Origin of the sequence: Paenibacillus sp. JZ16 (assembly GCF_015326965.1) — a bacterium.
In the GTDB taxonomy this organism is placed as follows: domain Bacteria; phylum Bacillota; class Bacilli; order Paenibacillales; family Paenibacillaceae; genus Paenibacillus_AQ.
This window is the reverse complement of sequence record NZ_CP017659.1, coordinates 7,313,087-7,421,843: the sequence shown is the minus strand read 5'-3', so window position 1 is coordinate 7,421,843 and position 108,757 is coordinate 7,313,087. Positions and strand designations below refer to the sequence as shown.

Genomic DNA, 108,757 nt, shown 5'->3' with positions numbered 1-108,757 from the left:
CCACATTCCTATTGGCCGGACCTTTCTCTTTATTCCTTTCACTTATTTTCTCAGCTATATGCTCTAGCAAATACCCTGGCTGACAACCTAAAGCGCTGCGTCATTTATCAATGACTTTTAACGAGACAAAGGCCCCAGCGTGAATATTGTTACACGACCTGCTCTTCTTACACTCAATAATGCTCTTTAAACCTCTTAATCCACCAATTTTTCTTCAATAAATACTCAGCTTTAATGGGCATTATTATGAATTGGTTATTCACTTCAATTGGTTCTTTCAATCCTGTATATACTAAATCGACATGTAACTTAAATGGTTTTATCTCTCTTCCGGCTTGATTTTCGAATTCTTTCACAGCCACCAGTTTATAAATGCCGGCCACATGTTTATCAGCATATCCTGTAGGTCTTCTTCTCTAATCATTGTAAAATCAGGGGGATCTAAAACTAAATATCTCTGGTTACTCCTTTTCAGAAGCCCATTTTTATAAATGCTTTGATTCCACAACTTTTTCCATTGCTCTTGAAGTTTTTGATTACTTCGCCCAACACTTGAAAATTGGCTAGAGGGCCAGGAGCTTTCTTCACGAACTCGAGAGACTTATAGCGCCAGCGACTGGGTTCGACGGACCAAAACCCACAGCGTAGATACTATGTTATAAGACATCAGAAGCTTCTACGAGACACATAAATCGTCGGCTATTTCAAGTATTGTCTTACTTTAGTTAAGGTCTGTTATCTAACGGTCTCCTAGATATTTTTCTACAGATTCAAGTAAAAAAAGACCACTCTCTTTAATAAATTGGGTGAGTAAGTGGATATGTCCGGAGCCATAAATCACAAGAATTCTATCTTGATGGGATGAAATTCGTGAAATATTAGAATAGATAATTAAATTTCGACGATACCAGTAATTACAGAGCCAATCAATTCCTATATTGTTTTTACCATCTCCAACTCGCGCAACAGTCATATACGTTTCATGGTCCCCTTGTATTGCACTAGGAGTATTACCTGTCATCAGAAGTTCCCTTACTGTTTTTTCTTTCATTGACTTTTGAAGAGCCTCTGCTTTTTCCTGGTTATTAGAATTTAACCGTTGATAGAGCTCAGGCATGTTTGATTGTGCATATTCATAAACATGTCCTAGTGCAACCCCTCCATACCATTCATTCCAATCGATAGGGTAAATTCTATCATGACCAAGATCAGCCGCAGTACGGAAACCTAATTGATGAATTTCATTTGCCCCGAGAGTAAATTCACCTGACAAATATGAGAGATACTGATTATTATATGCCTCATGTTCATCAGCGAGAGCTTCAATTGCGATTTTCGTTGGATTAAATCGTTTAAGTCTATCGACAACCTCATAAATCTCCTTTTGTCTTTTTAGTGCCAAGACGTCATCAGACTTAACATTGTGCATATCTAGTCCAGGATTGCCCATATGATATGTACCTAGTAACAAAATGGTGCATTTGTTAGCGGAATCCATAAAGAACCTCCATTATTTTAGACTTTATTTATTTTGACCCAAATAATTTCCCTCCATCGTAATAAAGTTCAACATCATATGAAAGATCATCATCTACGATCCCTTGTGCACTGTAGTCGGAGAAAAGTATAATAAGAAATGGTTACTAACACAATGATGATGACTATGATATAATTGGTTCTTTTTGTAATTTTCATTCTGCTGAATATGCTTTTCCGAGATCCCCCATGCAGACCACCAGGCACCAGCCCCGGAGCGATTGCCTTTATTCATATTTATTATTTAATTTGTCTATTAGATTAGTTACTTCCCTTGGTGTTTTAAGTATTATTATATTTTTTTCTTTTTCATATTTTTTTAACTTTTCGAGTATTCCTGGTCTTTTATATTTTCTAAAATTCCATACCCACTTCATGAATTCCCAATCTAATTGCTCAGGACATCCCTCATTCAGATCTGGTCTTGTTCTTCCATGGTATATAATTCTTCGTTTAATGACTCTATACGTAGTTATCCACGGAGGTAAATCAAAGAAAATTATTGTATCTGCTCTAGAAATTCTAATATCTATTGTTCGATTATAATTTCCATCAATAATCCATTCATCATTTTGTATAAGCTCTCTTTGAAATTCATCCCATTCGTGATTAGGGGTTGCAACCCATCCAGGTTTCCAATAATACGCATCTAAATGATACAATGGTAAGCCTAAGACTTCAGAGAGTTTACTTGAGAATGTAGATTTCCCTGATCCTCCAGATCCAATTATCATGATTCTTTTCATTTTGTTCTCCTGGTTATTAAAATAATTTCCACTAACGCTCTTGTAACTGCGAACCTTCACCAACTTAAGTCCGGAGGACTGCTGTTACGGTTAGTCGGCGAATGGTGGTCTTCCGCTTCTATGAAATTCATCGTACCGCAATGGGCGTACGCCCGAAGAGTAGATACGTGGTTACCGGATGGCAGGACACCCTTAATTACTTTCAGGATATCTATATCCATCTGAATATTCTTCCACTAGTTACTTTTATCCTGTTCCTATTTGCCCATTGCTTTAATTCTTCAATATTTATTTCCTCGTTATTCTTAAATCTAAAATGAAAATCCATTGAAACTAATTTTCTTCCGTATAACTTGATACCGATACTCTGTACAAAATAACCTTCTATTATAATCTTTTCGATTTGTTGTACTGATACTTTAGCTTGATTAAGCCTAATTGTATTTTCTGTAATTTCCAGCTCACTATTTTTTCTTAATATCCTCTTCAATAGCATTACTACTCGGACTATGTTACCTAATAATAATATAACCACACAAATAACAGATAATAAATTATCTATTCGAAGCACTTGTATTAGTATTGAAGTAATTAAAATAGAAATAATCACTTGGACATACTCTGATCTAGGATACTTAATTTCATACTTCTTATACATATTCTGGTTTATTTCCTTTCTCACAGGTTTCAGTTGACGTTCTCGTGTTCAGGATGCGTTAATATATTGTTATCTGATGCTAGCGCTTGAGACCAACTGAAGATAAATACGCCGTCCTTTTTCTAAATAAGAAGCGACCCGATAAAAGGTTCCTTCAAGGTCAGTTGTCCAGCCTATGTGGTAAATCGAATAAACAGAGTCAAAATAATCTACGGGTATGTCACATTCTTCTTAAGTAGGAGAACAGATCAATTTTTCCTAAAGACCGCACGCCTTCAAATGTTGCCTTTTCTAATTGTTATTCTGATATATTTATACCCCATAAAAGGAGCGTAGCGGCTGGATCCGACAGACTTAGCCTCTCAAGGTTGTTCGCTTGAGTCCCCCCTTTGCTTAATCCCCCTTGCAAACCAAGGTCAAAGCCAGAGAGTAGATACTAGGTTAGGTGAGGTATCTGCCCTCTACGACTACACTTTCCTAATCATAATCCCTTCTTCAAAATCCTCTATATCATTAATGTTTATCCAAGTCTCTTCTGATTCTCTTAATCTATGAAACCGTAAAATTGTGTCATCATCATGATAAGTTAAGATAAGTATAAATTCATAATCTGGAAAATCAATTTTCAGTTTAAGAGACCATATTTCTAATAGCTTCTTTGCAAACCTCAACCCTTCTAAAGGATGTTTTTTAAAGGTTTTTGATATATCTATCATATGAACATGGTTTTCACTTGCTTCAAATCCAGTTCGATCTCCAAACTGATGAATAATATGTCTAATATTAATTTTTATATTATCTTCAGTGTATTTCTTCATTAAAATGCAACCTTCTACTTCCACCAAGTCTGGCCACGCTACATCAATTAGTTCTGATTTATCATGATATTTAGGACTATGCTCTTTGTTAAGAATTTCATTGATTTTTTTGTTTGATATTTCCATCGTATCCGTCCTTAAAAATTTATTACTGCTGATATTTCATCTAACATTCTTGTGTTCCTGACGTCGGTTCACCTTAGTTAGCTTTTATCTTAGGGGAATCGATGTGTTTACACTGTTATCATTCTTTTTGAATAATGATGTAATAATAATTTCTGCACATTCTTCTGGTGTATTCAAACTCGTGTCCACTGAGCAGCTATAACGAATGTTTTGCGACATTATTTTATTTTGCTCATCTGATTGTTCTTCTCTTCTATCACCACGCTCTATATTTCGCTTACGACAAAGATCTAGAGGACAGTACACCTCGACTATCTCCAAAGGATACCCATTAAAAATCTCTTTGACTTTTTCATAATGTGGCTTTAACTCAGGCCTTTCAACAAGTATCCCATCGATTATTACATGCTTGCCACTATCCGAAAATAACTTTGCTGTATGGTACATTACAATTATTACTTCACTTAAATACTTCCAGTAATCTGTCTGTAGATGTTTATCACCAATCGTATTTTCAAAAAGATCATTGGCAACTACATAAAAAAATGGATTCGAGTAAGATTGCATAGCTTCTACTATTGAAGTTTTACCTGAACTTGTAACGCCATTCAAATATATAATTCTCCCTTTATCCAAATTTCTCAACCTCCTCTGCATGGGTTTAATGTACATATACTCTTTTTTGTTGTATTCGTAAACCTTTACTGTCCCAGAAGCTCACACATTCGTTGCTTTAGTTTCATACTGTCATCAGCCTTTATATATTTTTTCTTCGGTCTGTCGTCTAACGTTCTCGCATGTACGACGTGACCCGGCCATAGATATCTTAGGCCGGGTCGTGTGTTGTCAGAATATTCTTCCTCGTAAGATAGGCTTGTTCATTGTTAGGTTAATCGGTGCTTTTTTCGCGTAGCCCGCAAACATATCGTTAACAACTCTCCGTTATAATAAATATAAAAATCATAGGGGGGATCCTATGTTTAACATATTGGTCACCGAAGATAACAGAGAGTTGAATCACGCCATCTGCTCTTATTTAAATCAAAACGGTTATCAGGCTGTTGGGTGCCTGAACGCAAATGAAGCCTACGACACCATGTATGGCAATCTGTTCGATCTGATCGTCTCCGACATCATGATGCCCGAGGTCGACGGCTTTGAATTTGCCGAAACGATCCGGGGGCTGAATCAAGAGATCCCGATCCTTTTTATAACGGCGCGAGATGATTTCGCCTCCAAACAACGGGGATTTCGCGCGGGAATCGACGACTACATGGTAAAACCGATCGATTTGGATGAATTGCTACTGCGCATTGGCGCTTTGCTGCGCAGAGCGAAGATCGCTTCCAGCAAACGGATCGAAATCGGAAATCTGATCCTCGATGCCGAAGAGCATACGGCCTATTTAAAGGAAGAGGAGATTCCCTTGACCGTTCGGGAGTTCAACCTGTTGTATAAGCTGCTGGCTTATCCGAAGAAAACCTTTACCCGTCTCCAGTTAATGGACGAGTTCTGGGATTCCGAGACCTCCTCCAGCCCCAGAACCGTGGATGTGTATATGACAAAATTGCGGGACAAGTTTTCCGAATGCAGCGAGTTCGAAATCGTCACCGTGCATGGATTGGGATACAAGGCGGTGTTGAAGTGAAAGGGAAGGAAATGAACAAACTAACGACCCGCAGTCTGTTTTCCTGGTGGAATTATCTGATCTTTTTCCTGGTGATTTCCTTTGTGGTCAGTTGCAGTTTCCTGCTGTTTTTTGCCGGAATGGATATTTCGGAGGCGGAAGTCCGGCTAAACGCGCTAAGGACCTTCGGGAATGTGATTTTCCTGAGCTTGCTTTTTGGCTTGCTTGACGGGATTCGCCGAAAATATACCGTAGAGCTTCCCGTCAAACGTATTCTGGAAGCCACGCGCCGCATCACGCAGGGCGATTTCAAAGCGCGAATCCAGACGATTCATGGACCGGGCAGCAGAAATGAATTCGATATGATCATCGAAAATTTAAATCGGATGGCGAAAGAACTCTCCGGGATCGAGACATTGCGTACAGACTTCATCGCGAATATCTCCCACGAACTGAAGACGCCGCTGGCGGTAATCCAAAATTATTCAACTCTGCTTCAAGCCCCCGCATTGTCAGAAGCGAAAAGAATTGAGTACGCCAAGACGCTCACCTCGGCTTCCCGCCGGCTGTCGGATTTGATCACCAACATTTTGAAGTTGAACAAGCTGGAGAATCAAGAGATTTTCCCGGAGGTCCAAAAATTCAATCTCGGCGAGCAGCTTTCCGAATGCCTGTTGGGGTTTGAAAACATCTGGGAAGAGAAAGAGCTGGAAATCGATACCGACCTTGAAGAAGATATCATGATCGAAGCGGATGCCGAGCTTTTGTCGCTGGTATGGAACAACCTTTTTTCCAATGCCCTGAAATTTACCGAACCGCATGGTAAAATTACCGTCCGTTTGACGGCGGATGAGGATGGGGTTGTGGTTAAGGTCTCGGATACAGGCTGCGGGATGAGCCCGGAGGTAGGAAAGCATATCTTTGAGAAATTCTATCAAGGCGATACATCGCATACGACGCAGGGCAACGGCCTTGGGCTTGCGCTGGTCAAGCGGGTGATTGATATTGTCGGCGGTGAGATTAGGGTGGAGAGCGAAGCGGGAAAAGGAAGCACATTTCTTGTGAAGCTAAGGAGAATCGGTGATGAAACGAATTAAAGACAACTTGTCCCGATGGACTCGACCCGGTAAGGTGTGGTCGATGATCCTCGTGATATTGGCGATCGGACTGACCGTTTTCACCCTTTCATGGGAGCAGAATGATCCTGCCTTGACTTACATTTCCTACGGAATTTCCGCTTACGCTCTGACCGTCCTTATCGTGGCTGCCACAGACGGAGGACGAAAGATGAGCTTCATCATCCGCCAAAATCCGCTGATCTCACGCTACTTGAACGACGCCAGACTTCGGGCGAGAATCTCCCTGTATCAAGGGCTGTTCATCAATTCGCTGTTTGCCGTTTTCCATGTTCTGGCGAGCTGGATTTATACCTCTCTCTGGTTTGCCGCCGTGGCGAGCTACCATATTATCTTGAGTGTCATGCGCTTCCTACTGCTGCGCAGCGAACAGATGAGGTCAAGGCTGGAAACGGATGAGGAGAAAATAGCGCACGAGCTGCGACGGTATCGGCTGACAGGCCGGTTGCTGTTTGCCCTGAATATCGCCATGGTCGGTATGATGGTTCAGATGATCGAGAAAAACAAGGGAATTCATTCCCTGGGCCTGGCTATCTACGCCTTTGCCTTGTATACCTTTTACAATTTAACCGTGGCCATCATCAATATGGTAAAATTCCGCAAAATGGATCGCCCTATTTTGTCCGCAGCCAAAATGCTAAGCGTTGCGGGGGCATTGATGTCCATTCTGGCTCTGCAGTCGGCCATGGTGTCCCAGTTCAGCGAGGACCCTTTGTTGCGCCGATACATGAATAGCATAACCGGCACAGGCGTCAGCCTAATGGTAATCGCTATGGCGGTATTTATGGTGATTCGCGCCAATCAGGCGTTAAAGAAGCTTCATTTTAATCATTCTGAAACAAAACGTCATCATTACGATAACGACTGATTTCTATAATAAATTCACACTCCTAAAGGAGGCCTTAGACATGAAAGATAATAACAAAACCTTCACCTACATGTATTCCGCAAAACAACAGGAGGAAGTCAAAAGCATCCTCCAGAAGTATATCCCCAAAGAAGAAGACAAAATGGAACAGTTGCGCAGGCTGGATCAAAGCGCCGAATCGCGCGGAACCTTTATTTCGATTCTGGTCGGTACGGTCGGCGCGCTGCTTCTTGGCCTTGGAATGAGCTGTACGATGGTTTGGGAAGACACGCTGATGCTCCCGGGCATCGTATTTGGGGTTATGGGTATCGTGGGAATAGCGCTGGCCTATCCGTTGTTCATTTCCATCACGAAAAAACAACGCGAGAAGCTGGCACCGGAGATTATGCGGCTTAGCCAAGAGCTGATGGGTGAAAATTGAGGAGACGGCGTTTCCGTGTTTTTCATGGAGACGCCGTCTTTTTATCGGTAAGTATAAAAGCTTCTAACGATGATATCTTGATTGTAGTTGCCGAAGCCTTTGCCATAGAGAGTAAGGCCTCCTCGCCCCCGTCCCGTATCTTCCGCGGCAATTCGAAATGTCCAATTCATCGCGTTTGTCTCAATATCACAGAGACCGATGTCGGAAATTCTCTGCCCATCGATATAGGTGCCTGTCTCCTTGATTCGAAGCACCTTCAATAAACCGTATTGATTCACGTCCGAATGCCACCATTCCGGCGTCAATCGTCCCCGCGTCTTCCCGAAGTCACCCGGGCTCCTCCATACCCCTAAAGGCTTCTCATTGAGAAAAAAGCAAATGTCTGAAGGCCAATTCTCATTCACGCGCGGCGCTTCTGAACCGATCTCCAGCGATATTTCAATCTCATATAGCCGCTGATCCTTATGCAAATAATTCGGAATTTTATATTCCACCCAGCCTTTGGCGGTCCACAAAATGCCCGCGTTCACTCTCTCCGGCTCGATGAAACAGGCCGGATTATCATATTGGCCGATAAGCTTCTCCGTGGTCGCGATGCCGCAGGTCGGCCAGACTTCGTAATCCGTATAATGTCCGATGGGCAGGGATAACTCGTGGAAGCTTAGGGATGCAGGAGCATCTGGAGATAGCTTAATTTGCAGAAACTCCAACTTCACAAAACAAACCTTGTATGTTCCTCCGTCTATTCTCTTCATTTTACTGCCGACAATGCCGGCCTCTTCAAGTTTACGAATATGCCCGCTGACGACCGCGTTACTCAGGAACAACTCCGCTGCCAGCTCTTTCACATGTCTCTCTTTCTCAAACAATTTTTCGATGATTTTTAATCGCACTTCGCTGGCTAACGCTTCATACACGCGAAGCGAATCCAAATCAGTGGAAATCAACACACCATCACCTCATTAAGAATTTTGTTTTATACGAATCCTGTAACTTATAGTTGTCAGGGTAATTCCATTATGTTACGAATATAATAGGATTTCAACGTATTTTTGATTTCGCTTATAACTTAATTCTAAAGGAGACTATTCTATGACAATCCGCTCCAACATGCTTATCGACAAGCATTATGCAGTTTCCGCTGTGGACCCCCGGATATACGGCTCTTTTATCGAACATTTGGGACGAGCCGTTTACGGCGGGATTTACGAACCTGGACATCCGACCGCCGAAGCCGACGGATTTCGGAGAGATGCGCTTGAAGCGATTAAGGCGCTCAAGGTCCCGATTGTCCGATACCCTGGCGGTAATTTCGTATCCGGATACAACTGGGAAGACGGTGTTGGTCCAAAGTCGGAGCGAAAGCGTAAGCTGGAGCTTGCCTGGTGGACAACAGAGACGAATGAGGTAGGAACGAACGATTTTGCGGAATGGGCCAAACTTGCCGGAACGGAAGTAATGATGGCCGTCAATCTCGGGACAAGGGGGGTGGATGATGCAAGAAATTTCGTAGAATACTGCAACCATCCTTCCGGTTCCTACTGGAGCGACCTGCGTATCTCCCATGGCTACCGCAAGCCCCACCGCTTCAAAACGTGGTGTCTCGGAAACGAAATGGACGGACCTTGGCAAATCGGAGCCAAGACGGCGGTAGAGTACGGACGGCTTGCTAACGAAGCGGCCAAAGTCATGCGCTGGGTAGACCCTTCCATCGAACTGGTCGCTTGCGGGAGTTCATCCCGGGGAATATCAACCTTTGCAGAGTGGGAAGCGACGGTCTTGGACCTCGCCTACGAGCAAGTTGATTACCTGTCGCTGCACGCTTATTACAACAATAACGAGGGAGATACGGGCAACTTCCTTGCAAGCTCGCTGGATCTTGACCAATTCATCGCCAGCGTGACTTCGATCTGCGACTATGTTCAAGCTAAAAAACGAAGCAAGAAGAAAATCATGCTCTCACTGGACGAATGGAACGTATGGCACACCATAGGCTCCAGCCGCGCCTCTGAGCGCTGGCAAGTTGCTCCTCCCGAGTTCGAGGACGTGTACACCTTTGAAGACGCGCTGGCCGTCGGCTGTTATCTGATTACGATGCTTAAGCATTCCGACCGTGTGAAGATGGCTTGCCTAGCTCAACTGATCAATACAATTGCTCCGATCATGACGGAGACAGGCGGATCACTCTGGCTACAGACAACTTACTATCCTTTCCTCCATGCTTCCAATTTCGGTAGAGGTACGGTTCTGCAGTCCATCGTTGATTCTCCCAAATACGATACTAAGGATTTTACGGATGTTCCCTATCTTGAATCGGTTAGCGTCTTCGATGAAGAACAGGGCGTTCTGACGATCTTTGCGGTAAATCGGCATCTTGAGGAACCCATGGAACTCAATGTCGACGTCCGCAGCTTTGAGGAGGTTCGTTTAATCGAACATATCGTTCTGGAGAGCGACGACTTGAAGGCGGTCAATACCAAGACCGAGCCGAACCGGGTCGCGCCTCGGTCCGGAGGCCAATCCAAGGTCGATAAAGGACGAGTGCATTCCGTGCTAAGCCGAGCTTCCTGGAACGTCATTCGCTTGGAGACAACAAGAATTTAATGAGACAAGGGTATGAGGCAAGTTACATCTAAGCTATGCCATAAGAACATAAGCCACTCAATTCCGATTCGGTATTGGTGGCTTATGTTTTTACGCAGCAACTCAATTTAGTTTACAATCTGCCATCTTTGGTTGGCGCTGCCGCCTCCACTCCATTGGCCCAGATCATCGCCGTTGGTTGTGCGGCCAATCCCGTCCAAATATAACGCCGTTTCGCGATTTTGCAGCCGTACGGTGTTGCCGTCGATCGAAACCGCCCATTGCTGTCTATTGCTGTTGCTGCCGCTCCATTGTCCGGCAGCGGAGCCGTTCGCCGTACGGCCCATCCCATCCAGGTATAGTCCGGTTGCGACATTCTTAAATCGCACATAGCTCCCGCTAATTTCCTCAATCCACCGCTGATTATTGCTGGTGCTGGAGCTCCATTGCGCGGCAGCGGAGCCGCTCTCCGTGCGGCCCATCCCATCGATATACAAGCCGGTGGCGGCGTTCTTGAATCTGATCGAAGCCGTCCCCGAAGCTCCTCCAGTAGTTGCAGCTACGGCGGAGGATTTCGATCCTCCGGCTACTTCTACCTGATAATAGTAGGTCGTATCAGGGGTTAAGTTGGTATCACGATATAATGTCGCTGCAGTGGGGGCGCTGCTGATTTTAACAAAATTCCCATTCGAATCTGTGGACCGGTAGATATTATACCCCAACGCCTTCGGCACACCTGTCCAGCTTAAGTAGATCGTATTCGCACCCGCCGCCGTTGCCGTCAATCCTGTTATCGATCCTAACGTGATCTTGTTGCCCAGGCCGACCGTCTTGGCCGCATCGGGCGTGTACAGCAACGTGAAAAGCGGGTAATCCTTAAACGCCACCTCCGGCATTCTCGTTTCATAGGCATAAGCCAAATATTTGTACTTCTCCCCGGTCATATCCCGATTTTCAATATATTTGTAATAATTATACAAAACACTGTGGAAAGGATCGATTCTGCCTCTTCCGTCCGGGTTAATCGTATCAAAATATACAATCGAACTGCTTTGGTTTGCCCGAGCGGGAGTCCATAATACATCATAACCCAAGTGATATTTAAGCAGATAAGTGGTTCCTGCAAGCAGCCGGTCGTCCAGGAAGTTGAACACATTGACCGCATTGGAGGCTGTAGACCTCGCTCCGGTGACCGGGTCAACCTTGGTGCCTTGGGCGTAGATGGTCTGCGCCAATGTTGACAATCCGGCGATATTCGCGTAAGAATGTCCTGCATCGCGCCCCATTTCGATGGCCTGCACATGGTAGTCCGCCGGGGCTAACGGCGCTCCCGTTCGCTCATTTGCCGTCATCCACCGCATCTGATGCTTAATGGAACCGTTTCTCCCCCCTTGATCGCCTGCGGCATTTACTGTCGCGGCTTCTACCGCCTCATCGTAAAGCTGAAGATCATTGGTGAAGATCGCTCTACCCATTGTTCCCATCACCGTAAACTGGTGCTGATTCATAAAGAAGGTATGCGCGTTATAAGTAACGGAAACGATGTCCATGAGGTGAGTAAGATTCGCCGTATCCGCATTCGTCCATTTCAGACTTGCCGTAGGCGTATCGGAATAACGCAAGATTTCGGCTGCTGCCGAGAGAAGATAACTCATTGTTGCAAAACGGAAGTTCGTATGGGTAACGCAATCCTCTGCGGAAGAATAACTTCTGATGATTTTCATGGCATTGGCGCGATACGTTTCATCGCCGGTAATATACCACATAATCGCCTGCATAAAAGCGGTCTCAGAGTCGGTATTGGCCCGCATTCCTACATATTCGGCGGGATTATTGTAATAAACTCCCGTCTCAGGGTTTGTAAACCCCCAAGGTCCTTGAAAGTGCTTGAACATATAATTATCTTCATAATAGATTCTTGGCGATTTACTGGATTGCGAGTCGGCGGCAAAAGCTTGAAACGCCGCATTCCAAGGCTCATCCCCCGCTCTTACGTGATCGCGCATGTTGTCTAAGTCCATCTGTCTCACTGCAATGCCCGGATGATGAATGACGCCCGAGACCGTATTCCCCGATGAATGGGTATAGGAAACATTTGTATCCACATTTTGCACCTGTGGCTTGTAAGAAGTAATCAGCGGTGAAACTGCCGCTTCCGCTGTCTCGTTGCTTACAAGCGCGGCAAAGCTAGCCAAGACCAATGCAAAGCACAGCATTTTTGAGAGAACCTTGGGAAAACGACTTCTCAATTTTAAAAATACCATCCTATTCGCCTCCTTTACCGTCTTTGATATTCCGGTGCCTAGCCCCCAATACCACATCCTTATTGCTGCTTGAGGATAATCGTAATCGTCTCGCTGGACGTCTCCCCTGCGGCATTGACCAGTTCGGCTCGATACTCGTATACGCCCGGCTCCCTGCCGAAAATATTCGTTACCGCTTTCTGGGCGTTCGGCGTAGCTTCGCTCAGCGTCTGCGTATCGATCAACTCACCGTTCTCGTACAGGCAGTATTCGGTGCCGTTCGTTCCCCACCACATGTTCATGGCAACATCGTAATTCCCGTCTCCGTCCCAGTTGTTATGGGACAATACCGGTTTGCCTGGAGCCGCGTCGGTGACGTTGACAACAAGAGGGTCGCAAGCCGTTGCGCCAAATACGTTCATCAGTTCGCATGTGTACGTGTACGAACCGTTCGGCTTGCCCTCAACATCCGTCTTCACGGTTTGCTCTTGAGGCGAGTTGTCCGTCAGCATCTGCGTACGAATAAGATTGCCGTTCTCGTACAGCCTGAATTCGGTGCCGTTATTCCCCCACCACAGGTTCATCGTGACGGTATAGCTGCCGTCCTTCAGGCCTGCGTCATGTCCGTTATCGTCGGATAGAACCGGTTTCCCCGGAACTCCGTCGGCAAGCGGCGTTTCGTCTGCATCATAATCCAGATCGCCGTGGAATCTTACTTCGGACATGTTTCCGAACCAGGCGTTCCCATTCATAATGCGGATATACCGATAGGCGGTATCGTCATTAATGATTAAGCTCTGCCAGTCCTTCGTAGATGCCGCTAACGGTGAGATCGTCGTCCAGTTCGAATGGTCATTGGAGCCCTGAATGACTGTGCCTTTGATCCTGGTGTAGTATCCATCTTGCCTTGCCAGCAGTTCCACAACCTTTAATTTCACTTTAGCTTCTCGAAAGTCAAATTGAACCCATGCTCCGGCACCGCTTCCGTTCAGACGGTAATCAGTCGCCGTATTCGGATTTCCATCGAACAAATGATTTGCCATTGCAATCGCATCAGCCGGCGATCTGCCATAGGAATCCGTCACATCCGCAATGGATGTCACGCCGCCTATCAATTCCGATTCATCGGCCAAGGTTAAGGAAGATCCATCTGTAGTTGATGTTTTTGCCGGCGTATCCAATCCTTCGGACGTTTGGTAATGGATGCTGAAATCTACGGGTCCCGGCGTTGCATGGACACCCATGACCGCTTCCGCCGTCCAGTTGATATTGTCATCCGACGAGACCGTCGCAACTTGGCCTTGAATCTTCACGTCGACCATCTGGATCGGTTCCATCGCAGTGAAGGCCAGTTTCACCGTATCCCCGGTTTTAATTCGGTTGACTATGCCTTGATCCGAGCTGATGGTCACCGAACTGAGCTTCTTCAACACTTTGGACGTTCCGTGGAATCTCACTTCGGACATGTTTCCGAACCAGGCGTTCCCATTGATAATGCGAATATACCGGTAAGGCGTATTGTCGCTAACCGACAAGATCTGCCAATCCCGCGTAGGGATCGCTCCCGTGGATAGGGTCGTCCATGTCGCATTGTCGTTGGAGCCCTGAATAACCGTGCCGTTAATTCTGCCATAGTACCCGTCTTGCCTTGCCAGCAGCTCCACATAGGACAATTGCACAGATCCGCCTTCACCGAAGTCAAATTGTACCCATGCTCCGGCACCGCTTCCGTTCAAGCGGTAATCGGTCGCCGTATTCGGATTTCCATCGAACAAATGATTCGCCATTGCCATCGCGTCAGCCGGCGATCTGCCGTAGGAATCGCTCACTTCAGCAATGGACGTCACATCGTTGATCACGTCCGATTCATCCACCAGTATCAAGCGTGAGCCGTCGGTTACAAACAAGGTTTCCGGGGCATCGATGCCTTCCGTCGTTCGATAGTTGAGTTTAAACAACACCGTGCCGGGCTCCGCATCCGGTCCCATGACCGCCTCGGCCGTCCAATTCAGGCCATCCGCCGAATGGACGTTCGCATCTATCCCTTGAAGTGTAACCTTCACATTCTGAATAGCTTCCGTCGATTGGAAAGACAATTTCACCGTGTCTCCCCTGACAATCCGCCCACCAAAAGCCTGATCCGAACCGATGGAGACCGATGAGATCTTGTTGATGACCTCGTGTCGCTTACCGAAAATCCGAAACTCGGACAATTCTGGAAAGGGAGCATCGTACGGTTGTTGAATCATTTGGATTTTCAGAAAACGGAATTGCGCATTCTGGAGCTCTGGCGACACCGTCAATGTTTGCATAGCTGGTGTCACGACGGTCTCCCCCGGCGTCAATCGCGTCCAGTTTTCATTGTCATTGGACCCGTACATCGTCATGCCGCCGCCGCGTTCAGGAAAGCCTGCCCGTGCCTGAATCCCGAAGCTACTGGCCGAAACCCGGAAATCAGGCCCCATGTCCATATGAATGCCCATATTAATCGTTGTATTCCCAAACGTACTCGGGACACCATCCAAAAAAACCGTCGGATTAAAGCCGGAAGACAAGAACATATTCATATAATTGATGCTGCCGTCGGTATGCAACGGCGTTGTTAACTGGAGTCCTTGCACCGCATCACGCAGGGTCGCCACCTTCTCATAGAAGTCGGCGTCCGTTGCCGTGTCTATGACGCTCATCGTATCCTCGTATACTTGTTTATACGTATCGAACGTTGCCCAAATATAATCCGTATCGTCGTCATAAGGTGCAATGATCACATTCACGACAGACTGACGATCCTCAGAGACAGTCACTGTAACATCCTTGACAGATATCGTTGTGCCATCGGAGGCTTCCACGACGAAAGCATAAGTTCCGGCTTGTGCAGGCTTCCAATCAAATGCACCGGTGCCGGTATCAAACACAGCGCCTTCAGGGGCATCCGCAATCCGATAGGTCACAACCTCGGACGGATCCGCATCCGTTGCCGAGAAATCATAGTGAAGCGTCGCCTCTGCCCCTTCATAGCCAAATAAATTCAGAGCGGTATCTCCCGCTTGAAACATCGGCGGCGTCAGCTCATTGGCTGCATTAACGTTGAGATGGTCGATGTCGACCGTCGTTCCGTTGCCTATTATCGTGAAATAATTCATAGTCCGGAGCCCCTGGTCTTTCGGGAGATTATAGTAGATATATCTCCATTGCCCCTCCGTATCCGGCAACGTGATTGCTTCGCCGAAGGCTTCCAGCTTCGCCTCTCCATTGGTTCGAATCTTGTATCCGATCGATCTCGTATCGCTGTCGGATTGAACCAAAGCAATTTTGCTGCCGGATTCCGTGGCCATGATGCGGACGAAGGAAACATCGTCCTCTTGCATGACAGTCGAGTTGCCATCCAAGCTGGTGAACCGATCCTCGATCTCCTTCCAATTCGGGTTCGGGTCAACCTTCGGGAGAGTTGTTGCTCCCTCAACCTCAGCTTCCTTGGGGATATACAGCCAATATTCCCCTCCGGAATCGCGGGATGCCCAATGGTAATTCGTCCTCTTCTTAAACATCTCGGTGAAGTACGGAGCAACTTGCTCCATGTCCAGGCCTTGCTCATATTTGTAGTAATAGTAGAGATCATAGGCATTGCCGCCAATTCTACCATGATATTCGGTACTCAATACTTGGTAAATGACCGGATTGCCATCCTCCCGCATACGCGCCTCTGTCGGGATCCAAGGCGTATCATAGCCGTTCATATACCGGGCAAAATAGTCGGCGCCTGCCAGAATACGTTTGTCCAGAAAATCATATGTGGTAACGGCATCCTCCGCTGTAGAAACCGTGCCGTCTACCGGGTCTACCTTGGTTCCCTGGGCCTGCAACAGACGCGATATAATGGAGACATTGATGACGTCCCCGGTGCTGTGGGCCTGGTCTCTGCCCATCTCCACAATCTGCACCTGCGGAACCTCCACCTTCTCTCCCGTCACTGCATTCGTATCGACCAAACGAAACAATCTTTGGATGGAACCGTTTATGTGCTGATCCTCAGCCGTCTTGTTCACCGTAAACCACTCGACTGCCTCACGATATCGCTCGATATTGCCGGTGAAGATATATCCGGATATGGATCCGATCAGCGGATACAGATGCTGGTTCATAAAACGGCTGTTCGTATGATTAAAGGTATCGGTGACCGGAACGATCACATTATTCGTGAAATTGGCCGTATCTTGGTCTGTCCATTCCAGTTCCGGCGTCTGCGTGCTGGTATACCTCATAATCTCTGCGGCGGAAACCATACGGTAGAGAGGAATACCCGTATGAATATGCGAATCGACGAAGTACGCATAATTCGCTGGGTCCATCTGCTCCCAGTTGCGGATAATGTGCATCGTGTTGGCCCGATAGACCTCATCGCCCGTAATTACATACATAAGAGCCTGTGTATAAGCGGTTAGACCGTCCCATACGAATTTTTCATTAAAGCCCTGGTTGCAAAAACAGCCGTCTGAATATCTGGATGTTATCGTCCGGGTCGCAAGCGGAGTTCCCCATGGATCAGTCGACGCGACCAACTGGTCGAAATAGGTTTTCCAAGGTTCTTTTTGCGCCCGGACCTGCGTTTGCAAATTCACGAGTATTTCCTTGGTCAGTCCGATACCCGGATGTTTGAATCCGCTTTCATCAATGACCTCGTGAATTGTAGGCAAATATTCTGTTATGAGTGAATTCGGGGGTGTTTCCGCCGCCGCAGTTCCTGCTGTCAAGGGCAGGAACATGGCGGTCATGCTGACGAAAATGAGTAACGTTAGACACTTTTTCAACACTTCACCTGATCTTCTGTTGCCCTTCACGCTGCACGCCTCCATTTCGATTATCATACGCTTTGAATTACGTAAACTTGATGTCATGTGCGAACTCGCCAATCCGAATATTTCCGGAAGCCGGACTCAGGATATGCCGATGATTGATTCGCAAATTTCGGAACTTCACCCCCTTTACGTATCTGGACTCATCGAAGCCTGCAATACAGGACGGGTTATCGCAAGTTCCGTTGAAAGTGATCTCGTCGAAATAAATATTTTCTATCCGGAAGCCGGGACATGGATTATATTTGGGATTAAAGAGCACGCGGATGTCGATCAGTTGCCCGAGCTCGAACGGTTCGATCCGGATATTCCGATAGGTCACATTCCGAACGGTATTGTTGTCGCCACAATTAATCGACATACAGCCCCAGTAGTAAGGCTGCGGCTCATGATGCTCCAGCACATCGATATTTTCGAAGAGGATGTTTTCGACGATGTCCCCTTTTTCGTGATTGCCGTGTCCGCCGACATTCATCGGATGGGCTACGTCCGCCCATAAGACGGAATTACGGATGATGATATCCCTTGTGTCCCCTTGATAGTTCCAGCGGCTGCCATAGATTGCGATGCAATCGTCGGACGTCCGCAGAAACACATCGTCAATGTCCACATGAGCACTTGCCATCATATCGATGCCGTCCGACCACCCGCGGGTACTGAACGATTTAATGTTGCGGATCGCGATATGCCTGGAACTCCCGATCAGAACGGTATAATGAGGCGGATCGATGACAATGATTCCTTCAACGGTTACATGCTCGGAGAATGTGATTTCAACAGCACGGTAATATGTCGTCTTCTCGAAGTCGGACATATAGACGATCCCGCGGCCTCTGATCGTCACATCCCTTACATGATCGCAGATGAACGCCCCATAGACGACCGCTCCTCCGGCGACGTAGACCGTCATTCCGGAAGGCAAGCGGAATTGCGGCTGGTCCAGAACATGTATGCCGGCATCGAAGTAGATGACCGATACTTCCGGCGTGATCAGACGTTGAAGGTCTTCGGTCTGATGTTTGCCCGGAGCAATGACCAGGACGCCAGGATCGTCCTGCATCGGCGAACCATCTTCGACCGGATTAGCGAAAATATGCAGATTGTGAAAGCGTTCCCCATTCACTTCAAGCGATAATTTGCGAGGTCCGTCCATCGTAAATGTAACCCGGTTTTCGTTAATAACGCTGTCAATCCCCCATGCAACGGGTCGGATCGCCGCGTCGCGAATTTCTCCTTCATTCTTGATCACTTCGACTTCAACCTCCCCGTCGCAATCGAAATAGACCATAGAGGCGTTCCGCACATCATGCATATCCACCTTAACGTTATAGCTGAACAGCTGCCGCCATTCCCCTTGTCCCTGCCGGACGCGCACCGTAAAATCCGAGTTTCCTACCGCTCCCGCGGGGGCGACGTAGGTGATTAATCGATTCGACTCATATGTCATGAATGTCTCATCCTTTTCTTAATCTAATTTTGAGCGCTGCGCTCCTTGTATACCTGATTGACTTCGTCCGTTAGAGCTTGGCCGCCTGATTTCAGCCATTGCGCCTTGAATGTGTCAAAATCGGAATCCGTATTCTCTTCGCCGATGATCGCTTTGATCAGATAAGTGTCCTGCATGCTCTGAAGATGCGGCCAATATTGCGTTTTGGATTCCAGAACGGCTGCTTGCAAAACGTCTCTCAACGGGATATACCCTCGGTTGATCTTCTCCTCTAATTCCAACGCATCTTGCTTGGTGCTGTATTTGGCGGTAAACTCCTGATTTACCCAGGCGAGCGGATTGTAGAAGCTGCCCGCACCTGTTTTGTTCGTTTCCGCTTCCGTACCCGTCCGTGCGACGGCTTTTCCGTCTACCATATCGTAGTTAACGCCCTCTACCCCCTGTGTGGTCAGCAGCCACCCTTCCGGGTCGGTCGACACCCACTCGAGAATTTGCTGTATCTTCTGCCGTTTTTTGCCGTCCTCCTCCAGATGGACGCCCAGCATAAGTGGGGCTTGACGAGAACCGTAAGAGAATGCGTACGGTTTGCCCGCCGGTCCGATAAGCGGCGTTCCGGCAACGACCTGAATCCCTTTTTCCAGCGCGGGTCTTGTAATATACCCAGATTCCTTGTAGTAGCCGCTCCATCCCATGTTATCCACGTAGCCGATCTTCCGGTTCACGAACTTTTCGTTAATCTGCAGATTATCCGCTGTAATGAATTCTGGATCGATCAATCCCTCCTTGTACCACTGATTTAGCGTCTTGAGAGCGGACCTTGTTTGCTCCGTTATCCCGCCGTACACAATCCCGCTGCCGTCATCATTGTTTATAAATAAATAGGGCGACACGCCGTAAGCCGAGAATATGGAGGTGAACATCTGAACCGGCAGTTTGCCGCGGGCCGTCATGCCGTATGTATCTTTCCTGCCGTTACCGTCAGGATCGTCATTGACGAATTTGGTAAGCACATCATGCAGCTGGTCGAGTGTTCTAGGAGGCTCACTGTAACCGATCGCCTTCAGCCAGTTTTCATTGTATCCGGGAAGAAGCCCGTCATTGCCTAGCGGCCATTCTTTGGGAATCCCCCAGTACTTTCCGTTGTAGAGGCCGACTTCCCATGCTTCAGGGTCTTCGGCATTCAGATGTTTAGCATAATTCGGCATGAGTTTTTCAATTTCTTCCCTGGAGATGGAGGCAATAAGACCTTGATCTGCCCAGGTAGCCATATCCGTCATGTCCCCGTCAACCGGAAAAATGTCAGGAATTTGGCCGGAAGCTAGCAGAACGTTGAACTTTTCTTTCCAAGTGGAACGCTCCAGTCTGATATTTTTGATTTTGACGTTGAACTTTTTTTCGATTTGTTGTTGCACATCGTTGTTGTCATTCTCGGGAGGGTTAATGCCGTTCGCCCAGGTGATCACGATCGGCGCTTCCGTTTTCTCCGAATTGTGGCTGTCTTCCTGCTTGTCAGTGGAAGTCGGCGGTTTCGTTGCCGCTCCGCTTGCATGGCTGCATCCGGCTGCGGTAAACGCAACCATCAGGATAATGCTCAAGAATCCCAACCAACTCTTCTTGCTGTGTTTCATTGTTTGTAGCCACCCCTTTTTTTGTTTTTCTATTTATACCGGCACACTGCCTTTCCGTTAAAGAGGTTGTTCAAAAAGTCGTCTTCCCATGACGAGGTAGTACAGGGAGCGGAATCGACGTCGAATCTTGAATTCAGCCGGGCCTTCCGTTGCTCACGTAGATCTGTCTACGCTCCGCTACTCAGTCCCTAGCTTCATCCAACCTTCTCGGTCCTAGAAACCCGACTTTTTGAACTCGCACTTAAAGCGAGGATTGCATGAATTGATTTTAACGATTGTAAGCGCTTTTTTCTATTTCAAAATCTTTCGATTGTTTTTAATTCTTTCAATTTCAATCAAAAATGAGAAACAAACAGCCCGTAATCAGACTGTTTGTTAGGGATTTGGATTAGCTGCGCGCTATTCAGCTAAGCCGGACTTCAGTTTCGTTTGTCTATACTGAACCGGCGTAACGCCGAAACGCTCTTTGAACTTAACATGAAAGTATTGATGGTTGCGGTAACCAACAAGTGCCGCAATTTCTTTGACGGACAGCTTGTCGTCCGCTCTCAGCAAATCGGCCGCTTTCTCCAGTCTTGTACGGGTCACATATTCGGTGAACGATTCGTTCATGACTTCACCGAATAAAGTGGATACATATGCAGGACCAAGCGATGCCACTTCGGACAGCACATTAAGCGACAAATCGTCTTGCAGATGCTCATTGATATACGTTTTCAGCTTATAAACGACTTCCGTCCGCCCACGATTGCCCGAATCCCGCATGTGAATCGCGATCCGTTCGGCCAGGTTGCGAATCGAGCTGACCGTTTCCTCCAACGTCTCTTTCCTCAGTTCATCGAACAGATTCGAGGGGGAAACGAGCTCCTGCATCTTTAACTCAATCACCGTTTCATACAAAGCGGAAACGAATTGGAGCAGCGCTAATTCAACAGATTCAAGCTGCAGGTTCCGTTCCTTCAGAACCGACATAAACTCGTCGATGAATCGATTCACCTCTCCAACTTCTCCGGCTTTAAGCGCATTTTGAAAAATATCAAGAGAAAGCAAATGGGATTTAGGCTTTAGAGCCGAAATCGTCGATTGGGCGATCATCGCTTCCCGTCCGAATATGAAGCAATAGCGATAAGCCTGCTGAGCCGAGCGATAGGAGATCGGAATCTCTTCGGGGGATTGCACCGGCACGCCCATACCCGCACCATAACGAAACGCGTCGCCCAATACCTGTTTCGCTCTTTCCAGCTCCGCAAGATTGGCCTCTTCGTCCGTCCCTTCACTTGCATGTGTAATGAAGATGACGGCCGCTTCCTGCGCGGTTAAGCAAACCAGTTCGTAGCTCACCTGATGGTCGAGTGCCGCGAATTGTTCCTTGAAAGTCTCACTGTCGCCTTTGATAAAGCGGATATGCATTAATTGATAGCGACACCCTCTTGGCAGGGTATCCAAATGCTCCAGACCGAGACTAGCCCCCAAAACCAGATTAATCATTTCGTTCTTCTGAGCTTGCGTTTCCAGAACCTCGATTTTCCGGCCCATATAATGAAGCGTGTTGCCGATGATGGTGTATTCGTTCGCCTGATTCTGGGACATGGCCGGATGATACAGATTACGAATATGTTGGATCAGCCTTTTCATCGGGATATAGAAACGCTTGGAGATCATGTAGGAGACCACCAGTCCGAACAAAAGCACAAGGCTGCAGCCTACAAATATATTTGTCTTTAATTGTTTGGAAGCGAGTACGAACGAGCTCACAGGACGAATCATCACATAGGTCCAACTGTTCTTCGAATTCGAGCTGTCGAGATAGGACACTACAACGGTACCGTGTTCATCGTCACTGATTTCTTTGACGGATTCCCCGGAAGCAATGGTATGCTGGAGCAGCCGCATTTCCTCCGAACCGGCCTCGGCAGTCTGCAAGAGCAGGTTCCCAGTTGCATCGAAAATATAGAACCGATCATCGGTGGAACCATAAATTTCTGTCGTATTCTGATTCAGATAGTCCAGATCGACATCGACGAAGAGATAGCCTTGCGGTTCTGGCGATGTCTCATACGGGAGCTTGACCACATACGTCATCACCTGCTTGTCATTGGATAACGTCCGGTGCATCCAGCGGTTATAAACGGTATTTTGCAGGCCGTTTATAAAGTCGACATCGCTGGAATGATCCGGTTTCATATAGAAAGAATTGCTGTCTACGATGTAGTCGCCCGTGCGAAAATAAACCGTCAAATTATATACGCCATCAAGGACTTGTTTATACATCACAAGATCTTTTTGAAAAATAATAATACGGCCGAGATTTTCTTCCCAACTGTCCTTCAATAAATAATTCAAGTTCGAATGGTTTCGCGCAAAGATGGTCGACAGTACTTTATTCAAATGATCGGCTTCATATTTCTCGAGCAACGAACCTTCCATATAATCCTTCACACTGATGAGCCGGCTTTGACTGTCACTTGCGATTTCCCTCACCATCATTTGATTGGCCTGGGTATACATGTAACCTCCTGCCAGACCAAGCAGGACGACAGCCAATGCCGTATACGACAAGATGAGACGGTTGAATAAGGTATCTCTATAGAAAGGCAGCACTTTTTTCAACAAAATATTCCCCCCGAGTGCATTCCCTCTACACAACAACATTCGAGCTCGAGCTGTGAAAGAAAAACCGACTTGCATCTTACAAGCCGGCCTTATCCTTATTACTTGCGCTCCTGATAAATTTTATTGGCTTCATCAAGCACCGCTTGTCCGCCGGAACGCAGCCAGTCCGCTTTGAACTTATCAAAGTCATCGTCCGTGTTGGCTTCTCCGTAAATCGCTTTAATGATAAACGTGTCCTGCAGCGTTAACAGATTACTCCAATATTCAGCTTTACTTTCCATATGCGTAGGACCCAATACATCCAGCAATGGTACAACTCCCGGCATAATCTGGTCCCTCAGTTCTATCATTGCAGAATCATAGCTGTACTTCTGCTTGCTGATGTCAATGTGAGTTAGCGGGTTATAGAAGCTGTTATAACCCAATTTTTCCGCCGCAACATTTTCATCCGTACTCATCACAGGATATCCGTTCTCGTCGAAATTGTAGCTCACACCTTCTTGTCCTTTAACGGTTAACAACCAGCCTTCTTCACTTGTCGATACCCAATCTAGAATTTCATAGATTTTCTTACGTTTCTGTTCATCTGTTTCAACTTGTGCGCCCAGCAATACTGGCGCCTGGCGAGCTCCGTATGCGAATGCGAATGCATCGCCGTTCGGACCGACAAGCGACACGCCCGGCGTATTGATTATTCCGACCTCAAGCGCGGCCTTTGTCACGTATCCTGAATCTGGATTGAAGTTGACCCATCCCGCATTGTCTACAACCCCGATTTTCTGATTCACAAACTTCTCTTGAATTTCATTATTATCGTTCGTAATAAACTCCGGATCGATCAATCCATCCTGATACCATTTGTTGAGAAGTTTTAACGCTGTTCGCGTCTCTTCCGTCAGGGCTCCCCAGGTAACCTTGCCTTCGGCATCCAGCTTGAACTGGTATGGGCTCACGGCATGGGCACTGAATACGGAAGTGAACATCTGGATGGGCAGTTTGCCCCTAGCCGACATCCCATAAGTGTCGTTCTTGCCATTTTTGTCCGGATCGTTCTTCGTGAATTTTGTCAGCACATCTTCAAATTCCTCGAGTGTCTTCGGTGGTTCGCTATAGCCGATGTTTTCCAGCCAGGTCTTATTATAACCCGGAATGAAACCGTCATTGCCCGGCGGCCAATATTTAGGAATGCCCCAATTTTCTCCGTCAATCATGCCTACGATCCAAGCATCAGGATCGTACTCATGGAGTGCTGCGGCATAATTCGGCATGTTGGCTTCGATCTCGGCTCGATCAAGACGGGCGAGGATCCCCTGCTTCGCCCACGTCGCCATGTCTGTTTCATTAGCGTCGATCGGGAAGATATCCGGAATTTCATCGGATGCCAGGTAGACGGAAAATTGCTCCTTCCAGCCCCATCTTTCCAGCTTAATATTTTTAATCTTTACATTGAATTTCTTTTCGATTTCAGTCTGCACATAGTTACCATCTGCTTCAGGCGCGCTAAAGTTGTTCGCCCACACAATCTCGATCGGTTCCTCTTGAGGCGCCTCCTTCTCATTTCCCGTATGGTTACTGACGTTGTTGCCGCCCTCTGAACTGTTCGAGTTCCCACTTCCGCTGCAAGCGCTTAGAACAAGCGCCAGAGACAGCAGGAGGGTTGTTAAGATCCTCCAGTTCATTTTACTGTGTTTCATTGATGTGTGCCTCCCTTTATCTTTTAGTTCATCTATTTAAACAGCAAACACGCGATAGGACGGCTGCTGTTTAAACCAAGTGGTACTGAACAACCTCTACTGAAGTCGCTACTATCCTTTGATCGACCCTACCATAACGCCTTTAACAAAATATCGTTGCAAGAACGGGTAAACAACCAATATGGGCAAGGCGGTAAACATGATAATTGCCGCTTTCACCATTTCGGGATCTTCCTCCTCCGTCGGCACAGGCATCATCGGATCAGCCATATTGGCGATCACAAGCCTTCTCAATAGTAACTGCAGTGTAATCTTAGTTTTATCTTGCATATACAACATCGCATCGAACCAATTATTCCAATGCGCTACCGCAGCCCAAAGCGCGAGCGTTGCTAGCACGGGGGCTGACAACGGCACAACAATCTGAACTAGAATGCGAATGTCATTCGCGCCATCCATCTTCGCCGAATCCTCCAGTTCATTCGGAATCGTCATGAAAAAGTTGCGAAGGATAATCAAGGAAAAGGTGCTGACTAGTCCAGGTATAATATAGACCCACACCGAATTGATCAAGCCCAGCGATTTAATCAGCAAATACGTCGGAATCAGACCGCCGCTAAAGAACATGGTGATAATAATAAACGTTGTGTAAAACCCGCGATGGGGCAAATATTTACGGGACAGCGGGTAGGCAGCCATGCACATAAATACCAGAGAAAGCAGGGTGCCCACTACCGTCCTGAAAACGGTAATCCCAAACGCCCCCCATATACTGTCCGTCGTCAATACGCGCTTCCAGGCAAACAGAGAGATTTCCTTGGGATAGAGATGAATGCCCGGACGCAGCGCTTCCGCGGGAGTACTGAGCGAAATGGATAGCACATGCAAGAACGGATAGACCATGACGAGACATAACAGCATGATGCCGACAATGAGAAACCCCTGAAAGATTTTTTCACCTTTGGTTAGAAGCAAGTTGTTCTCACACCTCTCAAATCTGGTTTAACTTAATAGAGGCCTTCCTGCCCCATCTTTTTGATAAAGTAATTTGATGTCATTACCAGCATTAACCCGACAACGTTCTTGAACAAACCAACAGCCGTAGTCAAGCTGAATTGGAATTCCTGCAAGCCTATTCGGTAAACATAAGTGTCGAGTATGTCGGCGACACCGTAAACGGCAGGGGAATACAAGTTGAAAATTTGGTCGAATCCGGCATCGAGCACATTGCCAACCCGTAAAATGAGCAATATGGCAATGACCGGCATGAGAGCAGGAAGTGTAATATAGATCGTTTGCTTCCAACGGCTCGCTCCGTCGATGACGGCCGCTTCATACATTTGCGAATCAATACTGGATAGGGCCGCCAGGTAAATAATGGTCCCCCACCCGACTTCCTTCCATAAGGCTGATACTACGAGCGTAAAGCGGAAATATTTTTCAGATCCGAGGAAATAGATCGGTTCAAAACCGAACACCCCCAAAATGTGGTTGACGACACCGGTGGATGGCGATAAAAGCGTCATCAGAATTCCACCTAGGACGATCCAAGACAAGAAATGCGGCAAATAAGAGAGCGTTTGGGCAACTTTCTTGAAAAACGAAACCCGGATTTCATTGAACAAAAGCGCCAGAATGATCGGGGCCGGAAATCCGAAAATGATTTGATAAAAGCTGATGATGATTGTGTTCTTCATGATCTGCGGAAATTGCGGCGAAGCAGTGAATAAATATTCAAAGTGCTTCAATCCTACCCACGGGCTGCCCCAAATGCCTTCTTTAATGGAAAAGTCTTTGAAAGCTAATTGAACCCCGTACATGGGACCGTAAGCGAATATGCCATACCAGACCAAAACGGGAAAAAGCATCAATAGCAAGTATCTGTTCTTTAGATAATCCCTCCCGATTTGCTTAACATGGCCGCCCCATGTCCCGGACGACTTTTTCAACTTCTTATGGGGGCTTCCTATGCCGCCAGTGTCAGGGGCATTGGTTGTGTTCATGTATTAAACTCCTTTCAGCGAGACTGGTTATGTCTCACATTGTAGAGCTGTGAAAGCGCTTTTTCTATTTTAAAATCATTAAATTTATTATTGATTCTTTCAAAAAACATTGTTTTTTCTCTCTTAGGTGGATTTAAAGCAATTAAAACCAAAAATTTATATCAAATTTCACATAAAAGAAGCATAATAGAACTCCCGATGGCCCCTTGCAATGGCATGCCAAATAAACCCGAGGATGGAACTGCATCATACCCGCGACTAAGCTTTCTTTATAAGTCCACTATAAGATATAAAGGTACAGCTGCTTCTACTATCTCGAAGAACTGTACCTTTTTTCTTAATTAGTAAATATTCAACAGATTCTTACAATCGTTCGATTTCGAGCAACTTCATTCCGTAGGCGCCGGGAACCGCCTCCAATAGGATCCGATGCTGATCAGTATGAAGAATATAGGCCCCTGTCCCGGTTCCGGTTTCGGTACGCAATGCCGATGCGCCGCGCTCCTTCGGATACAGCACGGTCAGAAATCCCTGGCTTGCTTCTGCTACCGCCCGGATATAGCTCATCATGGAAAAGCTGCTGTCTCGGCTGCCGAAGAACGGTGTGGATCGCCCTTGCTCCAATCGGATGGATGTCACCGGAGTGAGAAATACGGTCTCCAGATCCACCCCGTAACCCCCGCGCGAATCCACCCGATTCCCTTCAACGCTCGCCTGCTCGGCGGCAACAGGAAGGCTGAATAGCACCGGACCGTCAAAGTTCTCCAATGTATCCCGAATGAGATATAGATCAGACTCCCGAATATACATGACATGCCGGATATGCCGGCCTGGGCCTTCCGGATTGGCTATCTCGATTGTGATACTCTCCACAGCATTGCCGAGAGACCGTTCCAGCACTTTGCTCGTCGGCGGCACATCCACCCATCCCCGCTCAAGACTGTACGTTCCGGCGGACAAATTGATAGAACCCCCGGCGGCAGTTGGCCTGTCGGTTCTTCGGGTTGCAAACTGCAGGCAGGCGTGCGAATAGGAGCTGATATGCCATGGCGTGCTGCTGTCGAAGTACCCTTCGATTCCCGAATCCATCACCAAGGGAATCGAGTTCTTGTACAGCATGAAGGACCCTTGATCCAGATGCCCATGCCCGATTCGCTTGGGGCTTGACATGATGGCAAAGTAGCTCTCCCTTCCGCTGCCGAAGCCCTTGCGAAAAACGGTAATGCCCGCATCGGGATAATCGCCTGTAGACCCAAGCGACAGGGAAGAGGAGGGCTTATAAGCATCCCCTTCGCCCAGAAGGTTCTCCAAGGCGATGCTTTCTCCCCACAATCTCTTAAAAGGTTTGCCGGCCGCCTTCCACGTATGGTACATCCTGTCGGCCAGCTCTCGGTCCAGCTTAACCGCGGCAGGCAGATACGTGGCCATCATGCCGAACTCCGCACCGCCGCCCAAAGCATGGTCGCCGAAGGGCGGCGTTCCGATTCGCCCGTCAAAGTACGCATACCCAGGCGTTTGCACGTCGACGCTGAAGCCGAACATGCGCAGCAAAGGTGTATCGGCGAACCAGTTCTCGCTCAATACGTTGTCCGCAACTTTGGCATAGCCGGCAAAGCGTTCTAACGCCGCGTGATGGTAGCGGATGGATTCAGGCCATGACGAATCCGGGTTCACATTCAACTCCAATTGGGCTTTCAGCATAAAATGGGCATTGTTCAACCAGGTTTGCCGGTTGGGGAAGTCCGGCAGGGCCATCATCATATACGCGGTGCCCGCGCACATGTCCGTCTGCCAGTTGTTGCAGCCCTCCTGAGCTTCGAACGGGGTCCATTCGGTCCGGTCCCGCAGGTCCAGCATGTACCGCAGCATATATTCCGTCAACGCATAGAAGCGCGCTTTCTCCTCTTCGGCAAAGACATCGGCATTGCGAATCAAGGAATAGCTTACCGCTGCCGCGCACAGCACTCTCCCGCCTTGAACGGCGCCGTAGCTGTCGCTGCCCTCCGGGCGCAGGTTTGTGACCATCCAATGCTCCGCTCCCTGACAAAAATCATGGAAAATGTACAGGAGTTGGTTCTTGACCTTGTGAGCCAACGTTAAATCCCCTGTCAGCGCGTATTGAATGGCGTCGCACTGCATGGGAAGCAAGAAGCCTCCCCCGGGCAACGAAGACTTGCGATTGAAGTAACAGCTGTAGGTGCCGATAACCTGGTCAGTCCGATTCTTGAATGTGATGACCGCCTTCAGCCCCCGCTTAAGCTTCCCGTCCAGCTTGGCCTGGAAAGTCAGTGTGTACATCCCCTCGCCGTCTACCGCAACATCCTGCGTACAGACCCATGCCCCTTCGTCTTGTCCGGTCGGGTTACAGATATAAAGCGAACGATTAGCTCCCACTTTCGGGCTTGAAACGCAGACCTGCGAAGACGGATTGGACACCCCTGGCCGCTTCCGGTCCCCGCCGCCGCAGAAGGGGTACCGGCTCTCCCATTCCATAACAGGATTGCCCCTCATAGACTGGGGGCGCCAAGCGAAGGGCTCCCCCTCTCCTTCGTCGAAACCGCCGTTGGGAATGTTCAGATTCTCGCCGTTCGCCGACAGAATCGCTACATTGTCGATCCAGACATGGCCCAATCCTTCTTGTTCGTTCTCCTCAGCCGGCAGTACGAACGAAACGGTTGCTTTCGCCGCTCCGGCCGGCGTTTTGAAGTTGATGAGTTTATCTGTCGAACTCCACAAATAAAAGTGTTGGTTCATCTCCTGATACCGGTCTTCCCCGCTCATGACGAGAGACATGACACGTTCGATGTCCTCCGGGCTATACAGATCCGAGATCCGGGCAATCTGTTCATATTGTCCCTTAAGCAGAGGATCGGCAGCGATGTTGGTCTTCACCCGCTCCAGGCCCTCTTGGGTCAGATATAGGGAGGCTGTCAAATCGATATCGGTTCGCAGCACCCGGGAATGGCGGAATTCACGGAGACGGTCGAAGCAAGCTGCAGCCGCTTTCGCCAGCGCAGCGAGGTTGCCGCATTCCGGTTGAAGGTTAGCGAGCATCGCTTCCTCAACCTTGCGTACCGCTTCTTCCAAGCGCACAGCCGCTTCCCGGCTGTAACAACCCGGCGCCTTTCCTAGACGGGACTGACTAAGCAGTTCCCTAGCTTTGCTTACGACTAGCGCGATCCTCTCCCGCAATGCATCGAGTCCGCCGTTGCGAAGATCCTGGCCTTCAAACCATTCCAAAGCCGCTTTGAGCCCATAACGGCTGTATACGCTCCCCCTGTCCCTGAACGGAGGCACCATGGTATACCGCTCCAAGGCAAACTGAGCCGCCTCTTCCTCCCGGGGCAGGAAAAATTCCCGATTTCGGATGAATGGGAGTGGGGCGTGGCCAGCCAAAGCCGCTTTGGCAGGGCGGAGCATATCCAAGAGTGCCAGCTTAGCTCCTTCCGTATAATAGCACCCGTTCTCTTCGAGCAATCGCTCGGCCCGGTCGACCAGCACTTGCAACTCCTCTCGAACCATTTGACCTGACCGTTCGAGAGATATGCGAGTTGCATGCTCATTAACGTCGAAATGATCCAGATCAAGATCACTCAGGTAGGATCCATTGATCCGCACATCAATAAACCGAACGCCGGTCACTCCCCGTTCCGCGTCATACCCGTGTATCCGGGACGGATATGTCTTTTTTCCGTCATAAGTGATATTCCTAAAGACAACATTCTCAATCGCCTTGCCCGGCACGGGGTTATACTTCTCGTTCCAGAGCACCCGAATATCGAATAATTGACACGTCTCGATGTCCTCCACTCGAATATTCTCATAAACGATATCCCTTACGACATTGTTGTCGCCCGCATTAATCGACAGGGCTCCTCGATAACCGGGCTGCGGCTCATGATGCTCCAGTACATCGATGTTCTCAAACCGGATATCGTGAATCGTATCTCCATTCTCCAGGTGGTTCCCGTGGCCCCCCATGTTCAAGGCATGGGCGACATCCGCCCACAAGATAGCATTCCGGACCCTGATATGGCTCGAGTTACCCTCGTATTGCCACCGACTTCCGTAGATCGCGATGCAATCATCGGAATTGCGCATGAAGATGTCGTCGATCTCAATGCGGGAACTGGCCATGACGTCAATCCCGTCGGACCAACCGCGGGTGCTGAAGGCTTTGAAGTTCCGGATCGTGATGTTCTCCGACTGCCCGATGTAAATGCTGTAATGCGGGGGGTCCACCGCGATAACCCCTTCGACAAGGACATTGCGCGAGTACTGCAGCCGTATCGCTCGAAAGGCCGAGAAACGGTGAAAAGGTTCCAAATAGATGATGCCTCGACCGCAAATCGTCACATTTTCTGCATGCGTACAGACGAGGGAACCCATCAATACCGCTCCTCCGGCGAGATAGACCGTAGTATCGGACGGGATGTGCAGAAGCGTTTCCTCAATCCAATGCATTCCCGGAGCGAAATAGATGACGTTCGGCGCGCTTAACATTCTGTTTTCACGCTGGGCCAAAGCTTTCAGATGCTCCTTGCGATGAATGCCCGGCTCTATGACATCCACATTCTCTCCGGACGGGTCCGGCGCATCCGTCTCCAACGGATTAGCGAACAAATGCAGATTATGGAATCGATCACCGTTCACTTCAATGGATAACTTACGCGGATTATCCAATCGGAATACCAGGGTATTCCCCAGCAGCTCGTATGTGATTCCGGTGGACCGGGGGCGAATGACGGCTTCGTGAATATCTGCCCGAAGGCTGGTGACCTCAACCTCCACTTCCCCCTCCATATCGAAATAAACCATCGAGGCTTCCCGTATCTCATGCATGTCTACCTTTACACAATAAACGAACAGCTCTTGCCATTCTCCATCGGGCACTCTTACCCGGACGGCAAAATCGTCCTTGCCTGGTGCGCCGGCCGGCGCCGGATATACGACGGTCCTACTCATTTATCTTCCTCCAAACAAATTTGTGTTGCTCGACAACCGTTCCAAGTGCGAGTTCAAAAAGTCGGGTTTTCAGGACCGAACAACCTCTACAAGGGTTTTAAGTACAGCGCAACTCCTCCGGAACCCATCAGCTTCAATTCGAGCATCGATTCCTTAACGGCTTCCGCGGAACGAATGCCAACCTTCGTGCGGGTATCCAGCTCCGGCCGGTCTTCATAGATTCGCACGGCGTACTTCACTCCGGCTTGCAGAAAGGAAAGCGGAATGTGCAGCGTGCGGGGGTTCTCATTGTTAATGCAGCCGATGAACCATTCCTCGTTCTTGCGTCGGGCCATCGCGGCATACTCCCCAATCTCGCCGGCAAGTCCGACGGTCTCGTCCCAGGTGACCGGCAGCTTCTCCCAGAATTCGATCTCCGGCTCCCCGTTCCAATCCGATGGCTTATCATACCAAAACATCATTTGCATCGGGCTATAGACGATAACCCCCATCGCCAACATATGCGCGTGGGTTACCTTCAATCGTTGGTCAAAATAGCAAAGCGTATAATCGCCGGCACCGGCCGGGAACCGCACAAACGGCAAGGTTGCGTTATGCCCGGCGGTAGGAAAATGCTCGTTGCCGCGAATCCCTTCCTGCGTAAGCAGGTTGGGGTAAGTCCGCGAAAGGCCTGTCGGGCGGTAGGCGTCATGAACGTTGACCATCAAGCCGTATTCATGGCATTTCCTGACTGCCTCCACAAGCCAGCGCGTCCATTCCTGGGGCCCAACTTTCACAAAGCCTAATTTGATCCCCGCAATTCCCCACTCCTTCCAGATCGGCAGGGCGACATCCAGATACGGCTCGGCAGCGGTTCTATCCACATACAGGAATACGCCAATCCCTCTCTCTTTGCCGTAAGCTATGACTTTCTTCAGATCGAGATCGCGCTCGGGATCTTCCCTTCTCGGATCGATTGCCTTATTCTCCAGCGAATCAAGCGAGCCATACCAGCCCCCGTCAAATAAAACATATTGAAGACCATGATCCGCACAAAAATCGATGCATTGGAATGCGCTCGAAGTAGACAGCTGTATATCCCGCAATGCCTTCCCTGGCTTGACATAAGGGAACGCTTCGTTATTGACCGGCTCGCTCAGATTTAGAACGAGGTTGCTCCGGCCCAACAATTCCGCCGCATGATCCGCAAGGATAAACATACGCCAAGGTGTCGCAAAGGGCGTGCGTCCTGCGACTTGGGACTCCATGCTGTCCTCTTCGTCCTCATTTAAGGTGAAGCCGTAACCTACATAATCCTCCGCGCTGTAAAGTCCGCACAAATGTCCGGACAGATGCACTTTTAAGGTGTTGTCCGCCTGCTCGTCCCGAACCATGAGCATTCTGGCATAATCGCTTAACCCGGCTTCATGAACGAGGACATAGCCGCCTTCGGGCAACCGCACGGCGAATGGACGTTCACAATATCCGTTCACATCGCCGACCGGCTTGACGAAGTATTTCCCTTCCACCCCATGCTCTTCCCAAGCTAGGCTTCCTTGCGGGAATGTAAAGCGGGTCTCTTCTTCAACCAGTGTAAATTCCTTGATGAGCTCCTGCTCCGGTATCACGTATTGAAAAGCGGTTCCCTCCGAATAGGCCCGCATATGAACTTCCATAAATCTCCCGGAACCATCCTCCAAGCAGACGACAGCCTCTTCATAAGAGTCGTCAATCTCTGCGCGCTCCCCATATAAAGGGGCCCATGAGCCCTCCATATTGGTTTTGGTTACGCTCCTTATTTTAAAACCATCGGTTAATGGAAGGTCCTTGGCCAAGCGAAGCCCCAGTCTTGAAGGCACTACCACCGCAGACCCATGGCGCTTAACGGTGTACCATATCTGTCCCCTCTCGTCCACATCCAGTTCAATGCTATTCACTCCATGCTTTGCTTCTATCATGATGTACCCTCTCTCCATATTGAGTAATAACTCTTTCTATGAAAAAATTTTATAGGCAGAAGAAGTTGTCAAACCGCGCTTGACTTCTCCTCCTGCCTAATAGATTAAATCACAACATCAAATCAGCGGCCTTGCGAGCCTATCATTGCTTCCAATCCTTCAGATAGAGCCGATTTACGGCTTCCGTCATATCATCGCCGCCTTGCTTTTTCCATTGCTCGACAAATGCGTCGTAGTCTTCCAGCGACTTCTTGCCCGCGATGATCTGGGTGTACAATGTCATCCACTGGTCGAACATCGCTTTGTTCATAACGTTCAGATCTTCGCCCGATGGCGAGGTAATCGGCCCCGGAGGAGTGGTTACCGTTACCGCCAGGTTATTCGCCCCGTAAACGCCATTCGGATCTTCAATCAATGTGGCCAACTGATCTTTGACGGCTTTCGGCATGAAATCCTTTGCCAGGTCCCAGTCGTTTCCAAGCTGGGACAAGGCTCCCATCCAACCGAAGCCTTCTTTCTGCTTGGCATCGTCATTGTTCAGTTCCGCCTTGATCACCGGGGCACCATCGACATAATCGAACGTTTTCCCTTCGATTCCATAATTCCGCAGGATGATCATATCTTTGCCCAACGTTTGATTGACGACTTCCATGGCAGCATGCAGTTTGTCCCGATCCTTTTCTAAATGGCTTCCGAACGCCAGGAAATTGGTCCCGTTCAACAAATCGGACGCGACATAAATGGGCTTTTCCCCCTGGCCTAATGTCGGATATGGCCCCCACTCAAGCTGAATTCCCGGGATTTTCGCAGCTGCCAGGTCGGGCGGAGAGCCCGGAATATACGGCGGTTTCACAACATTCCCCGTCGTACTGGCCACTTGCATGAATAAGGTATTGCCATTGTAAAATTCATTATTATACGTGTTGGAGTCCATCGTCACCCATTCGGGATTGATATACCCCTCTTTATACCATTGCTGTAATTGGGCCAGAGCCTCTCTCATTTCGGTCATAAAGGGACCATACATCAGTTTTCCGTCTTTAAGATGCCAGCCGTCCACGGACACGCCGTATGCTCCCATCTGCCATCGGAACGCCCCGACGATCCAGTCCTTGCCTCTGGCCGCAAGGGGATATTTGTCCGGATATTTCTCTTTATAGGCCTTGAACACGTCATCCCAATCCGCAATCGTCTGCGGCATCGGCTTTCCGAGAGAATCCAACATGTCGGTGCGAACAATCATTCCGTATGGCGTCTGCAAGAGTTGCTGCCCTACGCCCACTCCGGCGAATTTGCCGTCCACCATCATTCGCGAGAACATACTTTCCTTTGAGTACCCGTTGTTTTCGAAGTTTTTAAGTGCCAGGTTATACACATCCGGCATGTACTGCTTGAACTCGTCTTCCGTAAATCTTGCCGTTGCCTTTTCCAACACGATTTGATTGCTCCAGGTCAAGAAGATATCCGGCAAATCCTGAGCCGACAGCAGCAATTGAATTTTGGCGAGATAATCCGGGTCGGGAACCCCCGTCACCTCCAGCGTATGCCCCCCCAGATTCTCGTTAAACTTCTTCATGATCTCAGAATCCTTATTTGGCGTGAGGCGCATTCCGAGCATCTTGAAGTTGTAATTCTTACTCATTGGCGTTGTCGAAGAACCGGATGCCGAAGATTCGTTGTCCTTACCCGAGCAGCCGGCCAGCGTACCCACCAACATTACTGCCGCAAGAGATGCGACAATCATCCTTTTGATTAACAAACGCATTACCCCCTTTAATTCTGATAATTAATCTATTATAACGACATTGTCGCTATAAACGGTTTGAGAAAACAGAGAATCCGAATTCTATTCATGTTCGGTATTATCCCTTTACGGCCCCGATCATGATGCCCTTCACAAAATATTTCTGCAAGAAGGGATATACGCACAGGATCGGAGTAACAACGAGCATTAAGATCGCAGCCTTGACCGATTCCGGCGTATAATGACTGCCTTCCGACGCCGGATCCATCAGCATGCTTGCATCCGTCATCATATTTGCATCCTGCAGGACTTCCCTCAGCAGCATCTGCAGCACCTTAATCTGTCCGTTAGTATTGTAGATCAAGGCATCGAACCATGAGTTCCAATGGAAGACCATCGTCCACAAGGCTACGGTTGCCAAGACTGGAGTTGACAGAGGTATAATAATTTTGTAAAAGACATACAAATCATTCGCTCCATCGATCTTTGCGCTCTCCTCTACTTCCTCCGGGATCGATACAAAAAAGTTTCGAATGATCAGAATGTTCCAAGCACTGCATAAACCCGGAAGAACCAAGGCCCAAATCGTATTGATCATATGAAGATCCCGCACCAGCAAGAAGGTCGGAACCAATCCTCCGCTAAAAAACATCGTGAATACGACAAGCCCCATCCATAAAGGACGCCCATAAAACCATTTTTTGGAGAGCGGATAAGCCATCATGGCCGTTACCAATAACGTCAATAACGTTCCCAGCACCGTCCTCAAAATCGTCCAAAAATACGCTTTCAAAATGGTGCCGCCGGCAAAAATCCGTTTATACGCATCCATTGTCGGGTTTTCCGGATACAGATGCAGACCGATACTATTTGCTTCACCCGGCGGGCTAAAGGAGATGACGATCTGTTGCCAGAAAGGGAATACAATCGTAAGGCATAAGGCAATCATGAACACGGCGTTGAACAGATCAAAGGTTTTCTCGGACAAACTTTTTCTAATTTTCATCTGAATATCCCCTTACCAAATACTGCGTTCCGTAAATTTGCCGACCACCCAGTTGGCTGAGACCACCAATACGGCCCCGATGACCGACTTGCACAAGCCTACGGCTGTCGAGAAGCTATATTCGAAATTTTCCAAGCCAATCCGATAGACATACGTGTCGATAATATCCGATACGCCATATACGGCTGGCGAATACAAATTAAAGATCTGATCGAAGCCGCCGTCCAAAATATTTCCCAGCCGGAGGATAAACATCATCGAGATAATGGGAATCAGGCTCGGCAGCGTGATGTACAGGCATTGCTTAAACCGACCCGCACCGTCAATCCTTGCCGCTTCATACATCTCGCTCCCGATACCCGCGAGCGCAGCCAAATAAATAATGCTGCCATATCCGATTTCTTTCCAAATATCCGTACCGATCAGAATCGGGATGAAGGTGTCTGTATCCGCCAGCGGAACCCCCGTTTCCCATCCGAACAAATTGTATATATACCCATAAAGTCCATAACTGGGAGAAAAAATTTGAAACGCGACCCCCGCCACAACGACCCAGGACAGAAAGTGGGGGAGATAAGAGATCGTTTGCAGCGTTCTTTTAAATAAAGTGTGCGTGATTTCGTTTAATAATAAAGCGAATAGGATCGGGGCCGGAAAACCAAGTATGATCTTCAGAAGACTGATTTTTAATGTGTTTTCGACCAAAGTGAGGATATAGGGCGTCTCGAACAGCCGTTGGAAGTACTTTAGCCCTGCCCAGGGACTGTTGATGATGCCAAGGTTCGGATCATATTCCTTGAACGCAATGGTTACCCCATACATCGGGTAATATTTAAAAATAAAAAAGTAAACCAAGCCCGGCAAAAGCAACAGGAAGAGGTACTTTTGCTTTACGATTTTCGCGATAGGTGCCGGAAGGGTCGGGCCTTGCCGCTTGACTGCGCCTGTTGTCATTTCTCTCGCTTTCATTCTCTATCAACTCCTTGTGGGATAAGTGTAACAAGGTGCCGGGCGCAATTGAATGATATTTTGTGGTGGTTTTCTTGATGTTTTGTGACTCCGAGACCAAATAAGAGCCGCCGCTGAACGCAAAAACCACTCCCTTAACTATAGTGGGAGTGGTGCTTCCGACCGCTTTATGATGAGGTTTGTTTCATCACTCTACCCTCGTACCCATTCCTTCGGCGAACTTCCCGTCACCTTCTTGAACACCCGACTGAAATGCTCAAAGTTGCTGTAGCCGCACTTTTCTGCGATTTCATACAGTTTGTATCGGCTTCCGGCGATCAATTCCTTGGCTTTGTCCAGTCGGATGCTATTCAAGTACTCGGGAAAAGTGACCCCAAGTTCCTTTTTGATAAGCTTGCTCAGTTGGGACCGGTTCATCCCTACCTCCTCGGCAACCGATTGAAGAGAAATATTCTGAGCGTAGTGATCCCTGACATACACAATGACCCTGGAGACGGTATCATTATAGGTGACGAACTGGCCGGCGATTACGTTCAACAAGCTCTTGAGCCATTGGTTCAACTGCTCAACCGACCAGGTGTCGTAATTGTTATCGTCAAAGCTGGAGAGATAGGTGCCACAAACCTGCGACATGCCATTGACTTCTGCGAACTCGTCGATCACGATTAAATACTTCTCGAAAAGTCTGGTAACCTCTCCGTACTCCTGGATATCAACTTCCGATTCCTCCAAACACAAAATCTCATACGCATTGCGCAAAAGACCCGAATTCATGCTCTTCAACGCGCTCCGAAGATATTCGACCCTTTCCGCGATTCGCATCGAGCGACTGCGGGACTTGGAGCAAACGTTTACGTTTACACCGCAAAGCAGCTTTCCCTGTCCATAAATAAACTTGGACCGGCACGCGGAGCAGGCATCTTCGTACAGCTTTTTCAAGCTGGACGTATCCCCGGGCATCAGGCACAACCCCCCCGATATTTTGACCTTCAAATAATTCGACAAGGCTTTCTTCAATTGAACAAAAACAGTCTCGAACAGGTTAGAGCCGGATAGCGACTCCGGTTGCGGCGCATAACAAACGACGACAAACTCCCCGGACGAGGTATAGAAACAGTCTGCCGTATAAAAAGCGCGAATCACCTCGTCCATAATGTTCAGGACCGCAAACGAAAAAAATTGTTCATCCCCATTCCATACGTTCTTCATCAAGCTGTTGAAATTATCCGCACTAATCTGCATGACTCTGCAGCATCCTATGGTCATTTGGATATCCAGAGAGATCAAGTCCTTATGCAACAGATCTTCATCCTTTACATATCCACGCACGAGTTGATTCAACAAGCTACCCTTTATATAATGCCTGTTTACGTACAACTCCCGACGGCTGTCGTCCGTCCGGCCGTGACGGGCGACCTTGTCCGCCGGTTTGCCGAATGTTCTCTCTTCTTTGTCCGAATCGATCTCTTCCGCAAACTGATTCAGCAGTTGGATGAACACTTCCGGATTCAACTCGGTCTTTAAGATATATTCGTTGGAGCCCAGCTTGAAGGCTTCTCTAACCATATTGAACTCGTTATACGAACTGAGCACGAGAATCTTTGCATGCGGACATAACTCCCGGAAGCGGCGGATCAGCTCGATTCCGTCCATGACGGGCATCCGCAAATCCGTAATGAGGATGTCGATGTTCGCATCTTTCGCCAGCTTGAGCGCTTCGCTTCCGTCCGCAGCCAGTCCGGCCAGACAGAAACCGGATTCTTGCCAAGGGATGATTGAGCGGAGCAGTTCCAGTATTTTCTTATTGTCATCTACCAGCAGAATTTTTTTCATAGCGTGTTCCTCCGCCGTCTGTGGAAGTCTTCAAAACGATGATAGCCTTGGTGCCCCTTCCTTCCGCTCTCTCGAAAAACAAGCCGCTGTCGTCGCCAAAGTAGAGCTTGATCCGCCTGTTCACATTCATGATCCCAATACTGTTATAGGACATCCCATTCTGATGTTTATTTTCTTGAAGCCTTTTCATCGTTTCTTCGGTCATCCCTATTCCGTTGTCCTCAACAATTAGTTGAAGCCCATCGTGATCCAGATGCGAAGAGATTCGAATCTCGGGGGCGCTCATCCCTTCTCCAAAGCCGTGAATGATTGTGTTCTCAACTAGCGGTTGAAGCAGCATGTTCGGGATCAAGCAGTTGACTGAAGGCTCAACGATCTCATAAACCATTCTGATATTTTCGTTAGACAGCACCTTCTGAATGTCTACGAAATCCCGAATATTACACAGCTCCGTTTCCAGGGTAACCATCCTCCCTGCGTTGGCCAGCGTACGTCTTAAAAGCCTTGACAGTTTCTGCAGCATCTCCGCCGTGTCCGGATCGTGATTCGATACCGCGGACAGCCTTATCGTCGCTAATACATTATGCAGAAAATGGGGGTTGATCTGATATTGCAGCATACTGAACTCGGTTTCGCTTCTTCTTCTTTCCTCTTGGATCAGCTTGTCCAGCAGTCCCTTGAGCTGAACGGCCATGAAATTCAAGCTTACTGCAATGCTGCCGAATTCGTCCCGGGATTTCACGTCCAGCCTCGTATCAAAGTCGCCGGCCTGAATTTTTTTCATGGCCTCTTTGATTTGTTTGACGGGCTTGGAGACATTTCTGGACAGAAGTAACGCGGTGATGACGAGAAGTACAAAGATCAGCAAGGAAACGCTCATCGTCGCAAACAGAATATTGCTCGTTTCTCCGATGATTTCTTTGCGCAGCATGACTTGCACAATTTTTAAATTCCAATTCGGCAACGTATAATAAGTGATGACGAAGTTGCCGCTATCCGATCCGTCCACATAATACCCGCTTGCATTGCTCTCATACGCCTTCCTGTATTTTGGCCTATCCTTGATGTTGGTGAATATTTGGGATGAGTCCGGCGATGCGAGCACATGACCTTCGTTATCCGTAATGAACGACATTTCGTGGATATCGTCGATAAGGACGGAGAAGCTTCGAATATCCATGAACAAAAACACACTTCCCAAGTCCGTATTGTCAACCGAATTATAATCGATAAGCTCCCGGCCGTAACCGATATACAGGTTTTCCTCACCGTGCTGGAGTCCCAACTTCAGCGTGCCTCCGAAATATAGGGCACCGTTGGCGGCTTTGGTCTGAGTATAGATGGGATTTTGCTTGAATTTCTCTTCGTCCACAATGTCATTGCCGTACTTATAGACCAGTTCTTCATTTTTATACACCGCAAACGCTTTCACCATGTCGTCCTCGAAAAATATAGCATCAAGGATCTCTTTCAATTCCCGGTAGGCGCGGGTTGTACTATAGGACGTTTTATCGAAGCTGTTGGATTTGACAACATTCAAGAATTCCGGCGTATAGATGACCAAATCCATGTATTTTTTATAGGCTTGCATTTTAACTTCCAAATTTTTCGCTTTCTGTTCCAGTGAGTTCAAAACGGCGGCGCTGGTCTTCTCTTCTACTACGGAAGATGCCAGACGGTACGAATAGATCCCCATCATCACAAGCGTCGGAATAAGCAGGCTGCAAAAGAACACCATCAGCCGAAAGTTCATACTTCTCATGGGGATATCTCCTTGAATTCAGTGAAAATATCATGCACCCGTCAATTCAATCTCATTTTAACATAGTTTCTAAAACCCGTTTCAGTGAGATATCGCTTTTTCACAAATGGACGTTTGGACTACCACAAATAGAAATCGTGTCTTTTCAATTTAAATATCGCCTCCATGAAATAAAAATCACCGTATATGATCGGATGGTGATGGTGTTGCGCGTGGTATGAAGCCGAACCGTATTGGACAAGCGCATCGGTGCGATCCGTCCAATCACAGCGCAAATCCAAAGTTTTGAGCAGTTTAATTGCCGACTTCAGATAAAGTTCCTGCTCATACGCGCCAACCGACTTTGCGATTTCAATCAATCCACAAGCTGCAATGGCGGCGGCGGTGTCGTCCTCTAGCTTCGGTTCTGGAGGTTGCCTAAAATCGACCGGAATGATTCCGTCCTCCGGTATATTTGCGATGAAATAGTGGGCAATTCGCTTGGCTGTATCTAAATATTCTCGCTTTCCCGTATGCCGATAACTCATGATAAACCCATATAGTCCCCAGGCTTGGCCTCTCGTCCAGGAGGATCCTTCCTCGTAACCCTGTCCGCCGTATGTTCGAATAACCCCACCGTTAGCAGGATCAAATTCAACGATATGATTCACGGAGCCGTCCCGCCTCACAAATGCCTGCATAGTTGTGTCAGCATGCTTTACAGCAATTTGAGCGAACCGGGGATCCCCCGTCTCTTCAGAGGCCCAATATAGAAGGGGAATATTCAGCATACAGTCAATGATTGCCCATCCCCGGGTATCCCCTTCATCCAGATCATTCCATGCCCGTATATATCCGCCGGCCAAATTGAACCGGCCTGCCAATAAATTTGCCGCATGCAACGCTCGCTTACGGGACTCCGCATTTTTCGTAACCTTATAACTTGCCACGCTGGTCGGAAGCCACATAAAGCCCACATCATGATGCAGCCCGTAATAATCGGCAAAGCATTGGTCCAGTTTCTTCTCTGAAACGGCAGCGATATCCTTGTACTTATCATCGCCAGTTTCATGATACATAAGCCACATCATGCCCGCCCAGTAACCGTTCGTCCACCAATTGATGCCATCTGCGACGGTATTGGAGGGGTTATGTACCGATCGGTCGTCGTGTACCCCTTGCAGCGTGGTGTACGGAATTTTGTCGCGTGATTTCTCGCTCACCCGCTCCATTTTCAACTTCACTTTGTTCATTACCTCGTTAATCCAATTAAGTTCATTCACGTTTAACATCGGGTTCTCTTCCTTCCTCCATTTGCCTTATACGCTTAAAGTATACCGCCGGTCATCTAACAATTGTTTTCAGTCTTAGTTGAAAAATATTCAAATCTTGCCATGATCGCGCTATACTTGAACCATAAATGAGGAGTGGGAGCGATAAACGTGCGTTATTTATTCGAACGGGTTCCACTAAACGATAAGACGCTGATATGGGATCACCGCAGTGTATCAACAGGTCCATTCTCCGGCTTCTATCATTGGCATCAATGCTGCGAGATCCTCGTCGTTCACGAAGGAAACGGAACAATCATCGTGAATCAGAAAACATACGAGATCCGACGCAATATGCTCTTTTTCTTTCAGCCGTTTCAGTTGCACAAGGTTTATGCCAATATCAGCCCGGAGCAGCCTTATATTCGCTCCAAAATTCATTTCGACCCTTACGCATTTGAAGAGAAACTCCGCCCGTTTCGGTCGCTTCATTCCACTTTCGTTGAATTATGGCAGGGAGACCACGCCTTGCCGGCTGTTAATCTCAGCGACACATTTGATTATTTAGAGCACGTTTTCGCCGTACATGAAAAGAATACTCAAATCAGCAGCTCAACAGGGGAGACCGGTTTTGAGTATTCGCTAATGCTTATTTTGCAAATTCTTAATGCCCTATCTTTCTTGCTTCAACGGAATCAACCAGAAGGCACCCGTGCTCTCAATCTGCGCCAAATGGGTTATGCCGAGCAGATGATGCAGTGGATCGAATCCCATTATCACGAAGATGTTAAGCTGGACGATATAGCAGAGGCCATGCATTTATCGAAGTTTTACCTATCCCGTTTGTTTCAAAATGAAACGGGCAGCAGTATTTCCCAATATCTCACCGCAAGGAGAATAAAAATCGCTTGCCGGCTCCTTCAAACGACTTCGCTGTCCATCGAACAAATAGGCCATAACGTCGGTATCTCCAATCCGTCTTATTTCATCCGTCTATTCAAAAAGGTGATTGGCACGACACCGTTGAAGTACCGCCAAAGTCTGAAATAATGTGGACTCAACTTTGCTATAGCCTGATACTTATGATTTCTAGATCGAAAACCAGATCAGAACACACCAATTTGCTCAATAAGGAAACACATTATCTGGCGACAAAGCCTGCTGGACGGGAATCCCCTGATACGGATCGTGGGATTAATCGTTATCATACGTAAGCACATGAGCAGCCGGCGTATGATAATAGCAGACAATTCACGGGTATCCGGATCATTTTTCTTCCGCCTTGTTGTCTCAAGCTACTTGGTTCAATGATACAAAAGATCATGTCTGTAACAAACAAAGGCTCGTCTATCTATCCCATAGGATCGAAAAAGCTCCTGACTGTTCAGATCTTTAATTTGCGCGCGTGTCGGAAGGATGGATGTTGCGCTCATGGAGAACTCGTCGAGCCCCAGCCCGAGCAAGATCGGAACGGCCCCCAACGGATCGGCGGCCATCGTATATTGGATTAGATCATTGGTGCCTATGCTGAAGAAGTCGACTTCTTGGGCAAATTGATCGGCCAGTACGGCCGTAGACGGGATTTCCACCATGATACCGACTTCCATTTGCTCAGCTGTTTTAACACCTTCGGCTGCCAGCTTTTCTTTTTCCTCCAGAAGAATGGCTTGGCTGCTCTGAATTCGGAAACCGTACCAATCATAAGGAACATCCAATTGGGGTTGCTCGATCAAGCTTGTGTACTTCATGAGCGGATTCACGAGGTTCACAATGCAAAGCAAAATAAAGAAAAAAAACGACGTTGAACGCTCAACAGCAGAAAAAGCCGCATATGTTTGCGGCCTTTTCTGCCTGTTCGCTTCACGACGTCTCCTTCCCCGGAGCTGCTATACATTGATATCTTTTATCTCTTGGCAGACCCTGGTCATCATTTTTTTATGAAAAATTGGAGTAAAGGTTAGAGGATCCCCTCGCTGCGGAGCCATGCTACCGTGTCCGCGATTGTTTCCTGAAACGGTCTCGTGCGGAAGCCGAGCTCACTCTCCGCCTTCTCGGATGAGAACTGATTATTCCGGGTTAAGTTATAGATTTCAAATTTTAAAGCTTCCGGATTGGATCCACCTTCGGATTCGACCATACTTCCTTGCGACATGGCCTGCATCTGCTCCGGGGTCAGAATGGTTTCGACCTGTTTGGCGCCGCTGGCTTCGCTGATCAGATCAAACATCTTCCGCATCGGCACCATCTCATTGCTCAAAATGTACCCTTCTCCCTGCCGTCCTTGCTCGGTGCATGCCATGATGCCGTCCGCAAGATCGCGAACATCTACAGCATTGAAAGACCCGTCAACTCCTACGCGAATTTCTCCCAGGCAATAGCGAATCACAAAACTCACCAACGGACCAAAAGCACTATCGTTTGGTCCCGCTATTCCTGACGGATAGATGATCGAGGCATCCAGACCTTTATTTCGCACCGCCTCCAAAACATATTGCGTCGCGATGGCTTTGGTTTTTGCATAATAGCCGACTACCCGATCCGGGTAAAACTGTTCCGGCTCTTTGATCACTTGTCCATGCGGCTCTTCAAGAATGGCCCCGGTAGAACTCACATGCACCAACTTTTTCACCCGCTTGGCCACGCACAGATCTACTACATTTTGAGTCCCGGTTACATTGACGTCGTAAACCTTTTGGCTTGGTTCGGGAGACGTTGTCACGAGGCTGGCGCAATGAATCACAATGACTTCATGATGTTCAGGTACTTCAAAGAAAGCCTCCAACGACCTCATATCCGTCAGATCGCCAAACACAACCTCCGCCTCGCTCGGTACATATTTCACCGCCGGATCGCCGTTCAATACCAGCGCACGCACTTTTTTCCCTTCAGAAACCAGCTTGTGGGAAATGTTGTTGCCCAAAAATCCGGCGGCACCCGTTAGCAAATAAATTGTCTCTTTCATCATTGTAAATCTCCTCTCCTATCTCGTAGTTAAATGGCATGTCTCTACCTTACCTATGTGTTGTTTATGAATTGCTTCAAAAATGTTAAAGAAATGCTAATCCTTATTATCATTCATTCAACCGGACTTGCCCGGCATAGGACTTTGGCTCTTTGCCCTTTTCGGAATAGTCTTTCATGATCGTCTCCCCTTCAATATCGAAGTTAGGGAGTATTTTATCTAACCATTTAGGGAAGTACCAAGCGGATTTGCCCAGTAAAGTCATCACGGCGGGTACAATCGCCAATCTCACGACAAAGGCATCGAACAAAACGCCGACTGCCAGGGCCAGTCCCATTTGCTTGATCGTAGGATCATGGGAGATGAATCGCTTTTTTCGCATCGCCGGTATGCGCAAATTCTTCGCGCATTCTGCTTACGAGGAAGACCTCATAATCCATGGATAAACCAAACAGGATGCCGATACACAGCACCGGCAAGAGGAACAGGATCGCGCTCTCCCCGGGGAAGCCGAACAGATCAAGGAAATTGCCGTCCTGCACAATGAATACCGTAAATCCTAAAGTTGCGCCAATGGAAAGAACAAAACCGAGAACCGCTTTTAACGGGACAAGCAAGGATCTGAAAACGACCATCATGAGTACAAAAGCGAAAGCAACAATGAGAATGGCAAAGGTCGGTAAAGCGCTCATGATTTGTTCGGTGATATCTATATTAATGGCCGTAGCTCCTGTAACCAACAACTCTACGCTCCCCTCATCGGACAGAGCCCTGATCTCATTTACGAGGTCTTTGGTTTCCGGAGCGTTTGGCCCATCCTCCGGGGTGACACTCATTAAGAGCATATCGCCATTTGGGTTAGGCATCGCAGGCGTAGCGCTTTTTACGTGATCCAATCCGCTAATTTGTTCCGACAGGGCCTTCAACTTGTCCGGAGCGGCAGCCTCCTGATTGGCAGGATCCGCAATCACGACTAATGTAAAATGAAATCCGGCTCCATACGCTTCCGTTAGCAAATCGTACCCTTGTCTCTCCGCCGTTTCATACGGCTTATTCCCATCGTCAGGGAGTCCGAGATTCAAATGGAAGAACGGGTAGTGCGATAAGTATGGGCATTCCCGCCACAAGCAAGGAAGCAAAAGTAAACGCCAATATCACATAAGCTATGGCTATGCCCAAAACTTCTCCCGGTCCTCCGCCTGCTTTGGTTTGTTGAAATTTCACAGTCCCGCCTAACCCTGTCTCCATGCCTTGTTCCCTTGTCAGCTTCAAGCTGTCTTCCACCCTGTCTTTGGACGCTTGAGACACGTGATCCGCGGAAGAATTATACATAACGACAGAAATAACCAATGTGTCTATCCAGGTTAATATTCCCAAGCTCATACGGCGTTGCGACGGAAATAATCGCCTGATCTCCCTGGATCTTTGCAAGCAGGTCGCTAATCACCGCTTTGTTTTTTCCCGAATCCAAAGTTTCATTTGCGGGAGCTTTAAAAACAATGTTGACTTGCCCTTTCTGTTCGCCGCCTGTAAATTGTTCCTGCAAAATAGTCATGGCCTTTTCCGATTCGGTCCCCGGTATGGAAACATCCTCACTTAACGCCGTGCCCATACTCAGGATCAGTGCGCCCAATAGGGCCATGAGCAATATAAAAGCCGTAATCACCTTTTTACTATTTGAACCCGTCCAACTTCCGAGCTTAAACAACCATTTTGCCACTTTTCTCTCTCCTCGCATTCCTATCGGAATCCAGCTGTCGACACTCAGTTTGAAAACTGCTGCACTTTCCTGATTTTGTAACGGACCATTCGCTTGCTAAGGCAGCGAACCACCATGGCATCCATACATCCCGCAAAAATATTTTTCAGAGCATGGGGGCCAGGTCCGCCGTTTCTTCGTTTTCGGTAGCTGACTGACACCTCAATGACTGAAAATCCGTTCATCTGCGCCATTGTCGATATAAAGCGGTGCATCCCCTTGAAAAAATACAAGCTATCCGCTACTTCCCTTCTGAAAAGCTTCAGGGGACAAGCCGAATCCTGAAGCTTCCCGCGGGTGATCCATCTGCGAATGTGATTTCCGGTTCGGTAAGACAACCTTTGGATCCATGACTCCGGAATATCTCTCCATCTGCCATTGACACAATCCATTCTTTCAATGAAAGGCATCATTCTGAATATATCCCGAGGATCTGTCTGAAGGCCGGCATCCATTAATGCAATGAGATCTCCATCGGAGTGTCGGATTCCAGCCCAAATTGCTGCTGCCGGACCATAATTTCGAGCCAAATGAATGACCTTTACCCGCCGATCGTATTGAGCGATCTCATTTAATTGCCGCGAACTGCCATCACGACTGCCGTCATTCACAAACACAATTTCATAGTTTTCAAGTTGGTCTCTCATCGCTTCAATAATGTCCAAGTAAAGATCGTTTATATTTCGCCCTTCGTTATAGATCGTCGCAATCACTGAAAGTCGAGCCATATCACGTCACCTCCTCGTTCAAGTGAGCTTAACTTCTAACATGACCCTATCTTACAGTTGGAAAGAGCAAGCCGCATCGTCCAAAAGGGCTCCGGTCGGTTGCCCTTTCGGGCAGCCCCTCCTCACCGAGAATCATCCCGGTTCGGCAGTTGCCGAAGATAGCTGTTGGACAGATTCAGGAGCAGTTGCCCCGCTTCGAATTGGTTCTTTGTGGAACCGTTCTGAATGAGGCGATTATCTTCTAAACTGTAATTGCTTCCATCCTCATAATCGTTGCCAGTCACATAAATACTCGTGTCGTTAAGAAACGATCCGGTCGGCAGAAAATGCCTCAGCGGTATCAGATTACTGCTCTGGTTGAACAAGTCCTGGCCAAAATACAGCTGATCCTTCAGCGGTAAACCCAGCAAATTAGCCACCGTTGGAAGTATATCGATTTGTCCGCCCGTGCCGGCCATCACCTTCGGCAGCTGCCCGCCCGGCGAGTGTATAATTAGTGGAACGTTGAACATATCGACGTAATCGTACTTATGTCCGATCAAAGATTTCAGAAGTTCTTTCTCCTTGCGGTCCAGTGTGTACATCGGCAAACCTTGATGGTCGCCATAAAAAACAAGGAGGGAATCATCCCATAATCCGCTTTTCTTCAAACCCTCCAGAAATTGCCCCATCGCATCGTCCGCATAATTTTGCGCGCGAAGGTAGTCTCCCAAAAGGGTACCCTCGTATTCCTCTGGCAGGGTCATTCTATACTTTTCCTCCGGAATATGATAAGGATGATGTGCGCTCATGGAAATCACCATGGCATAAAAAGGCTGCGAATTCGCATCCAAACGGACTAACTCCGGCAGCGTTTTCTCGTAAAGCACCTCATCGGAGGAGCCGAAGGCGATATAATCGTCCTTGCCGAAGAAAGCCTGATCATAATAAGTTTTAAAGCCGACCGCTTTATACAAATCGTTCCGGTTCCAAAAATCAACACGGTTCGTATGGAAAGTGGCTGTATAATACTGGTATTGATTTAGAAGCCGGGGCAAACTCGGCAATTCCTTCTCCATGTAATCCGAAGAGGTAGCAGGCTCGTTTGGGGGACATAGAAAGAAGTATTCACCACGAATTCGGCATCCGACGTCGTTCCTTGTCCGGTATTCGCATAGAAGTTATGAAAATACGTGTTCTCCCGAGCCAGTCGATTTAGATTCGGGGTAATCTCATGACCGTCCAAAGTTAAACCGATGAGAAAGTTCTGAAACGATTCCAGCTGTACGATAATCAAATTTTTCCCTTGATCAAGGCCAAAATATTTCGATACCGTCGGCATTGTGACACCTTTTATCGAATGTAGCCTCTGCTGCGTAATGTCTTTGGAGTCTATCATTTCTTCTTCATCGAAAGCATCGGCAAGTAAGGTATAGACTTCATAATTTAGAATCCCCATGCTCCCTGCCTTTTTGATTTCATTCATATTGGCCTGATTAGACCAGACATTAAAAACACAGAGTCCGAGCGAGACGGAAAACGTGCAAGCGAGAGCCTTTTTACTGAGCGGTTGCATGCCCCATTGCTTCCATTTTGCAATATACTTTGATCGAAACATGAAGAAGATGAAGAGAACGACATCCAAAAAAACAAATAAATAGTACGGTGCAATCAGGGAGTACGTACTTTCTCCCACATGCGTGATTTTTTGGGCTTGTTGCAAATGATGATAAGTAGGGATCACACCATAATATTTGTAATACATCAATATGGCAAAATAGATTAATGACATCAGGAAGTTAGACAGCATGTAATACAACATCTTTCGTTTTGCGGCGAACCATTCAATCAAACTGAACACGATCAGAAAAAACGGAAATTCCGTAATCACCGTGCCCCAACCCGGCCCTTCGTTAAATACGACGTACCAGGCGACCATGCTTTTCAACAGCAGAACTACACTAAAGACAACAAGAAGTCTTCCTCTTGCATTCATTATTTTTTGCATTTCTCTCCGTTCCTCAGTTGTTCAGATTTGGTGTGCCGGCCACTAGCCCCTATCTTACACTGGGGAGGCTTCTGCAGCATCGTCCAAAAGGGAAAGGATAACTCTGCCCCTTCGGGCAACATAGGCGCAAAAAAAGCATGCGAATGATTGCTCTCGCATGCTTTTAAATCTACATTTTTAATATTCCGCGTTCCAAAGCTTGAATCGCTTCAAGTCCGCCCATGACCGGCATATTCAAATCCATCAAAATGACATCCGGGTTGATTGAACCCAGCAGTTCCAATGCTTCCTGACCATTATTAGCCTCGCCCTGAACATCACAAGTCCGCATGATTTGAAAGTAAACTGCAGTTCATCATACACCCAATCCCTTGTCTGAAAGGTTGCCAGTTGTCTCGCTTTGTAAGTGCCTCTGCCATCATATCTTTAAGTACAAAAAAGAGCCTCACACAAGTTGTATAAATTTATGTGAAGCCTCCCTTCTACTTCATGTTTCCTACGACTTTCACTCTCAGTCTCGTCGCATTTCCCGGATGATAAGCCAGCGGGGTTTCTTCCACTTCCACGAGCTCCACCGTAGCCGGATCAGCGCCAGCCAGCACCGCCTGCTGCACGGCTTTTTCTTGCGCATCTTTTAATGAATCCTCACGTGGCTCAGTAGAATAGATATAAATTTGTTCATATTGTCCACTGATTTGAGCAATACACGCGCCAATGGCGTTGGCTACGCCCCCGTTCTCAGGCTTAATCATATGAGATACCCCGCGAATCGTATCCGGTATAACGACACTGCCGCCGCCTACCAATACAAGCTCAACATCTCCCGAGGATGTCTTCATTTTATCAATGGCCTGCTCAATGATGGTTGCAATTTCAGCTTGCACCTTTTTAGCGAAGTCTTCATCCAGATGCGCTACCAAGCTCTTATCCCCGACGTCCGCGAGACCAAGTCGTACGGCAATGTCTGTTGTAGTCAGCGTATGTCCGCCAAAGACCAGCGCTTCCTGTCCAATCTTGTATCCTACGCTGTCAGGTCCCACCGTAATTTTACCTTTCTCCGAACGCACAATACTTCCGCCTCCCAGCCCAACGGAGATAATATCCGGCATGCGGAAATTCGTGCGGATATCGCCAACCTCGACTGCAACCGAGGATTCTCTTGGGAACCCGTCCTGCAAAACCCCAATGTCCGATGTAGTCCCTCCCACATCGAGAACCATCGTATCTTTGATCTTCGCCAAATAAGAGGCACCGCGTATGCTGTTCGTTGGCCCGCATGCAATGGTTAGGATCGGAAATTGTTTAGCGTAATCGATCGACATTAAGGTACCGTCATTCTGGCATAAAAACACCGCTGCGTCTGTAATGCCTTCTTCTTCTAACGCCTGCACAAATCCTTGGGTTGTCGTTTCAATAACCTTGCACAATGCTGCATTCAGTATGGTCGCATTTTCCCTCTCGATTAAACCGACCGAACCGATCAGGGAAGAACAGGAAACAGGGAATTCCGGTCCATACACTTGATGGATGAGATCTCGAACCTGTAGCTCCTGATCATTTTTAATGGATGAAAACACACCAATGACCGCGATGGACTCGACACTGCTCCCCCATTCCTCTAAAAGAGCTATAATTTCAGCTTCGTCGACTTCTCCAAGCACTTGGCCGTCATATTCATATCCGCCATGAACGAGTGCATATTTACCCGACAGCTTCCGAACCATATCCTCAGGCCAGGACGTGTACGGCGCAACGGAAGCCGTTGCCGGGTAACCCAGACGAATGACGCCGACTTGGGCCAGCTTTTTGCGCTCAACAATGGCATTCGTGCACTGGGTTGTACCTAACATGGCATGCGTGATTTGGGTTTTATCCATATTCGATTCCTGCAGCAAATTCCGGAGCGAGGTTTCAATACCCGTTCTAATATCTAGACTTGTTGGTGATTTCACCGCATGAACCAGATGATAATTCTCATCCAAAATGATGGCGTCTGTGTTGGTGCCGCCTACATCGATCCCGATTCTATACATTCTCAGCCACCGCCTTTTTCACCATTTCCTCAATAGGAACATAATCGTAATCATATCCGAAGTATCTTGGTCCTGCCGTCTGGATTCCTTTTTCCGTTCTCCACTTATCATGAGCGGGCAGTCCAATAACCCGTACGCGTTTACCGTATTTCAGGCTCTCCGTAGTTACAGGCGACAAGGTTTCGTAATCAACCAGACAGATCAAATCGGGGGTCATCGCTATAACTTGACCGTTCTTTTCGGCAACCAGGTTTTCATTTTGGAAATGAACCTTCATCACTCCGTCTTTATGTGCCTCGATTCCATCGAGATGCATTTGACCGAGGTTAAAACCGCCCTTGGTTTCCCGGATGACATCCACGATTTTACCTTGGAAAAGCTCATAGCCGGACACAAGGTTCAGCAGCTCTTGAAGCTTATCGCCTGCGTCCCGATTCTTCGATGTAATGATTTCTCCAATCTGTTCGGAGAGGGTCACGATATGATGAACGCCGCTTTGCTTCATTTGAGCACCCGTTGCCGGGTACAGACTTACTAAAGCACTGGCGCCCATTTCAACCGTGGCCGCTCTGGCGAGCCGTTCCGTCCACTTATTATCAATGGTCTCAAAGATGCCGATATTCCCTTTTTCATCCGTAATCGCCATCGGTGTCGCCGGAATGCCGTCCAGGTTAAACGTCACCATCTGCAGCTCCGGGAACGCCCGCCCCATACCGTCACAGTCGATCAGAGGCAATCCCAGCTGCGCCGCAACAACGATGGGAATCATGGAATTGACGCCTCCCGCTTCCATCGGAAACGTGCCGGCGATCTGTTCTTCTCCCAAGTAATTTGCTAATTTTTGAAAAACCTTAACAAACTCGTCCCCTCTGGGGAATTTCTCCACTAATACGGATGGCGCCCCCATCATCGCGGCCGGAATGAAAAAGTCCTCATCCTCAATCTCATCGACTGAGCATAGTTTTACAGGACCAAACTTCTCAATGGCCGAGAGAGCCATCAATTTACCGATGTAAGGGTCTCCCCCTCCGCCGGTTCCCAGAAATGCTGCGCCAACGGCGATGTTTTCAACAGCTGCTTTATCTAAATATCTCATTCATGATTCCTCCAATATAACGGTTTTCTGAGCCGATAAACGATAGCCTGCATAATACACGACAAAAGAAATAACAATCCCGATCAACGGCTGATTCGGTACTTGCGGCAAGCTTGGGAACAAGGATAACACAACAGGGGTACTAGCAATCACCGCACCCAACAGCCAGGAAACGACGCCCAGTGTATTCACGCCTTCGACCTCATGCCAGCGGCTCTTATCCCCTCTTCCAAGCATCCAGTAAGATGCGATCATCACGCCTGCAACCGGTGGAACCATAGCCGACAGGATGGACATGATCGGAGTGAAATAGTTCAGTATACCGACGACGGCCAATACGGTCCCAATGGTTCCCGCGATGCCGACGGCCCATTTTTCTTTTTCCTTCGATACGTTGAACACGTTAATGAAGGCAAATCCGCCTGAAATCGCGTTCACGAGGTTGGTCTTCCACGTAGCCAGGATCAACACCACGCCGCCAACAAACGGAGTCGTAATGCTCAAAAAGGTTGCTGTAATATCGCTGGCTTGGTAAGCAATCGTCAGGACAGCCCCTGCACCGATCATCAGCAAGCCTGCCGGAACAATCCCGATTAGAGCCGCTTTCAGGACATCGGACCGTTTTCCAGAAAATTGCGAATAATCTCCCGCGATGACTGCACCCAGGGCAAATGAACCCAGCGTTACCGCCAGCCCGTCCGTAAAGCTCATCGCTCCCTCAGGCTTATAATGCTGAATGATCTGCAGGGAGTCACCGGTCAAGGCTTCGATAAGACCAAATATGCTGATTCCCACCAATAAAGGAACGGCGATATAACTGATCACCCGCAGCACTTTAACGCCATAGACGGCCGATATCACCATCACGAAACCGCATATAAGAGATGCCAATGGCACCGGCATGTTCACTCCGGTTTTGGCTAGCAGGTCTGCCAAGGCTGCGCCGCACACATTCGCCTGGATCCCGAACCAGCCAAGACACGCAATCGCGAGGATAATCGACAGAATCGTACGAGACCCTGTTTTGCCGAATACCTGAGCTGCGACCTGAACGGTCGGCTTTCCTAAGTCCGTGCTTTGAATGCCCTGCAAAATCATGAGCAGTACAATGATTGCGTAGCCTGCCAACGTGACGAGCAGTGCTGTGGATAATCCCATTCCTGCGACAAGCGCATTCCCTACCAACAAACTCGGGATGCTAATGACCGCGCCGGCCCAGATGATTCCGAGACTGAACCAGGATTGATGCTTTTTAACGGCTTTCATATGATCCCCCCTAATCTTGTTGGTTCGAATATTTGTTTCTTATTGTAAAAGATGAAGCAGGTCAGCGTCTTTTTCAGATAACAAAAAAAAATCCGATGTTTTTGTCTTATTGGACAAAACATCGGAACTTTTTAGTTATGGATGTGACGGTAGACCATGCAGGCCGTATAAACATCGTACGATTCCGAATTGATGGTCACATCATATCCTATGAGCTCGCAAATTTTTTTAATGCGATATTTCACCGTATTTTTGTGGACGAACAACAGCTTGCTGCAGTCATCCATATTCCCCTTCGCATCCAGAAGAAAAGTCATCAGGGTGTTCAATGCGTCAGGGTCGTCCATGATAGGCTCCAAAACGGACAAGCATTCTTCCGTCATCTCTTCCCCTTGTTTGCTGAGGTCTATGGCCCGTTTCATGGAACGGACTTCAGCCGCGGTGTATAGTTTGCGGTTATGATAGATGCGGTGAACCTCTTTAGAGACTCCGTTTACGAGCTGGTACATACGGCGTACGTCCTGGGTGTTCCGCATCCTCGGAGAATAAACGATGCTTGATATTTCAGCGGTGAGACTCGTGGTTTCGATATATTCCACTGCGATTTCAAACTCATTGTATTTATAGGAGCAATTCCCCAGCAACACAACAACGCAGTGATCGATCGTTTGAATGACCGCGGTTTTATAATATTGCGAGAGATGCGCTTTCAAGTCTTCCCTTATCCTTCTTTCCTCCGACAAATCCCGGATGTAAACGAGCCACATCATTTGGATGGCGGAAACGTCAATATGGAGCAAACTGGCCAATCTGCGCATTTTTTCGCTTTCATCATTCACGATGGCTTTAACCAAAGCGTATTCGCTGACCTCGTTATGCTTGTCTCCCCACAAATTGATGGCCACCTGCACCACCTCGCTGACTTGCTCCATCGTCTTCGGCGGCAGCTTCGTATTCTCTTTAATGAGAAACAGGTAAAGGATCTCCCCGTTTTTTTGATGCACACGTTTGTATTCAACAAAGCAGGACGAATCCAGCTCGCCTTCTCCTATTCTGTCATTCAAAATGGAGGGCGCCATGGACCGGATTAAATTCGCAACATCGAGCGAGGAATTCCGCGGCCACATGACACGATTGATGATATCCAGGCTGCTGTTTGTCAGAACGATGTTCGCTTTCATCCGGTCCGACAGCAGTTTAAGGGTAATTTCCACGCTCCGCAAATGTTCCGGCAGCAGCGAGACCTTTTCCAGTGATTCATTCACGAAATGCTCATTCACATTCTGATTGCTTACGATGGCCTCCATGACTTCATAAATAACTTCATTGTACCTAAGAGAGTAATCGTTTCTCGGCATGCAAATGATAATAAAATTCAGAGATTCGGCCAGCTCGCGCACTTCATCGGCTATATCTGGCATGATAATGCCAACATAGTACAAAATCAATCCCACTTCACCAAGGTCATGCAAATATTGAACCGTTTTGCATTGCTGCTCCACGCTGTCCTTAATGGAATAAAAAGAGCTAATGACCAGTTCTTCGGCATACCATTCTTCTTGAACGGTTTGAATAATTTGCGAGAAGAAATTGACATCCGCCACCTCTAACACAGATAAAGAGGACACGGTCTGATGAAGCCTGCTTGTTCCAGTGACCACCTGAGCTCCTCTAAATGAAGGCAGCTGCAGTAAATCTTTAACGGTTACCCCAATTTAACCACCACTTTTTTGTTCGATTCATGCTGCTCGTATTCTTCAATCGGTGCGTAGTCCTTAATAGATTATTCATCCAGAAGGAGATCCTCGTAGAAATAGCCGGTTAAAACCAGACTATGAGACTCGGCATAACGCAGCAGCCTAAATAGGCTCATTAATAATAGTATAACCCTCGTTATGATAAGCAACCAAGTAAGTTCCTTTGCCAACTTGAATTTTTTTTGCATAATCGGTCTGGCCCACTAAGACATGTGATGGTCTTCCATGGTTAACTATTTACCTCTTTAACTCTAAATAATTCATATTATAATCTTCGTCTAAGAAATTCATCACTCCAGAAAATCCATTTAATTCCCATTCTCCATTTTTGTTTGGAATAAATATGTATTCTCTTTTCCAATCCTTTAACTTCTCATCATCACCAACATATTCTTCCTCAATGCTTAATCTAGTTTGATTAAAAAACTCATTCTCGAAGTAACTCTTATAAACGACCGCATTTGTTATAGTTATTCCTTTATGAAAGAGTGTAGGGTATAATGTGTTCTGCTCTACATACATATCTGACTCGGGATCAGAATCCATATTATGGATAAATAATATGGATAGAATATCCTTAGCATGGACTCCAAACTCTTCGGTAAAAGATTTCTCTAATTCCTTATACTCCAGTTTTGACACCTTTTCTCTCAATGCTAAATCAATGATCATTTTCTCTTTCTTCTCAACCATTTCTATTGCAGTGTTTAAGTCGAAATCAATGGTTTCTTCTTTTATCGGCTTTAATTGTTCTGATGATTGACAAGCCGATAACAACAAAATAACCAGAATAAGTAAAAACAAGTAGGATTTCTTCACAATTAGCTACGCTCCCCTACAATTACACCCTTCTTTTAATCTATATACATCATAGTTTTTACTAAGTTTGGCCGTAGTCGCGTAATTCATTAAATTATAATGATCTCCGTAATCAGTATTCACGACGTCCGACGAATATTGAAGTGTCCGCTGCCTATACTTCCAAGCCAATAACATCCCCGGACCATTGGCGAATACTCAATGCGTGAATACGCTGTTACATGACGCACCCAATTTCTTCGAGATACTTCCACACAGCTTTACTTTTTTTGTTTTTTTACTCTATTAACGTATATTTCAGTAGAGTTTTTTCAAAAAAAACGTCACTTATTTATTTGTTACCGAGTTGTTCCGCCAAACCGATTAGAAGTCCTTCGGTTCCACGAATGTAGCAGAGCCGATACGAATCCTCGTATTGAACCATTTCGCCAACGAGTTGCGCACCATGCTTAGTAGTGAGTCTGGATACCATCTCATCAATGTTTTGAACTGTGAACATGACGCGTAAATAACCAAGGGAGTTTACAGGAGCCGTCCGGTGATCGGATATCGTAGGTGGGGTGAGAAATCGCGAAAGTTCAAGTCGGCTGTGGCCATCTGGGGTAACCATCATAGCAATCTCTACACACTGAGTACCTAGTCCGGTTACGCGACCAGCCCATTCCCCTTCGACAGTCGTTCGCCCTTCGAGGGTCAAGCCAATCTCCTCGAAGAAAGAAATTGCGTCATCAAGGGATTCTACAACGATGCCGACATTGTCCATTCTTAGTAACTTATTTTTTTCCATAGTTTTTTTCTCCTCGTGTACAAATTTTCTGTGGGTGAATGGCCCGAAGCGTGAACATGGTGTTACGCCTATACCCTCTTCTTGATTAACTTTCAAATTGTCTTTCCAGTCTTTCCAATGCTCTTTTATATTTCTCGAGTCGCAGGTAATCTTGTTCTGAAGGATCTTGTATTCTTGATGAATTCATATTCTCTTTAATATCAGCTATCTTTACATTTCTAGCTATTCGGTTCTTTAATGTTTTATCAATGAATTCTTCATAGTTGTCTTCCTTAGCTCTTGTAAATAAATTAATAGCTTCTAGTATCTCTTCTTCTTTGAGTTATATAATACTTCGTTTCTCAAGCTCTATTATTATTTTGTCCGTAATTACATCCATTGGTTCAAGACCAGATACAATTAAATCACAATCGGCCATGACATTTGAATTTATAGCTTGGTATAAATTTCGCACTACGATAAGATACTGAGACAAATATTCTTCGAAGTTTTTTAAAGTTTCACTTGGAGAGTACTCAGCATTTTGTATCCCTCTTAAAATCCTACGAGCCAGTGCTACCTCTAATGGAATATCAATACAGATTACGAAATCAATTAATTCGGCCATTCCTTCCCGACCTCTACCGAATGGTTCTTCGACTATAATGTATTTTTCTGATTTTACCATTTGGTTGTTAGGTAGTTTTATCGATTTGCCTTGAACCAACTCATTTAAGTCTCTATTAAAATTTGGGTTTTGAACTAATTTAGGGTCGGCACCTTTTTCCAACCACTCCACAAAATCATCTGGATATTTATTAGTTGAAGCATAGTCATCAAAGTGGAATGAGATTGCATCAACAAGTTTATCTCTTAATTGCTTTGTTAATGTACTCTTACCTGAACCAGATGGTCCACTTACTGCAATTGTAAAAGCAGATTTATTCATTGTTTTTATTCCTTTCTTTTATGTACATTGACAGCAATTTCAGTTAACGTTTATGTGTATCTACGAATCCTCACCGACTAAGGCTCTGGAGGAGCCGGCCGCGATGCGGTTAGTCGGTCAGGGTTGTCCGCCTGATTCAGCTTCCATGAAATGCTTCGGGCGGACCAAGGGACGACGTCAGTCGGCCCGCTACGTGAATACTTTGTTATAGGAGGTTAGGACTACTTCGAGTTACCCCAAATATTCTTTTCACTCTTTGTTATTATTTCGTAAGCAATTTCAAGGATTGTCTTATCTCGTATAATCATGAATTTTGTTGAGTACTCATTACAATGTATAAGTGACTCGCTCATTACTTCTAATGCCTCATCTAATGTCATCCATTTAACCGTCATACCGAGTTGTTTTTCACTTTCACTTAGGTTTAAACTGCATATCCTTTTCCTTACATTTGCTATCCAACAATAAGATATCTGCAAAAAGTTATTTTTTGCTTTATGTTCTTCAATATACCCCAGTTCATAAGTTGATTCTGCCTCATATCCAGTCTCTTCTTTAATCTCCCTTAAGAAAGACTGCTCTTTTGTTTCTTTTTCTTCGATTCCTCCTCCTGGCAATTTGTATAGATCAGGTTTTGACATGTACATCATGGCTACATTCAACGCTCCATCAATTAACACACCTCTTGAAGCAAATCGTGACACTGGCTCTATCAATTTAATAGGGCCTCCGAGAATCTCATGATCAGTAATTTTTCTAATCAACTGCATTTAAGCTTCAATTCCTTTAATCGAGGTTTTATAATGGTCTTCTAAACGCTTCATGAAGTCGCCTCCCAAAATATATTTAAGGGGCTTGTCCCCGTAGCGAATACTCTGTTATGTAATACCGCAGTCCTCTTCGATAAACCTTAAGAAATCTGGTCATTCCACATTCTCGTTACCTCTTCTAATTCTAAGTCATCAAACTGCATTTTATAAATATCTGGTTTCTTTAATTGATTCAAAAACTCCAAGCCAAAAGCTGAATCAAAATGATTCATCATCAAAGTCATTACAAGACCATGAGTCCCAATTGCTATTCTCTTCCCTCTGTGCTCTTTAAATATGAGCTTTAGAACTGAGATTGCTCTTTTCTGACAATCTGCATTAGACTCTCCACCCAGCAAGGTATAATCAGGGTCATTAAAACTCTCTCTGATACTAGAAATTAACTCTGCATTATCAATAATATAAGATGCAAAATGACGTTCTCTAAGATTTTCAAATACCTCAATATCTAACTTTAAGTGCTTGGCCAATCCCTCAACACTAAGAATTGCTCGAGTATAAGGACTTGATATAATCTTATCTATTCCTTCACCTATAAGTAACTTCGTTACTTTTTCAATATCAGCCTTTCCTGTTGGGGTAAGCCCTCTTATTCTTTCATTTCCTTCATTATATGGTGATTCCCCATGCCTAACCATATAGATAATTGTCTTCATACAGGACTCCTTTAGATACTTTCATTAAATATCACACTATGATTCACAAAACGTTGTAGTGTTCACGACGTCCCATCACCTTAAGCCCAAAGAGCGGCCGTGACGCGGTAGGTGATCTATTCCTGACCGTTCATGAAATCTTGTAAACCCAATCACTTATATCATTTAAAACGTGAGTACGGGACGTGCTGGCGAATGCCCTCTCAGGTTACTTTCAGAATAGTCTTGATTCGATAGCTGGCCTGTGAGAAGTCATGTGTTTTGGTGAAGTCGTTATGGACAATAACACAGTCGATACCAGCCGCCACGGCTGAGTTCAACCCTCTGTTTGAATCCTCTACAACCAGGGTCTCTTCTTTGGTAGCTCCCAAGCGCTTTAGGCCGGTCAAGTATGGTTCCGGGTGCGGCTTGGTGCGCTCATAGTCTTCTCGAACAAGGACGAAATCCATGAATTGTCTAATCTGGCGCTTTTCGTGAATAAGTTGAAAATCCGCACGTTTTGCAGTCGTCACGATGGCCATGCGGACGTACTTTGACAGTTCGGCTAGAGTTTCAACTACGCCTTCAATCTCTATGGTTTCTGTTCTTAGATATTCCTGATAATAGACGTTGCGGACCTCACGCTGCTTGCTTATCGTCTGTTCATTAATGCCTGCCGCCCTAGCTTGGGACCAAGTGCCCAGCGACTGGGTCATGTCGCGGAGGTATTGATCTTTATCCAAGGTAAATCCAATGTCAGCCAGAGCGCGTTCTCCCGCTTTGTAATACCAGTATTCTGTATCAACCAGAACACCATCATGATCGAAGAGTATGTACTTTTTCATTGTTTCGTTCTCCCTTACATATTCTTCATGAGTTCTTAAGTAATCTCGAAATAATAAATCGAATTGTTCAGACCAGCTACCTGCTTGCCTTACATGAATATGGGTTATCCTAAAGATTTCAAGTCCAGATATGATCCATCTGGTTTGTATTTATTGTCTAAATAGCTTTTGGCTTCCTCGCACTCACGAACTCCCGTAGGGAGTTGCCGCGGCAATCACTTCCTCGAATCCACGTCTGCGGCCGAGAACGTCAGCCGATGCGTGAATGCTGTTAGTCAAAGTCGCTTTGAATTACCCTCACAATCTATTCCATATGTTTTTCTTCAATGTATACAATTTCGATTTCCGGAAACGACTCTCGGACTTTATTTGCAAGCGATCGAACTCCAAACACCTCGGTAAATGTGTGGCTCCCTACAATCAAATTGATCTTTGAAAATTCAGCATACTGAATTGTATATAACGTCTTCTCCCCTGTTATATAGACATCACACTGTGCTTCCAAAGCTTCTCTTACATGTTTCGTACCATCGCCTGCTCCCGTAAGGATTCCGATTCGCTGAATTGACTGCGTTCCAAAGTTCCAAGCCTTTACCTCTTCATTGCATTGCAATTTCAATCGAGTCACTAACTCATTGAATGTAATTGTCTCAAGCAATTCTCCTATCCCGATTCGACTTTCTCCATTCAAATAGTATGATCCTTGGATCATTTGTATTTGACCGATTTCATTTAATAACGACTGTCCTGTACCAAAATTAGCATAGTCCAAAGGTAAATGTATGAAGAAGTGGGCAATATCATAAGCTTTGAGCCTGCGCACGCACTCGTCCTTCATTCCATAGATGAAATTCCAAGCGTCATGATGAGTTATCATTATATCGATCTTTTTCTCATATGCTTGTTCAATCAATTCCGGTGTAATATTCGTTGAATAGCCAATTCGTTTACATTCTCTTTGAGTTTTATTGGTGAAACCATATTCCCCTTGATCTTTAAATTTAATAAGTAATTCCCCAAAGAGTGATCCAATCATTGCATGAAACTGGTTTAGATACACCTATGATTGCACCTACTTTCATTATCTTCTAGCGAATTCATCTAACGTTTCTGTATTCACGACTCAGCGTCTGCTGAGCGCCCGGCGAATGCTGGGCCAAGGACGAAAGTCCGCAGCGTGAATATTATGTTAGACGTAGTCCTCGACTTCCTGATGTTGCTCACAAGGATCTTCAATCAGATCTGCCTAGGTTTTAAACTGTCTTTTAAATTCTATGTTTCATTATGTATTATAGATGTCTTTGAGTTTTAACCATATTTCGTACCAAAATGTTTTTTGATTTAAAGGCTTTATCACCATAGTTTGTCCTTCTTTTCTATTTAAATAAACGGCGTCATCTTGCTGTAAAAGCTCATCATCGAACTTAAATACAATATCTCTACAGTCTTGTTGATACTTTTTTTCTCTTGTTTCTGACCACTCTGCTTTTTCAATAGAATATCTTCTTCTCATCAGCAGGTCCCTTCTGAAAATAGTTCTACTGTTAGGAAGCAATTTAATGCTTCCCCACCTATTCTGAATACTTTGAGGATTTCGCCTAACGTTCTATCTTCTACCGGACCGAGGGCGTATGCCCGATGCGTGAAAATAGTGTTATCGGATGTCAATGCCTTCCTCAATACCTCTAAAGTTCTTTATACATGCTTCGCTTTGTCATCAGATATTATAGATTTCTTGCCTTAATCACTAAGGTTACAGGAAGCATCCTCGCTCTCTTGGCCAAATCGCTTTTATCGTCCCGCGATTGCATAATCTCATCATCAGTTTGCTCAATCAATTGCTCAATTACAAATCCCGCTTTCGCCAGAGCGTTCACATAGGTTGATAGCTTACGGTCCGCTAATAATAGCTCACCTTCATCAACAGCTACCGGATACCAAGCTTCATCGAAATAACTCTTTCTAAAAACAAACCTACCATTATCATCAGTAACGCATCTGTGTATAGGATGAGACCAACTGAAAATAAATACACCATCTTTTTTAAGATACGTAGCGATACGGCAAAAGGTACCTTCAAGGTCGGTTGTCCAACCGATGGCATAAATCGAATAAACATAGTCAAAATAATCCGCCGGTATGCCGCATTCTTCTTCCATGGGAGAACAGATGAATTTTGCCGATAGACCGAGCGATTCCAAATGCTGCGTTGCCTTTTCAATTTGTTTTTCCGATATATCCACAGCCCATAGTTCAGATGCGTTTCGTTCCCCTTGATATTGCAAGGATTGGCCGTTGCCGCAGCCGATCTCCAGCAGTTTTTTTCCTGAGATATCGCCAAAGAGCTGGCATTTTTCTTCTGAGATAAACCCTCCATAATAAGGAAGTGAAATTGCTCTTAAGAAGTCATTGCCTTTTGTATCCCAATAGAGCCTGTTTGTCTTATGAACAACATTCTTATCCATGTTTTCCGAAATGGTTACGCCAACTTCGCCAGCGCCAATAAGGATTGATCCTCTATTTACAGACTTCTTGTCCATGAAGACACCTTCCCCAGAATAGTTTCTAATTCAGATTTGCATTAATATCTATGAACAACCTACAAAATGTTCTTAATATAAGTCCCATACGCTAAACTCATCAGAGAACCCGATAATTACTTCAAGTTCATCAGGTATATAATCGTTATCTAAATGATAAGCCGTTAACCGCGCGTGACCTTCTAATACAACTACTCGCGAATTCTCATTCATAGACACAAATATTAATCTTGGAAAAACTTTACCGTTCTTGAGAGCTAAGTTGATATCTAGAAATCCTTGGTTACTAATTCCAAAGACTTCAATTTGATTCATGATATTTTTCGATGCCTGCAAAGGAAGTCTAGTATTACTTGATAATTCATTCCAATAACTATAGTTGATGTACATTACTTCGTTTAGATCTTGCTTCTCAAAGAAAGCTTTATACCATTTAACTTCTGTAGGAAAATTCTCAAACAAATCCGTATTGCGACCGAACCCCCTTGTCTGACCCAGAATATCTCGTCTAATTTGGTTCTCGGCTTGATCATTCAAATTAGGTTTAATAAGTAAATTCACATCATGGTCTCCAAGTGCATTTAATATTCCTTCCTTAAATCTATCTGAGTTAACCTCTGCAAATAAGAATTCTGCTATTACTTCATCTTCTTGAACTTGACTAACTATCTTCAATTGTTAATCCTCCATAAATATGTTTTGTGCTGATTTCCTATAACGTTACTGTATCCACGACGTCCCAATGACTTAAGACTGCGATAGCACCCGGGCGCGACTGTGCTTAGTCGGTGCGGATGTGTCCGACTGATTCTACTCCTGCCGATCTCTTCGGGCGGACCGAGGAGCCGTCAGGCTCCGATGTGTGGATATGATGTTATACAAAGCTACTTACCTCGTAGAATTACTATCTATCTTTATAAACCTAATTCTGATAACGATAAAAAGTTTTCTTTCTCCTCATCTATTACGAAACTTGAATAGCCTGGTCCAAGCATCATAAATGCATTATAATTTGCTCCATTATAAAATCTGTTGTATTTTGTATAAAAACCAAAATATGATACCTCATCTGCAGCACTAGAAAATGTAGATCCAAATGTCTCTATCCTTGCTCGAATATATTTAATTAAATAATCAGAATCGAAGTCTCTTTTGCATTTATTAACAATATGCTCCAGTGAAAATACATCAATAGCCCATGGATATTGATTTGATTCTGCTCCCCGTTCAAGTAATAGATGTATCTTATTGGCTAAGCTTAAATAAGTAGTTAGTGTTACTGCAACAATTATTACATTTTCCGGTTTAATTATATTTAAATTAAGAATAAGATTTCTCTTATTCTTATTATCATTATCATAATAAACTGCCGTGCCATTACGGATATTCTCAATTACTCTGAGTCCCTGGTTATAAGCCTTTTGAATACTTTCTTTAAAATCTTCAGCTAAACGTACTTTCGATTTCATATAGTTTCTAAAAGGTTCACGAAGCGTAGATGATTTACATTCAAAAACTATAACTGTATCGTTATGAAGTACAATTATGTCTTGCTCATTACCCATTTCATCATATAAGCCCTTAAATATTTTTGATTCTTCAAATAAATTCAATAAAATTTCCATGCAATAGTTTTCTGTAATGTCACCTTTTTTTGAAAGAAAGCTTTTATTATCAAAAAGCATATTGTTTAATAACCTATCTAAAATAAAATAGGTTCTTGGAAAAAGCAAAAGATTATTATAAGAATACCCTACCGTGTGGTTTGTAATTTTTTTTATATCCGTAGGATAGTGTATTAATTCCTCTTTAGATATTTGGATTTCTTTAATAAAAGTATCTATAAATGCTAGTGGAATATTATAGTTTATTAATATTCTTTCAGCCAATAGCTTTGGAATTAATAAGTAGAATGGCATATTACCTACAAAAGCAAATAACTCGGGATGATGTTCTATATAATAGTTATGAATTAGTTCAAGATGCTTATTCTCCTTTAGACAAAACTCTATTTTCATAAGGGCATAAATCCCTTTAACTATTTCATTACTCTTAAAGTCTCCACCAAAATTATTATTAAACAATTCTGAATTAGAATTGATAAAGTTATTGTATTGTCTCAATGTGATTAGATGGTAATCAAAATGATAGGACATAAATGCATCGGTAGTGATACTATCAGTGTGGGTTTTATTCTCTTCAACAATTGACCAATAATAAATGTCCTGTATTAATTCGATTTTTTCACTAATATATGAATACTCCTCTTCAAAATCTATTGTTTCCTTATTTCCTAGATAACCATTACAAGAATACAAATAGATAATATCTAGAAATAATTTTAGTGAGAAATCTGATTTGTTATTTTCCTTAAAATTCATATTCGATTTAACTATAATATAATTAAAAAGTTTCAACACAGTTTCCGGATTTAATAATCTATATCTTTCAATTATCTCTTTCATTACTTCATCAGGTTTTTCTTCTTTACGAAAAGAACTAATTGTCTCATCCATGAGATATCTCCTTTATTAAATTAATTGGTAGTTTCGTATAAAGTTCTTGTATCTACGAACCCGAGAGGCTTAAGGAGCGTCAGCGACTGGGTCCTCAGGACTTAGCCTCGCAGGGTTCTGAGCTGATTTCACTTCTCTGCTTACCTCTTCTTGCGAACCAGGGGCGTAGCCCAAAGCGTAGATACTATGTTAGGTGATGTTGCCGCTTCTTCGAATACTCCCTGTCCACATGTCTCCAGTTCTTATATAAAAACTTCTTTCAATTTTTCCGTTAATAGATTCTTCCGATATTTTATATGCCTTTCTTTCAATATCACTGATTTCTCCTATGGATTCTAAATCACTTTCCCAAATAAAATAACCATTAACACACCTTTCCCAAGTGAACGATATAAAGCTCGGATGGTTATTGATGTATGGAAATGGCTTAGGTTCAGTATCTTTAATAAAAATATGTTCATAACAACTAATTTCCGAATTAATAGCAGTAACAACCTGTGAGTTAGTAAACTCAGGATCACCTATCCAAATCTTCAAATAATATGGTTCATCTAGCTCTTTTAACTTCCTTTCCCACTCAAGATATATTTCAATAAGTTGAAATAGTATTTGGTTTCTAAATCTATAGGGCGGAATCTTCTTACCTACTTCAGAATTACTAATTTGATACAAGTTACAGAATGGATTAATCCATAACTTTACATACTCTTTTCTGTACTTTATTAATATATCAAGATCAAGGTTTTTGAAATGATTCCCCCATAACGGTAGCTTTCTAGCTCTTCTTCTGAATCCTCTTACTTTTTTGCGAATTGATGTTAACTTCATTGAACTCTCCTTCATTGGCAATTTCATCTAACGTTTGTGTATCTACGAACCCGAGGAAGGGAGCCCGTGACCGGGTCCGACGGACTTAGCCTCGCAGGGTTGTGAGCTGAAATCACATCATCGCATACCGCTTCTTGCGAACCAAGGGCAGTACAGCCCGCAGCGTAGATAAGATGTTATCGGATGTTCATATCCTCTTCGAATTAGCTTAATTACTTGGAATTCTCTATTTTGTCTAATATGATTTTATTGGTTTCTCTAACGATCCATATTTTCGATACCTCGTCATAAGTTGCAATATAATTAGGTAAACCAGATCCTGACAAGTGGTTTGTTTCACTTGATAGCGATTGTTTACTCTGTAGCAAAGGAATAATTTTATCTAGAGCTTCGCGCATTGCTTCATCCGATGATATTCCATTAAAATTAAAATTGTAATGATCATCATTAATTTTCACTTCAATCCCAAATGTTATTTGCTTCTCCTCAACGCCATTTCTCGTTATCTTGTTACATTTTTTGTTTTTTACTTTTTTAAAAGTACGTAATATTACAGTTTTTATACTATCCCACGTTGCACTAGCAAGAATACCTGAAACCAACGCCATAGCTAATGGAGAATTAACTAAGAATGAAAAAACATTAGAAAATTCATCAATCGAAGCAGTAACTTTTCCGTTTTTATCTAAAGGTATAAATTGAATTCCATTCTCATTCAAATCAGAGCTTATTAATAAAAGATCGCTTTCTTCTATGGGCCCCGACAAGTAAAACAAACCTAATTTATATTCAGGTGTAACAGATTCTTTCATGTTGAGCCTCCATATAATGTTAAATTAATTTACATGAATTTCCGATAACGTTCCCGTATTCACGAACTCGAGAGGCTTAATGCGACAACGTCGCCGGGTCGAAGACCAGCCTCGCAGAGTTGTCTGCTGCCACACTTCATAGCTTTAACTTCTATAGACCAAGGGGCCGTTAGGAGCCGCAGCGTGAATGCAATGTTAAATGCTGTCAGGCTCCTCATCGAATTACTCACTTTCGCTTTTTGCCTTTATCAATAAATCATAATCCCTTCGATCTCTCTAATCCTTACAATTTCTTCTCGGACGGTAGTTCTGATATATCCTAGATTTTCATGGGCCACGGTTATTAACCATTCTTCTTTGTCTTTATAAAAACATAGATCTTCTAATAATTCAGGTTGCTTCCATTGATAAAGTCTTTCCGCCTTATGAATCAATAATTGTTCCAATTCTGGTATGCAATCAAAATAATAGACATCCGCATAATGTCCAAACAGTCGTGTTCAGGCCATTCCTCTTGTTTCTTCATCGCTTTTACATATGGGTTTAACTCTTCGATTAGTAATTCACTGTTTTTACTTAACTCAATTTGATCTCTCTTGACTAAGATGAACTCATCACAGATGTTAAATGCCAATGATATTAATTGCCTGTATGTATTTCCTACTGGTTCTTCTAGTATTTCTATCATTAGTATCTCCTTAAATTTAATATAATGGTCTTTATCCCTTGCCTGATTGCATATAACGTCTCGTATATTCAAGACGTCCGACGAAGTCGGATGTGTCCACACATATGCTTCTTTCGAGTCACTCCTGGGACCAAGGGGCTAATGCCCCGAAGCCTGAATATGATGTTAGATGAAGTCATTAATGATACCTTTACGTCTAGCGTTATATAGATACAAAAACCCCTTGCCTGCAAGTTTATCCTTTGTACTTTTACTAATTGTCATATAATTAACCGAAATATCAACTGCACCAGCTATACCAATTCCGGCTAAGCTAACTGCAGGATGAAGATCAGAAATCCTCTGTCCTACTATGCCAGTGTATGTGGCAATCATAGTTGGTGACTTAAGATTTATTATGGATCTGAGTGATGATAAGAAAAAGTTTATACCAGATCCTTTTAACATACTCATTGCTTCTCTTGTTCCTCTTTCGATCATCTCTTTAAAATTTATTGATTTTTCTTTCATTTCAAATTCTGTTTCACAGTTGCTAATCTGATTTTCGAACTCATTAATGATGTTTCGAAAAGCAAGTAATTCATCTCTATATTTCATTTTGAAATTCATTATTTTCTTATATGAAACATCATCACAAGGAGTCGGTAAAATATTTAATGACAAATTAACTACAGGTGATTTATAGCTCCATGGTTTCTTAGAGAGACGTTTTACTGGGTATATACTATTAATTGCAGCTATTTTATCTGTACCAATTACCGTGAAATTCACATCGTTCAATGCTGAGTATTTTGCCAATACGGACATATATAAAGTTGCTAGTTCATTGTCAAAACTCATCCAGTCATCACTAGAAGAAATTAATTCCTCACGTTTAAGCAACTGCATAATTCGATAAGACATCTTATCTCTATGAATATCATATTTATTAATCAATTTTTCGGTATGTAATTGAATTGGATCTGGTCGAAAGTTTGCTCTGTAATTTGGATTATCAAATTTCTTTCGATAGTTTTTAATTTTATCAATACATTCTTTCTCAAAATCATTAAAATACTCACTATTCATTATCTGGTCAGGATAAATTGGACGATAATGTCCTTCATTCTTTAATTCTGCAATTAAGTGGTTACTAGAATATAAATCATATTCTACAGTTCTAGGAACAATAGAGCTCACTTCGTCCCAGTAGAGCAATGATTTTCTTAACCAATTTCCGTCTGGTATAGCTATACTGGGATAGTACATTATTGTTCTTCTCATGTCTTTTCTCCTTATACACCTTAAATGATTTCATCTAACGTTCCCGTATCTACGAACCCGAGAGGCTTAAGTTGCGAACGCGCCGGGTCCCACGGATTTAGCCTCGCAAGGTTGTCTGCTGAGTCACTTCTTCGAAATGCCCCTTGCAGACCAAGGGCCGAATGGGCCGCGGCGTAGATACTATGTTATACGTAGTTACTGCTCTGCTTTGAAAGGCTGCTGAATTCCAACTTTAATTGTTCTAACTTTTTTGCTTGTTTAAATGCTCTTACTAAAAATTCTTCAACAGACAGGTTAAGATAATCCCAGTTCATCGCTTCAATAGAGGTGGGTCCTGAATAATCAGCCTCTACTATTTTTCGCATAATTACAGCCCAGTCAAGCGTGCCATCATAAGGCAATCCATGTTGAGCGTAGCTTCCGTTATTATCATGCAGGTGCGTAGCTTTTAATCGTTCACCGTACACGGACAAAAAATCATATTCTGGATAATATCGATAGTGGTGACTTACATCGTAACAAAAACCGACTTGCGGCGAATCCACTTCGTTCAATACGTGTGTCAAGTTTGTTAAATTCCATAAGTTCTCTAAAGCAAGGCTAACTCCTCGCTGTTCCGCTCTGTCCACAATGTGTTTAAATCTATCCATAGCAAAAGGGTTATGTATATGTTTTTCATCCGGAAGATGTATGACTATTGTTGGTATTTCTAGATTCGAACAGTCTTCAATACATTCCAAGTAGCAATTGACCAAAGCTTCACCCGCCAAATTAGCTAACCAAAGATCATTTTGATATTCGATAGGGGCATGAATGTTTTCAATCGTTAGCCCCGCTTCTCGTGCAAGTCGTGCTCCGCTTCGATGTTCTCCACGACCAAAGCCTTCACTCCACCAAAGCATCACACCATCAAAACCTGCTTTCTTGATCAAGCGATATCGTTCTTCAATAGGCAGTTCATATCCGAACCAATCATAGATACTAATCATATTAAACGCTCCTTTTCTCTTAGGGTATGATTTCATGTTCTTTAAGTTTACCTGATAAAGCAAAAGTGCTGATTTTCGCTTTGAGTAATTACGTATAACGTTCCCGTATTCACGAAACGACCCAGCCTTAGATAGCTCTTATCTTAGGCAGGGTCGTTTGTTGTCTGAGTGTTCTTCCATGATTGTACATCTGACAACCAAGGGGTGGTAGCCCCGCAGCGTGAATACAGTGTTATGCACCGTTACTGTCTTCGAAGCATCACCTAAAAACCTTTGATCAAGATTCCAACTCTATTTTTTACTTTGGTATAAAAACTCAACTTCACCATCTAGCAAATATCGATATTCAAATAATTGCATTGTTCTTTCCCTAATTCTCTCCTTTAAAACCGTGCCTAGGCTTACCGATCCTTGTGATCCTAGGTAACCATTATTAATAAATGTCTTCTCTACAAATTTTGTTTCCCTTAAGTGATACTGTAACCATTCTTTCTGCGATTCAATTAGTGCTTCTCTTGGTTCTCTATCCAACTTTGAAAGAAGCTTTTTATATATTTGATTCAACTCTTTATCCCAAATCTCTGTATATTTGCTTTCCAACGCCCCCCATCCAAATGTTGTAAACTCATTGGAATTTTGTAATTCATTAAATTCCACTTCATAATCATGATCTATAGGATTTCGAAGCATTTCATCATAAAATTCTCCAGTCAAATCATAGTTCCCAATGCTCATGGATAACACTTCATTGTTAGAAGGATCTGATCGACCTTCAGTTATTTCTTTCGATTCTGTTCCATTACCTGTACTCACTACATCAGGAAGCAGTTCAGAATTCATTATTGATTTAATTTCGCTGTTCAAGATAGTCGATTGACTAATATTTTGACAAGATGAAAACACTATCGTAATAAAAAATAATAAGAGTATCTTACCTTTCATAAATTATCTCCTTAAATATTATCTTTAATATTTACCGGTAATGGCGCATAACGTTCCTCGCATTCACGAACTCCCGAAGGGAGTTGTGGCAGCAACCACTTCTTCGAATCCTCGTCTGCGATCAAGGGCGTCGATGCGTGAATGCGGTGTTATGGGGAGTATCATGACTTCTCTGAGAACCCCCACTAAGTTTTTAACTTTTGTATATCATTTGGTGAAACAAGAATGTATCCTCCGGTATAACTTGGCCCTAATGATTCTATTTGAATTAACTCTTGTTCATAACTGTCTTGGACTAGAGTGTGACGACCAATTACCCTGAAGCGATCGTTCATCAAGTTAGGGTGTAAAAATCGATTTTCATTTTTGTCTTTTAGTCGGTATAACTGTTCCGAAACCCTTTGATTTAATAGCTTAATACTTTCTTGTTCGGCTAAATTTAATAGTTCAATTCTATGACTTATCCCTTCTAACTTTGTTATTAGTTGACGTGCAGTTTCAAAATTCATTACCACTCTACCCGATGTTTCAAATCCTACTGGTAAATTTACATACTTTTTAACCCGAGCAATGACAAACACGGTATAAGTGTCTGTATTATCCCAATACCAAGAAGCTATCGGTATTCTTTTATCTTCTAATTCAATCCCTGCTTCTTCAATCGTTTCACGATTGAGTGCTGAATCGAGATCTTCCCCTTCTTCGATTCGACCTCCGACGGTAGTCAATGTTTTTTCATTTATATCCCATACAAAAATAACGGATCCATCTTCAGTAATAGGTAAACTATGAATTCCTGCTACTTTCTTGTCTTTTGGATATTCATTGATAGGTCTTAACAAAAATCTTCACCTCAATTGGTTTTTCGTGATATTTCACCTAACGTTTTGTATTCACGAACCCTCACTGGCTTAAGGGGTGTAAACCCCGGGTCCGACGGACTTAGCCAGTGCAGGGTTGTCTGCTGAATCTGCTTCTCTGAAAACCTTCTGCAGACCAAGGGGCGCCAGGTCCGCCGCGTGAAAATGCTGTTATGCGATGTCATTGGCATCATTGTAAAACCTACTAATTTCCTGGTTATTGTTAATACAAGAAAAGTATTCTACCAATAGAACTGATACAATAATTTAGGTTTTTTATTCTTTGTTGATTTCTTCAAGTTACAGTCAGAACATAATAATTGAAAATTAGTCGGATCATTTGATCCTCCGTTTTCTAATGAAACTATATGATCAAAATGTAAACCCCTTTCTGGGTTAACATTAATAATTCCAGACAAATCCCTAGAACAATTTTGACATCTTCCATTATCTCTGAAGAATACACCTTTTTTGAGCCATGTTGGTACTCTAACCCTATTAATATTTATACATTCACTTTCCGATACGTATTCAGACAATAACTCATTAAAATAATATAAAAACAACTTAACATTAAACAAAAGATAGAAAGTCTCATCTTCTATACTGTTATTACCTGCAATAAACAAATCCATTATTTCATTAATAATATCTTTTATCTTCTCTTCGTATTGATCCCTATTCTCTTCAGTTGATTGAGTTTTTAGTTCTTCTAGGATAATTCTATATTTATTAATTTTGGGGTTATACACTTCTAATGGCTCGATAAAGTTCTGTAATATATATGATTCTATTTCTTCATGTTCAAAATTATAAAAATCATCCACAAACCAATATTCCTTTTTTGTTAAAATCATAACTAATAGATCACTAATAAATTTATATAATATTGATTCTTTATGAGGTTTTTGTAACTTAATTTCATTCCCTTGTACTAACTCAGAGAAATATTCATCTCGATCTCTCGCGAAAAACCATAAATATTCATTGAATTTTTCATCTATGTTTTTACTAGTAATTATATCGCAGCAATAGAGGCAATTTGGTATGCATAATTCAGTTTTAATGTTTTATATGATTCATCTATGCGCATACTTTCATATTCCTTTCATTCTTTCAATGATTTCCTATAACGTTTGGGTATTCGAGACGCCCATTCCTCTTAGATAGCTCTTATCTTAGGGGAATGGATGTATCTTCCTGATTCATCTTCCTCAATATACTTCTGACAGATCAAGAGCCGAATGGCTCGCAGTGCGAATATTGTGTTAGATGATGTAACCTTGAGTTACCCACACAATCTTTCTAAGATTATTGCTACTCCATCGTTATCATTAGTTTCTGTTATTTCATCTGCAATATCTTTCAATTCAACTACTGCATTCCCCATTGCTATTGAATATCCAGCTGACTTGAACAGTCCTAAATCATTGTGATCATTACCAAATACAATCAGTGAATCCAGTTCTTCATTGTATATATTGCAAAGTCTAGTAATTGCTAACTCTTTCGATGCTTGAAGTGGCATTATTTGAATCAATTGATTATTATCCGTAATCAGTATATTTACTTGCTGTCCAAACTTCGAAATAAGTCCTGGAATCTGATTTTTGCCGGAGAGTAATATCTTTGTAGCTTCATATTGTTTTAATTCTTCCAATGATTTAATTATTGGGTTAGACCTTGCATTCATTGTGGTAGTATAATCATATTCGCGTAAGCCAAACCATTCATCTTTTACTTCCATTGTCATATCTAGTTGCGGATAATGATGTAAGCAATAATCGATGATTTCAGAAGTTAAATCAGATGGAATTGATTCACAAAATTCGGTCTTGGATTTATTACATATTGTTTGTGCTCCGTTATAATACACAAACGCTCCAATCTCCAACAACTCTTTTGGAAGAAAAAACTTTACAGTTCTAGGAGGGCGTGCTGTTGCAAAGATTATTCTCATCCCCCTTTGATAACAGGAAAGTACGGCTTCAAAGTTTCTTTCAGAGACTTGCTTTTTAGAATTTAAAAATGTGCCATCCAAATCTAAGACAATGGTAGAATACTTCAACGAAACGCCTCCTATATAAAATTCATCGTTATTTCATCTAACGTTTTTGTATTCACGAACCTTCACTGCCTTAAGTGACCGGAGGGAAACGGCCGCAACGCGGTTAGGCAGTGCAAGGTTGTCCGGCTGACTACGCTTCTCTGCTACTGAATTACCTTCCCTGAACCCTCTTCTTCCTACTTCGGTCGGACCAAGGAGCGATAGCGACACAACGTAAATACGTTGTGATCGGATACTCAAGCCTTCCTCGAAATACCTTCGAAATCTCCTTCAATGTTCTTATATACGCATTTAAAACGCTCTATTCCAGGATATTTCTCTCCAAGATTTGTAATCATAAAGCCGACTTTCTTATAAAAACTCACTGCGTCTTTATTCGTTTCAGCAATTAATTCTAGATCAGGATATAACTTTGATATTGCCCTTACTAATTCTTGTCCAATTCCTCTATGTCTATATTCGGTTTCGATAGCAATGTGTTTAATTTCAATTTCATCAGGGTTATGTATTAAACCAATGATTCCAACTAATATGTCTTTCAAATATATCCCATGAAGCGATCTATCTTCACTGGTCTTATAGAGTTTGCATTGTTGAATTATTCTTTCTTCATTCGAAACATGCAATAGGTGAGGAACTTACATAGCTCTTGATCTGACAAATCAATGAAATGCTTAATCAATTGATCACTTCCTAATCCTTAAATAGCTTAGCTTTGCATGAGTCTCCGATAACGTTCAGGCATTCACGAACCCTCATCGGCTTAAGAGCGTAGCGCGGGTCGTCAGACTTAGCCGGTGCAGGGTTGTCCGCTGAAACAACTTCTCCGAAAATACTTCTTACGGACCGAGGGGCGTAAGCCCCGATGCGTGAATGTGATGTTATGCGATGCCCCTGACTTCCTCGAAATACTACATCATTACTGGTCTCTAATAGTTCTCTAATTCTCTTTCCAAATCGTATTTTAGCACTTCCACTTCTAATACTACCGAATCATCATTATTAAAAAATATAGAGGGTTTAACTCCATCTTCTACCATTCTCAACAAAAAAAACTCAATGAATTCCTGAAGATCGATGGCTTCTACCTTATAATTACTCCAATCACCAATTGCACAGTATTCGGCAAACTCTTCCCGAGGCCAAAAAGGAAATAAGTAATTCCCCTCATCGTCAGCGCTTGCTGCCCAGCCATCATCATATAATCCCCAAATCTCTTCTTTGTCTACGACTTGCTTAATGAAGTACTCATATCGGATATTGGCTGGTTGCTTAATGAGCGATTCAAACTCTTTATTGTTCATTGTCTCTACACCTTTTGTTTTCATTTTTCTATCCAGGGGTTTCGCTTAACGTTCCCATATTCACGACTTGAGCCGGCCTTAGATTGCTCCTATCTTAGGTCGGCTCGTGCGCGTCCGAGTTATCTTCTTCGATTATTATACATCTGGCGACCAAGGAGCGTAAGCCCTGCAGCGTGAATATAACGTTATGGGATGTACCGGCTTCCTGAATATAATTATCTACTGTTTCTCTGGCATTTTCGTAAATTCTTATTACTTCATCCAATTCGTTCTTTATTTCTATGTTATTTTCCCAATATTCTTTATCGACTCTTAGTATTGAGCAAAATAAATCTCCAACATATAAGTCACCATATTGTAAGGGGTTCTCAGCTAATCGCTCCAGTGCTAAAGGCAAAAGAATATCTAAACTAGTTTGTAGTAGTATTAATAGTCTCAGGTCTTCAAGATTGAACTCATTTAAAGGTTTCTTTCTTAGTTCATGAGAACGGACTACCAATCCAGAGCTAAAAACTGGTTCACTCCAGCCTTCTCCTTCAAGTTCTTCGAGGGTTTTAGTTATATCTACTTGCTCCATGAATCTCTCCCCTCTCCTTAAATAATCAGTTCCCGGTATTTCACATAACGTTGTTGTATTCACGACGCCTCACCGACTTAAGGCTCCGCCAGGAGCCGGCCGCGACGCGGTTAGTCGGTGCAGGTGTGTCCGCTAAATTCGCTTCTCTGACAATTACTTCTCGCGGACCGAGGGTCGAATGGACCGAAGTGAGAATATGGTGTTATCCGATGCCAGCTCTACTTTGAACACACTTTCAAATACATTTAATTACTTTCTATATGTGTATCGATTTTATAATCTTTAATTGCTTCGTCGTAATCAAAACTTTGTCTAACTGGATAATCATTGCCTACAGTTGTAATAAATTTATTTAACTCATCTAATTCAATATAATATAGTTTCCTATTTCGCATTCTGTCAGAACAAAAGAAAAACCCATTTATAGCTTCTGATTCATCTGTAGAAATCAGAAAGATGTAACTATGTATTATTTGATTATATAGATGATTTGCTCGCATCTTTTCATTAACGGGGTTATTCAAATCAAATAAGTCACCAACTTTATGCCAGTTTAAAAGAGTGACATTTTTTTGATTTTTATATGATTTTACTTCTAACTCAATTTCTTTAGTATTAGAAGATAATTCACGTGCTTCTTCGAGCTTCCGAATTGAATACAAAGCAATCATTATATCTTTCTCTACTTCGACTGCTATTTCCTCAGAAAAAGGAGTTACTCGATATTTATTATTAATCTTCTTAGATAGTGCTAAGAGATCATCTTTCCAATAGGATGACTCCCAAATCATTGTAAATCCTCCTTGGTTTCCTAAGTGGTTTCGTATAACGTTCTTGTATTCACGAACCTAAGAGGCTTAAGGCCCGTTAGGGCCGGGTGGCTCCGCCACTTAGCCTCGCAGGGTTGTCGACTGATTACGCTTCCTCGAAAATCCTCGCGGCGACCCAGGTCAGCGTCAGCCGGCCGCAGCGTGAATACGGTGTTATACGACCGACCACTTGAGTTACCCTCTAAACCCTATGGTTTTAACCTCATGTTTGTATAATATTTCTTAAATCCTATCTCTTCCCAAAATCTTTTCCCTCCTGGATTACTCTCAAGTACATCAATTGATATGGTTGTATCCTGGAACAATTCCGTTCTCATTAAATCAACCCCTCTTTTTCCCAACCCGCTTCTTCGATATTGCCTTCTGATAAAATATTGTCTTAAATATACGGTTTTGTCCTTCCTATTATTTACGTCCACTCTTTCTAGGTATAAGGCATAACCAACAATCTGTTCACCCAGGACAAGTAATATTGCTTTCCAATCACTATTTAAAAAGTCTTTCATTCTAATCGTTAATTCATTTATTGTCATAGAGTTTTCGCTTTTTTCATCTTCAATAAGCTCTTTATTCATTTCACTTAAAATGTCAACATCACTTAACAGTGCCGGGACTAATTTTAAGGTTTCCATGCTTTAATCCCTCACCTTTATATAATAATTGCTTCGGTCTGTCGTATAACGTTTCGTATATTCACGACGTCCCGTAGTCGAATGTGTCCGGTTGCTTCAACTCACTGCCAATATCTCCTGCCGGACCGAGGGAGAATGCCCGATGTGTGAATATGCTGTTATACGACGTGATTTACTCCTCCGAAACAGGATAACCTTGTTTAAATGAATATTCATATCCGTCACTAAATTTAATATTGAAATTTATTAAAATTAAGTCACTCAATTGCTTTTTGTTTATGTCAAATGGTTCAAATACAATTCCGTAGTTCAAAACCTTTGTTATTCCTGGTTCTATTGATTCGTTGATTACTGATAGTGCTTCTAAACTGGTCTTCTTCAGATTAAATATTTTATCTGGTTCATTTTTTATGTCCTCCATAAGGAAGTCAAGAGGAAAGATACTGTATTCCACTGTTTGATTTGATATTCTTCCATCTACTACATTTAATATTACCGGAGGCATATCGTTAGGTTGAAACCCATTTAACGTAACCGTTTTACCACCTGTGTTTGTTACAACTAATCTGTTATAAGTAAACATTTTTTGTTTTCCATCTTTCGAGTCTATAAACAAGAAGACCTTTGGAACCTCTTGTGTAACTTCTATCTTTGAGTCTTGACTCTTATAAGTAAGGTAATCAATAATTATTGGTCCTACAGCAAAAATTAAAGCAATACTTGCAATTATCTCTGCCCAGCCAATTTCCCTTCGGAAATTAAATCTTTTTCTTTTCAATTTTTTTCGCTCCTTAAATCATGTCGTATAACGTTCCCGTATTCACGACGTCCGACGAAGTCGGATGTGTCTGCTGAGTCCGCTTCCCTGAAATCCATCCAGCAGAACAAGGCTCCGTTAGGAGCCGCAGCTTGAATATTATGTTAGACGACGGAATCTCTTCATGAATCGACTTTCACTCTGTATCTTCTGCAGGTACATATTCAATCAGATCAGATAATTTGCAGTTAAATGTATCGCATAGCTTGAATAAGGTTTCTAATTTTGTTGTTTCTATATTGGTTTCCCTGTATAACTTGTTAATTGAATTCCGACTTAATCCTGATTTCGCCATCAATTCAGTTATATCATCTATGCGATGCTCTGCCATAAGTTCTCTTATATTACACTTTATAATGCTCATTTTTCCCCCTCCATAATTCCATCTTATATCTCTTACCAGCAATCATCAACGAAAAGTGAAGTATTAACTCTATAAAGTCAAATATCCACCTTGTACTTAACCTTGTAGAGTTATATAATAGCTCTATAGAGTTAAAAAGGAGGTCTAACATATGGTTAATACATTAGATTCATTAGCAGAACCACTCATAAGAATACGATTGGAATTACTCTACACTGAACTTTCAGAACATCATACCGAATACAGTCAACTTACTTTAGAAACAGATCAATATTTCAGAACGCTTCGTGAAGCTTTACCCGATCAACTTCAACATACAGCTTTTCTTTACGAAGACGCTCAAATTTCTCTCCAGTCCATCCTAGAAAGAAGTATCTACATACAAGGTTTCAAAGATGCTCTACAACTCTTTTGTGAGTTACAGAACTCTGACATTTAGAGGGTCTACCCGACCCTCTGTTCTATTATTATTGATTCTGTCGGCTAACGTTCCCGTATTCACGACGTCCAGCCGACTTAAGCGACCAACGGGAGCGGCCGCGATGCGGTTAGTCGGTGCGGATGTGTCCGCTGACTGCACTTCTTCGCTAATCGCTTCTTGCGGACCGAGGAGCCGAAAGGATCCGCTGCGTGAATATAATGTTAGCCGAAGTTTCGGCTTGAATCTACTAGAGTTTATCTCCTTTATACCAATTGAATTTTCTTATCATCTCTATCGCAGCTTCATGTATTTCATTTCCTTTTGAAAACCTATGTGTAGAATGTTCAGACTTCTTATTTGAAGTTCCATGTTCTCGTTTAAAACTCTCCATCTGTCTCCATACAAACTCGTCACATGCATCAACAGAATTCCCAAGATACAAATCAAAATCGCTAGCTCTCAAATGATTTGGATTATATGCATACTGTAATGTAGCCATATAGGCATTATTATCTCCAACTAATTTAATGGAGATTGACTTCTTTCCAGTTCCCGTCACAGTATGTAGAGTAATTGAATATTCATTAGCTGTTCCACCAACCCAAGTTGACCAGTTATAATCAATTGCTCTATCAACCAGCGTAGTGACCAGATCTTCAAATTCTTTAATTTTATATTTCTTCCAATCAACTTTTCTAGACTTTGTAAACTTCCTCCAATTATCTTGAGTAATTGCTTCTGTCTCTTCTATACCAAATATACTTGCTAATTCTCCGAATCCCTGTTCATAATTTGTTCTAAAATCAGCAAACTTTCTATCTGATAAAAAAAGCGGTATGTCACAGTCTCTATAATAGATAGGTATTACAAATACTTTTCTTAGTTGCATTTGTTTTACCCATGCGGCTCCCAATTCGCTTTTCACCCATTCTGAGCCTAACGCTTCAGGCGACAACACTATTCCAAGATATTCGTTTTCACGAATACCTTCTTCAATTCGCCATGTAATTGATTCACCTATTTTTATCTCCCACTTGTCAAACCAGACATTGATACCAATTCGTTTTAAGTCCCTAGCTAATTTTTCGACAAATGGTTTATCTAAACTAGTATGACTTAGAAAAATACTAGACAAAGTTATCCTTCTCCTTATAATAAATTTCGGCTAACGTTCTTATATTCACGACGTCCCACCACCTTAAGCCCGAAGGGCGGCCGCGATGCGGTTAGGTGGTGCGGATGTGTCCGGCTGATCCCGCTTCCTGAAACTGAAATGCCTCATCGACCTTCACTCCTAACCTCGTGCCTGACCGAGGGCCGAAAGGCACGATGCGCGAATATGGTGTTAGGCGGAGTGCATGCTTTAAAAGTTTTCAGCTATATCACTGTCACTAATTATTTGAGTAAAGTCGTTATGTTTTGAGGTTCTAAAAGTAACTTTATAAGTAGGAGCTTTATAATCATCTGATTCCATCATGTAAGTATTATCTTCAAAAAATGTTGCTTTGACCTTATTTCCGTAAAGATCATAACCATTACTAAGCAAATATCTATGTAAATCATTGAATGGGATTTTTGAATTATAACTATATTTTTTCTGAATAAGATCATCTACTTCTTTTTTTATTAGAATATTAATACGAAATACAAGTTTAATACTTTCTCCTGACTCAATTGTAATTGGATACTCAATATCCTTACCATTCATGGTCACTTTGTCGACAATATTGCTGTAGTAAAACATCTTCCCATTAATTGTCTGAGTAAGTTTGTGATCAATGATAGAAATTGTTCTTTTTGAATTATTTGAAACTAAAACATTATAATTCAATGGAATCAACGCTGATCCTATTTCTCCAATGTTCAAATCTTTATAAAAAACAGTCTCATCATGGGATGATTCAATGAGTGCAATATCAATAATCTCCTGATCATCTTTTTTGTCTTTCTGATATGTATAGTACGTTGTAAAAGCACCTGAAAATATCGAAAATAATAATGCAATTAAGGAAATCCATAATGTTAGTTTTTCATTTTTGGTTAATTGGTTTCTCCTCATATTAGTTGGAAAACTCCTTATATATATTGTTTTGTGCATTTCGCCTAACGTTTCCGCATTCACGACGTCCATCGAAGATGGATGTGTCCCGGCAATTACATCTCGCAATATGCTCCCGGGACCAAGGGGCAGCAAAGCTGGCCCGAAGCCTGAATGTTATGTTAGGCGAAGTCATTATCTTCCATGATTAATTTTGCATACTTATCCCATTCTTTATTATCAGTGTTTATTTCAATTGTTGGTACCATTGATTTGGACGATTGAATTCTGAGTCTATTTTGGGTTTCGATTAATTCTTTGCACGCCAGATCAATATCTTCTCTTGATTTGTTAATCCAGTTATTTGGATTTCTACTCTTTATTCTTTCTTCAACAATATCATTAGATATAGTTAACAAGATACATTTAGCTCCTATTTTATTCAAATCGTTCTCAATACGAGTTATTTCTGTATCTTCTAAATCCGAGAATGCGACTCGATGATTTAAATGGAACCTCTCTAATACAAAAAAGAGTCCTCTAGATTTTCTTTTCCATGGTCCTAAATAAATCGCCCAATCATTCAAATTCTTTAGCATATCAACTCTATCTCTTAATAGTTCAAGATGCTGATCTCTTGATAATCGAACAAACTCCCCATGAACATTATTCAAAATCTGAGAATAATGTTCACCAAGTATTACGACACTCAACTCGGCTGATTCATCAATCGCTTGATATTGTTTTATCGCTTTAAGAAGAGATGTTTTACCCGCGTTTGAAAACCCTTCAAGAATAATTCCTCTAATATTCATATAATGGTTTCCTTCTTTACAATGATTTCGTCTAACGTTCCCGTATTCACGACGTCCCTCCGACTTAAGGCTCCGAATGGAGCCGGCCGCGATGCGGTTAGTCGGTGTTGATGTGTCCGGCTGAATTCCCTTCCCTACAACTGAAAAGCCTCGTTGAATCCACTTCTAACTTCTGCCGGACCGAGGGGCGAATGCCCCGAAGCGTGAATATAATGTTAAGTGATGTATTCGCCTTCTCGAACAACTATCAAATGATTCTTCAATCTACTCCCTTATAAAGATAATTTCGATAGCTCTTAAAACCATTCTTCGTATAAAAATGATTAGCACCTTCATTATCTGCCCAATAATCTAGTTGAATTGTATTTACTTCATTTTCTTTGGCAAAGTTATTAATCCAATTCATTATAAGAGATCCAACCCCTTTATTTCTGTGCTCTTTACTAACCCCTAATTGATGGATGTACACCGATCTATATGACTTCATAAATACGTTCTCAGGATATTCCCGAGTTTCTACCCAAACATAACCAAGAGACTGACCTTCATCTTTAACGATATAGAAATAATAAATTGGATCAGACATTATCTTCTTAAAGAACTCATTCACATCATCAAAATCATATTCCTTAAAATACTCCGGATAGAGCGAGACATGGATTTCATGAACATCCTTGTTTAGCAATGCGATTTCTTCAGAATTTATAGATTGTACGATCTCCATTAAGGTCACCTTATACAAATAGTATTTACTGTGTTTTGATATGCGAATATTTCACATAACGTTCTTGTGTTCATGACGTCCATTCCCCTTAGATAGCTTTTATCTTAGGGGAATGGATGTGTCTGCAGCCCATACCTCTCTGGATGACTTCTGCAGACCGAGGGCGGCTGCCCGATGCTGAACACTTTGTTATGCGCTGTTACTGCCATCTTGAAATGCTTAAGCAGTTTCCCTTTCATTAAGAAGTTTATTCAAACTAGCCAATACACGGAACGACATATTAATAAATTCATTTGATTCACTAGGGCTCGCACTAAAATTATTACTATGAACTGCTTCATTCCTTATCTTTCGCAATGTATCACAGATTTCAAAAACATCGTGAGTAATAATATTCTTCTGAAATAATTCTCTAAGTATTTGAACCGGGGCCATATTAATACTTCTTAGACTGTGTTGCTCAGCTAAATTACGAAGTGCCTCCTCAACAAGTAACCAAGAATCAATTATTCCACCGCGAGATGAATTCAAATTAATATCTTTTATGTAGTTCATTCTCTCTAATGTATTTGGGTTATTTAACAATTCGGGATTTTTAATAACTTCAGTTGTTTGAGGGAGTTGCGCCTCATCTGCCTTCCTCTCAACCTCTTCTAATTCTTTATTAAAGTCTAATTCAAATTCTTTATATCTTAATTTCTTTAGCGCAGGAATTAAATCTTTAATGGGTTTCTTTAATATTATTGCAATTACTAAAACAGCAACGGGCCAAGCCAAAGTTTTTAATACTTCTACTATAAAAGTAAGCCAATCCATGATATCACTCCATTTTTTTGATCTGCAGTAATTGCGTATAACGTTATGGCATTCACGAACCCTCACCTGCTTAAGCGCGTAGCGCGGGTCGTCAGACTTAGCCGGTGCAGGGTTGTCCCCTTTGCTACTTCTATGCCAGTTACTTCTCGGGGACCGAAGGCCGTTAGGCCTGAAGCGTAAATGTGTTGTTATCGGGAGTCATTGGCATCCTGGTATACTTACCAAGTCAGTTCTCTCTTATCTTCCTGAGGTCCTTAAGCTTTCCTAATTCTTGTATGGATTTGATTTGTTCATTTTTGAGATGATGTAAGTAATCTTTAAATTCACTTCTATCTGTCTTATTAAAATGTCTATCAAATAGTTCCAAAACGTACCAATAGATAGACTTCAAATACCTCGTAAACATAAGTCCATCCAATTTTATTTGTTGTCCGTTACTTAGATTAAGCCACGGACAATTATCTATTAATCTGTTATCCGCTCTACCGTTTCTATGTACTATTACATTTCTAATTTGTGATAGTTCATATATGTGTCTAGCAACAATATCATTTACTTTCCCATCGTGTTTAATAAGTTTCAATAAGCCTTCAAATCTATTAATACCTAACTTGGTGTTTATCTTATATTCAAGCTTTATCAAATCAAATAGATATTCTACCTGTTCGGACCTCGGCATAAATACAAAATCAATTAGCGAGCCCTTGATTTTAGTAAAAGTATCATTATTAAGATTTTCGAAGTTTTCAGAAAGATAGAGAATAAAAAAGTCATCTACGAAAGCCTCCAAAATACTCCACGCCCTAACTGACACAAGGTTATATAGATAAGGGAAGCCTTCTTTCTCTTGTATGCTCGCAAAGTTCTTTATTTCCCTGGTGCGTTCAATTTCATAGTTATTTGGCTCCGAATAATCTGCATCTGCGGCAATTCTAATATTGTATAAATAGTCTGTACCAAAATCAGCTACTTGTGTGAACGCATCCAAGTCATTGATATCCCTAATATATGAATTAAAAAACGTTTGTGATATCATGTTTTTCCTCCGTTCAATGATTTCCGATAACGTTTTTGTATTCACGACGTCCCACCGACTTAAGGAGCCGTCAGGGTCCGGCCGCGATGCGGTTAGTCGGTGCGGGTGTGTCCGGCTGATATACTTCCCTGCTTCTGAAATACCTCTTCGATCCGCTTCTGACTCCGGTCGGGCCGAGGGCGAATGCCCGATGCCTGAATATAGTGTTAGCTGATGCTACTGTTATCGTTGAATTACTATCATACTGATTTAAAATACTGTGCTTTATCAAGTTGTCTAAATAAAAAAGATATGAAGCTTAATATATCACTACAATCCTGCTTGCTTATTGGCCATGACAATGCTGGCTCGTGAGCTGTTGGGTTCCTTATTGCCTGCATTAATCCCGAGGAAAAGAACTTGATTCCATCCTGAACATTTCTGTCAGTTTCAGTTACACATTTTGTTATTTTTAAAACTCCACTGTTAGTGCTAAAAACATCCATCATTAGGTTAAAACCATCTTTTTCACTCATAGATTTTTCCTTAACTGCAAAGTTGTAAGCCTTTACTGCTTCAAATACAGCATGAAAGTAGTTTCCTTTCAAGAACAACTCCTTACAATGCTTTACTACTTCACCATGGAATTCTCTTTGTAAGAACTTATCTAATTCATCCTTATAAACTAAATTATACGGAACCCCATTATTGGATAGTATATCAACTAACTTATCTGAATTATCATCTCCAACTAACTCTCGACAAAATTGAATAAGCAGTTTATTTCTTTCATCATTTATCATACTTTTAGTTGCAAGAGTCATAATCCAGTCATAAATTAGTTGAGCTCTTTGAGACGTTATTGAATCTATAGTAATATTCTGCTTCTCAAAATTAAAAATAGCATTTGCAATTCTATTTATTTCGTTGACTGATGAATTCCATTTAATTAGCTCACCAACCTGGATTGCAATTAATTTATAATTCATCTTTGTACCGAGTCCGTCGGACTTAGCCTCGCAAGGTTGTGAGCTGAATTCACTCCACTGCCTACCTCATCTTGCGAACCAAGGGCGTATGCCCGCAGCGTAGATACTCTGTTATAAGATGTCCCCGCCTTTGGAGCTGATCCCGTACTTACCTCTTAAGTTCTATCAATCTCTTCTCTATGTTCTTTCTTCTTGTCTCTGGATTTTTAAAGTGGCTTATTCCATATATGAATTTTGATCTTTCTGGATACGATAAGTTCTGAAAAGCTCGTATGCTACTTCATCTTTCTCAAATGCTTCTTTGAATGGCTATACATTCTTGTAGTTTGCTACTTTATATTCATAATGTATTAGTTGACCTTCTTTGCCTCTGTACTCTTCTTGTCCTTCTCTTCCTGTTTCTTTGTAACCTAACTTTTCCAGCATTCTTCTAGATGCCATATTATACTCATTTGTTTCTGCGTAATATATGGTTATTCCAAACTCATCTAATCCGTATTCCATCATTCTTCTGCCTGCTTCAGACCCTATACCTTTACCCCAATAATGGCTTGCACCTATTGCAATTCCTAACTCTGCTGTCTGATCTTTTATGTAAGCCAGATCCGTATAGCCAATTAGTTCATGTTTATATTCAATCCCTTTTCGTACAAAATCATCTAAGGGTGTATTAACGCAAGCTTCCCACCATCGATATACCTCTTTTTCATCCCTGTTCTGTTCCCATCCATTTGATGAGCAGAACAGTTCATTCCTACTCCATGCTAAAACCGTCTCATAATCATCCATTTTGATTTTTCTAAGATTTATTAAGGATTCTATTTTGCTCTTCCTCCCTATTAGTATAGTCGTTTGATTTTGTGGGATTTCTTATAACGTCCCCGTATTCACGACCCAGCGAATGCCCGCAGCGTGAATATTATGTTATGTGATGTCAGCTTCTTCTTCGAACTACTTAGGCAGCTTTTTTGATTTCTTTGCCATGCTTTTAAACTCTTCATACTTCTCTCTAGAAGCTTCAATTTTACTTTCTACTACGTAGGGAGCATCATCTGAAAAACTGGGTAATTTCTCATTTATGTAATTGTATAATGATCTTTTCTCAGCAGTTGTCGGAATTATCGGAGCAACAGGTATAGGTAGCGGCTTATCTTCTACTTCTATTCCTTCAAGCAAATTAGCCATCCCAAAAGAAAGAAAATTATGAAAAGCTCTTTTTCTATCTTCTTCTGTCTGTTCATAATTTCCGTGAGAATCCAAATGGAATCTATCAAATTCTACCATAAGCAGTTTATGCGGCTTCCTATCTTTATTCCTGTAATATAAGATCACCTCAAGTACGTCCTCACCTGCTAATTGAGGAACAGATTTATACTTATGATCTTTAGGCCGAGCGATCTTTACAACTTTGCCTTCACGAGATATAAATAAATATCTACTTTGAATCATCTATCCCACTCTTTCCCTCTCTTATTTAGGCTGACGTTTCTGTATTCATGACGTCCAACGCAGTCGGATGTGTCTGCTGAATCTGCTTCCCCGATAATCCCTCCAACAGACCAAGGCTTCATTAGGAGCCGCTGCTTGAATATTATGTTATCAGAAGTCATATGACCTTCTTGGTTACAATTTAAAATAATTTTTTTGATAATTTTCTAACATTAGTCTATTTAAATCTGTTGAATTAATTTCATTGCTAAGTTGAACTCTTCTCAATCTGATATATCCTTTCAATTTTTTTACAAAAAATCCAAGATGATCATTTGCTTCATTTATTTCATTACAAAGATTTCTAATTGTTTTTTTCTTACTTTAGGCAATGAAATGACATTATCTAAGGTACTTTTAATATATTTATCAACATTAATCAGGTCATCGTGTGGAAACAATGGGAGTTTATTAAGTTCCATAGATTTAAAGTCTTCTAAAACATTCGATATAAATTGATACATCTTAATGTCATCGTCCAGATTTATATTTCTATAATCAGTTTCTGAATCAAAATAATAATCCTTCATTTCGATATCATGATAGTATTCAAACTGGTCTAAACAGAATTCATAATAATTTAATTGAGAATGTTCATTTAATATAAGTTCTTGATTATTAGAGTTGTTCTGTTCTTTTTGTAATTTAAGAGACAATTCTAGAAATTGTGTAACTTCTTCATAATCATCTATTAGTAGGAATTCAATATTATATATATTTTTATAAATATATTTATCTAACTCACTTACTTCACTTTTTCTTATTAATGCATAATGTGTAGGAGTAAATCCTTCAAATATTGATTTTATTTGTTTCAAAAAAATTAATACATCTGGATCTTTCATGCTGCAACCTATAAAAATAAAAGAAATTCTATGAAAGAAGCTACGAAGAACAATATCTAACATTTTATTATTTTGTATCTTTAAGTAATCCGTTTCTGAAAGAACTAAACTTTCTCTGTTGTTTATATCACCATGAATCTTTAGAATCTTTTTGCGAGGAGATATCTTATGAATTTGTTCAAGTAAATCAACATTAATTGCAGTTGATGAAATCGGATTATAGCTTTGAACAATCATAGCTTTTTCAAGAAGATTGTCATAATTTGTAGTAATGATTAATGGACATTCTAATGAAGCCAATAACTCATGATTTCTATTTATGTTCAGAGTTTCATTATCAAAAATCCCCCTTAAAAATCTTATGTAATCTTCTTTTAAACTTCCCTGTAAAAACTCAGCAATCTCTAAATACTGTCCTAATACTAAAGCATTATCAAGTTCTTATAGTGTCTGTTCTTCTAATTTCTGGTTTGACTTTGCATATTCAAGGAATTGAATTAGTAGGTTTCTCCAGCTTGGTAAATTTGTTGGTTTTAGACTGCTCACTCCAGCGCCAACAAAAAAACCACAGCTCTTAGTTTTTATACTTTCATAAAGAGTCTCTGGTAATAAGTCTTGAAATGTGTTTTTATTCATTTTTTTACTCCTTGTATTTGATATCTGATAACGTTTCTATATTCACGACCCGGAGTATGCCGGGTGTCCGACGAATGTTGGACCAAGAGCGAATGCTCGCAGCGTGAATATATTGTTATATGCTGCCTGTGCCCTTACCAATTCTCTTAATGTTCAATCCTATTCATTTTCTTAAATGTCTGCTTTTTTGTTTCTTTAAAAAAATCTTTGAATAGATTTTCTCTAGCCTTCTCATTTCGTTACATCGAGTAAAAAAACGTCGAATCTGCACTTTTTTTATTTTCACTTGTAATTTAAAGCTACTTTTATAAAAGATGCATACACTGTAATATAATTTTCATCTGAAGAATATATTTTAATAACTTTCTTATCGTCGTTACTATGAACTGAAAACTCAATAAAACCTTCTTTTCTATCGTAATCAAAACTCAACCATTCTTCTCTTTCATCATTTTCCAATTGACAAAAATGAGGAAAATTCAAAATATACTTTTCTGTACTTAACAAAAAAAGATGTACTATGTCATAAAAGTCTTCTACTTGTTCTTGGCTTGGCCTAACAAATTCATGTTCCACTAAGTTTCTAACACTATTAATTTTTGACAAAACTCTTGGAGCAATTATTCCAAGCTCTTTAATCAGATCGAACTTGCAAGGAATATTTCGCAGTTTTTTCTTAGGTAAATTATGTAGTCCGAAAGCGTATATTAAAGAATCAATTTGACAGTCTAAAGCTCTTTTAGTATTGGATAATGCATTTATGCGACCTCTAGTATCATTTAATTCTAAATCTTTTTCTGCAAAAGAAATATACTCATATGGCTTCACTTCAAATGGTAATTCTATAGAATTATTGCTTATACTACTCCATCGCGTGCCATTTTCATTCAAATATTCTATTAGTAAGTGAGTATTCAACCCGCTTCCTTCTTTCATTTTAATTTCTTAGTTACTGTGTTAAAAGTATAAAATTCAATATTTAGATTAGAATTCTAAGTTGGATTTAAAGGGAATTTTAAGTTTCGATTGATAATTGACTTTCATTTTTCAATCGCCTTTGTTAATTGTTTCTATTATCTTAAACCAGTACTTTTTGAATAACAGGGTAAAAGTATTACAACACTTATAGAACTTATATATTTATCAAATTTGATTTTTGTTTAAATCATTCAAACTCACTAACAATACAATTAATTTAACATAAATTTTAAATTTATAAGTTGAAATCTAGTTTTTAATGGTTGTATCCAAAATAATTCTCCATATCCCTTTTGCTTGGCCGACTTCTCTAACGCAGTCAATATATCTTGACCATATCCTCGCCTTTGATAAGCACTATCTACTCTTATTCTCTTAACTTCTGCGGTCAAATATTCTCGTTTACGGTATGCGCCCATGCATACGATCATGCTATCATGTATTCCAACTAAGAAATCACCATCATTGTCAATATATGTTGTCAAAATGTTTTGCATATCCTTATCCATACTCGGGTCACCGATGCTTGCATTGTGCTGTCTAAGTCCTTCAATGTGTAAATGCATTACTCGTTCATGATCGGTTTCTCGATATTTTCGAACTGCTAACACCATCACTTCACCGCCCAAATTGGTTTTGCCATGCTTTCAGATAACGTTCCTGTATTCACGACCCAGCGCATGCTGGGTGTCCGGCGCATGCCGGACCAAGGACGTATGTCCACAGCGTGAATATTATGTGTGAAGCTACTGTCTCCTTTGAAATAACTAACACATGCCACATGTCATACTTCCTTATTTGTAAACATCTTAATTGGTACGTGATTTTGCATAAGTTCTAACAAGAGAGCAAAAATTATATCTTTAGTAAGATGCGTTGGCGCATTATTTAGTATGTCTTGAAAGTAGGTAGTCGAATCGTACATAAAGTCATAATGATGCTTCAGATGAAAGATAGGACTTAATAACATCCCATGAGTAGATAAAAGTACATCTGACTCTAGTTGAAGTATTTCTACAATTTCTTCGTTTCCTAACTCATTGATTTCTTTTACCTGCATCAACATAGCGTCGTTTAAGGACTCTAAAATAAAGTAGTAAAACACTTTTTCGCTTTTAGAATTAAAAGAAAATACTAACTTTTCATCGAAAAACAATTCATAATTGATCATATATCCGTAATCATCGTGCTTTGAAATATAATCCTCTACCTCTGTTTTCTTGTACCTTCTAATAGCTTTAAAACCATTAGGAAAAGTAATCATATGGCTTTCGAACATAGTATAAAACTCAGAGTCATGGAAATCATCGACGAGGCTAATACGTCCGTTCTTTGAAACTAAATAATCAGCATTATAAAGAGACCAATATCCGCTTAACTTTATTGCAAAGAACAATGGCAATCCAAAAGAGTTCGCAAAGTTAATGCGCTTTTCAAGATTCCCCATGCTGTTTTTGAATATTTGGTCATCCGTACTTTTAATTTCCATGAAAAATCTATATCCGTTTTTCAGTTCAATGATCGCGTCTGGAGAATATGATCCCGTCAAAACAGAGGTTCCTTCATCAAATGCTAAAATATGATTGCATACACCTAGCATATGTAATATAAGATACAACTCGATCTCTGTTTCTTTACCTTTTAGGCGTTTAGTCAGGTCAATTTCAGATAATTCTAGTTTCTCAATTAAATATTCTTGATCTTTCAAACTCAGAAAATTTTTTATAGATAGAAATGCCTTAATTTTTTCAATGTTTGTCATCAGGACACCTTTTTAAATTTATTTCAGTAGTTTCACATAACGTCTCTTGTATTCACGAGCCCTCACTGGCTTAAAGGGCGCAAGCCCCGGGTCCGACGGACTTAGCCAGTGCAGGGTTGTCTGCTGATTCCGCTTCCCCGAAAAGCCTCTGCAGACCAAGGGCCGTCAGGTCTACTGCGTGAATACGGTGTTAGCTGGAGTTGCTGACTTCATTGAGATGCTCGAGTGATATTTGTTTGTTGTTAGTTACATGCTCTTTTGTTCTAAGATCTCTCGTATATAAGGTGTGACTGCAAAACAATCCTCTAGGTCGTTCTCTTCTAGTGCCCAATAGATAATGGTATTGATATGTAATTTATAGTCTTTAAGTATATTTTGTTTTATTCGATCCCAAATTTTGATGTCTTCCGTTCCTATTCCCTCGGAAAGATAATCATCAAAAGAAGATATTATAACTATCATCAGCGTAAATTTCTCTTTGTTGTTTAATTTATTATTCTCATAAAATGTAATAAATTCATTTACTCTCGAAGAATCAGCCGACGTATATTCCCAGTCCTGCGAAAACGGAGTAAGTGACGGTAAATGTAATTTCTTTATGAGACTTTCAATTGATTCTTTGTCAGCACACTTAGGACTAATCTCCTCCATTTGTCCGCACCTCTTATTTATTTCTTATTACAGCAATTTCAGCTAACGTCTTATTCACGTACTTCGCAAAAATATCATCTCTTGGGGTGTTTACGAACTTCGTGAACACACCTTCAACAACCAAGTTTACGACTCCTCTTCCAATTGGTCTAACGGACTTTTAATCCTTCTTATGTCCTTCACACTCACATGTGTGTACTTTTCGGTGGTGCGTACACTTTGATGACCGAGCAACTCTTGAATGTAGCGAATGTCAATTCCACCTTCAATAGATGTGTAGCGAATGAATGGCGTAAGGCGTGAATGCTAACCTTTTTCTGGATTCCAGAGGCAGTACGTGCTTGTTCGAACACTTTTTTGAACCCTTCGTTCAGTTATATGTCGCTCTGGGTGTTGACCTGGGAACATCCATTTCTCGGGCTTTTCTTGTTGTAAATACGGTTGAACAATATCCATAGCTGTATCGGATAATAGGGTAAGACGGTCCTTTCGACCTTTGCCTTGAGAAACTCGAAGCGTTTTTCGCTCGAAATCAATGTCTTGAGTTTTCAACCGGACCACTTCCCCTACCCGTAACCCTGAGGAATAGGTAAGGTATAGGATCGCACGATGTTTTAAATTATGGAGTGCTTTTAAGATCAACATCAACTTCGTTCATCGATAGAACATTCGGCAACTTCTTTTCTTTCTTAGGGCGAACATAAGAGACTGCTTCATCATGCAATAGTACTTTTTGAGCAAAGAATTTGATCGCGCTAAGCGCTTGATTAACATAGGAATGGGAAGATTTCCTATGAAGTAAGTGTAAGGAATAACTCTGAATCATTTTCTCGTGACCCATCCCATTATTTTGCTGCTGTACAAAAGCATGAAATCGATGGACTTGACTACAATAAGCTTTTAACGTTTTTTTACTATAACCTCGAAGCTGCAGTGCATGAACGAAAGACCTTTTTATGGACTCATTCCATGAATAGATTGGAATATGATCCAGCATATGAACTTCATTGGTAAACAAGCTGCACTCTTTCATCAACATGCTATCAACATAAATCTTCGTTCCTTCAAAAAGTGTTTGCAACTGTTGAATGGATTCGGGTGTAAAAGGAATCACCCTCTCATTATAGCAGCAACCTAATTATTGGAAAGCAAAAAGAGCTCACAATCGCCGTCATCGACGTTGTAAGCTCCCGGTACTTTCGGTGCTGTTCATCCTTTATGATCTAACCGCATTCAATGCAATATTGTTACGCTTAGGGGATTAAAATTGTTGTAGTCATTATATAGATTAAACCATAATTCAGGCAGCAATGGCTACTTCATTAGCTCCTACCCAGATTCATTACATGATAGTATTTTGTATAATAGAGAAATACTTATTGTGGAACTGCGAAGGAGTGGACCTATCGTCATGAAACCGGCGTTAGATCCGAGAGAAATCAGAACCCTGCAAAAAATAAAAAACGCTCTCCTTCACATGATGGCTTCCCGAATCGATCCCATATCCATTACGGATCTATGTGCCGAGGCACAAGTGACACGGCCTACCTTCTACAAGCATTTTAGCAGTGTAGGCGAGTTAATGGAGGTTATGTCCAAGGAGACAATGGAAGATTTGGAACACCGCATCGTGATCGAGAAAAAAATATCACTTCAAGAAGTTGATTATGATGAACTGCCTTCCAATATGGTCGCTTTATTCAACCACGTGCTGGAGAATCGGCAGTTTTACGAAGCCTTCATTTTAATCCATCCGGACACGCCGTTTACGCGTTATTTCAAAGCTACGCTATACCATTTTGTAAAGGTTGGGCTTGAAGCTTCCATTGAAACAGGCGCTGAGATCAGCGTTCCGTCCGACGTGGTGATCAACTTTATGACAGGTGCATTTCACGAGACCATCTTGTGGTGGATGTTGCAGGGATATCCCTACACTCCACGGGAAATGACGGCCATGGCATTACGCTTGTCCATTAACGGACCTTATCAATTCTAGAATATTAAAAAAGAGTAGCGCCTCTCCGTCGAGAATAGGATACGTTACTCTTTTTGCTAACTTCGTAAATCAGAAGGAATATTTGTCCATTTCATCGAAATACAATGTACTAACACGAAATCGATAGAAAGAGATGTGTATAAGATGAATGGAATTCTGGGCGTATCCGGACTATCGTTCTTGCTGGTGACACTGTTCACGCCGCTGCTTATCTGGGGCTTGCGCACGTTAAAGCTTACGCAGCCAATCCGGAGCGAGCTGCCTCCCGATCATCAGGCCAAACGCGGGACGCCGTTAATGGCAGGTCTTATATTGCTGATTGGCGTTGCCATTTCACTGCAATTTCAACCTACGCCGCTTACCGTTTTTTTATGCTCGACCTTCCTCTTGTTCAGCTCGATCGGGTTTATGGATGACTTCAAGAAAGCTGCGTGGCAGGACCCGTCCGGAATCTCCGGTCGCATGAAGCTTGTATTTCAGTTCCTGTTTACCGGCGCATTACTGTATGTGCTGTTCCATTCCTTTTCACTGACAAGTGATATCCGACTCTTCAACGGGTTCCAGCTCCATTTGCCGGTAAGCGTGTACGTCATTATCATGCTGTTATTCATTGTGGGTTCGGCGAATGCCATTAACTTTACCGACGGATTGGACGGACTGTTAATCAATGTAGCTATACCTACTTATTTTTTCTTCTTTTTAATCTCCGACAAACCGGAAGTGCAAATGTTCTCGCTGGTCATGGTCGGCTGCCTGCTCGGCTTGCTGCTCTACAATATTCATCCAGCCCGGGCTTTCATGGGCGATACGGGATCTCTCGCCATTGGCGGCTCCCTATCATTCTTAGCGGTCATCGAGAAGGTCGAAATTCTGATTCCGCTTCTGTTCGTTATCTATTTGGCTGAGCAGCTCTCGGTTATCCTGCAGGTATGGTACTACAAACGCACCAAGCTGCGTCTGTTCCGAATGGCACCGATCCATTTCCACTTCAGTCTCAAATACGGCTGGAGCGAGAACAAAATCGTGATGATTTTCGGTTTTGTCTCCTGGTTTATGGCTCTGCTCTGTTGGTTGATTGTCAAATATGTAATGTAATGCAATATCAATCCATTTCATAAATTTCAAGCCAGCTGGTAGAAGAACACCTGCCTTACGACGCGCCCCATTAGGCGCGTTTTTCATTTACGTCATTTCCCGCATTCTTCCATCGAACCTTTCAGACAGGACATTCATACCCTAATGATAAATGTCTTGAGAGGAGATAGTTTCGTTGAGCGTATTGGAATCCAGTTCAAGAAAAAGCATTCTTCCCTACGGGGAGCTGCCGCTCTTGTTCACGCAAAATGTCGGTCAATTCGACCCAAACACGCTTTATTTCGCACAAGATTCGGGTTTTCGCTGTTCGTTCGAAGCGGATCGGATCTCGCTGACGCTGTATAAGCCCGTTTCCACGGAAGCAGAGCGAACAACAAACGGCGTTGTACTGGTGTGGCGTTTCGATATCCCGGGGAAGGCTTCCAGACTGGAAGGCATGTCGAAGGAAGAAGGCAAGTTTCATTATTTTCGCGGCAATGATCCGAAGCGCCATATTACGCACGTCGATACGTATCGCGGAGTTGCATACCGGGAGTTATGGCCTGGTATCGACGCCGTGATCCAAGGGAGTGGCGGTAAGCTCAAGTTTGATTGGCTTCTGAACCCGGGTGCAAGGGTGGAGGATATTCAGCTGGTATGCGACGGATCTGACGAGATCAAGATCGACGAGGAAGGCAATCTGCTCCTAATCACGCCCTATGGCACGCTTATGGATCAAAAACCTATCGCCTACCAGGAAGTAGACGGCGTACGTAAGGAATTGGGGTGCCGGTATGTAGTGAAATCCGGACTGGAAGGCCGTAATCAGATCGGGTTTGAAATGACCGAAGCTTATGATCGTGAACTGCCCTTGGTGATTGATCCGGTCATCTTGTATTCGACTTATCTTGGCGGCACGGAAACGGAAGAAGGCCTGGACATCGTGGTCGATGATTTCGAGCAGGCTTATGTGACAGGCATCACGACTTCGGCCAATTTCCCCGTGACACCTGGGGCTTTCCAGACGACGTTTCAAGGCACGGCTGACTTCTTTGTCAGCAAGATCGATGCTTCGGGGACAAGTTTAATCTATTCTACCTTCATCGGAGGAAGTGCTTCGGATACGGGCAGAAGCATTGCCATTGACTTCGCTGGGAATGCGTACATTACCGGTACCACTTTTTCCAGCGATTATCCGACAACCCCCGGTGCGTTTCAAACAACGGCCGTCTTCACTAGCAGTAATGCGGTTGTAACGAAATTGAGCCCTGATGGCGGTACGCTTGTATATTCCACTTATTTGGGAGGCTCCGGAGGAGATGAAGGATTCGGCATCGCCGTCGATCTTTCCGGAAGCGCCTATGTGGCCGGTCGCACGAGTTCTGCTGATTTTCCAGTGACCGCGGATGCTTTCCAGACATCCAACCCTTCATCCATTTCAACTTCGTTCGTGACGAAATTGAATGTCGACGGAACGGGATTGATTTATTCGACCTACCTGGGCGGTACCCTGGATACAACGGACGCCAACGGCATTGCTGTGGACGATTCGGGCAATGCTTACGTCGCCGGCCAGACGGTGGCTTCGGACTTCCCGACAACGCCAGGAGCGTTTCAAACAACCCTTCAAGGCGATGTCGACGGATTTGTCGTGAAGCTGAACCCTACGGGAAGCGCGCTCGTGTATGGAACTATATTGGGAGCCAGCTTGAATGATGTTATTTTTGACGTCACGATCGATACGGCGGGGAATGCTTATGTCACCGGATCATCGAGTTCCCCCGATTTCCCAACGACATCCGGATCGTTTGTCACACCTTTAGGGACTAACCGGGCTTTCGTTACCAAGTTGAATCCTACGGGAACCGGACTCATCTATTCGGCGCTGATTGGGGGGAATGGCTCTAATACGGGGCTCTCGATCGCGCTAAACTCGGCACGAAGTGCATTCATTACGGGAGAAACATCGTCTGCGGATTATCCATTGGCCGGCGATGCAATCCAATTTTCCCTCTTTGGCCCCACCGATGCTTTTGTCACGATTCTCGACCCCACCGGCTCGTTTCTCGAATTTTCCACCTATTTGGGAGGCAGCTCGACCGATAGCGGCAACGGAATTGCCGTGGACTTGAATAATCAGATTTATATTACCGGCCAAACATCCTCGTTCGATTACCCGACCACTCCCTTCTCGTTTCAACCGTTCAACAACGGGGGAGTTGATGCGTTTATCACGAAGCTCGGTGAGCAAGCTACTATATTTGTTAATAAATTCGCCACCCGATTTGAAGTTCGCCCGGGAGAAGTAGTCGAATTTATTATTGAGATCAAGAATGGAAGCGGCATTCCGCTTACCAATGTATTCATTGAGGATCCGTTCCTAGGTTTTTTTCATATACTGCCTGTTCTCAATCCGTTTGAAGGGTTCGTCATTCCTCTCCCCTTCTTTGTTCCAGAGCAGTTTCCTCCGGGCTTTATCATTAACGAAGTGTTCGTTAGAGCGGATCAAGTACGGGACCCGGTCATTGCTATTGCTGAAATCTTCATTACGGAAAATCCCATACTCGAAGCAACGAAGACAGTTAATCCATCTTCGGCCGCTCCCGGTGAAACGGTCGTGTTTACCATTACACTTACCAATTTTGGGAATGTCGACTTGTTTAACGTCCGGATCGTCGATCCGCTGTTAGGACTGGATCAATTGATTGGCACTCTCCCTGTAGGCTCCAGTTTCGTGATTGATTGGCCGTTCGTCATTCCACCCGAACAACCGGCTGGTTTGACGATTGCAAATCGGACCGAGATTACGGCCGATAATCTGCCAACACCGCAAACGGTAGGAACCGTGGTTGAGGTGCTCCCTGCGCCGCGTCTCAACCTGGTGAAATCTGCGGACCGTATATCGGTATTACCAGGTGAAATCATTCAATTCTCGTTTGAAGTTACCAATACGGGAAATACCGACTTGACGAATATCATCATTACCGATGATACGATCGTTAGCGAGATCCAAGTGCCAAGTCTCGCCATTGGTGAGACCCAAGTGCTTACGGTACCTTTTCTCGTACCGCTGGAGACACCTTCACAGACCTACACCAATACGGCGATGGCCACCAGTGATCAGGCACCAAGCGTCACATCGAGCTTTGACGTACTGGTCGTTGAAGCGCCGCAGCTCGGCGTACGAAAGATCCCTTCCGTGGCAACCGTCATGCCGGGCCAGACTTTCCAGTACTCGATTGTTATCGATAATATCGGCAATGTCCCTCTAACCAATATTGTCCTTGAAGATCCATCGCTCGGCTTTGCCGAGGCGATCGAAAGTTTTGCCATCGGCGAACGACGCGAGTTTATTATTCCATTTACGGTCCCGCTGGATGCTGAACCGGGGTCGAATATCATGAACGAGCTCACCGTTCAATCCACGCAAACCGGATCGCAGGGAGTCTTGGCAACCGTTACGGTAACGGCAATTGGGCTTGCGCTCACCAAGACGGCGGATCTTGCCGTTGCGGCACCGGGCGATACGGTTGTGTTTACCCTTACGGTGACAAATACCCTTACCGAGCCACAGACCAATGTCGTCCTGAGCGATCCGCTGCTTGGCCTAAGCGAGACGATACCGACCATTCTCGCGGGCGGGACGATTACGCGGACGGGTTCCTTTACAATACCCGCTGATGCAGCGAACGGAAGCGTGATTACGAACAGCTTCACGGCCGTTTCGGACCAGACACCGCTGCAAACCGCTGCAGCCGAGGTTGTTGTTATATCCATACCTGGTGCCACGACGACACTGACGGTATCCAAGCTGCCTGACCGCAGTGTAGCCGCAACGGGTGAAACGGTAACCTATACGGTTGAAGTAACGAATACGGGCAGCAATCCGGCAACCAGCGTAACCGTCGCCGATTCCTTGACCGGAACCGTGGACGTGATCCCAGTCATTGCGCCGGGAGCGACAAGCGTTGTGATGTTTACCTTCCAAATCCCGACGAATGCACTGCAGGGGACCGTGTTTGCGAACCGAGTCACCGTGAATTGGCCGGAAAATCCGGTGCCCTCGCCGATATTTAGCGAAACGCGCGTCGTGGTAGCCCTGCCTTCCACGCTCGTTGATATTAACGTCGAGGCTGACCCGCCCACAGCAGCTCCAGGGACGGTAGTCAACAAGACGATCCGGGTCACGAATGTATCGAATGTGACGCTGACGGACGTTCCAAACCGGACGTTGACGGATGTGCGCGTTATTGATTTTCTTCTGGGTTTCAACGTCGTTATCCCGGCCTTGGGACCGGGTGAAACGCGAGTCTTTACGCTACCGTTTACGGTTCCTGCGAACTCTGTGGGAGGCGAGACCTTCCAAAACAACGTTGTTCTTTTCTCCGATCAATCACCGCTGCAGACGGCATCTGTCGATATCGTAACCGAGCTGCTGCCGAATGTCATTTTGACCGAAACGGTGGACCGTCCAGTGGGAAGACCAGGAGAACTCGTGCATTTCTTCATCTTTTTTCAAAACACGGGGAATGTGGTGCTTCGAAACGTCGTACTGACCGCACCGCTCTTCAACCTTCAGGTACGACTTGAGGAATTGGACATTGGCGCAGTCGAGAATATTCGAATCCCGTTTATACTGCCGGATGTTGAGGAAGATACCATTATAACCAGCCCGGTAACTTTAACGTCGGATAATGGACCGACAAGAAATGCAACAGCTTCTGTCCGGGTCATTGCCGAGGAAGAGGAATAAGTTTCGTCCGGCACAGCCATCGGATTTTCGCCATCCGACGTCGTAATTGTAAGGAAATTATATGCAGAGCGGACGGGGGATGCCTATCGTCCGCTCTGCAATCTTTGATTCAATCAATCGCTTGGCGTGATTTCTTCCAGTTCGCGCTTCAAATGGCTGAGAGTCGCTATTCGCTCCCCCTCATCCTGGGCATCGTAGAGCATCTGCTCGATGAATTCCCAGACATCCTCCAGCTTGCGTCTCCCCTGGTAAAATCGCAGGGCTTCCGAGTTGATCTCATATTGATGGTGGGTTCTCTTGTATGTTCTCATAAATTCATCCCAGTAAGGTGTTTGAACAAAAAACATCATATCGGCTTCAACCGGAGCTACATTCAGTCCCTCCCAATCAATCAGTACCAGTTGATGTCCATCTGACATCAGATTCCAATGGTGAACATCTGTATGACATAGAGCCTTATGTACATTGCTATGCGCTAAAGTCACCGACAACTCATGGACCTCATTCATCAGATCGTTCAATTGCTCCCTGTACGACTGTACCACTTCCCTGACATCGTTAGGCATCACGGCATCCAGGGTATGCTCGAGTTGCTGGAGAAAAGGAACCTCGAAATTCTCTCTTATCGCATCCGTGTTGAGCGGAATCTCCTCTCCATATTGATGAAGTTCGGTGATGATCTCTGCAAGCTCTCTCACTTGATCACTCGTCAGGTCAAGGTCAGCGATCGTATCTCCAACGATATATTCATACAATAGATAGATTCCTTCATCATCCTCACATTGATAAAATCCGTCTTTCGTTAGGATGGGGACTGGAATCTTTCCTTTCAACTGGCTGTGCTGCCCGAGCCACAGCAATATGGGTACATACTCGTCGATTCTCGCGGTCCATTTGGGCGTGGAAGCGCGGCTCTTTTCATATACTTTCAGGAAATAGGCATGTCCATCACTCTGCACTTTATAAGCCAGCGCTGCCCAACCACCCTTTTGGGGTACAACATGTGTACGATCCAATCCATAATATTCCTTCAAAATGCCTTGTAATTGTTCCATAGTACCTCCTATCTGTGCCTCATATCTTTCGGGGGTCTCCCCTCTAACTTATCATAGCGAGCTGGCCTTGGTGCATCTCGTATAAAAAAACAAGGATGCATCTTCTGCATCCTTGTTTGCCGTTAACCAGATCTTATTTTATTCTAACGGCCTGCCTTCTTTATAATAAAGATTCCGCTTAAGAATCACGAAGAAAATATGTACGTTCCGGTACCCGTGTTCTGACAAGATATCGTGAATGCGGGCTGCAACAGCATCATGAATTTCCTGAGATCTCTGGAACATAAGAATTTCCACGGATAGCGGCGTATTCGTAATGATCTGATAAGGAAGCAGTTCGATCTTCACAATTTCCTGCGGAATTTGAACAATCCCCGCGAATTCATCAACGACCTGTGGCGTTATTTCTTCAAGAAAGACTTCGGAGAATCCTTTAAAGCGTAAATATGGCACTCTTATCCCTTCATTTCGTCGAATTATTGTGTTATAGATGTCTTCAAGTGACTTTTATCTCTCTTCTACTATACAATATTGTTATTGTGAAAGGAATCACTATGATTCAGATGTACACATTCGCAGGTGGATTTCATCTATAGTTATCCTTTCAATTGCCCTGTACGAGCGCTTCCGTTAAACTTGATAACATCCGATTCATCATACGAGAAATTCATTATGGAGGTGAAGGTCCTCATGGGACGAAATCTATGGGATGCCGAATGGGAAGTGACCGAGCCGTTAGTCCGGTTATTGCTTACTCGTCAATTCCCCCAATTGTCCACCCTCAAGGTCCAGGAAATTGGCAACGGATGGGACAACACCGTTTATCGCGTTGGCGATGAGTATGTGTTTCGCTTTCCTCGTAGAAAGATAGCCATATCTTTACTAAATGCCGAAGCGAAAATCCTGCCCAAGCTTGAACATTACATAACGGTACCTTATGCGAAACCCCTCTTCTTCGGAAAAGAAAGTGAAGATTATCCTGCACCTTTTCTGGGATATACCTATCTTCCCGGTACATTCCCGATTGGAATTTCAGAAGAAGCGCGGATGCAATCAGCGGAAACGCTCGCCCGCTTCCTGAAGCGCCTGCATGCTTTTCCCGTGGAAATAGCGCAGCAAGCGGGTGTATTGTCTGACCAGCGTAAACTGACCGATATCGCCGGCCGCAAAGCCAAAATGCTGAATTTCCTCTCCAATCTTACCCAATATATAACGCAAGAGGAGTTACATGAGATCGAGGACTATTTGCGGGGCATCCATTTGGATCAGGCGAGGCATCGACATGTGCTAATCCACGGGGATCTCCATTTTAAAAACATGTTAGTCGATGATGACGGCAAGCTTTCGGGGATTATTGATTGGGGCGACGTCAACATTGGCCATCCTGCCTGTGACCTGAGTATCGTTTACAGCTACCTGCCGCCGGCCTCCAGAGCGGATTTCTATGATATCTATGGCGAAGTGGACGAAGAAACGAAGATTCTGGCACGAATGATCGCCGTCTATATCCCTATGTTAATATTCATCCAGGCCATCGACGAAAAGAATGACACCATTGCGCTGGAAGCCAAATCAATTATTCAGCGTGCCATGGCCATATAATGGTTCGATGGTTATGGCGGAATCATATCTCATACAAAAAAGAAGCTTGAAGAAACCTTCAAGCTTCTTTTTTTCTTCGTATCGTGATTTGCCATACGCTGCAGCAACGTTATATTTTTAACATTCCCATTAACGGCATAATGGTTTTTATTACATTCATGCCCAGTTTAATATGAGGGATGATCTGCCCCAAAAAGCCTAAACCGCCTACAGCCGCAACTCCTTCTCTCTCCTCAGCCCCTTCGACTGCCGGAGCGCTTGGAGGACCTCCAAACAAATCGCTTAAAAATCCGGAAATCTGCGCTTTATCCCCGCTCCGTGCAATCGAAGCCGGCATTTTTTGGTTAGCACGAAGTCCAGACAGCGTCACTTCCCGGCCTTGAATCTGATTCAGTTCTCCGATATAGTAGCTGCCATCCTTCAGAACGACCACGACTGGTTGACCTACCCAATGCTGGGGAGGTCTCGACTTCGAAGCGGCTCTGGACTTCCTGGCGCGTTTCGATGACATACTAGGATCACCTCGCTTCCCTATTCATCATGTAGACATCATATGCAGAGCCGTCTTTCATTCTTGTGCCTTTATAGGAGGATTGATATAAATGCGTCAATAACCTAGATTTAGTGGGCGAAAGCCCCCAAGATCAGCTCGTATAAATGAAAAGAAAGGAGTATCCCAATAGATCCTTTGATCTGGGGGATGCTCCTTTTTCTGTCGTCGATTCCTTGACCGGAACCTATTAACGCTCCGTGTACGAATCGTTCTCCCTATAAACTTTCTGATGCAGGGGCCGAATCCGGACAGCGGATGTCTTAAAACCGGGCATTTTACAGAACGGGTCCAGTTCCGGCCGGGTCGCGTGATTGACATTCTGCACGCCGCCCCAATGCATAGGCACGAACAGGGTGTCTTCTCGAATCTGGTCTTTGATTCTGGCACGCACGGTAAAATATCCATGCTCCGATTGAACTTCTACCCACTCTCCGTCCCGAATTCGGTAACGCTGTGCGGTAATCGGATGGATCTCCACGAAATTTTCCAGCTCACGCGCAAGCAAAGAAGGACTCCTTCTGGTCTGCACCCCTGTCAGATAGTGGGACAGAACACGTCCATTGGTCAGAATGAGCGAATACTCCTCAGTTACCCCTTTCCAAGGAGTCCCTTCCATTATAGAGAACACGGCCTTTCCGTCCGGATGGGCAAACGATTGTTGAAACAGAAGGCCCGCCCCAGCTTCTTCAGGCGAGGGGCACGGCCAATAGACTCCCTTCTCCCGGCGCAGTCGGTCATAGGTTATACCGTAGTAGTCTGCAATTCCACCCTTGCTCGCTAGCCTCAGCTCATTAAAGACCTCTTCAGGCTCGTTGAAGCGAAAATATTGCCCCTTCCCCAGCATGTCTGCTATGGAGCACAGAATCCTCCAGTCATGACGCGCCTCGCCAGGCGCCTGACGCCCTGCTTCTCTCAGAAGCACGCGTCCCTCCAGGTTCGTCAGTGTCCCTTCATTTTCCATGTAGGAGGTTACGGGCAGAACGAGATCGGCCAATTGGGCCGTTTCGGACATAAACATGTCGGCAACCATCAGAAAATCAAGTTTGTTCAAACCTTCCTCCACAAGCCCGGCGTTCGGATTCGATACGATGGGATTGGAGCCCATCACGAAGAGCGATTTAATCACTCCCTGATGAATCAGCTCCATCATCTCATAGGCAGAGACGCCTTTCCCGGGGAGGCTTGCAGCTTCCACACCCCACACGGAGGCAACGTAAGCCCGATCCTTTTCATTCTCGATCGACCTGTAACCCGGCAGCTGATCGGCCTTCTGCCCATGCTCCCTTCCCCCTTGTCCATTCCCCTGACCGGTGATGGCTCCGTATCCGCAGCCCTCTCTCCCGATTTTACCCGTAGCCAAGACCAGGTTTAGAAAATGGCGAACCGCAAGATGGCCATCCGTCTGCTGCTCCACCCCTCGCGCAGTCAGCACCATGCCAGTATCCGCCTCGCCAAAGGCTAAAGCGGCCTCCCGGATTTGCCCCAGCTCCAATCCGCATATATCGGCAGCCTGCGAGAGATCGAGGCTGTTCAGATAAACGCTCAACTCGTCGTAACCGTTCGTCCTTGCTTGAATAAAGGACTCATCGATAAAGCCTTCATCCATAATGATCTTAAGCATCACATCCGCCAGTACGGTATCCGTTCCCGGTCTGATCGGCAAATGCATATCGGCCATGGCGGCGGTGGCTGTTTTCCGCGGGTCGATGACAATGATCCTCGCCCCATTCTCCTTAGCCCGGTTGAAGTAAGGCAGCAGCGTTGGCTGACATTCCGCTATATTGGTGCCGGCCAGCACGATGCAGCGGGCCAGAGGAATATCAGCCAATCTGAAGGTCAACCCCCGGTCAATCCCGAAGGTTTTGCTCCCTGCAGAAGCAGCGGCAGACATACAGAAGCGGCCGTTATAATCGATATGGCGGGTTCCCAGCGCCACTCGGGCAAATTTCCCGAGCAAATATGCCGTTTCGTTGGTCAACGATCCACCGCCGTAAACGGCATTGGCATCAGGGCCATGCTGCTCTGATATCCCCTGTAAATGCTGACTGGCCACAGCAAATGCTTCATCCCACGAACATGGGACGAGTTCACCATTTGAACGGATGAACGGGTTTGTCAGACGCTGCGAATGGACTGCATGCTGATGCGCATGCATGCCTTTGACGCATACCCTGCCCTCCGATGCGGCGTTCGGTACCCCTTCCACCTTATATTCGGCCCGGCGCTGACCCGGAATGCCGTTCCCACCCTCGGTTACCGTCATCTTGCACTGCACACTGCAGAACGGACATTGCGTCTCGATCACGGCAGCAGCTTCTGTCGCTTCAGCACGATCCGATTGAAGCATAACGAGACCACCTCTTTCTATTATTCTTCTGCTTTAACGGACCTGCGCCTCCCATGCATAGCGAGACAGCTGTTCTGCAAGTTCTCTTTGCAGATCATCGTCAAGAACATTCTCCCGGATCGCCGTCACGCCTGTACGTTCCACCCACCTCCACAGCGGTTCCTCATACATGCTGTTCTGACGGTACCACTGCAAGCTAGCAGCTGCGAGCTGGACGACATCTTCCTCACTCTCCGCAACACCGATCAACTGCCCTTCACGGACAGGATGCGCCGCATGTCCGCCGAGATAAACCTCCCAGCCCGCGGGAGAAACGGAAATTCCGATCCCCTGAACCAGGATGCTGACGGACGACGCTGTGCAATCAGACACCCCTGCACTCACCGGGGAAGGAAGGGACACCTCTCGCCAGCCGGTTCGAAGCCATTCCCCAATTTTACGAATGCTTGCCGCCTCTGGCTTCGATCCTTCCGTGTCTCCCACCCATACCTTGACCCCCTGATAGGACCTTGAGCCCTTATAAAAAACGTCGTCGGCACTTGCTTTAATTGGTTGGCTACGCTCATCATGGTGAACTGCACCCGTCATTTCAATGTCAAAATAAAATCGTAAGGCTGGACAGCACACCTCACAACCGTCCGGTTTCTTCCAACCTTGACGTAACATAAAATCCTGAACGGAATGACAGCCTTGAGACACGGCATGAACCACCGCTTGCTTCAATGAAGATGGACCAAGCACCGTGCATTCACATACAGGAACCTCGATTGGCGTTCTGGCTTCCGTATGCAAACCCTCTTTCCTCTTGCCGCTTCGCATATATTTGACAAGAGCGTCCACCATAGGCCGGCAGCCGCCGCAGGAACCGGATGCCCTGGTATGCTCCTTCACTTCATCCGAGCTTTCCAGATGATGTTCGGTAATAGCCGCCATGATCGCCGCTTTGCTGACGCCGTTGCAAGCGCAAACCGTTTCATGTTCCGGGAGCGCCTCTGCAGCGGATTCGGCTGCGCTGAGGCCGCTGCTTTCAGAAGGTATAAGCTCTGACACAGCCGCACCCTGCTGCACCAATGTCAGGAGCGAGGACCCCTCATTCGTATTTCCGAACAGAACAGCACCCGTAACCCTGCCATTGCGCATGGTCACTTTTTTGTATGTGCCGCATACGGCATCGTAGTGCTGAATGGCCGTTTCAGCACCTTCCCCTGATATCACTCCGGCGGAGAATACATCCACGCCCGATACTTTAAGCTGGGAGTAGGGAATCGACCCGCCATATGGCTCCGCCTCCCGGCCGCAGATGACACGGGCCAGCACCTTCCCCTGCTCATACAGAGGAGCGACCAGACCATAACTTACGCCTCGGTGTTCCGCGCACTCTCCCACGGCATAAATGTTCGGCTCGCTCGTTCTCATGAAGTCATCCACCAGAATCGCCCGCTGCGTTCGAATGCCGCTTCTTTGGGCAAGCTCCACATTGGGCTTGATCCCAACAGCGAGAACGACTACATCCGCATCTAGACGCGTCCCGTCCATAAACCGAAGACCCTGCGCTCTCGTGCGGCCAACAATTCGCGTGGTGTCCTTCGCCAAGTTAAATTGCATCCCTTGAGCTTCAAGTTCCCGCTGCAGCATCATCGAAGCCGTTCGATCCAGCTGCCGGTTCATGATATAAGGAGCATTATGAACCACTTGGGTATCCATCCCGAGATGGAGAAGCCCGCGGGCAGCCTCCAATCCCAGTAAGCCTCCGCCAATGACTGCCGCCTTCGTGTACATCTTGGACATTTCGGTCATTTTCGTACAGTCGTCCACAGTCCGAAACGAAATGACGCCTTCCTTATCCGCTCCGGTTATAGGCGGAATGTAGGGAGATGAGCCTGTTGCCAGAATTAACGCATCATACGTTTCCCGTATACCGGAGACTGTCTCGACAGCGCGGGATTTGATATCGATATGACAAACGGTCTCCCCTGCCAACAGCCGAATGCCATGCAGCTCATACCAGGACCAATCGTTCAGAATGATATCCTGGAGAGAATGTTCACCTTGAAGCACTTTGGATAGGAGGATTCGATTGTAGTTAGGGCGAGGTTCGGCACCGAATATCGTAATATCGAAGAGCTCCGGATCCAGCTTGAGGATTTCCTCAACACATCGTATTCCCGCCATCCCATTGCCAACGACAAGTAGCTTCTTTCTCCTCATGAAACACCTCCACTCCCGCCATGTCATCTTCATGTAAGAAAATAGAAAACGCCCTTTCCCATAATGAGGGAAAGGGCGTCATTGCCTCTAATTCGGCACACCTTTGTGCCGATTTTCAATAATAACCATACATTCAGATTAGTTGATGCACAAAAAAATGTCAATATACATAACACCAAATTCATTATATTGCTGAATAAATAAATATCAAGCGAAATTATGTAAAGTATATTGACATTCAGTTGACCACTTCTCTATAATGTGAATCATCATAATCATATGTTATTTTACGGACGGGGACACAATGATGTGTCTTTAGTCTTTGGGCAATGAGGCCGCAAATCGTCTTGGCAAAGGGCGATTGCGGTCTTTTTATGCCTGCAGCTGGGAGTCGACACGAATAGAGAAAGTACACATTTTGGATAAGGAGCGATAACGATGGAGAGGAAAGGATTTTGGCAAAGCGGGCATAAGCCCTCGCTGTTCGGTGCTTTTCTGTATTTTGACATCAGCTTTATGATATGGGGCATGCTTGGCCCCCTTGCGGTGGTCATTGCCGCGGATTATCCGATGGACCCGGTGCAGAAGGCAAATCTTGTGGCGCTTCCCGTTCTGGGCGGCTCCATACTCCGACTCGTATTAGGATTCCTGGCGGATCGCCTGGGTCCTAAATTAACGGCTCAGATTGGAATGGTCGTTACGCTGATCCCTTTATTATTAGGCTGGTTGTGGGTAGATTCCCTGGATCAATTGTATGTTGTCGCTATTCTGCTAGGGGTGGCTGGAGCTTCGTTCGCTGCAGCTCTGCCACTGGCGGGACAGTGGTATCCCAAGGAACATCAAGGTTTGGCGATGGGAATTGCCGGTGCCGGTAACAGCGGCACGGTCCTCGCAACCCTCTTCGCCAATCGGCTTGCCCAACATTTCGGAAGCTGGGAGATTGTGTTCGGACTCGCCATTATCCCCATCGTGCTGGTATTCATTTACTTCTCGCTGTTTGCACGCAATAGTCCGAATCGTCCCGCTCCCAAAAGATGGTCCGAATATGCAAATGTCCTTAAGC

The 108,757-nt window shown here is 44.2% G+C and carries 96 protein-coding genes and 5 pseudogenes (1 of these 101 only partly in view); 12 read left to right on the top strand and 89 right to left on the bottom strand.

Features of this window, described 5'->3' with window-relative positions; all coding sequences use genetic code 11:
• Positions 1–173: 173 nt before the first annotated feature.
• From BJP58_RS33370 to BJP58_RS33345, 7 genes and pseudogenes are all read right to left on the bottom strand, one after another.
• Positions 174–356 (bottom strand): hypothetical protein, encoded by a 183-nt coding sequence (locus tag BJP58_RS33370; protein WP_194542239.1) that lies wholly within the window; start codon positions 354–356, stop codon positions 174–176.
• Between the two features lie 383 nt (positions 357–739).
• A complete protein-coding gene (locus tag BJP58_RS33365) occupies positions 740–1,498 on the bottom strand; it encodes a DUF5694 domain-containing protein (protein ID WP_194542238.1) in 759 nt (252 codons plus the stop codon).
• A 265-nt stretch (positions 1,499–1,763) separates the two neighbouring features.
• A complete protein-coding gene (locus BJP58_RS33360; protein WP_194542237.1) occupies positions 1,764–2,282 on the bottom strand; it encodes a DNA topology modulation protein in 519 nt (172 codons plus the stop codon).
• 211 nt (positions 2,283–2,493) lie between these two features.
• A complete protein-coding gene (locus BJP58_RS33355; RefSeq protein ID WP_194542236.1) occupies positions 2,494–2,940 on the bottom strand; it encodes a hypothetical protein in 447 nt (148 codons plus the stop codon).
• Between the two features lie 59 nt (positions 2,941–2,999).
• Positions 3,000–3,228 (bottom strand): annotated as a pseudogene (locus BJP58_RS33825) (class I SAM-dependent methyltransferase); the annotation flags it as partial.
• Between the two features lie 179 nt (positions 3,229–3,407).
• The gene (locus BJP58_RS33350) at positions 3,408–3,884 is read right to left on the bottom strand and encodes a hypothetical protein (protein WP_194542235.1); all 477 of its coding nucleotides are present in this window, start codon (positions 3,882–3,884) and stop codon (positions 3,408–3,410) included.
• A gap of 84 nt (positions 3,885–3,968) precedes the next feature.
• Positions 3,969–4,520 (bottom strand): phosphotransferase-like protein, encoded by a 552-nt coding sequence (locus tag BJP58_RS33345; protein ID WP_194542234.1) that lies wholly within the window; start codon positions 4,518–4,520, stop codon positions 3,969–3,971.
• Positions 4,521–4,860: 340 nt separating this feature from the next.
• Between BJP58_RS33345 and BJP58_RS33340 the strand changes: the two genes are divergently transcribed.
• From BJP58_RS33340 to BJP58_RS33325, 4 genes are read left to right on the top strand one after another with little or no spacing between them, the layout of a single operon-like run.
• Positions 4,861–5,532, top strand: coding sequence for a response regulator transcription factor (locus tag BJP58_RS33340; protein ID WP_194542233.1), 672 nt, complete (start codon positions 4,861–4,863; stop codon positions 5,530–5,532).
• Positions 5,533–5,543: 11 nt separating this feature from the next.
• The gene (locus BJP58_RS33335; protein WP_194542232.1) at positions 5,544–6,608 is read left to right on the top strand and encodes a HAMP domain-containing sensor histidine kinase; all 1,065 of its coding nucleotides are present in this window, start codon (positions 5,544–5,546) and stop codon (positions 6,606–6,608) included.
• Positions 6,595–7,515 carry a hypothetical protein gene (locus tag BJP58_RS33330; protein ID WP_194542231.1) on the top strand — a complete coding sequence of 307 codons (921 nt, stop codon included), beginning with the start codon at positions 6,595–6,597 and terminating at the stop codon, positions 7,513–7,515. The genes BJP58_RS33335 and BJP58_RS33330 overlap by 14 nt, the downstream gene beginning before the upstream one ends.
• Positions 7,516–7,555: 40 nt before the next feature.
• Entirely contained in the window at positions 7,556–7,936 is a 381-nt protein-coding gene (locus BJP58_RS33325) for a hypothetical protein (RefSeq protein WP_194542230.1), read from the top strand.
• Between the two features lie 41 nt (positions 7,937–7,977).
• Here the strand turns inward: BJP58_RS33325 and BJP58_RS33320 are convergent, their stop codons facing one another.
• Positions 7,978–8,886 carry an ArsR/SmtB family transcription factor gene (locus BJP58_RS33320; protein WP_194542229.1) on the bottom strand — a complete coding sequence of 303 codons (909 nt, stop codon included), beginning with the start codon at positions 8,884–8,886 and terminating at the stop codon, positions 7,978–7,980.
• A gap of 142 nt (positions 8,887–9,028) precedes the next feature.
• Here BJP58_RS33320 and arfA point away from each other — a divergent pair, with 142 nt between their 5' ends.
• Positions 9,029–10,540, top strand: a complete 1,512-nt coding sequence (gene arfA, locus BJP58_RS33315) for an arabinosylfuranosidase ArfA (protein WP_194542228.1) — start codon at positions 9,029–9,031, stop codon at positions 10,538–10,540.
• Between the two features lie 107 nt (positions 10,541–10,647).
• Here arfA and BJP58_RS33310 read toward each other — a convergent pair whose 3' ends face one another.
• The 17 genes and pseudogenes from BJP58_RS33310 to BJP58_RS33230 all read right to left on the bottom strand — a co-directional run bounded on the left by BJP58_RS33310 (position 10,648) and on the right by BJP58_RS33230 (position 42,448).
• On the bottom strand, positions 10,648–12,783 hold the full coding sequence (locus BJP58_RS33310; protein ID WP_194542227.1) for an RICIN domain-containing protein: 2,136 nt from the start codon (positions 12,781–12,783) through the stop codon (positions 10,648–10,650).
• A 59-nt stretch (positions 12,784–12,842) separates the two neighbouring features.
• Positions 12,843–13,421, bottom strand: a pseudogene (locus BJP58_RS33820) (endonuclease); the annotation flags it as partial.
• Positions 13,422–13,520: 99 nt separating this feature from the next.
• Positions 13,521–15,818 (bottom strand): annotated as a pseudogene (locus tag BJP58_RS33815) (discoidin domain-containing protein); the annotation flags it as partial.
• Between the two features lie 1,819 nt (positions 15,819–17,637).
• Entirely contained in the window at positions 17,638–19,062 is a 1,425-nt protein-coding gene (locus BJP58_RS33300; protein ID WP_194542225.1) for a glycosyl hydrolase family 28 protein, read from the bottom strand.
• 23 nt (positions 19,063–19,085) lie between these two features.
• Entirely contained in the window at positions 19,086–20,690 is a 1,605-nt protein-coding gene (locus BJP58_RS33295; RefSeq protein WP_194542224.1) for an extracellular solute-binding protein, read from the bottom strand.
• Positions 20,691–21,089: 399 nt separating this feature from the next.
• A complete protein-coding gene (locus BJP58_RS33290; protein WP_194542223.1) occupies positions 21,090–23,303 on the bottom strand; it encodes a helix-turn-helix domain-containing protein in 2,214 nt (737 codons plus the stop codon).
• A 98-nt stretch (positions 23,304–23,401) separates the two neighbouring features.
• On the bottom strand, positions 23,402–24,997 hold the full coding sequence (locus tag BJP58_RS33285; RefSeq protein ID WP_194542222.1) for an extracellular solute-binding protein: 1,596 nt from the start codon (positions 24,995–24,997) through the stop codon (positions 23,402–23,404).
• A 111-nt stretch (positions 24,998–25,108) separates the two neighbouring features.
• Positions 25,109–25,972, bottom strand: coding sequence for a carbohydrate ABC transporter permease (locus BJP58_RS33280; protein WP_233354832.1), 864 nt, complete (start codon positions 25,970–25,972; stop codon positions 25,109–25,111).
• Positions 25,973–26,004: 32 nt separating this feature from the next.
• Positions 26,005–27,000, bottom strand: coding sequence for an ABC transporter permease (locus BJP58_RS33275; RefSeq protein ID WP_194542221.1), 996 nt, complete (start codon positions 26,998–27,000; stop codon positions 26,005–26,007).
• A 363-nt stretch (positions 27,001–27,363) separates the two neighbouring features.
• On the bottom strand, positions 27,364–31,965 hold the full coding sequence (locus BJP58_RS33270; protein ID WP_233354831.1) for a glycosyl hydrolase family 28 protein: 4,602 nt from the start codon (positions 31,963–31,965) through the stop codon (positions 27,364–27,366).
• A gap of 86 nt (positions 31,966–32,051) precedes the next feature.
• The gene (locus BJP58_RS33260; protein WP_194542220.1) at positions 32,052–33,902 is read right to left on the bottom strand and encodes a glycoside hydrolase family 97 protein; all 1,851 of its coding nucleotides are present in this window, start codon (positions 33,900–33,902) and stop codon (positions 32,052–32,054) included.
• 142 nt (positions 33,903–34,044) lie between these two features.
• The gene (locus BJP58_RS33255; RefSeq protein ID WP_194542219.1) at positions 34,045–35,661 is read right to left on the bottom strand and encodes an extracellular solute-binding protein; all 1,617 of its coding nucleotides are present in this window, start codon (positions 35,659–35,661) and stop codon (positions 34,045–34,047) included.
• Positions 35,662–35,764: 103 nt separating this feature from the next.
• Complete coding sequence (locus BJP58_RS33250) at positions 35,765–36,652, bottom strand: carbohydrate ABC transporter permease (protein WP_194542218.1); 888 nt, start codon at positions 36,650–36,652, stop codon at positions 35,765–35,767.
• A gap of 12 nt (positions 36,653–36,664) precedes the next feature.
• Positions 36,665–37,621: an ABC transporter permease gene (locus BJP58_RS33245; RefSeq protein ID WP_233354830.1), complete on the bottom strand. Its 957-nt coding sequence runs from the start codon at positions 37,619–37,621 to the stop codon at positions 36,665–36,667.
• Between the two features lie 192 nt (positions 37,622–37,813).
• The gene (locus BJP58_RS33240) at positions 37,814–39,454 is read right to left on the bottom strand and encodes a response regulator transcription factor (RefSeq protein WP_194542217.1); all 1,641 of its coding nucleotides are present in this window, start codon (positions 39,452–39,454) and stop codon (positions 37,814–37,816) included.
• A complete protein-coding gene (locus tag BJP58_RS33235; protein ID WP_194542216.1) occupies positions 39,429–41,216 on the bottom strand; it encodes a cache domain-containing sensor histidine kinase in 1,788 nt (595 codons plus the stop codon). Before BJP58_RS33235 ends, BJP58_RS33240 begins: the two co-directional genes overlap by 26 nt.
• 119 nt (positions 41,217–41,335) lie before the next feature.
• On the bottom strand, positions 41,336–42,448 hold the full coding sequence (locus BJP58_RS33230) for a glycoside hydrolase family 88 protein (protein WP_336245431.1): 1,113 nt from the start codon (positions 42,446–42,448) through the stop codon (positions 41,336–41,338).
• A gap of 189 nt (positions 42,449–42,637) precedes the next feature.
• On the opposite strand from BJP58_RS33230, the gene BJP58_RS33225 reads away from it, so the two are divergent.
• Positions 42,638–43,516, top strand: a complete 879-nt coding sequence (locus BJP58_RS33225; protein WP_194542214.1) for an AraC family transcriptional regulator — start codon at positions 42,638–42,640, stop codon at positions 43,514–43,516.
• 320 nt (positions 43,517–43,836) lie between these two features.
• Here the strand turns inward: BJP58_RS33225 and BJP58_RS33220 are convergent.
• From BJP58_RS33220 to BJP58_RS33040, 40 genes and pseudogenes are all read right to left on the bottom strand, one after another.
• A pseudogene (locus BJP58_RS33220) lies at positions 43,837–44,177 on the bottom strand (putative PEP-binding protein); the annotation flags it as partial.
• A gap of 246 nt (positions 44,178–44,423) precedes the next feature.
• Positions 44,424–45,431 (bottom strand): NAD-dependent epimerase/dehydratase family protein, encoded by a 1,008-nt coding sequence (locus BJP58_RS33215; RefSeq protein ID WP_199341193.1) that lies wholly within the window; start codon positions 45,429–45,431, stop codon positions 44,424–44,426.
• A gap of 106 nt (positions 45,432–45,537) precedes the next feature.
• Complete coding sequence (locus tag BJP58_RS34045; RefSeq protein WP_267907856.1) at positions 45,538–45,810, bottom strand: MMPL family transporter; 273 nt, start codon at positions 45,808–45,810, stop codon at positions 45,538–45,540.
• Complete coding sequence (locus BJP58_RS34040) at positions 45,782–46,510, bottom strand: MMPL family transporter (RefSeq protein ID WP_267907855.1); 729 nt, start codon at positions 46,508–46,510, stop codon at positions 45,782–45,784. The genes BJP58_RS34045 and BJP58_RS34040 overlap by 29 nt, the downstream gene beginning before the upstream one ends.
• Complete coding sequence (locus BJP58_RS34035; RefSeq protein ID WP_336245430.1) at positions 46,491–46,700, bottom strand: hypothetical protein; 210 nt, start codon at positions 46,698–46,700, stop codon at positions 46,491–46,493. The genes BJP58_RS34040 and BJP58_RS34035 overlap by 20 nt, the downstream gene beginning before the upstream one ends.
• 52 nt (positions 46,701–46,752) lie before the next feature.
• Complete coding sequence (locus BJP58_RS34030) at positions 46,753–47,148, bottom strand: MMPL family transporter (RefSeq protein WP_267907853.1); 396 nt, start codon at positions 47,146–47,148, stop codon at positions 46,753–46,755.
• Positions 47,149–47,192: 44 nt separating this feature from the next.
• Positions 47,193–47,915, bottom strand: a complete 723-nt coding sequence (locus tag BJP58_RS33205) for a glycosyltransferase family 2 protein (RefSeq protein WP_194542212.1) — start codon at positions 47,913–47,915, stop codon at positions 47,193–47,195.
• Between the two features lie 122 nt (positions 47,916–48,037).
• Positions 48,038–48,961 carry an LTA synthase family protein gene (locus tag BJP58_RS34185; protein WP_336245429.1) on the bottom strand — a complete coding sequence of 308 codons (924 nt, stop codon included), beginning with the start codon at positions 48,959–48,961 and terminating at the stop codon, positions 48,038–48,040.
• Entirely contained in the window at positions 48,937–49,890 is a 954-nt protein-coding gene (locus BJP58_RS34180; RefSeq protein ID WP_336245428.1) for an LTA synthase family protein, read from the bottom strand. Before BJP58_RS34180 ends, BJP58_RS34185 begins: the two co-directional genes overlap by 25 nt.
• A gap of 181 nt (positions 49,891–50,071) precedes the next feature.
• Complete coding sequence (locus BJP58_RS33195) at positions 50,072–50,233, bottom strand: response regulator (protein WP_194542211.1); 162 nt, start codon at positions 50,231–50,233, stop codon at positions 50,072–50,074.
• Between the two features lie 151 nt (positions 50,234–50,384).
• Complete coding sequence (locus BJP58_RS33190) at positions 50,385–51,935, bottom strand: hydantoinase/oxoprolinase family protein (RefSeq protein ID WP_194542210.1); 1,551 nt, start codon at positions 51,933–51,935, stop codon at positions 50,385–50,387.
• The gene (locus BJP58_RS33185) at positions 51,928–53,031 is read right to left on the bottom strand and encodes an S-methyl thiohydantoin desulfurase family protein (protein WP_194542209.1); all 1,104 of its coding nucleotides are present in this window, start codon (positions 53,029–53,031) and stop codon (positions 51,928–51,930) included. Before BJP58_RS33185 ends, BJP58_RS33190 begins: the two co-directional genes overlap by 8 nt.
• Positions 53,032–54,297 carry a cytosine permease gene (locus BJP58_RS33180; protein ID WP_194542208.1) on the bottom strand — a complete coding sequence of 422 codons (1,266 nt, stop codon included), beginning with the start codon at positions 54,295–54,297 and terminating at the stop codon, positions 53,032–53,034.
• 131 nt (positions 54,298–54,428) lie between these two features.
• Positions 54,429–55,958, bottom strand: coding sequence for a PucR family transcriptional regulator (locus BJP58_RS33175; protein WP_233354829.1), 1,530 nt, complete (start codon positions 55,956–55,958; stop codon positions 54,429–54,431).
• Positions 55,959–56,291: 333 nt separating this feature from the next.
• Complete coding sequence (locus BJP58_RS33170) at positions 56,292–56,873, bottom strand: hypothetical protein (RefSeq protein WP_194542207.1); 582 nt, start codon at positions 56,871–56,873, stop codon at positions 56,292–56,294.
• A gap of 331 nt (positions 56,874–57,204) precedes the next feature.
• Positions 57,205–57,660: a VOC family protein gene (locus BJP58_RS33165; RefSeq protein ID WP_194542206.1), complete on the bottom strand. Its 456-nt coding sequence runs from the start codon at positions 57,658–57,660 to the stop codon at positions 57,205–57,207.
• Between the two features lie 322 nt (positions 57,661–57,982).
• Positions 57,983–58,588 (bottom strand): nucleoside/nucleotide kinase family protein, encoded by a 606-nt coding sequence (locus BJP58_RS33160; RefSeq protein ID WP_194542205.1) that lies wholly within the window; start codon positions 58,586–58,588, stop codon positions 57,983–57,985.
• 221 nt (positions 58,589–58,809) lie between these two features.
• Positions 58,810–59,358 (bottom strand): NUDIX hydrolase, encoded by a 549-nt coding sequence (locus BJP58_RS33155; RefSeq protein WP_194542204.1) that lies wholly within the window; start codon positions 59,356–59,358, stop codon positions 58,810–58,812.
• 140 nt (positions 59,359–59,498) lie between these two features.
• Complete coding sequence (locus tag BJP58_RS33150) at positions 59,499–60,074, bottom strand: histidine phosphatase family protein (RefSeq protein ID WP_194542203.1); 576 nt, start codon at positions 60,072–60,074, stop codon at positions 59,499–59,501.
• A gap of 203 nt (positions 60,075–60,277) precedes the next feature.
• Positions 60,278–61,006, bottom strand: a complete 729-nt coding sequence (locus tag BJP58_RS33145; protein ID WP_267907917.1) for an HAD-IA family hydrolase — start codon at positions 61,004–61,006, stop codon at positions 60,278–60,280.
• A gap of 196 nt (positions 61,007–61,202) precedes the next feature.
• A complete protein-coding gene (locus tag BJP58_RS33135) occupies positions 61,203–61,958 on the bottom strand; it encodes a Nif3-like dinuclear metal center hexameric protein (RefSeq protein ID WP_442953943.1) in 756 nt (251 codons plus the stop codon).
• A gap of 222 nt (positions 61,959–62,180) precedes the next feature.
• On the bottom strand, positions 62,181–62,411 hold the full coding sequence (locus BJP58_RS33130; RefSeq protein WP_194542200.1) for a hypothetical protein: 231 nt from the start codon (positions 62,409–62,411) through the stop codon (positions 62,181–62,183).
• A 211-nt stretch (positions 62,412–62,622) separates the two neighbouring features.
• The gene (locus tag BJP58_RS33125; protein ID WP_194542199.1) at positions 62,623–63,438 is read right to left on the bottom strand and encodes a class I SAM-dependent methyltransferase; all 816 of its coding nucleotides are present in this window, start codon (positions 63,436–63,438) and stop codon (positions 62,623–62,625) included.
• A gap of 72 nt (positions 63,439–63,510) precedes the next feature.
• Positions 63,511–64,113, bottom strand: coding sequence for a hypothetical protein (locus BJP58_RS33120; protein ID WP_194542198.1), 603 nt, complete (start codon positions 64,111–64,113; stop codon positions 63,511–63,513).
• Between the two features lie 239 nt (positions 64,114–64,352).
• Entirely contained in the window at positions 64,353–65,954 is a 1,602-nt protein-coding gene (locus BJP58_RS33115) for a hypothetical protein (RefSeq protein ID WP_194542197.1), read from the bottom strand.
• A 189-nt stretch (positions 65,955–66,143) separates the two neighbouring features.
• A complete protein-coding gene (locus BJP58_RS33110; RefSeq protein WP_194542196.1) occupies positions 66,144–66,782 on the bottom strand; it encodes a hypothetical protein in 639 nt (212 codons plus the stop codon).
• Between the two features lie 212 nt (positions 66,783–66,994).
• Complete coding sequence (locus tag BJP58_RS33105) at positions 66,995–67,594, bottom strand: hypothetical protein (RefSeq protein ID WP_194542195.1); 600 nt, start codon at positions 67,592–67,594, stop codon at positions 66,995–66,997.
• An 853-nt stretch (positions 67,595–68,447) separates the two neighbouring features.
• Complete coding sequence (locus BJP58_RS33100) at positions 68,448–69,545, bottom strand: DUF6236 family protein (protein WP_194542194.1); 1,098 nt, start codon at positions 69,543–69,545, stop codon at positions 68,448–68,450.
• 185 nt (positions 69,546–69,730) lie between these two features.
• On the bottom strand, positions 69,731–70,534 hold the full coding sequence (locus tag BJP58_RS33095) for a sugar phosphate isomerase/epimerase family protein (RefSeq protein WP_194542193.1): 804 nt from the start codon (positions 70,532–70,534) through the stop codon (positions 69,731–69,733).
• A gap of 291 nt (positions 70,535–70,825) precedes the next feature.
• Positions 70,826–71,476, bottom strand: coding sequence for a lysozyme inhibitor LprI family protein (locus BJP58_RS33090; protein ID WP_194542192.1), 651 nt, complete (start codon positions 71,474–71,476; stop codon positions 70,826–70,828).
• A 185-nt stretch (positions 71,477–71,661) separates the two neighbouring features.
• Complete coding sequence (locus BJP58_RS33085; protein WP_113061042.1) at positions 71,662–72,318, bottom strand: NUDIX hydrolase; 657 nt, start codon at positions 72,316–72,318, stop codon at positions 71,662–71,664.
• 260 nt (positions 72,319–72,578) lie between these two features.
• Positions 72,579–73,163 carry an HNH endonuclease gene (locus tag BJP58_RS33080; protein WP_181469926.1) on the bottom strand — a complete coding sequence of 195 codons (585 nt, stop codon included), beginning with the start codon at positions 73,161–73,163 and terminating at the stop codon, positions 72,579–72,581.
• A gap of 461 nt (positions 73,164–73,624) precedes the next feature.
• Positions 73,625–74,404: an HAD family hydrolase gene (locus BJP58_RS33075; protein WP_194542191.1), complete on the bottom strand. Its 780-nt coding sequence runs from the start codon at positions 74,402–74,404 to the stop codon at positions 73,625–73,627.
• A 236-nt stretch (positions 74,405–74,640) separates the two neighbouring features.
• Positions 74,641–75,030, bottom strand: coding sequence for a GNAT family N-acetyltransferase (locus BJP58_RS33070; RefSeq protein ID WP_113061039.1), 390 nt, complete (start codon positions 75,028–75,030; stop codon positions 74,641–74,643).
• A gap of 303 nt (positions 75,031–75,333) precedes the next feature.
• Complete coding sequence (locus BJP58_RS33065; RefSeq protein WP_194542190.1) at positions 75,334–75,708, bottom strand: DUF2750 domain-containing protein; 375 nt, start codon at positions 75,706–75,708, stop codon at positions 75,334–75,336.
• 94 nt (positions 75,709–75,802) lie between these two features.
• Positions 75,803–76,285 (bottom strand): contact-dependent growth inhibition system immunity protein, encoded by a 483-nt coding sequence (locus BJP58_RS33060; RefSeq protein WP_194542189.1) that lies wholly within the window; start codon positions 76,283–76,285, stop codon positions 75,803–75,805.
• Positions 76,286–76,530: 245 nt separating this feature from the next.
• A complete protein-coding gene (locus BJP58_RS33055) occupies positions 76,531–77,076 on the bottom strand; it encodes a hypothetical protein (RefSeq protein ID WP_194542188.1) in 546 nt (181 codons plus the stop codon).
• A gap of 227 nt (positions 77,077–77,303) precedes the next feature.
• Positions 77,304–77,747, bottom strand: coding sequence for a GNAT family N-acetyltransferase (locus BJP58_RS33050; RefSeq protein WP_194542187.1), 444 nt, complete (start codon positions 77,745–77,747; stop codon positions 77,304–77,306).
• Between the two features lie 172 nt (positions 77,748–77,919).
• Positions 77,920–78,525: a hypothetical protein gene (locus tag BJP58_RS33045; protein WP_194542186.1), complete on the bottom strand. Its 606-nt coding sequence runs from the start codon at positions 78,523–78,525 to the stop codon at positions 77,920–77,922.
• Positions 78,526–78,700: 175 nt separating this feature from the next.
• Entirely contained in the window at positions 78,701–78,928 is a 228-nt protein-coding gene (locus BJP58_RS33040) for a helix-turn-helix domain-containing protein (RefSeq protein ID WP_152825693.1), read from the bottom strand.
• 151 nt (positions 78,929–79,079) lie between these two features.
• On the opposite strand from BJP58_RS33040, the gene BJP58_RS33035 reads away from it, so the two are divergent.
• Positions 79,080–79,367, top strand: coding sequence for a DUF6809 family protein (locus BJP58_RS33035; RefSeq protein WP_194542185.1), 288 nt, complete (start codon positions 79,080–79,082; stop codon positions 79,365–79,367).
• A 229-nt stretch (positions 79,368–79,596) separates the two neighbouring features.
• On the opposite strand, the gene BJP58_RS33030 is transcribed toward BJP58_RS33035, so the two are convergent.
• From BJP58_RS33030 to BJP58_RS32945, 19 genes and pseudogenes are all read right to left on the bottom strand, one after another.
• Entirely contained in the window at positions 79,597–80,484 is an 888-nt protein-coding gene (locus BJP58_RS33030; RefSeq protein ID WP_194542184.1) for a toll/interleukin-1 receptor domain-containing protein, read from the bottom strand.
• 228 nt (positions 80,485–80,712) lie between these two features.
• Positions 80,713–81,471 (bottom strand): hypothetical protein, encoded by a 759-nt coding sequence (locus BJP58_RS33025; RefSeq protein ID WP_194542183.1) that lies wholly within the window; start codon positions 81,469–81,471, stop codon positions 80,713–80,715.
• A gap of 98 nt (positions 81,472–81,569) precedes the next feature.
• Entirely contained in the window at positions 81,570–82,202 is a 633-nt protein-coding gene (locus BJP58_RS33020; protein WP_194542182.1) for a hypothetical protein, read from the bottom strand.
• A gap of 259 nt (positions 82,203–82,461) precedes the next feature.
• On the bottom strand, positions 82,462–82,926 hold the full coding sequence (locus BJP58_RS33015) for a GNAT family N-acetyltransferase (RefSeq protein WP_194542181.1): 465 nt from the start codon (positions 82,924–82,926) through the stop codon (positions 82,462–82,464).
• 219 nt (positions 82,927–83,145) lie between these two features.
• A complete protein-coding gene (locus BJP58_RS33010; protein WP_194542180.1) occupies positions 83,146–83,742 on the bottom strand; it encodes a hypothetical protein in 597 nt (198 codons plus the stop codon).
• 226 nt (positions 83,743–83,968) lie between these two features.
• Entirely contained in the window at positions 83,969–84,778 is an 810-nt protein-coding gene (locus BJP58_RS33005; protein WP_194542179.1) for a hypothetical protein, read from the bottom strand.
• A gap of 239 nt (positions 84,779–85,017) precedes the next feature.
• On the bottom strand, positions 85,018–85,746 hold the full coding sequence (locus BJP58_RS33000) for a TIGR02391 family protein (RefSeq protein WP_194542178.1): 729 nt from the start codon (positions 85,744–85,746) through the stop codon (positions 85,018–85,020).
• A 148-nt stretch (positions 85,747–85,894) separates the two neighbouring features.
• Positions 85,895–86,020 carry a YdeI/OmpD-associated family protein gene (locus tag BJP58_RS34300; RefSeq protein WP_194545150.1) on the bottom strand — a complete coding sequence of 42 codons (126 nt, stop codon included), beginning with the start codon at positions 86,018–86,020 and terminating at the stop codon, positions 85,895–85,897.
• Between the two features lie 35 nt (positions 86,021–86,055).
• Positions 86,056–86,541, bottom strand: coding sequence for a GNAT family N-acetyltransferase (locus BJP58_RS32990; protein ID WP_442953976.1), 486 nt, complete (start codon positions 86,539–86,541; stop codon positions 86,056–86,058).
• A 156-nt stretch (positions 86,542–86,697) separates the two neighbouring features.
• Positions 86,698–87,195 (bottom strand): hypothetical protein, encoded by a 498-nt coding sequence (locus BJP58_RS32985; protein WP_194542176.1) that lies wholly within the window; start codon positions 87,193–87,195, stop codon positions 86,698–86,700.
• Between the two features lie 323 nt (positions 87,196–87,518).
• The gene (locus tag BJP58_RS32980) at positions 87,519–88,379 is read right to left on the bottom strand and encodes an SIR2 family NAD-dependent protein deacylase (RefSeq protein ID WP_194542175.1); all 861 of its coding nucleotides are present in this window, start codon (positions 88,377–88,379) and stop codon (positions 87,519–87,521) included.
• Positions 88,380–88,520: 141 nt separating this feature from the next.
• Positions 88,521–88,715 carry a hypothetical protein gene (locus BJP58_RS32975; RefSeq protein WP_194542174.1) on the bottom strand — a complete coding sequence of 65 codons (195 nt, stop codon included), beginning with the start codon at positions 88,713–88,715 and terminating at the stop codon, positions 88,521–88,523.
• Between the two features lie 282 nt (positions 88,716–88,997).
• Positions 88,998–89,606 (bottom strand): hypothetical protein, encoded by a 609-nt coding sequence (locus tag BJP58_RS32970; protein WP_233354827.1) that lies wholly within the window; start codon positions 89,604–89,606, stop codon positions 88,998–89,000.
• Positions 89,607–89,905: 299 nt separating this feature from the next.
• Positions 89,906–90,322 carry a GNAT family N-acetyltransferase gene (locus tag BJP58_RS32965; RefSeq protein ID WP_194542172.1) on the bottom strand — a complete coding sequence of 139 codons (417 nt, stop codon included), beginning with the start codon at positions 90,320–90,322 and terminating at the stop codon, positions 89,906–89,908.
• Between the two features lie 155 nt (positions 90,323–90,477).
• Positions 90,478–91,455 (bottom strand): hypothetical protein, encoded by a 978-nt coding sequence (locus BJP58_RS32960; RefSeq protein ID WP_194542171.1) that lies wholly within the window; start codon positions 91,453–91,455, stop codon positions 90,478–90,480.
• Positions 91,456–91,701: 246 nt separating this feature from the next.
• Positions 91,702–92,106 carry a hypothetical protein gene (locus tag BJP58_RS32955; protein ID WP_233354826.1) on the bottom strand — a complete coding sequence of 135 codons (405 nt, stop codon included), beginning with the start codon at positions 92,104–92,106 and terminating at the stop codon, positions 91,702–91,704.
• A 126-nt stretch (positions 92,107–92,232) separates the two neighbouring features.
• Positions 92,233–92,459 (bottom strand): annotated as a pseudogene (locus BJP58_RS34025) (tyrosine-type recombinase/integrase).
• On the bottom strand, positions 92,413–92,751 hold the full coding sequence (locus tag BJP58_RS32950; protein WP_267907852.1) for a tyrosine-type recombinase/integrase: 339 nt from the start codon (positions 92,749–92,751) through the stop codon (positions 92,413–92,415). The pseudogene BJP58_RS34025 and the gene BJP58_RS32950 overlap by 47 nt, the downstream one beginning before the upstream one ends.
• Positions 92,726–93,145: a phage integrase N-terminal SAM-like domain-containing protein gene (locus BJP58_RS32945; RefSeq protein WP_194542170.1), complete on the bottom strand. Its 420-nt coding sequence runs from the start codon at positions 93,143–93,145 to the stop codon at positions 92,726–92,728. Before BJP58_RS32945 ends, BJP58_RS32950 begins: the two co-directional genes overlap by 26 nt.
• Before the next feature lie 372 nt (positions 93,146–93,517).
• Here BJP58_RS32945 and BJP58_RS32940 point away from each other — a divergent pair, with 372 nt between their 5' ends.
• The 3 genes from BJP58_RS32940 (at position 93,518) to BJP58_RS32930 (ending at position 99,929) form a co-directional block, all read left to right on the top strand.
• Positions 93,518–94,102, top strand: coding sequence for a TetR/AcrR family transcriptional regulator (locus BJP58_RS32940; RefSeq protein WP_194542169.1), 585 nt, complete (start codon positions 93,518–93,520; stop codon positions 94,100–94,102).
• Positions 94,103–94,246: 144 nt separating this feature from the next.
• Entirely contained in the window at positions 94,247–95,197 is a 951-nt protein-coding gene (gene mraY / locus BJP58_RS32935) for a phospho-N-acetylmuramoyl-pentapeptide-transferase (protein ID WP_194542168.1), read from the top strand.
• A gap of 175 nt (positions 95,198–95,372) precedes the next feature.
• Positions 95,373–99,929, top strand: coding sequence for a DUF7948 domain-containing protein (locus tag BJP58_RS32930; protein ID WP_194542167.1), 4,557 nt, complete (start codon positions 95,373–95,375; stop codon positions 99,927–99,929).
• 113 nt (positions 99,930–100,042) lie between these two features.
• On the opposite strand, the gene BJP58_RS32925 is transcribed toward BJP58_RS32930, so the two are convergent.
• Together BJP58_RS32925 and BJP58_RS32920 are read right to left on the bottom strand one after the other, a co-directional pair.
• Positions 100,043–100,984, bottom strand: a complete 942-nt coding sequence (locus tag BJP58_RS32925) for an aminoglycoside phosphotransferase family protein (RefSeq protein ID WP_194542166.1) — start codon at positions 100,982–100,984, stop codon at positions 100,043–100,045.
• 138 nt (positions 100,985–101,122) lie between these two features.
• On the bottom strand, positions 101,123–101,437 hold the full coding sequence (locus tag BJP58_RS32920) for a DUF1904 family protein (protein ID WP_071224307.1): 315 nt from the start codon (positions 101,435–101,437) through the stop codon (positions 101,123–101,125).
• Positions 101,438–101,674: 237 nt separating this feature from the next.
• Between BJP58_RS32920 and BJP58_RS32915 the strand changes: the two genes are divergently transcribed.
• On the top strand, positions 101,675–102,586 hold the full coding sequence (locus tag BJP58_RS32915) for an aminoglycoside phosphotransferase family protein (protein ID WP_194542165.1): 912 nt from the start codon (positions 101,675–101,677) through the stop codon (positions 102,584–102,586).
• Between the two features lie 109 nt (positions 102,587–102,695).
• Here the strand turns inward: BJP58_RS32915 and BJP58_RS32910 are convergent, their stop codons facing one another.
• From BJP58_RS32910 to nirB, 3 genes are all read right to left on the bottom strand, one after another.
• Positions 102,696–103,097 (bottom strand): hypothetical protein, encoded by a 402-nt coding sequence (locus BJP58_RS32910; RefSeq protein WP_194542164.1) that lies wholly within the window; start codon positions 103,095–103,097, stop codon positions 102,696–102,698.
• A 229-nt stretch (positions 103,098–103,326) separates the two neighbouring features.
• Positions 103,327–105,486 (bottom strand): assimilatory nitrate reductase catalytic subunit NasC, encoded by a 2,160-nt coding sequence (gene nasC / locus BJP58_RS32905; RefSeq protein WP_194542163.1) that lies wholly within the window; start codon positions 105,484–105,486, stop codon positions 103,327–103,329.
• 33 nt (positions 105,487–105,519) lie between these two features.
• On the bottom strand, positions 105,520–107,694 hold the full coding sequence (nirB, locus tag BJP58_RS32900; protein WP_194542162.1) for a nitrite reductase large subunit NirB: 2,175 nt from the start codon (positions 107,692–107,694) through the stop codon (positions 105,520–105,522).
• A gap of 438 nt (positions 107,695–108,132) precedes the next feature.
• Here nirB and BJP58_RS32895 point away from each other — a divergent pair, with 438 nt between their 5' ends.
• Positions 108,133–108,757 carry the 5' portion of a nitrate/nitrite transporter gene (locus tag BJP58_RS32895; RefSeq protein ID WP_194542161.1) on the top strand. 602 nt of this gene lie beyond the right edge of the window, so the window shows 625 of its 1,227 coding nt (coding positions 1–625); it begins with the start codon at positions 108,133–108,135; its stop codon lies off the right edge, out of view.

Excerpts from the sequence above, each read along its gene's own strand:
- BJP58_RS33365 (WP_194542238.1), bottom strand. The coding sequence starts at position 1,498 with ATGGATTCCGCTAACAAATGCACCATTTTGTTACTAGGTACATATCAT.
- BJP58_RS33360 (WP_194542237.1), bottom strand. The coding sequence starts at position 2,282 with ATGAAAAGAATCATGATAATTGGATCTGGAGGATCAGGGAAATCTACA.
- BJP58_RS33355 (WP_194542236.1), bottom strand. The coding sequence starts at position 2,940 with ATGTATAAGAAGTATGAAATTAAGTATCCTAGATCAGAGTATGTCCAA.
- BJP58_RS33350 (WP_194542235.1), bottom strand. The coding sequence starts at position 3,884 with ATGGAAATATCAAACAAAAAAATCAATGAAATTCTTAACAAAGAGCAT.
- BJP58_RS33340 (WP_194542233.1), top strand. The coding sequence starts at position 4,861 with ATGTTTAACATATTGGTCACCGAAGATAACAGAGAGTTGAATCACGCC.
- BJP58_RS33335 (WP_194542232.1), top strand. The coding sequence starts at position 5,544 with ATGAACAAACTAACGACCCGCAGTCTGTTTTCCTGGTGGAATTATCTG.
- BJP58_RS33330 (WP_194542231.1), top strand. The coding sequence starts at position 6,595 with ATGAAACGAATTAAAGACAACTTGTCCCGATGGACTCGACCCGGTAAG.
- BJP58_RS33325 (WP_194542230.1), top strand. The coding sequence starts at position 7,556 with ATGAAAGATAATAACAAAACCTTCACCTACATGTATTCCGCAAAACAA.
- arfA (WP_194542228.1), top strand. The coding sequence starts at position 9,029 with ATGACAATCCGCTCCAACATGCTTATCGACAAGCATTATGCAGTTTCC.
- BJP58_RS33310 (WP_194542227.1), bottom strand. The coding sequence starts at position 12,783 with ATGGTATTTTTAAAATTGAGAAGTCGTTTTCCCAAGGTTCTCTCAAAA.
- BJP58_RS33300 (WP_194542225.1), bottom strand. The coding sequence starts at position 19,062 with ATGACATATGAGTCGAATCGATTAATCACCTACGTCGCCCCCGCGGGA.
- BJP58_RS33295 (WP_194542224.1), bottom strand. The coding sequence starts at position 20,690 with ATGAAACACAGCAAGAAGAGTTGGTTGGGATTCTTGAGCATTATCCTG.
- BJP58_RS33285 (WP_194542222.1), bottom strand. The coding sequence starts at position 24,997 with ATGAAACACAGTAAAATGAACTGGAGGATCTTAACAACCCTCCTGCTG.
- BJP58_RS33275 (WP_194542221.1), bottom strand. The coding sequence starts at position 27,000 with ATGAACACAACCAATGCCCCTGACACTGGCGGCATAGGAAGCCCCCAT.
- BJP58_RS33270 (WP_233354831.1), bottom strand. The coding sequence starts at position 31,965 with ATGAGTAGGACCGTCGTATATCCGGCGCCGGCCGGCGCACCAGGCAAG.
- BJP58_RS33260 (WP_194542220.1), bottom strand. The coding sequence starts at position 33,902 with ATGATAGAAGCAAAGCATGGAGTGAATAGCATTGAACTGGATGTGGAC.
- BJP58_RS33250 (WP_194542218.1), bottom strand. The coding sequence starts at position 36,652 with ATGAAAATTAGAAAAAGTTTGTCCGAGAAAACCTTTGATCTGTTCAAC.
- BJP58_RS33245 (WP_233354830.1), bottom strand. The coding sequence starts at position 37,621 with ATGAAAGCGAGAGAAATGACAACAGGCGCAGTCAAGCGGCAAGGCCCG.
- BJP58_RS33240 (WP_194542217.1), bottom strand. The coding sequence starts at position 39,454 with ATGAAAAAAATTCTGCTGGTAGATGACAATAAGAAAATACTGGAACTG.
- BJP58_RS33235 (WP_194542216.1), bottom strand. The coding sequence starts at position 41,216 with ATGAGAAGTATGAACTTTCGGCTGATGGTGTTCTTTTGCAGCCTGCTT.
- BJP58_RS33230 (WP_336245431.1), bottom strand. The coding sequence starts at position 42,448 with ATGAACAAAGTGAAGTTGAAAATGGAGCGGGTGAGCGAGAAATCACGC.
- BJP58_RS33215 (WP_199341193.1), bottom strand. The coding sequence starts at position 45,431 with ATGATGAAAGAGACAATTTATTTGCTAACGGGTGCCGCCGGATTTTTG.
- BJP58_RS34045 (WP_267907856.1), bottom strand. The coding sequence starts at position 45,810 with ATGCGAAAAAAGCGATTCATCTCCCATGATCCTACGATCAAGCAAATG.
- BJP58_RS33205 (WP_194542212.1), bottom strand. The coding sequence starts at position 47,915 with ATGGCTCGACTTTCAGTGATTGCGACGATCTATAACGAAGGGCGAAAT.
- BJP58_RS34180 (WP_336245428.1), bottom strand. The coding sequence starts at position 49,890 with ATGAATGCAAGAGGAAGACTTCTTGTTGTCTTTAGTGTAGTTCTGCTG.
- BJP58_RS33195 (WP_194542211.1), bottom strand. The coding sequence starts at position 50,233 with ATGCGGACTTGTGATGTTCAGGGCGAGGCTAATAATGGTCAGGAAGCA.
- BJP58_RS33190 (WP_194542210.1), bottom strand. The coding sequence starts at position 51,935 with ATGTATAGAATCGGGATCGATGTAGGCGGCACCAACACAGACGCCATC.
- BJP58_RS33185 (WP_194542209.1), bottom strand. The coding sequence starts at position 53,031 with ATGAGATATTTAGATAAAGCAGCTGTTGAAAACATCGCCGTTGGCGCA.
- BJP58_RS33180 (WP_194542208.1), bottom strand. The coding sequence starts at position 54,297 with ATGAAAGCCGTTAAAAAGCATCAATCCTGGTTCAGTCTCGGAATCATC.
- BJP58_RS33165 (WP_194542206.1), bottom strand. The coding sequence starts at position 57,660 with ATGGAAAAAAATAAGTTACTAAGAATGGACAATGTCGGCATCGTTGTA.
- BJP58_RS33160 (WP_194542205.1), bottom strand. The coding sequence starts at position 58,588 with ATGAATAAATCTGCTTTTACAATTGCAGTAAGTGGACCATCTGGTTCA.
- BJP58_RS33155 (WP_194542204.1), bottom strand. The coding sequence starts at position 59,358 with ATGCAGTTGATTAGAAAAATTACTGATCATGAGATTCTCGGAGGCCCT.
- BJP58_RS33150 (WP_194542203.1), bottom strand. The coding sequence starts at position 60,074 with ATGAAGACAATTATCTATATGGTTAGGCATGGGGAATCACCATATAAT.
- BJP58_RS33130 (WP_194542200.1), bottom strand. The coding sequence starts at position 62,411 with ATGAGAAGAAGATATTCTATTGAAAAAGCAGAGTGGTCAGAAACAAGA.
- BJP58_RS33125 (WP_194542199.1), bottom strand. The coding sequence starts at position 63,438 with ATGGACAAGAAGTCTGTAAATAGAGGATCAATCCTTATTGGCGCTGGC.
- BJP58_RS33115 (WP_194542197.1), bottom strand. The coding sequence starts at position 65,954 with ATGGATGAGACAATTAGTTCTTTTCGTAAAGAAGAAAAACCTGATGAA.
- BJP58_RS33110 (WP_194542196.1), bottom strand. The coding sequence starts at position 66,782 with ATGAAGTTAACATCAATTCGCAAAAAAGTAAGAGGATTCAGAAGAAGA.
- BJP58_RS33105 (WP_194542195.1), bottom strand. The coding sequence starts at position 67,594 with ATGAAAGAATCTGTTACACCTGAATATAAATTAGGTTTGTTTTACTTG.
- BJP58_RS33100 (WP_194542194.1), bottom strand. The coding sequence starts at position 69,545 with ATGAGAAGAACAATAATGTACTATCCCAGTATAGCTATACCAGACGGA.
- BJP58_RS33095 (WP_194542193.1), bottom strand. The coding sequence starts at position 70,534 with ATGATTAGTATCTATGATTGGTTCGGATATGAACTGCCTATTGAAGAA.
- BJP58_RS33090 (WP_194542192.1), bottom strand. The coding sequence starts at position 71,476 with ATGAAAGGTAAGATACTCTTATTATTTTTTATTACGATAGTGTTTTCA.
- BJP58_RS33065 (WP_194542190.1), bottom strand. The coding sequence starts at position 75,708 with ATGAACAATAAAGAGTTTGAATCGCTCATTAAGCAACCAGCCAATATC.
- BJP58_RS33060 (WP_194542189.1), bottom strand. The coding sequence starts at position 76,285 with ATGGAGCAAGTAGATATAACTAAAACCCTCGAAGAACTTGAAGGAGAA.
- BJP58_RS33055 (WP_194542188.1), bottom strand. The coding sequence starts at position 77,076 with ATGATTTGGGAGTCATCCTATTGGAAAGATGATCTCTTAGCACTATCT.
- BJP58_RS33050 (WP_194542187.1), bottom strand. The coding sequence starts at position 77,747 with ATGGAAACCTTAAAATTAGTCCCGGCACTGTTAAGTGATGTTGACATT.
- BJP58_RS33040 (WP_152825693.1), bottom strand. The coding sequence starts at position 78,928 with ATGAGCATTATAAAGTGTAATATAAGAGAACTTATGGCAGAGCATCGC.
- BJP58_RS33035 (WP_194542185.1), top strand. The coding sequence starts at position 79,080 with ATGGTTAATACATTAGATTCATTAGCAGAACCACTCATAAGAATACGA.
- BJP58_RS33020 (WP_194542182.1), bottom strand. The coding sequence starts at position 82,202 with ATGAATATTAGAGGAATTATTCTTGAAGGGTTTTCAAACGCGGGTAAA.
- BJP58_RS33015 (WP_194542181.1), bottom strand. The coding sequence starts at position 82,926 with ATGGAGATCGTACAATCTATAAATTCTGAAGAAATCGCATTGCTAAAC.
- BJP58_RS33010 (WP_194542180.1), bottom strand. The coding sequence starts at position 83,742 with ATGGATTGGCTTACTTTTATAGTAGAAGTATTAAAAACTTTGGCTTGG.
- BJP58_RS33005 (WP_194542179.1), bottom strand. The coding sequence starts at position 84,778 with ATGATATCACAAACGTTTTTTAATTCATATATTAGGGATATCAATGAC.
- BJP58_RS33000 (WP_194542178.1), bottom strand. The coding sequence starts at position 85,746 with ATGAATTATAAATTAATTGCAATCCAGGTTGGTGAGCTAATTAAATGG.
- BJP58_RS32985 (WP_194542176.1), bottom strand. The coding sequence starts at position 87,195 with ATGATTCAAAGTAGATATTTATTTATATCTCGTGAAGGCAAAGTTGTA.
- BJP58_RS32975 (WP_194542174.1), bottom strand. The coding sequence starts at position 88,715 with ATGAATAAAAACACATTTCAAGACTTATTACCAGAGACTCTTTATGAA.
- BJP58_RS32960 (WP_194542171.1), bottom strand. The coding sequence starts at position 91,455 with ATGACAAACATTGAAAAAATTAAGGCATTTCTATCTATAAAAAATTTT.
- BJP58_RS32955 (WP_233354826.1), bottom strand. The coding sequence starts at position 92,106 with ATGGAGGAGATTAGTCCTAAGTGTGCTGACAAAGAATCAATTGAAAGT.
- BJP58_RS32950 (WP_267907852.1), bottom strand. The coding sequence starts at position 92,751 with ATGTTGATCTTAAAAGCACTCCATAATTTAAAACATCGTGCGATCCTA.
- BJP58_RS32945 (WP_194542170.1), bottom strand. The coding sequence starts at position 93,145 with ATGTTGATGAAAGAGTGCAGCTTGTTTACCAATGAAGTTCATATGCTG.
- BJP58_RS32940 (WP_194542169.1), top strand. The coding sequence starts at position 93,518 with ATGAAACCGGCGTTAGATCCGAGAGAAATCAGAACCCTGCAAAAAATA.
- mraY (WP_194542168.1), top strand. The coding sequence starts at position 94,247 with ATGAATGGAATTCTGGGCGTATCCGGACTATCGTTCTTGCTGGTGACA.
- BJP58_RS32925 (WP_194542166.1), bottom strand. The coding sequence starts at position 100,984 with ATGGAACAATTACAAGGCATTTTGAAGGAATATTATGGATTGGATCGT.
- BJP58_RS32915 (WP_194542165.1), top strand. The coding sequence starts at position 101,675 with ATGGGACGAAATCTATGGGATGCCGAATGGGAAGTGACCGAGCCGTTA.
- BJP58_RS32910 (WP_194542164.1), bottom strand. The coding sequence starts at position 103,097 with ATGTCATCGAAACGCGCCAGGAAGTCCAGAGCCGCTTCGAAGTCGAGA.
- nasC (WP_194542163.1), bottom strand. The coding sequence starts at position 105,486 with ATGCTTCAATCGGATCGTGCTGAAGCGACAGAAGCTGCTGCCGTGATC.
- nirB (WP_194542162.1), bottom strand. The coding sequence starts at position 107,694 with ATGAGGAGAAAGAAGCTACTTGTCGTTGGCAATGGGATGGCGGGAATA.